This window comes from Actinoplanes sp. NPDC051405 (genome assembly GCF_055586185.1).
In genome coordinates this window covers 332,678-443,068 of the sequence record NZ_JBVJIR010000004.1, presented here as the reverse complement: position 1 = coordinate 443,068, position 110,391 = coordinate 332,678, and the positions used below count along the sequence as shown (strand labels likewise).

The window sequence follows — 110,391 nt, the reverse complement described above, 5'->3', positions numbered from 1 at the left end:
GCCGCCGACACCACGGTCTTCAACCTGGCCGGCCGGGCGAACGGCTGCTGCAACATGTGGGCGCCCGAGTTCCATCTGCTCAACGGGCCGAACGGCAACCGCTGGTACCTGTACTACGTGGCCGGTCAGAACGTCTCGGACTACAACCCGACGCAGCGGCTGCACGTGCTCGAGTCGGCCGGGACGGATCCGATGGGCCCGTACACGTTCAAGGCCGATCTGGGCACCGACTGGCAGCTGGACGCCAGCGTCCTGAAGGTGGGCAGCAGCCTTTACCTGATGGGCACCTACGGCGGTGACGGGGCCGGGCAGAGCAACTTCATCCAGCGGCTCAGCAACCCGTGGACCCTGACCGGTTCCCGGGTACGGCTGAGCTCGCCGACGCTGAGCTGGGAGCGGCAGACCGGCGCGGTCAACGAGGGGCCGGAGCCGCTGTACCACAACGGCAAGGTGATGGTCGTCTACTCCGCCTCGGCCTGTTGGGGACCCGACTACAAGCTGGGCCTGCTCACGCTGACCGGCACCGACCCGATGAACCCGGCGCACTGGACCAAGAAGTCGACGCCGGTCTTCCAGCGCAGCGACGCCAACAGCGTGTACGCCCCCGGCCACAACGGCTTCTTCAAGTCACCGGACGGCACCGAGGACTGGATCGTCTACCACGCCAACGATTCCGCGTCCGGCGGCTGCGACATGAACCGTTCCACCCGCGCGCAGAAGTTCACCTGGAACGCCGACGGCACACCGAATTTCGGTACGCCGGTCCGCCTGGGCACCACCTTGCCGGCGCCCTCAGGCGAGTAATTGCGAGAAGTGGAGGGAGCCGTCCGGAGTGATAGGGCGGCTTCCTTCTACGACGTAGCCGAGGTTCGCACGGCGCTGACCGCCAACGTCGTGTACCGCATCGTGAAGCCTCCGCCGAGCTCGTCGATCGCGGCGCCGACCGGGTCCAGGATGCCGGCCAGCTTGTCGGGTGGCAGCCGGGTGAGGCCACCCGTCGTCGGCAGCAGCGCCAGCCACTCGTCGCGGGTGTACGCCTGCTCCCAGTCGAAGCGCCACTGCTCGGGTTCGGCGAACTGCCCCGCCTCGCGGATCGTGTCGGCGACCTTCGCGTACCCGGCCTGGTACATGTCGAGGGCCGGCCGGGCCGGCATCTTGCCGGGCAGGTCCGGCGCCGCCTCGCGTAAGGCCGCGGCGAACGGCTCGGCCACTTCGGCGGGCGGCTCGAAGACGTGACCGAAGATCGCCAGCCGGCCCCGCGGGCGCAGCACCTCGGCTGCTTTGCGTAGGCCGGCGGCCGGGTCGATCCAGTGCCACGACTGGGCCGCGGTCACCGCGTCGAACGTCCGGCCGGCCGGCTCCCACGCCTCGAACGTCGCCACCTCGACCCGCAGGCCGCGGGCCCGGGCGAAGTCGGCCATCCGGGCGTCGGGCTCGACGCCGAGCACCTCGCAGCCGGCCGCCTGGAACTGGCGGGCCGCGATGCCGGTGCCGCAGCCCACGTCGAGCAGGTCAGGCCCGGGGCTACCGGTGACGATCCGCGTCACCAGGGCCTCGGGGTAGCCGGGCCGGGCCCGGTCGTAGCGTTGCGCGTCCGTACCGAACGACTCGGCCATCGGCCGGGCCTGGTGCAGCTCCGTCGGAGACGGCTCGGGCGGTAAGGTGGGCATGCGCCCACTCTAGTGGGCATGCGCCCACTAGGCAACGCCCCAGGGGAGGATCGAGTGCCGACCGGAGTGCATCTGCGTGATGCGCGGCAGCAGCTGTTCGACGCCGCCGAACGCGTCCTGCTCCGCGAGGGGCCGGCCGGGCTGACGAGCCGGGCGGTCACCGACGAGGCGGGCTGCGCCAAAGGGGTCCTGCACCGGCACTTCAGCGACTTCGACGCGTTCCTGGCCGACCTCGTGCTCGACCGGGCCGCGCAGCTCGAGACGCAGGCGGAGGCGCTGCGGAAGTCCGCCGGCACCGGCACGCCGGCGGGCAACCTGACCAGTGCGCTGACCACTCTGTTCGGGCCGGTGCCGCTGGCGATCATCCCGCTCATCACCTTCCGGGACGTGCTGCGCGCGCGGCTGCGGCAGGCCCGGCCCGGTGGCGGCATCGCGATCCTGGGCCAGGTGACGGCTGCCGTCTCCGCATACCTGGCCGACGAGCGCGACCTGGGCCGGATCGCGGCCGACGCCGACCTCGACTCCCTCACGCTGTCGCTGGTCGGGGGCGGGCATCTGCTGTTCACCGACCGTGATCCTGGCCCGCCCAGCGCGGCGGCCGTCGACAGGTTCGTGACCTCGGTGCTCGCCGACGTGGTGCAACGACGGCCCCGCCGGCCCTGATGCCGCGGCCTGGCGGAGCCGTCCGGGTCAGCGGGCCGGCACCACGTCGGTGGGCCGCTCGACCTGCACCTTGACGCCGTAGTCGAACAGCTTGAGCTCCGCGGTGATGGTGCCGGTGTCGGTCCGCCCCTTCGCCGTCGACTGCCAGGTGCGGCTGAGTGTCACCTCGGCGATCCGGCCGTCGGCGTTCAGTGTGACGTCACCGGAGGTGGTGCTCGATCCCTGCGTGAACCGCGTGGCGTACGCGAAGTGCAGGCTGCCGTCAGGGTTCTCCGACGTGGTCGCGTCCGCCTCCTTCAGTGCTCTGAACAGAGCCACAGGGTCCGGAGCAGCAGCACCCAGGACGTCGCTCTCGTCGCCGTAGAGGGACAGCCGGTCATGCTTACCCGGATACTGTCCGTACCGGCCGTAGGTCTCGCCGGGTCCCTTGTCCGGCGGGAGCGGGCCCAGGGGCGGTTCCCCGCCGATGTAGCGGGTGCCGTTGATCAGCAGTTCGGTCATCACCGAGTCGTCCTGCGGCGCGCGGACGTATCCGGTGGCCGTCCTCGGGTCGAACGCACCCTCGTAGGTCTGTCCGCCGTGGCCGGACCCGGTGCCGGTCTCGAGGCGCATCCGGTAGCTGATGTTGTCGCTCGCGGTGGCCGCGTTCGCCAGTCGTAGCGAGGCGGGTTCGGCTTGCACCGTCGGCCTTCCGCCCGCATCCGGCCGGGGCGGGGCAGTGTCGCCGACCGTCAGGCCGGCGGCCAGGACGCCTGCGAGACCGGCCACGCCCACGGCGTACGCGATCCGGATCGTGGCCCGGCGCCGCTGGTGCCGCCGGGTGGCGCGGCCGAGGACGTCGCTGCTCAGCGCGATCCCCTCGACCTCGTGGCGCATGCTGCGGATCAGGTGTTCTTCCAGATCGGTGCTCATCGTCCGGTGCCTTTCGTGGTGGTGTGGCCGCTGGGGTCCCAGGTCGCGGTCAGTTCGCGGAGCCGGGACAGGCCCCGCGAGGCGGTCGACTTGACGGTGCCGACGGAACACCCGAGCGCCTCGGCCGCCTCCGTCTCGCTGAGCTGCTCCCAGTAGCGCAGCACCAGCACGGTGCGCTGGCGCGGCGAGAGCTGGGCCAAGGCCTGGATCAACGCGTCCCGCAGGTCGAGCGCGTCGGTGGCGTCGGGCCGGCCGGTGGGCTCGTACTCGAGGAACACCTCGGGCCGGCGCCGGCGGCGGCGCCACTGGTCGACGGCCAGGTGGTACATGGTCCGGCGCAGATACCGCTCGCGGTCCTCGCGCACCCGTCCCCACGAACGCATCAGCCGTTCGAGGGCCGCCTGCAGCAGGTCCTCACCCGCCGTCCGGCTCCCGGTGAGCAGGACCGCTGTGCCCAGCAGGGCACTACCGCGCTCGGCGACCAGCGTGTCCAGCCCGTCGAAGCGTTGGCTCCACAACATCGCGCTCCTTTCGTCGGGGACAAGACGACGCCGGTTCGCGAAAGGTTGAAGGACCCAGCCGGAAATTCTGCGGAACCACGGCCCTCCTCCGCCCGACTCTTGTCAGAGTGCAGAGCGCGGTGCGGACGTCCGTCCTGATGGTGGCAGCTGCAGCGGCGGTCCTCGCGGCGTCCCTGCGGTTCGGCGCAGCGGTCGACGCCGCGCTACCGGGCATCCCCGGGCCCGGGGCCCTGACCGAGTGGGCCCTCCCGGCGCTGACCCTGCTGGCGACCGTCCTCGGCGTGCTGACGGTCGGCCTCACCGTCACCGCGGCCTTCCTGCTACCGGGCGACGGCACCAGCGTGGCGGCACACGGCTGGCTGCTGCTGCGCCGATCGACGTGGCCGGCGCTGCTGTGGGCGTGCACCTGCCTGCTGCTGATCGTCATCACCGTCTCCGATGTGCTGGGTGTGCCCGTTGCGCGGCTGAGCCGGCCGTCGGTGTCGAGCTTCGCGTTCTCCATCGCCCAGGGGCAGGCGCTGCTCCTGCAGGCCGGGCTGGTGCTGGTGGTGGCGGTCCTGACCCGGTCCGGGGTGTCGCGCGGCCTGGCCGCGGTCACCGCCGGCCTGGCGCTGGGGGCGTTGCTGCCGCCGGCGTTCACCGGGCATTCCGCCGGGGCGGGTGACCATCAGCTCGCGGTGACCAGCCTGGCGCTGCACATTCTGGCCGCGTCGCTCTGGGTGGGCGGTCTGGCCGGCCTGCTTCTGGTACGCCGCCACCGCCGTTTCGCCGAGACCGCCTCCCGGTACAGCCGCCTGGCGCTGGCCTGTTTCGTGGCGACGGCGGTCAGCGGCGCGGCCAACGCGGCGGTGCGGCTGGGCAGCTGGCCGGCGCTCGGCACCTCCCGGTACGGGCTCCTGGTGCTGCTCAAAGTGCTCGCGCTGGTGGCGGCCGGGGTGGTCGGCGCCGTGCACCGCAGCCGTACCCTGCCCGCACTGCGTTCCGGTGCCCCGTGGTCGTTCCTGCGCCTGGCCGGTGGCGAGCTGCTGCTGCTCGGGGCGGCGGTCGGGCTGGCGGACGGCCTGTCACGCAGCCCGACGCCGGTGCCCGAGATCGCGGTCGAGCCCGATCCGCTCGTGGAGCTGCTCGGTTTCGACCAGCCCGGTCCGGTGACCGCGGCCCGGCTCCTCACCGACCCGCTGCCGGACATGGTCTTCCCGGTGGTCGTCGTGGTCGGCATCCTGACCTATCTGGCCGGGGTGCGCCGGCTGCGCCGGGCCGGGCACGCCTGGCCGGCGGGCCGCACGGTGTCCTGGGTGGGCGGAATGCTGCTGCTGGGCGCGATGACCGGCCTGGGTGTGGCCCGGTACGGGTACGTGCTGATGAGCGCGCACCTGGTGCAACACGTCGTGCTGGCCACGGTCGTGCCCATCCTGCTGATCGGTGGCGCCCCGGTCACTCTGGCCCTGCGGGCTTTGCGCCGTCCCGCGGACCCTCAGGTACGCGGCCCGCGGGAGTGGCTGCTGCTCATGCTGGACAGCCGGCTCCTGCGGTTCCTCAGTCGTCCGCCGGTCGCGCTGGCCGGCTACGTCATCAGCCTGTACGGGCTGTACCTCACCGGTCTGCTCGGCAGGCTGATGCGCTACCACCTCGGACACCTGGCGATGCTGGCGTCCTTCGTGGTCGCCGGCCTCCTGCTGTTCCGGGTGCTGCTCGGGACGGGCCATCGGCGCGTTCATCCGGCCGCGCTGATCGTGGTCCACCTCCTGGCCGTGGCGGCCCAACTTCACCTCGGCCTCATCCTGCTCAGGCCAACCTCGGTGATGGCGGCGGGCTGGTACACCGCCGTGCATCCCGCGTGGGCGCCGTCGCTGCTCGCCGACCAGCGCCTCGGTGCCGAACTGTCCTGGGCGTTCGGGGTGTTACCGGCCGCGGCCGTCCTGCTGCTGCTCGTCCGGCAATGGATCCGTGGAGATCACGGTGCCGGGAACTTCTCGCCGGAGGATCCCGACCAATCCTGTGCGAACCCCAACAAGGAACGGATACCATGTCAAACCCCCTGAACCTCGGCTCCCGCCGTACCCTCGCGGCCGTCCTGCTCGCCGGCGCCCTGACCACCCTCGGCCTCGCCGGCTGCGGCGGCAGTGACGCCGCCGGCGGCACGCCGGTGCCCGCCGCCGCACCGTCGGCCTCGGCCTCGACCGGGCTGGTCGTCAAGGATCCGTGGGTCAAGGCCGCGAAGGCCGGCACCATGACCGCCGCCTTCGCGATCCTGGTCAACGACAGCGACTCCGACATCACGGTCGTCAGCGCGGAGTCGCCGGCGTCCCCGATGGAACTGCACGAGATGACCATGCAGGACGGCACGATGCTGATGCGGCCCAAGCAGGGCGGCTTCGTCATCAAGGCCCGGAGCGCCCACGAGCTCGGGCCCGGCGGCGATCACCTGATGCTGATGAAGCCGGCCGCGGCGATCGACGCCGGCAACGAGGTCACCTTCACCCTGAAGCTGGCCGACGGCGGAACCGTCCCGTTCACCGCGATCGCCAAGCCGTTCGCCGGGGCGGGGGAGAGCTACGACCCCGGCATGTCCATGCCGGCCTCCGGCATGCCGATGGCTCCGATGGGCAGCGCGGCGCCGTGACACCGCGTCTCTCCCCGGTGAGCCGGCGGCGCCTGCTCGCCGGGGGCGCCGTCGCCGGCCTCGGCGCGGTCGCCGCCGTCGCCGCGACCGGAGACCCCGCGCCGGTCCCGGTCGCTGCCTCCGCACCGCTGGACACGGGTACGGCCACAGTCGCGTTCCACGGCCCCCGCCAGGCCGGGGTGGCCGAGGACCCGCCCGCGCACGCCGCCTTCGTCGCGTTCACCCTGGCCGCCGGCACCGACCGGCGCGTCCTGGCCCGGATGCTGCGCCTGCTCAGCGATGACGCAGCCCGGCTCACCCAGGGCGTCGCGGCGCTGGGCGACACCGATGCCACCCTGGCTGTGCTGCCGGCCCGGCTGACGGTCACCTTCGGTTTCGGTCCCGGCCTGTACCGCGCGGCCGGGCTGCGCGCCCCGATCGCGGACCTGCCGGCCTTCTCGATCGACCGGCTGGAGAAACGCTGGTCCGGCGGGGACCTGGTGCTGCAGATCTGCGCGGACGACCCGCTCACGGTCGCCCACACCCAGCGGATGCTCATCAAGGACGCGCGGCCGTTCGCGGCGGTGCGCTGGGTGCAGCAGGGTTTCCGGCGCAGCCCCGGCGTGCAGGCCCCCGAGCACACCCAGCGCAACGTGCTGGGCCAGCTCGACGGGACCGCCAACCCGCGCGGCGCCGAGATCGATCCGGCGGTCTGGAACCCCGACGGCTCGACCACCCTGGTGGTCCGGCGGATCCGTGCCGAGATCGAGAAGTGGGACCTGCTCGCCGTCACCGACAAGGAGAACGCGACCGGACGGCGCCTCGACTCGGGCGCCCCGCTGAGCGGCTCCCAGGAGCACGACGAGCCCGACTTCACCGCCCTCGACGACGCCGGGCTGCCCCGGATCCCGGACTTCTCGCACGTCACCCGGGCCCATGTCACCGACCCGGCGCTGAAGATCCTGCGGCGGCCGTACAACTACGACGGGGTGCCCAACGCTCTCGGTCACCCGGACGCCGGGCTGATCTTCGCGGCGTACCAGCGGGACATCGCCCGGCAGTTCGTGCCCATCCAGCAACGCCTCGCGGACAAGGACCTGTTGAACGAATGGATCACCCCGATCGGCTCGGCCGTGTTCGCCGTACCGCCGGGCTGCGCGGAAGGCGGCTGGATCGGCGAGCGGGTGCTCACATGAGGAAGCTCATGCTCACCCTCGCCGCGTTCGCCGCCGCGCTGCTACCGGGCGGCCCGGCGTGGGCGCACGCCCAACTGACCGCCTCGGCCCCGGCCCGGGACGCGACGCTCGCCGAGGCGCCCACCTCGGTCACCGTGACCTTCAGTGAGCATCTGAACCCGGAGTTCACCACGATCGTCGTCAGCGACAGCGCCCGGCAGCGCCTGGCCGCCTCGGCGCCCGTTGTCGACGCCGGCTCCGGCACGGTGACGCTCAACCCGCCGCCGGGCAACGGCACCTACACGGTCGCCTACCGCGTGGTCTCGGTGGACGGCCACACGGCCCAGGGGTCGTACGCCTTCACCGTCGCCGACCCGGCCCTGCCCCCGGCGCCCACGACCGCGGCCGCACCGCCGGCCGACTCCGGAGGCACGTCGACCGCTCTGCTGATCGGGCTGGGTGTGCTCGTCGTGGCAATCACAATCCTGCTGTACCTGTCATGGCGACGCCGGGCCCGCGTTCGAGCCTGACGTCACGGCCACCTCGACCCGCCGAACCTGCGTTCAACGTCACCCGTGTGGTGAAGACCAGTGGCTGCCCCGATTCCGGAACGATGGTGACGGCGACCGTGGTGACGTCGAGTCCTATGGGGACGGATGCCAGTGCCACGCGTTCGGCCACTCGCTGCACTGCGGCCGTACCGTCGGCGCCCTCGACGCTGACCGCCCACGACCGCACCCGTCCGACGCTGTCGCCGGCGCACAGATGCACGAGCGTGGCCGAGCCCGCACCGGGCTCGGCCCGCAGCCGCAACAGATGCCCACCGGCGTACGCCTCGATCGAGGTCCGGGCCGCACACGGCCCGGTCTCCGGTTGCCCGGCGGGCACACCGGCCAGCAACAAGGCCACGCTGGTCACCAGCGCACCCGCGGCAACCGCGAACCCGGCGAAGCCGCGCCACGACTTCGTCCTCACCTCGGGCGCAGGCTCCGGTGCACTCCAGGTTCGCGTCAACACGATGCCGTCAGGGCTGTGCCGGGCGACGAACGCACCGCGAGCGGAGGCGCCGCGGTGCCGGTTGGCCCGGCAGTACCGGGTGCCGGCGGTCCGGCTGTGGCTCTCGGAGCTCATGATCGGATAGTCGTCGCCCGGCAGCCTCCGGTTCCCGGGTACCTTGCCCGATACTCAGATGATCTCTATATTGAGCTGATGGCTGCCTCGATGCGGGAACCGACCTTCTGGATCCTCACCGCCCTGGCGTCGGCGCCCCGGCACGGCTACGGCGTGATCCAGGAGGCCAGCGCCCTTTCCGACGGCCGCGTGGTGCTCCAGGCCGGCACGCTGTACGCCGCGCTCGACCGGCTGACCGCTGAAGGGTTGGTCGAGGTCGACCGCGAGGAGCTGGTCGACGGGCGCAACCGGCGTTACTACCGGCTCACCCACCGGGGCGCGACGGCGCTGACCGCCGAGACCGAGCGGCTGCGCGCCAGCCTCGAGGCGGCGACCAGCCAGCTCAAGCGGTTCGGGCTCGGTCCGGCCGGCGCGCACCGGTCCGGCCCGCGGGTGGCGTGGTGAACGACCTGGTCACCTCGTCCACCACCGCTGATCGGCGGCTGCTGCGGGCGTACCGCCGGCTCCTGCGGGCCTATCCGCCCGGCCCGCGCCGCGACGAACTGCTGGACACGCTGGTGGAATGCGCGCCGCCGGGGCGGCGCCGGCCGACCCTGCGCGAGGTCGTCAACCTGATCCGGCACGGCAGCCGGGCCCGGCTCGGCCGGCCGAAGAGCCGGGGGATCGTCGTGCTGACGCTGTTCGTCGCGCTGGCCGGCGGATGCCTCGGCGCCGGCGCGGCCAACTGGCTCGGCTGGCACGCGGTCGAGCCGCTGCCGGCCGGCGCCGAGGCCGCCGGGATCAGCGCGACGGTGTTCCCCGGGCTCCAGGTCTGGGGCGGCGGCGAGGCCCCGAGGGTGGTCAGCCAGAGCGACGGCGAGGGCATCGAGTACGGGTACGCCGTCTCGTGGGTCAAGCACACCGCGGCCACCCGGGACGTCGCCGCCTACACCGCCGGTGTCCGCGCCCGGCTGGAGGCCGCCGGCTGGACGGTGACCGGCGTCGACCCGCCGCTGGACGAGACCGACGTCGTGGGGGCCGACGCGGCCGACCGCGCCGAGAGCTTCACCGCCACCCGCGGTGCCCTGGGGATACGTTTCAACGACTACTACTGGACCGGACGCCCGGCCTACGACGGTGACGGCAACGCCACGTACTTCCTGTGGCAGGAGCCGCCGTCGTGGCTGAAGACCGTGACCTGGCTCGGCTTTCCGCCCGGCGCGTTCCTCGTCTGGCTGCTGACCGGCTGGGCGAGCCGCCGCCTGGAGCTCAACCCCGGGATGGGCGCACCGGCCGCCGTCGGCGCGGTGCTCGCCGTGCTCTGCGTCGTCCCCGCCACGCTGCTGACGCTGTCGTCCGACGGGCAGGCCGACGAGACCGCCGGGCCGGCCTGGCAGGGGCTGGCCTTCGCCATGAAGACCCCGGCCGTGCTGTTCGGCGTCCTGGCTGCCCTGCTCCTGTTCCTCGCGGCGGTGCAACGGCCACCGCGCCGGCTCCCGCAGTGGCGTCGGCAGGCCGCGCAGGGCCTGGACGCGATGCGGCGCAGGCCGAGGGCGGTCGTCGCCCTGGTCTCCGTCGCGTCGCTGCTCACCGGCCTGGGCCTGTACACGATGGTCACCGAGCAGCTGCGGCCGGGATCGTGCACGCCGACGGTGCCGTCGGGCATTGTGGACCCGCCGAGCGCGCGGACCAGCGACCAGGCCCGGGTCTTCATCGACCGGCAGGCCACCGAGGACCAGCGCAACCTGGCCCAGGCAGCGATCTGGCGGGGTCTGGGTGGCAGCCCGAGCTTCGCCGGGGACCCGCGGGCGCCCGGTTTCCTGAGCCCCTACTGCGCCCACGGCCGGGTCGACTCCGCGGTCGCCGAGAAGTTGCCCAGCCACTGGAGTGTCGAGCTGGCCAGCCCTGGCCTGTTCGCCGGGCTGGCGGCCGAGATGATGGCGATGCCCGGCGTGGTCGCCGTCCTGCACGTCCCGGACTGAGCCCGGCGAATCGGCCTGGTATCGGGCGCGTATCAAAATTCGCATACGCCGGTGCGACAACCTTTCGTCTTCACTGGAGCGCGGACCACAGTGCTTCATCGTCGACATCAGGTTCGTCCACCGGAAGGATCGAGATCATGGGCTCCGACTCGTCACGTGGCATCGACCGGCGGCGGCTGGTCGCCTGGGGCGGGATCGCCGCCGCCGGTGCGGCGGCCGGCGGTGCGCCGCTGCTCGGCGCCGGGACCGCCCACGCCGGCTCGTCCGGGCGCGACCGGATTCCGCCGGACACCCGGCCCGGCGGAGCCTTCGACCGGTACGTGGCCAAGCTCGCCGCCGAGGGCAAGTTCTCCGGCGTGGTGCTGCTGGCGTACCGCGGCCGGACGGTGCTGTCCCGCAGTTACGGCATGGCCGACAGAGAGAAGGGGATCCGCAACCACGAGGGCATCGCCTTCAATCTCTCCTCGGCGAGCCAGCCGTTCTTGTCGGTGGCGGTCCTGCAGCTGGTGCAGCGGGGCAGGCTGTCGCTCTCGGACCCGGTGGGCAAGCACCTGGCGGGCCTCCCCGGGGAGATCTCCGACCAGGTCACCATCCACCACCTGCTCACCAGCACGTCCGGGCTGGACGCCCCGATGCCGGACTGGCAACGCGTCTTCCACAGCCGGGAGGAGGTGCACGAGTACACCCGGCAGTGGGCGCGGCAGGCGACGCTGGTGGGGGTCCCCGGCGCGGGGTCCAACGGCCACCGCCCCGGCGGCGGCGTCGGCCTGGCCATCGCCGCGCAGATCGTGGAGGCCGTGTCCGGCACGACGTTCTGGGACTACGTGCACCGGCATGTCTTCCGGCGCTGCGGCATGACCGGCTCGGCGTTCTACACCAGGGAGCAGTGGCTCACCGACGAGCACATCGCGCACCCGTACATGCTGCAGGCCGACGGCAGCCTGGTGGACGCCGTTCGTCATCTGGACAAGGGCAGCGTGTTCCCGCCCATCGCCGGCCGGAATCCGGGCCGCAGCTTCATCGGCCACGCCTCGGGCGACGGCTTCGCCACCGCGCCGGACCTGGTCCGGTTCGCGGAAGCGTTGCGGGACGGGACGGTGCTGAGCCGGCCCTACGCCGACCTGTTCGCGGGGGCCAAGCTGCCCGGCCCGGATCCCACGTCGTTCCACGGGTACACGATGCCGCTCAGCATCAGCAACGGTCAGTGGGTGTTCGGTCGTGGCGGCGCGGGGGCCGGCATCGGCGCCAACTGGAGCATCTATCCGGACACCGGCTGGGTGAGTGTCGCCCTCAGCAACGACGACAACGTTCAGCTCCAGGACCTCCTCCTGCGGCAGGAGGCGGCCGTCGCCGGTGCGCCGGCCACCCCGCCGCCAGGCGCCGGCGGCTGAGGTAGTGCCCGGTATACCCCCGGACTCCACAGCGGGGTAGTGCGCCAGGCATGTGTGGTCCGGTTGGCTTGCTGCATGTTCGCTTTCACCAGGAGGGCTCTCGCAACCGTCGCGCTGACGGCCGCTGTCGCTCTCGCCCCATCGCCTTCATCAGCCGCCGACACCGCTTTCGCGCTGCCCCGGCCGTCCGGGCCGTACGCCGTCGGCCGGGACGTCCTGCACCTGGTCGACCGGTCCCGGCACGACCCGTGGGTGCCCGCCAGTCCCCGAGAACTGATGGTGTCGATGTACTACCCGGCGACGGCCCACTCCGGCCGCCCGGCGCAGTACCTCACCACGACCGAGGCCCGCCTGTTCCTCGAGGACCGGGACCTCGACGGCGTCGTCGCACCGGAGGCGCTGAGCGCCACCCGTACCGCCGCCCGCGCCGGAGCCGAACCGCGCCGCGGCCGTTATCCGCTCGTGGTGCTCTCGCCCGGCTTCACCCTGCACCGGCACACGCTCACCCACCTCGCCGAGGAACTGACCAGCCGGGGGTACGTGGTCGCCGCGGTCGACCACGCCTACGAGTCACCCGGCACCGCCTTCCCCGGCGGCCGCATCCTCACCTGCACCGCCTGCACGTCACTTGAAGGTCAAGGACGCGAGGGGTACGCCCGGGTCGCCACCGGGCGGGCTCAGGACATCTCGTTCGTCCTCGACCGGCTGACGGGAGCCCGCCCGGCGTGGCGCCACGCGGCGCTGATCAACCGGGCCCGGATCGGGATCGCGGGCCACTCGATCGGCGGCAACGCAGCGTCGGCGACCATGGCAGCCGACCGTCGCGTCCGGGCCGGCATCAACATGGACGGCACGTTCTTCGCCCCGGTCCCCGTCGACGGTCTCGACGGGCGCCCGTTCCTGCTGCTCGGCACGCCCGACCACATCCCCGGCGGCCCGGACCGCACGTGGGACTGTGCCTGGCGACGCCTCGACGGCTGGAAGCGCTGGCTCACCGTCACCGGCGTCGGGCACCTCGACTTCAGCGACACCGCGGTGCTGGCCGACCGGGCCGGCCTCCCGGACACCGGCTCGCCCCTGCCGGGCGACCGGACGGCGCACATCGTGCGCGACTACGTGACCGCGTTCTTCGACCGGCACCTGCGTGGCGCGCCCCGGCCGGTGCTGGACGGCCCCACCCGGCACAATCCTGAGGTGGTCTTCCACCCCTGACGCGGAGGTGGTCTTCCCCCTGACGCGCGGAGGTGTCAACGTGTTCGCACTCGTGGTGCGGTTCGACTGCCGGGACGAGGCCGCGGCGGCCGGCTTCGACGAGCTCACCGCCGTGGCGGTACGGCAGATCACCGAGCGGGAACCAGGCACGCTGATCTACGCCACGGCCGCGGTCGAGGGCGAGCCGCTGGCCCGGGTGTTCTACGAGGTGTACCGGGACCGTGACGCCTTCCAGGCCCACGAGCAGGCCGAACACGTACGGGACTTCCACACGCGCAAGGATCCCCTGCTCAGCGGCACCCGGGTCGAGTTCCTCACCCCGGGTGCCGCCAAGGGCCTGGACCAAGGACGGATCTAGGCTGGTCACATGCCGACCCCGCCCATGCCCGACGCCGTCCTCGACCTCCTCCGCCGCCCCAACCCGGCCGTCATGGCCACGGTGGCCGCCGACGGCCGCCCGGTGACCGTGGCCACCTGGTATCTGCTGGAGGACGACGGCCGCGTGCTGCTGGGCCTCGACGCGACCCGGGCCCGTCTCAAGCACATGCGCGCGGACCCGCGGATCTCCCTGACGGTGCTGGCCGAGGACGACTGGTACACCCACGTCAGCCTCCAGGGCCGCGTCGAATCCATCACCGAGGACGAGGGGCTTCGCGACATCGACCGGCTCGCCCGGCACTACATGGGTAGTGACTACCCGAACAGGGAGAGCCCGCGGGTGAGCGCGCTGATGACGGTCGAACGCTGGCACGGCTGGGGAAAGATGCGCGAGCAGTGAGCCCTGGCGTGCCGGTGTCCGTGCAGGTGCACTGCCGGCTGACCGTCACGATCGAGGACCCGGAGGTTGTCGCCGCCCTCGCGGTGCAGCGGCTCGGCCAAGCCGACATCGACTGGGCGGAAGAGGACGACGACCTGACGACGGCGAGCGAACAGCTCAGGGACGACCTGCTCGCTTGCGTCGCAAGCTTGGCCGACCCTGCGCGCATGTTCGACGGCGTCCCGGGTGTCAGCGTCGAAGGCGGCCACGTCTGGGCCGAGAGAGCCCGATAGCCCACCTCTACGCCAAGCAGCCGACCCTCAGGGTCGGCTGCGCGGAAACTTTTGTCTTCAGAGTGGAAAGTTGGATTACATACGGCAGAAGATATGGACGCGGCGTCGAAAGTGGATCAGGATGTTCACGTCTCTGAAGTGAGCTGGTAACAGGGGAGCGCCGTGAAACGTCTGCTAGTGGCTGCCTTACTCATCGGAACATTCACCGCCGCACCCGCGTATGCCGCCGACCTGCCGCCCCAGGAGCCAGGCGTCACGCTGCGGACCTACCACATCGGCCTGCCCCTCAACCGTGTCTGCGAACTCAAGCCCGGCCAGACCCCCAATGTGGACAAACTTATGCCCACAGTGGACTGGTCGACGGCCGAGCAGTTCGGGCTCGAGGACGACTTCGTCACGCACGCGCTCGCCAATCTCACCGTGCCCGCCGACGGTGCCTACACGTTCCGGCTCACCAGTGACGACGGCTCGAAGTTGTGGGTCGGTGACACCCTCGTCGTCGACCATGACGGCCTGCACGGCGCCGAGCCCAAGGACGGTGCGATCAACCTGACCGCGGGTGTGCACCCGGTGCGGGTCGAGCACTTCGAGCGCAACGGCGGCCAGCAGCTCACCCTCGCCTGGCGGCCGCCGGGCGCCGACGACTTCGCGGTGGTGCCGACCAGTGCGCTGAGCACCGACGCCGGCGTGGTCCGGGTGACCGCGCCGGGGCAGAAGGAGTGTGTCGCGGGCACCGACGCCCCCGGTGACGGGCTGCCGCTGACCGCTGTGCACCCCGGCTACGACCTCACCGACCTGCGCCCGCCGGGCTTCGAGCCGCAGGTCACCGGCATCGCCTGGCGGCCCGACGGCAAGATGGTGCTCAGCACCTGGGGCGGGTCCGACAAGGTGGCCGGCGAGGTCTACCTGGTCGACAAGGTGACCGGCAGGACCGGTCCGGCCAAGGTTACGTACCGCAGGATCGCCGACGGGCTCAAGGAGCCGATGGGCATCGCGGTGGTCGACAACATGGTCTACGTGTCCCAGAAGCACGAGCTCACCGAGCTGCGCGACACCAACGGCGACCAGGTGCTCGACACCCGCCGTACGGTGGCGGTGTGGCCGTTCGGCGGCAACTTCCACGAGTTCGCGTTCGGCCTGCTCTACAAGGACGGCAACTTCTACCTGAACCTGTCCGTGTCGATCAACCTCGGCGGCGCGACCACGGATCCGCAGCCGGTCGGCGGTCGTGGCACGAGCATCGTGGTCAACCGGCGCACCGGCAAGGTGACCACGGTGGCCGGCGGTCTGCGCACCCCGAACGGGATCGGCTGGGGGCCCGGCGGTGACCTCTACGTCACCGACAACCAGGGTGGCTGGCTCCCGTCGTCCAAGCTGCTCAAGATCAAGCAGGGCGCGTTCTACAACCATTACACCAACCCGGACGGCCCGTTCGACGCCGAGCCGGTGACCCGGCCGGTGCTGTGGCTGCCGCAGAACCAGATCGCCAACTCGCCGAGCACGCCGGTGCTGCTCAGGTCGGGGCCGTACAAGGGGCAGCTGCTGATCGGTGACGTCACCTACGGCGGCTTGCAGCGGGCGTACCTGGAAACCGTGCACGGCCAGGAGCAGGGCGCGGTCTTCCGGCACACCCAGGGCCTGGAGGCCGGCATCAACGAGGTGTCGATCGGGCCGGACGGCGCGATCTATCTCGGCGGGCTCGGCGCCGAGGGCAACTGGGGCCAGGAGGGCAAGCTGCGCTTCGGGTTGCAGAAGCTCACCCCCAACGGCAAGGACGTCTTCGACATGAAGACGATGAAGGCCACCGAGACCGGCTTCAAGATCGAATACACCAAGCCGTTGTCCGACGCGACCGTCACCGCGCTGCCGACCGCGTACAAGGTGGAGCAGTGGCGGTACGCGGCCACCGCGCAGTACGGCGGCCCCGAGGTGGACAAGGAGACGCTGCCGGTCACCGCGGCCAAGGTCTCCAGCGATCGGAAGACCGTCACGCTGACCGTGGCCGGGCTGCGCCGGGACCGCGTGGTGCACCTTCGCTCGCCGCGCCCGTTCAGTGCCCGTGACGGTGAGGCGCTGTGGAGCACCGAGGCCTGGTACACGATGAACGAGGTTCCCGGTAAGCAGGCGCAGCAGGTCTACTACGAGGCCGAGGAGGGCAACCGCGAGGGTGGGGCCGGGCTGGCCACGGACCACCGCGGCTACTCCGGCATCGGCTTCGCGGCCGGCTTCGGCTCGCTCAACTCCTCGACCACCATGCACGTCACCGTCGACAAGGCCGGGGACTACGAGGTCGGGCTGCGCTACTCCAACGGTCCGAACCCGTTCAGCGGCACCAAGACGGTGAGCGTGCACGTCAACGAGCGCAAGGTCCGCCAGGTCTCGCTGCCGTCGACGGTCACCTGGGACGAGTGGGCGACCGCCACGGAGAAGCTGTCCCTGCGCAAGGGCCTGAACACGATCCAGTACCGGGTCGACGCCCTCGACACGGGACACGTCAACCTCGACCTGATCAGCGTGCGCCGGGCAGGGCAGCGGATCACCCTCTTCGACGGGCACGGCCTGGACAACTGGCTGCACACGGACGGGCGGCTCCCGCAATGGCCGGCCGTCGCGGGCGGCGCGACCGAGGTGTGCTGCGGTGACCTGCGCACCAAGGACGCGTTCGGCGACTACAAACTGCACGTCGAGTTCAAGGTTCCGTTGCTGCCCCCAGACGTGACCGGGCAGAACCGTGGCAACAGCGGCGTCTACCAGCAGGAGCGCTACGAGATCCAGATCCTCGACTCGTACGGGGACACGACGCTCGACAACAACGAGGCGGGCGCGATCTACACGATCAAGCCCCCGGACGTGAACGCCGCCACCGCGCCGGAAACGTGGCAGAGCTACGACATCACGTTCCGGGCGGCCCGCTACGACGCGGCCGGCGCCAAGACCGAGAACGCCCGCGTCACCCTGGTCTGGAACGGCAAGAAGGTGCACGACAACGTCGAGATCCCCCGGGGCACCGGCGGCAACATCCCGGAGGGCCCGGCCACCGGCGCCATCCGCCTGCAGGACCACGGCAACAAGGTGCAGTACCGCAACGTCTGGATCGAACCCGTCCGCTGAGGACAGTCGTCCCTGAGACCGGCCCCGGCGATGTCGCCGGGGCCGGTTCTGTCTATACCTGCCCGCGGGGCGCGAGGCCGTCGAAGACGATGGCGAGCGTCCGGTCCCTGATCTCCTCGTCGAGGCCACTGTGGGCCGCGGCCCGCGAGGTCGCCACCAGCAGGGCGTAGACCTCGGGCAGCTCGACATCGTCGCGGACGGCGCCGGCCTGCTGGGCGCGCTGCAGCAGCGCGCCGACGGCTCGGCGCAGCCCGTTGGACGCCTCAGCGGCCGCGCCGCCGCTGTCGCCGCCCGCGTCGAGCAACGCCTCACCGATGGCGATCTTCGTCGCCGCGTCGGCCACCAGGTGGCGGAAGAAATCGAAGAACGCACTGCCGGGATCTCCGGTCTTCAAGGCCACCTCGGCCTGCTCACGCAGCCCTTCGAACCGCCTCACCAGGACGGCCTGCAGCAGTGCCGCCTTGGTGGGAAAGTGCCGGAAGACCGTGGCGATGCCGACGCCGGCCAGCCGGGCGACCTCCTCCGTCGACGCCGTGTCACCGCCCCGGCCGAAGACTTCGTCGGCGACGTCCAGGATGCGGCCGCGGTTGGCGCGCGCATCAACGCGTTGCGGTCGCCCGCCTGCGGTGCGGTCCATGCCGAACTCCTTGCTTTCCGAAGTCCTGACTCCGTAAAGTCGGAGTGAGCACTCCGGATCGTATCGCGTCGCCGACGACAAGGAGAATTCCATGGGCCGGCCCCTGAGCCCGCGCGAGGTCTTCCTGGCCCTCGTGCACGGTGTCGCGGAGGAGCGGTGGGACGAGCTGCCCGCCCTCTACGCCGAGCAGACCGACGTCCGGCACCCGTTCGACCCGCTGCGCGCCCAGGCATTGCGCACCCGCGACGAACTTCGTGAGCACTTCCGGCCCGCCGGCGCCGGTCCCGGGCTGCACCGCCGGGCCACGAACATCACCATCCACGAGACCGCCGATCCCGAGGTCATCGTCGCGGAGTTCGAGTATCAGGGCACCGTCGCCGGCACCGGGGAGCCGTTCGTCCAGCCGGGCATCTTCGTCCTGCGGGTCCGCGACGGCCGGATCGTCAGCTCCCGCGACTACTTCGACCACCTCACCACCGCCCGGGTCCGGGGCCACCTCGACGAACTTCTGGCCGCCCTCACCAAGCTCACCTGAGGATCAGGAGGCTTCGGTCCGCATCCGGAGGTTGTCCAGCCACGTGGTCAGCGAGGAGTCCAGGGCCTGCTGCGCGTACGGGATATCGGCCTCGACCGGCGCCCCGCTCCACGACTCCTCGGTCCGCACCAGCACCCCGCCGCCCGGCTGCTCGGTGAACTCCCAGACGTGCACCCCGACGATCCCGTTGGCGGGGCCGCCCCAGACCACCCGGTGCTGCGGCACGACCTGCCGGACGGTGGAGGTGATGTCCAGGCCCTCGACGTGCCAGCGGAAAGCCGAGCCCGGCCGCAGCGGCCCCGGCGTGAGCAGTTCCATGCTGCCGACGCCGGACTGCCAGTCGGGCCAGGACTCCAGGTCCGTGTGCACCCGCCAGACAACCTCCCGCGGGGCGTGGATGACGATGCTGTGCCGGGCGATCACGGGCGCGTTCTCGTCGATGGCGGGTGTGGGCGTACCGGTCATGGTTGTCTCCTGTGCGGGCCGGCGCCGGGCCGGTGCCCGTCGCTCACCTCGACTGTCGGCCCGATCGCGGTCCGTCCGGAAGCGGGCACCGGGGTCCAGCGGGGTCCAGCCGTGTCCACCGGGCCGCTCTGTCCGGTGATTCGCCCGTCGCTGTGCTCTGGGTCCACGGCCCGGGTGGCATCGGCAAGTCGACCCTGACCCGGCTGTGGGTCCAGGAGGCCCGGCAGGCCGGGCGGTCCGTGGTCGGGGTAGACGGGCGGTTCGTCACCCGGGACCCGCAGGAGTTCGAGCAGACCGCGGCCGCGGTGCTCGAGGACGGTTCTGCTGTGCTCGTCGTCGAGCGGGATCGCGCCGAGGTCGCTGACCGCCGTACGGTTGCGCGCCGAGGAGGTGCCGAGCCCCCGATGCCGGCGTGCCGGGCCAGCTGCACGAGGGTCGAGCCGACGCCGCCGTTCGCGCCGTGCACGAGGATCGTCGCACCGGCCCGGACCTTCGCGACGCGGTGCAGCATCTGCCAGGCGGTGATGCCGTTGACCACGACGGTCTCGGCCTCGCTGGGCGTGATGCCCTCGGGTACGGGGACCAGGTCGGCCGCGTCCAGCAGGGCGGTGGACGACCAGCCGCCGACCTTCGTCGGGGCGGCGACCCGCTGCCCGGCCGGCGCGGGGTCCACGCCGGGCCTGGCCGCGGCGACGGTACCGACCAGGTCGTAGCCGGGGACGAAGGGAAAGGCCGGCTGGGCGAAGTGGCGCCCGCGCCGCATCTGCTGCTCGGCGAACGAGACCCCGCTCGCCTCGACGGCGACGAGGACCTGGCCGGGGCCCGGGGCCGGGGTGGGGCGCCGGCGGACGAGCAGCTGCTCGGGCTCGACGATGCCGGGCAGAACGATCTCGGTCGTGGTGGCCATGGAAGTTCCTCCTCCGTAAGGGATTCGAGGTGGAGTCTTCGTCGGGCCGGCGTCCAGCCTCCAGGGTTCAGCGGTGTCCAAGCCCGTCCAGCCCGGTCCATCGCAAATGAAAACGATCGCTTGCGCAAACGACAGTTTTCATTAAGGTGGGGCCATGGACCTCGACTCCGCCTTCGCCGCTCTCGGCGACCCTGTCCGGCGGGCGCTGGTGACCCGCCTCGCGCGCAGTGACGCCACGGTGGGGGAGCTCGCCGCCCCGTTCGACCTGACCTCGCAGGCGATCTCCCACCACGTCGGTGTGCTGCGCCGCTGCGGCCTGGTGGAGCAGCGCCGCGAGGGCACCCGGCGCCCCTGCCGGTTGCGCACCGACCAGCTGGCGCTGCTCGGCACCTGGATCGACGACCAGCGCCGCACCTGGGCCGACCGGCTCGACGTCCTCGAACAGCACCTCACCGACGAGGGGGCCGGCCGGTGACCGCCGACCTGCGCGGCGACGAACTGATCGCCCGGCGCCACCTCCCGGCCGGACCCGCCCGTGTCTGGGCGGCCTTCACCTCACCGGCGAGCATCGCGGCATTCTGGGGCGGATCACACGCGACTGTGCCTGCCGGCTCGGTCACCGTCGACCTGCGCCCGGGCGGAGAGTTCGCCCTCGACACGCGCGCGCCCGACGGCACAACGCGCCGGCTGCGGTTCGTCTACGTGACCGTCACCGAGCCGCACGAGCTGGTGTTCGACGAGCCCGTCACCGGCCTGCGCACCACCGTGACCATCCGCCCGGCGGCCGCCGGCACGGACCTCACCGTCCACCAGCGCCGGCTGCCTCCGGAGCTGCGCACCACCCAGGCGGCCGACGGACTCGCCTCGATCCTCGAAGCCCTCGAAACCCACCTGCGGCACCCCGAACGGAGCACATCGTGACCCAGCGCGACCTCGTCGCGGAGTACTTCGCCGGCTTCCGGACCGGCGACCACCCGCGCATCCTGGCCACCCTCACCGACGACGTCGAGTGGGTCATCCACGGCCACCGGACCACCCGCGGCAAGACCGAGTTCGACGGCGAGATCGAGAACCCGGCCTTCACCGGCCACCCGGAACTCGACATCCACCGGATCCATGAGGACGGCCCGGTCGTCATCACCACCGGCGAGGGCCGCGGCGCCACTGTCGACCACGGCCCGTTCCGCTTCGCCTTCAACGACCTGTTCACCTTCCGGGACGGCCGCATCGCCCGGGTCGACTCCTACGTCGTACCCCTGCCCTGAGTCTGCTGTCAGCGACCGCCGAGGGCACCCAGCGCGGTCCTGACCAGCAGGCCGGCGCGGCCGTCGGCCTCGGCCAGCTCCGGTGCGTCGTCGGGGAGCAGAAAGACCTCGTTCATCAGCGCCAGGTAGACCCGCCGGCACCAGGCCGGGCCGGCGGCGGTGATCGCGCCCGCCGCGTGCAGGCGGGTGAACAGCAGGTCGAGGCCGTCCTGGACCTCCGGGCTGGGCGCTGAGGCCAGGGTGATGGTGAACCGGTGGCTCATCTTCAGCTCGAAGACGATCTCCGACACCCGGTGCAGGGCCAGCACGGGAGGCGCCGTCTTCACGCCGGCCTGCTCGATCACGAGCAGATAGCGCTCGTTGAGCTGCTCGCTCAGCGCATCGAGCAGCGCCTGCCGGGAGGCGAAGCGGCGGTGGACGGTCGCGCGGGCGACCCCGGCGGCGTCGCCGATGCGTTCCAGCGAGGCGTTCGGGTCGTCGGCGAGCACGGTTTCGGCAGCCTCGAGGATCCGGGCCGTACTGCGTTCCGCGTCCGCTCTCATCACGGCCCACTCTACCGAGCGTTAAATGAGACAGCAATGACGCAGTTATTGACTTAACTGATACTCCTGTGTTGCAGTAAAGCCATGGATCTTCACTTGAACGGCAAGCGTGTCGTCGTCACCGGGGCGAGCAAGGGCATCGGCCTCGCGATCGTCCGGGCGTTCGTGGCCGAGGGTGCCTCGGTCACCGCCGTGTCCCGGAACAGCACTCCCGAACTCGAGGCCACCGGAGCCTCCTTCGTGGCCGCCGACCTCGCCGAGGCGGACGGCCCGCGGCGGATGGTGCAGGCCGTCCTCGCCGCCGACCCCCGCCTCGACGTCCTGGTCAACAACGCCGGCGGCGGCACCATGAGCGAGGGATCGTTCACCGATCCACTCGACGGCGGCGACGACGACTGGACCCGCGTGTTCGCGTTGAACCTCGACGCGACCGTGCGGAGCACCCGGGCCGCGCTGCCCGCCCTGATCGCGGCGCGGGGCGTCGTCGTCAACATCAGCTCCGACAGCGCACTGCGTCCCGGGGCGGCGCCGCTGCCGTACAGCACCGCGAAGGCGGCGCTCAACGCGTTCTCCCGCGGGCTGGCCGAGAAAGTGGCCGCCCAGGGAGTCCGGGTCAATGTGGTCACCCCGAGCGGGACGCGCACCCACCTGATGGAAGGCAAGGACGGCTTCGCCGCCCAGCTGGCGCAGCACCTGGGTGTCGAACACGGCGCGCTGCTCGCCGCGATGCCGGGCCAGAGCGGCATGCTCACCGGCACCCTGATCGAACCGGACGAGATCGCCCGCGCGGTGCTGCTGCTGTCGTCCCCGACCATGCCCAGCACAATCGGCGCGAACTGGCGCATCGACGCCGGCGCCACCAAATCCGTCTAGCTGTTCCTTCAAAACCTTTCGACGGTACGGCTCCACCCGTTGTCAACCGCAACACCGGGATGGAGAGCACACCGGCCCGGCAAGCGGCCGCACCGGGCCGTTCCCCGCCTCCGGCCGAGTCGCCGGGCCGGCCGCCAAGACGGCACGCGGGCGACGCACCCTTACACCGCGCTGGGCCGGCCCGCCGTGACAGCCGCGACGGCGCGTTGTGGTGCGTGCGCGACGCACCCTTACACCCGCGTCGGGCCGGCGCGCCGTGACGGCCGCGACGGCTCGTTGCGGTGCGTGGGCGACGCACCCTGACGGCCGCGTTGATCGTTAGTCGGCGGAGGCTCCCGTCGGTTCGCGGGCGCCCGCGAACCGATTCAGGAGTCACACATGTCTTGGCGTTGCCTTTCCCGGCCGGCCGTCGCCGGTGCGACGCTCGCCGCCGGTGTCGCGTTCGCCGCCCCGGCGTCCGCGGCGGTGACCTACAACCCGGCCACGCGGACCGGTTTCGTCGCCGCGGCGGACGTCCGGCAGGCCTTCGGCTGGACCCCCGCCAAGCTCGCCGCGCGCGCCGGTGGCGTCGCCTTCGACCACGATTTCTGGACCGACGACACCTACTCCGTCGTCTGCGGCAAGCGCACCTACCCGTTGGTGCACCACCGGGAGTTCGGGCGCTACGAGCTGACCGACGCCGTGGTCCGCGGCAGCGGATCCCGCGCCACCACCACCAGTTATGGCGCCAGGAGCATCACCGGTTTCCGGCTCGCCGGCGCGAGCTTCGGCATCTCGGGCACCTCCGTGGCGCCCGCGGTCGGCCAGCCCTGCCCGAGCCGGGTGAAGGGCGCGAAGATCGACGCGCTGCGGCTGGTGTCGTCGGCCACCGGCTGGTCCCTGGCCGCCCGCTCGGGCGACGTCCGGCGTCAGCTCCTGAAGAGCGGCAAGGGCGCGTCGCGGCCTCAGGCCTCGGGCTCGTAGGGCACGGTCGCGTCGGCGGTGGGCGGCACGTCCTGTGGCGTGTGCGCTCCAGCCCGGCCGCGACGCGCTCCCGCTCGGGCTTCGGCGCCGGCTGCACGGGCCTACCCGGTGTTCCGGCGCATCAGCCGTCGCCGGCCGGGTATGCCGAGCGCGTGCGTACCCCCGGGACGAACCTGCCGGACCAGTTGGCCCGTCGCGGGCGCGGCTCCGGCCGTACCCGGATGGTCGCGACCGCCGACGACCTGGCCGTGCTCGATGCGCTGGGTGCCGAGGGTATCTGGCCGATTTTCGGCCGTGAGCTGCGGGTCACCAACCTCGGCAAGGTCATGTTCCCGGCCCGGCCGGGCGAGGAGCCGGTCACCAAGCGGGACCTGCTGCGCTACACCGCGCGGATCGCCCCGGTGGTGCTGCCCTATCTGGCCGGCCGGGCGATCGACCTGCACCGCTACCCGGACGGCGCCGCCCGCAAGGGCTTCTGGCACAAGGAGCTGCCGCAGCACGCGCCGCGGTGGCTGCCGCGCTGGGACAACCCGGACGCCGACCCCGGTGAGACGACCACCTACCTGGTCGTCGACGAGCCCGCGGCGCTGGTCTGGGCGGCGAACTTCGGCGGACTGGAGTGGCACGCGTGGACCTCGGCGATCGACGCGCCGCGGCTGCCGACGTACGCGTTGATCGATCTTGATCCTGGCGGCACGACCAGCTGGGCCGAACTGCTCACCCTGGCCCGGCTGCATCGCACCGCGTTCGAGCATCTCGGGGTGACGGCCCGGCCGAAGGTCACCGGGCGGCGCGGCATCCAGATCTGGGTGCCGATCGCGCGCGGCCCCGGCTTCGACGAGACGCGGGCCTGGGTCGAGCGGCTGTCCCGCACCGTCGGCGCCGTCGTGCCGGAACTGGTGAGCTGGAGATGGCAGAAGAGCGACCGCGGCGGCCTGGCCCGGCTGGACTACACCCAGAACGCGATCAACAAGACCCTGGTGGCGCGCCTGGAGACCCACGGCGACCTGTTCAGCGCGGTGCTCGACCAGCGTCAGACGCTGCCGGCTCTGCGCTGAACAGGCCGGTGGCGTCAGTCTTTTTCGGCGTCGGCCGCCGCGTCGGCCTCGCCCACCGGGACGCCGTCGGAGTCGCGGTCGGCGCGGTCCAGGTCAACGTCGGCACCGGTACGGGCCGCGTCGGCGTCACGGTCGGAGGCGCCGACGGTCGGACCGGCACCACTCTGGTTCGCTTCGTTGTCGACGAGGTCGCCCGCGACGGTCGCGGCGAGGGGAAGCCCGGCAGCGGACGGGGTTTCGGTCATGGCCGTGTCCTTTCTGCAGTGTGCCCGTCGCGTACCCGGCGCCGCCGCTGCGAAACGCCGCCCGCTACCGGCGCAGGTTGGCCATCAGCAGGCCGCGGGTGGCCTCCAGGTGGGCGCGCATGGCCGACTCGGCGGCGGCGCCGTCGCGGGCCAGCACCGCGGTGACCACGGGCTCGTGCTCGGCGTGGATCTCGGTCAGGGTGCGTCCGCTGGCCGTGGTCGGCGGTCCGAGCAGGGCGGTCGTGCCGCGCAGCTGTTCCACGATGGCCGCGGTGCGGGGCCGGCCCGAGGCCCGCAGCAGCAGGTCGTGCAGGGCGCGGTCGGCCGGCCAGAAGGACGCGTCGTCGCCCCGGGCGGCCGCGGCGGCCATGGTGGCGAGCGCCGCCCGGATGGTGGCGTGCTGCTCGTCGGTGGCCTGCTCGGCGGCGCGGTGGGCGGCGGGTGGTTCGAGGGCGAGGCGGATGCCGATGATCTCCTCGATGTCGTGCGCCCGGGGCGGGAGCACCCGGAAGCCGCGGTTGCGCCGGATCTCGACCAGTCCCGCCTGCGCCAGCCGGAGCAGGCCCTCGCGGACCGGGCTGCGGGACACCCCGAGCAGGTCCGCCAGCTGATAGACGGAGTAGGTCTGGTCCGGCACGAGCTGACCGGCGGCGACGCCGTCCCGGACCGACTGGGCGACGGCGTCGGCGAGGGTGGGTGCCTCCGACGGCAGGGCGAGCTCCGGCATGAGTAACATGTTACTCATGAGCGACCAGTCCAGCAGCGTGGTGGCGGCCCTCGAACGGGCCGGCCTCGAGGTGCGGTCCGACGCCGGCACCCGCGGCATGTACGCCTCCGACGCCTCGCTGTACCGGATCCTGCCCCTGGCGGTGGTGCGGCCCCGGCACGTCGACGAGGTGGCCGCGGCGCTGGCCGTGGCCCGGGAGACCGGGGTGCCGCTGACCTCCCGGGGCGCGGGCACCTCGGTGGCGGGCAACGCCGTCGGACGCGGCATCGTGCTCGACTTCTCCCGCCACCTCAACCGGGTGCTGGAGATCGACCCGGACGCCCGCACGGCGGTGGTGGAGCCGGGCACCGTGCACGCCGTCCTGCAGAAGGCCGTCATGCCGCACGGCGTGCGTTTCGGGCCGGACCCGTCCACCCATCCGCGCTGCACCATCGGCGGGATGATCGGCAACAACGCGTGCGGCTCGCGTTCGCTCGCCTACGGCCGGACCTCCGACAACGTGGCCGCCCTGGAGTTGCTGACCGCCGCGGGGGAGAGGCTCACCACCGGGCCGGCCGGCGTGCACGGTGCGGGCCAGGTCATCGACGACGTACGGGCGGTCGTCGGCGCGCACCTGGCCACGGCCCGCACCGAGTTCGACCGGTTCGGCCGCCAGGTCTCCGGTTACGCCGTGCAGCACCTGCTCCCCGAACGCTTCGACCTGACCCGGGCGCTCGTCGGCTCGGAGGGGACTCTCGCGGTCATCACCCGGGCGACCGTCAAGCTGGTCGTCGACTCCCCGGTCCGGGTGGTGGTCGTGCTCGGCTTCCGGGACATCGTGGCGGCGGGGGAGGCGGCTCCGGCCGTGGTGGCGCACGGTCCGACCTCGTGTGAGGGCCTCGACTCGCGCCTGCTCGACGTGCTGCGCGCCCGGCGCGGCCCCGACGCCGTGCCGCCGTTGCCGCGCGGCGGGGCCTGGCTCTTCGTCGAGCTGGCCGGCGACGAGGCCGGCGAGGTGGCGGCCCGGGCGCAGCGGCTCGCCGCCGACGGCATCGCCGACGAGGCCCTGGTGGTGACCGATCCCGCCGTGCAGGCCCGGCTGTGGCGCATCCGGGAGGACGGCGCGGGCCTGGCCGGCCGGGCGCCGTCGGACAAGCCCGCCTGGCCCGGCTGGGAGGACGCCGCCGTCCCGCCGCAGCGCCTGGGTGCCTACCTGGCCCGCTTCGACGAGCTCGTCGCCTCGTACGACATGACCTCGGCCCCGTTCGGCCACTTCGGCGACGGGTGCATGCACGTCCGGCTGGACCTGCCGCTGGACCAGCCCGGCGGCACGAAGATCATGCGCGAGTTCCTCACCGACGCCGCCCGGCTCGTGGGCGAGTTCGGCGGTTCGCTGTCCGGCGAGCACGGCGACGGCCGGGCCCGCTCGGAGCTGCTCCCGCACATGTACTCCCCGGAGGCGATCGCGCTGTTCGCCGGGATCAAGCACGCCTTCGACCCGGGTAATCTGCTCAACCCCGGCGTGCTGGTCGATCCGGACCCGATCGACGCCGACGTCCGCCCGGCGGGCCGTTTCCCGCTCAAGCAGCTCGCGATGGCGTACCCGCACGACGACGGTGAGCTCGGTCAGGCCGTGCACCGCTGCACCGGCGTCGGCAAGTGCCGCGCCGACAACTCCGCGGCCGGCGGCGTCATGTGCCCGTCGTACCTGGCCACCCGCGAGGAGAAGGACTCCACCCGCGGCCGCGCCCGGGTGCTGCAGGAGGTCGTCCGCGGCGAGCTGCCGTGGTCACACCCGTCGGTGCACGACGCGATGGACCTGTGCCTGTCCTGCAAAGGCTGCGCCTCCGACTGCCCGACCGGCATCGACATGGCGACGTACAAGTCCGAGGTGCTGCACCAGACCTACCGGGGCAAGCTGCGCCCGCGCGCGCACTACACGCTGGGCAAGCTGCCGTTCTGGGCCCGCCTGGCCGGCTGGACGCCACGGCTGGCCAACCTGGCCATCCGGCTGCCTGTGCTCGGCCCGTTCTTCCTGTGGCTGGCCGGGGTGGACAAGCGGCGGTCGGTGCCGGCCTTCGCCCGGCGCCCGTTCCGGCGCACCTTCGTCAGGGCGGCCGAAGGCCGCAAACCCGTGGTGCTCTTCGCCGATTCCTTCTCCGACGCGTTCTCACCCGAGGTCGCCGAGGCCACGGTACGGGTGCTGCGCGCGGCCGGCTACGAACCGCGGCTGCCGTCCGGGTCGGTCTGCTGCGGCCTGACCTGGATCACGACCGGTCAGCTGGACGCGGCCAAGAAGATCCTCGGCCGTACGGTGGCAGCGCTCGCCGCCGACGCCCGCGCCGGCATCCCGATCGTCGGCATCGAGCCCTCCTGCACGGCTGTGCTGCGGTCCGACGTCCACGAACTGCTCCCCGGGGACGCGGACGCCGAGGCGGTGGCCGGCTCGGTGCGTACCCTGGCCGAGCTGCTCGCTCAGACGCCGGGCTGGACCCCGCCCGACCTGTCCGGTGTGGACGTCATCGCCCAGCCGCACTGCCACCACCACGCCGTCCTGGGCTGGAAGGCGGACGCGGATCTGCTGGCCGCGACGGGTGCCCAGGTGCGCCGGCTCGCCGGTTGCTGCGGTCTGGCCGGCAACTTCGGCGTCGAGCTCGGTCACTACGAGGTGTCCGTGGCGGTGGCGGAGCAGAACCTGCTGCCGGCCCTCGACGCGGCCCCGGATGCCGTGGTGCTGGCCGACGGTTTCTCGTGCCGTACCCAGGTCGCCGACCTCCGCGACCGCCCGGCCGTGCATCTGGCGCAGCTGCTCGACCGGCGCTGATCCGGCGGGGCAGACATCGAGATCTTCGATTGCTACCGTGGTCCCGATCGATCGACCGGAAGCGATCGTTTCCGGTCACACGGGGCATCGATGTGAGGACACCACCATGCGCATTTTCGTACGCGCGGGCGCGGCAGCGCTCGCCGCGGGCACCGTCATGCTCGGCGGCGCCGTCGCGGCCCAGGCCGCACCCGCCGCCGACGTGACCTTCACGGTGAACAGGCTGATCCTGCAGCCGGCGGAGTCCGGCCACACCGGCCGCGTCCGCATCGTCATCAGCAACACCGGCAGCGAGCCGTTCAGCGGCGGCTTCACCATCACCGAGCCGATCGCCGAAACCCTCGGCGACATCGAGGGCGGCGGCGGCTGCGGCATCAACCGCACGCCCGACAACCGCCAGATCGCCCTGTGTCCCCTCGACGGCGAGATCGCGCCGGGCGGCTCCGCGGTGATCACGGCCCACTTCCGCTCGCCGGCCCGGCCCCAGCCGTACGCCCGGATCGCCCCGCTGGCCGGCAGCGTCGAGGTCGACGGGGTGACCGCCGAGTTCCCGGCGCTGTTCCGGGCCACCACCGGCTCCCTGCGCAACCCCCAGCCGTACGTGCAGGACACGACCGGCGCCCTCGCCGTGACCGCGGCTGACGTGACACTGACTCGCCAGGCGGACGGCACGTTCGCAGGCCGGGTGCCGGTCACCGTGCGCAACGACAGCGACGTGGCGCACCGGGGGCTGTGGACCGAGGTCGTGGTCCCGGCCGGTCTCGAAGGCTGGCCGGCGATCGAGCCGAGCGACGTCTGCGTCCCGGCAGACCGGCTGCCGGTCCCGCCGGGCGGCACCAGCGTGGGCTGCACGGTGTACGGCGGCCAGCTCGCGGAGGGTGAGGAGCGCACCTTCGAGTGGGTCCTGACAGCACCAGCCGAGACCCCGGCCGGCCCGCTGGGCACCGGGACGACGCTGGTGGAGTACGCCGGCTCGGACGGGCAGCAGAGCGACAGCGCCAACGTCGACACGTTCACCATCACGGTCGCCGGCTGACGATCCTCATCTCGCAGGCCCCGATCGCTTCCGATCGGGGCCTGCGGTGTGCCTGGGTGAGGCCGGCTCAGCGCAGCGCCCGGCGGCTCTTCACGACGCCCATGACGATGGCGGCGACCAGGGCGACGAGGCCGATGATGATGAGCCATTTGACGGCCTTGAGGATCAGGCCGAGCACGATGAGCACGACGGCTACGGCGGCGACGGTGTAGATCAGGGCCCGCATGGCGGCTCCTCCGGGAGTGGGTGGCAGCCGGAGCTGTGCCCGCGGGCGGGGCCTTCAATCCTTACTGAGGCGAACGCGCCGGCAGCTGTCTCACTTCGGCGAAACGGACGGGGTGTTCCGTTAGCGTCCTCGCATGCCGTCACTCTCGCGCGCCTCGCTGGTGCGTTTCGCCGTGCCGTTCAACAAGCGGGTGTCCGCCCTGATCGCGTCGCCGCGCTGGGGCCGGTTCGTCGGGCGGAAGATCGTGCTGCTCACCTACACCGGGCGGCGCTCCGGGCGGACGTTCACCATTCCGGTCGGCTACGTGCGCGACGGGGACCGGATCTCCGTCGGCGTCCGGATGCCCGAAGCGAAGACCTGGTGGCGCAATTTCCTCGGCGCGGGCGCGCCGCTGTCACTGCACCTGGACGGTACGGACCGGGCCGGCCACGCCATATCTCACCGCGATGACCACGGCCGGGTCACGGTCTCCGTCGTCCTGGACAGGTGAAGAGGCGGTGGGTCACCTGACCCACCGCCTCTCGCGGATCCTGCTCAGCGCACCTCGTACGCCCGCAGCACCGTCACCGCGGCGGTGTTGCCCGCGGCGTCAGTAGCGTTGGCCCGCAAGGACACGAACCCGCCCGCGGCCGGGTTGGTGACCCGCACCGTCCGCCGGTCGCCCGTCCCACGCACCGTGGCCGGCTGCCACGTGCGCCCGTCGTCGGTCGAGAACTCGGCGGTCAACGTCCGGTTGGGCCTGGCCGCCGACCCGGACGTTCGTCCTACAGTGACCGGGATGACGAACGCCTTACCGGCCGGCGCCACGTTCAGCTCGTTCACCTGCGGGCTGAACCGCACGCTCGACAGCGGCAGACGCGTCGGCGTCTCTCCGGCCGTCGCCGACCGGAACGTCCAGGCCGCGCTGACCGAGGTCGACAGCCGGAACGGTGCGCCGCGGGTGGCCGACTGCTCCAGCCGGTACTGCGCGTTGCCCGCCGGCACCTCGAACTCGGCGTAGCCGGAGGGCTCCTCGCCGATCAGCTTGCCGCCTGAGTACAGCGCGGTGCGCGCCGTGTCCGGTCGGGCGTCACCCCAGTGCCCCACGCCGTCGCCGAACAGCGGGACGCCGGCCACGATGGTGTTCTCGATCCGCAGGGCGGCGTTGATGTCCCCGCCGACCCAGGGGGCGAAGACCGCACGGTTCCAGTCCTCGGAGTAGGTCCGGCCGGCCCGGTACCGGTTCTCGTCCGAGAACGCGATGCTCAGCAGCTCGGGGAAACTGTCCGGGTCCGTCTGCACTTCCTGGTCGAACTCGCGCGCCCAGGTGGTGGCGCCCTCGGTGCTCAGCCACTCGGTGCGCCGCGACGGCAGGGAGAACGGCAGGCCTGCGGCCCATCCGCCGATGTTCGCACCCAGGTTCGGCCAGTTCAGCTTGACGCCCGTGACGCCCTCGGCCTCCCGGGCGAAGCGGGACCGCACCGTGGCCAGCTCGCCGGCCCGGACACGCTTGGTGAAGCCGGTGTAGAACGCACCCTCCTTGAGGTAGGCGAGGCTGTAGGTGAACGGGGTGTCCCGGAACGACTCGGTCGCCGCGTCGAACTTCGCGAAGGCCGCGTTGATGGAACCGTAGAAGCCCGGCTGCTTGCGGCGCGGGCCGATCTGGCCGAGGAAGAGGTCGTCGCCGGTCTCGGACAACGCGGAGACGCTGACCCCGAACTCGTCGTTGACCCAGTCGGCGTTGGCCGCGACCAGGACCGGTGTCGCGTCCTTGCGGGGCACGGTGATCTTCACCGGTTCCCCGCGGCGGGCGTCGAGCCGGATGGTCAGCGGGCCGTTGACCACGACCTTCGGCTGGACCAGCATCGTCACGTCCTCTTCGCTGTAGATCCAGGTGAAGAGGCCGTACTCGCCCTTGGGCAGCCGGACCGTGTCGGTCGGCTCGGCGCTGAAGACGTCGTAGAACGCGAGCGCGTCCAGCCGGTTGAACGAGGTGACGTGCTCGGCGGGCTTGCCGTCGCGCCCCACGTGCACCAGCTTGACGTCGTAGCTCTCCACCTCGCGGTTCACCGCGACCGGCGTCTCCACCCGCACGTCGCCGGGGCCGGTCGCGACCAGCCGCCCGGTCTTGAAGCCGTCGGTGCCCTCGCCGCTGGTGTCCGCCGTGACCGTGGTCGTGGCGGTGCCGCCGGCCGGCACGGTCAAGCTGGTCGCCGCCAGGGTGAACGTGTCGGATTCGTCGGTCAGCGACAGCGCCAGGGTGATCGGGGCGGTGCCGCCGTTGCGGTAGGTGACGGTCTTGGTGACCGGGACGTCGTCGTCGTGCGGCCACTGCTGCCGGCCGAAGCTGATGCTGCCTTCGTCCACGGACACCGCCTGGCGCACCACGCGGGCCACGTCGACCCGGCCCGCGCCCTGGCCGAACACGTCCACGCCGGGGGCCGGCTTCGCGGCGCCCATGAGCAGGGTCTTGCGCTGCCTGGGCGACCAGCCGGGGTGCTGCTGGGTGACGATCGCCGCCGCGCCGGCGACGTGCGGGGAGGACATCGAGGTGCCGGAGAGGCTCACGTAGCCCTCCCCGGCCGGGGTGCCGATCTGACCGTTGGCGGCGCGGGCCGCGACGATGTCCACGCCCGGCCCGGTGATGTCCGGCTTGATCGCGTCGTCGCCGACCCGTGGGCCGCGACTGGAGAAGTCGGCCAGCTGATCCTCGTCGTCGACCGCACCGACAGTGAGCGCCGAGTCGGCGCTGCCCGGCGAGCCGATCGTCGCGGTGGCTCCGGAGTTGCCGGCCGAGATCACGAAGAGGGCACCGTGGGCCGCGGTGAGGTCGTCGACCGCCTGCTCCAGCGGGTCGATGTTCGCCGTGTCACCGCCGCCCAGGCTGATGTTGATCACCGGGGCGGCCTTGGCGGCCCACTGCATGCCGGCCAGGATCGACGATTCCTCGCAGAACTCGGTCGAGCACACCTTGCCGATCGCCAGCTTCGCACCGGGCGCCACGCCCTTGTACTTGCCACCGGACTTCGCGCCGCTGCCGGCGATGATCGAGGCGACATGCGTACCGTGGCCGACGAGATCGTCGGCGTTCGGGTCGGGGGTGAAGTTCTCGGCCGCCACGATCTTCCCGGCGAAGTCCGGGTGGGTGGCGTCGATGCCGGAGTCGAGGATCGCCACCGTCACGCCGGTGCCGTCCAGGCCCGCCTGCCAGGCCGTCGGGGCACCGATCTGCGGCACGCTCACGTCCAGGTTGAGCTTGCGCTTGCCGTCCAGGTAGATCCGCTCGACGCCCGGGCTCAGGGTGCGGGCCGCGGCCGTACCCTTGGTCAGAGAGGTCCAGAGCTCGGCCCGCGCGGTGCGCTGCGCGCGCACCGCGAGCGCGCTCACCCCACCCAGATCGCGGGCGACGCGGGCCGTCCCGCTGGTCGCCGCGCGGGCGGCGGCGGATCCCTTGCGGTTTCCGGAGCGGGGGTACGCGAGGAGCAACGGCAGCTCGGCCTCGCCGGTGTAGCCGAAGTCGCGCAGTGCGGTGAGGTCGAACAGCCGCTGGTCGAGCCGGCCGCCCTGGACCAGGGGCAGCGCGTCGGCCGGGATCACGTAGTGGTGCCCGGCGGCCTTGCGGCTGAGGAACCTGGTGCCCGCGCGACCGGGCGCGCTCTCGACGCTGGTCCGGCCGTTCGGGGCGACGATCACCCGGTCCCCGGTGATCAGGGTGATGCTGGTCGACGTCGTGGTCACCGGCCCCAGCGGGGCTGAAGGACCGGGTGCCGCACTCGCCGCGGCGGGCGCGACCGCGGCGAGCGCGGCAGCCGTCCCGGCGGCGAGCAGAGCGGCGGGCAGTTTTCGCAGGCGCATGGAAAGGGCCTCCCGTCAGCCGGGCCCGATGACCCAGCTCATCGATGGCCGTAACTCTTGCAGATCGGTGCAAACCATGACGGTCGTCGATTGACGGCTGGTTGACCGGCTGGCAACATTCGCCTCATGGGAGCGCTCCCACCCGCTCCGAACCCTGCGTGGCCGTCCCACCGCTCCGGCACCGGCCGCGAAGTCCTGAGAGGACCCCCGTGACTCCACATCGACGCCGGCGGGCCGGCCGGCTCATCGCGGCGAGCGCCGCGGCCAGCCTCGGCCTGACCCTGCTGACGGTCCAACCGGCCTCAGCCGAGCCGGTCCAGCACATCCCGAACGGCACCTTCACCAGCGGCACCACCGGCTGGTGGTCCACTGAGAACGCGCCCATCTCCGTGGTCGGCGGCCGGCTCTGCGCCGAGGTTCCGGCCGGCACCACCAATGCCTGGGACGTCAGCCTCGGCCACAACGACGTTCCCTTGATCAACGGCGCTGCCTACGCGCTCAGCTTCAGCGCCTCGGCCGGCGCCGCGGTGACCGTCCGGGCCAACGTGCAGCTCAACGAGGCGCCGTACACCACGGCGCTGTCCCGGGCCGTCGCGCTGACCGCCGAGGCGCAGAAGTTCGAGTACACCTTCACCGGAGGTCTGGACTCGGCCAACGGCACGCTGACGTTCCAGCTCGGTGGCAGCGCCGAGGCGTACACCTTCTGCCTGGACGACGTCAGCCTGACCAGCGACGGCGAGACGCCGCCGCCGGCCGGACCGGAGCAGCTCGAGAACGGTGACTTCTCCGAGGGGACCGCGGGCTGGTACTCGTACGGCACCACGGACACCGGGACCGGCGACGGCCGGCTGTGCACCGCGGTGCCGGCCGGGCTGGCCAACCCCTGGGACGCCGGCGTCGGGCAGAACGGCGTGGCGCTCATCGCCGGGTCCTCGTACACCTTGTCGTTCGACGCCTCGGCCACCCCGGGCGCGAGCGTGCGGGCCGCCGTCCAACTGGGCGCCGAGCCGTACACCTCGTTCCTGTCGCGTGACGTCGCGCTGACCTCCACCACGCAGCACGTGGAGTTCACCTTCACCGCATCTGCCGACACCACCGCGGGTCAGGTCGCCTTCCAGGTCGGTGGCAATACCGGGGCGTACCGTTTCTGCGTGGACAACGTGTCGCTGATCGGCGGCGAGGAAGAGCCGCCGTACACCCCGGACACCGGGCCGCGGGTCCGCGTCAACCAGGTCGGCTACCTGCCGGCCGGGCCCAAGAACGCGACCGTGGTCACCGAGGCCACCACGGCGTTCGGCTGGCAGCTCAAGAACGCTTCCGGTGACGTGGTCGCCGACGGCACCAGCACGCCGCGCGGGGTGGACGCCGCCTCGGGCCAGAACGTGCACACCATCGACTTCACCAGCTTCCGCACCGCCGGCACCGGCTACACATTGGTCGCCGACGGGCAGACCAGCCACCCGTTCGACATCTCCGGCACCGTCTACAAGCAACTGCGCTCGGACGCCCTGCAGTTCTTCTACATCCAGCGCAGCGGCATCGCGATCGACGGCGGCCTGGTCGGCGAGGAGTACGCCCGCCCGGCCGGTCACCTCGGGGTGGCCCCCAACCGCGGCGACACCGACGTGCCCTGCCGCGCCAACGCCTGCGACTACCGGCTGGACGTGCGCGGCGGCTGGTACGACGCCGGCGACCACGGCAAGTACGTGGTCAACGGCGGCATCGCCGTGCAGCAGCTCATGAGCACCTTCGAACGCACCAAGACGGCCGTCACCGCCGCCCACGGTGCCGCCCTGGCGGACAGCACGCTGCGGGTGCCGGAGCGCGGCAACGACGTGCCCGACATCCTCGACGAGGCGCGGTGGGAGCTCGAGTTCCTCATGCGCATGCAGGTGCCGGCCGGCAAGCCGCTCGCCGGCATGGTGCACCACAAGATGCACGACGCCAACTGGACCGGCATCCCGATGCAGCCCGAGGACGACCCCGAGCAGCGCGAACTGCACCCGGTGTCGACGGCCGCCACCCTGAACCTGGCTGCCACGGCGGCCCAGTGCGCGCGGCTGTTCGCACCCTACGACGCGGCGTTCGCCGGCAAGTGCCTCACCGCGGCCCGCACCGCGTACACCGCGGCGAAGGCGAACCCGGCGAAGGTGGCCCAGGACCTCGGTGGTGGCGGCGGTGGCTACGGCGACGCCGACGTCAGCGACGAGTTCTACTGGGCCGCGGCGGAGCTGTACCTGAGCACCGCCGAGCAGCCGTACCTCAGTGACCTGACCGCCTCGCCGCACCACACCGGCGACGTCTTCGCGGCCACGGGTTTCGGCTGGGGCAGCACGGCCGCCCTGGGCCGGCTCGACCTGGCCACGGTGCCGAACCTGCTGCCGGCGGCGGACCGCCAGCGCGTCCGCCAGTCGGTGGTCACGGCGGCGGACCGCTACCTGGCGACGCTGAAGGCCCAGGCGTACGGGCTGCCGATGCCCGGCGATGCCGGCAGCTACTTCTGGGGCGGCAACAGCAACATCCTCAACAACGTCGTGGTGCTGGCCACCGCCTTCGACCTGACCGGCAAGGCCGGCTACCGCGACGGGGCGCTGCAGGGCGTGGACTACATCTTCGGCCGCAACGCGCTGAACCAGTCGTACGTCACCGGCTGGGGCGAGCACGCGTCGCAGAACCAGCACAGCCGGATCTTCGCCCACCAGGCGGACGCCACCACACCGCATCCGCCGGCCGGATCGCTGGCGGGCGGGGCCAACGCGGGCCTGGACGACCCTTACGCCAAGGACCTGCTGGAAGGGTGCAAGCCGCAGTTCTGCTACGTCGACCACATCGAGTCGTACGCGACGAACGAGGTGGCGATCAACTGGAACTCGGCGCTCGCCTGGGTGTCGTCGTTCCTGGCCGACCAGGGCACGGGCCAAGCCCCGGCGGCGTCGTCCTGCAAGGCCGAGTACACGAACTACGGCCCCTGGCAGGGCGACGGCGGGTTCACCGCGCAGCTGGCGATCACCAACACGGGCAGCACGGTGGTCGACGGCTGGACGGCACGCTTCGCCTTCCTCGGCGGCCAGAAGCTGCGGGAGGCGTGGTCGGCGGAGGCAACGCAGGCCGGTGCCACGGTGACCGCGAAGAACACCGCGGTCAATCGCCGGATCCAGCCGGGGCAGACGGTGTACTTCGGCTTCAACGCGACGACGCCGGGCGGACCGAACCCGGCACCGGAGCTGATCACCCTCAACGGAGCCGCATGCGGCTGAGGTGAACAGCGGGTCCGGCCGGCACCTTCCGGCCGGGCCCGCTGCCTGTTGTCCACGGTCTGCTCAGGGCGCCGCGTTCAGAAGGTCGAGCACGCTGTGCTGGCAGGAGTGGTTCGTGCTGACGTACGGCCCGGCCCAATGGCTGCCGTACGCGTCGAAACTCGTCCGGCTCTTGGCGTACGCGGAATCGGCCTGCCGCCGCAGGTAACCGTCATAAGGCCGCCCGACGGCCGCGTTCAGCACGCCGAGCCCGCGGATGAACGCGCCCTTGAACGAGACCCCGTCGCCGCTGCACTGGTCGGGCTCGTTGGGCTCGCGCAGGATGCCGTTGTTGTTGAGATACGTGCTCGTGGTGGCCGCGTCGGCGACCCGGCGGGCCACGGTCAGCGCGTTCGCGTCGCCGGTCAGCCGGTTGAGCTGCACCAGCGCGTTGATCAGCACGCCCTGGTTGTAGGTCCACGTGACGTCGCCGTTGTTGCGGCAGGTGCTCAGGTTGAGGCCGTCGTTGACCAGATTCGAGCTGTTGAGCATCCCGGTGCTCTGGAACCACGTCCAGCCGGCCTGGGCCCGCCCGCGGTAGACGCTGTCGCCGCCGATGCGCTGGGACAGGGCGGCGTTGAGCTGGATGTAGAGGCTGTTGGCGACGGCGTTCTTGACGGTCCGGTCCGTACGCCAGTAGATGCCACCGCCGCAGCGCGTGTCCCAGTAGCTGAACATGTGGTCGGCGCCGGCCCGGGCGGTGTTCAGGTAGCGGCTGTCGCCGGTCCGGTCGTACGCGGCCACCCAGGCCAGCGCCCACCAGCCGGTGTCGTCGAGATACTCGTTGCGGAACTGGCCCTGCCGGGAGTTGATGTTCTTGTCGTACGTGGCCGCGATCGCGTAGTCGTAGCTGCGCATGCCGCTGATCCGGCTGTTGTCGATCAGCGCGGTGAGCGCGTTCGCGCCGGTCCACCAGCCGTTGGTGTCGAAGAGCCCGGTGCCCTGGTCGAACCGCATCATCAGGGCGGTGGCCGCGGCGGTCCGCCGGTCCCAGGCGTTCCAGGTGCTGCGGGCCCAGCCGGTGCAGGTGAGCTCGGGCCGGTCACCGGCCTTGCCGCAGGCGCGCAGCACGCCGACGCCGCGTGCGGCCCAGTTGTCGACGTTGAACATGGCGGTGCGCGCACTGCCGGAGCCGGCCGGGACGGTGGTGTCGCCGAGCCGGCTGTCGCCCGACCAGGTACGCCCGCCGTCGAACGAGCGGTCCAGCCAGACCTGGTCGCCGGCCTGTCCGTTCTCGACGGTGGCCCAGATCATCGCGTCGTTGTCGTTGACGTGAACCTTGAACGAGCGGCCGTACAGGGTGGTGCTGGTGGCCACGCGGTCGCCGGGGGAGAGGCCCGGGTCCCGGGCGTCGCAGTAGCGGTTGCAGACGGTGGCGGCCCGCGCGGGTGACGCGGTCTGAACCTGAAGGAGGGCGGTGACGGCGATCGTGAGGACCGCGATCGGCTTGTGACGCATGGGTTACCTCCGTGCCGGTGGGTGCACTGGGTAACTGTTAATAAAGTACACATATTGTTAATAGTCAATGCCTACTCGCCCCGGAACACCGGCGTGCGCCGTTGCAGACTCGCGGCGATGCCCTCGGCGCTGTCGCGGGTCCGCCACAGCGCGGCCTGCTCGGCCAGCTCGTGTTCCATGGCCCGGCGGACCCGCTGCGGCAGGTCACCGCGCAGGGTCGCGCGGATGGATCGGACGGCCAGCGGCGCCACGGCCGTGAACGAGCGCGCCCAGTGCAGGGCCGTCTCGCGGACCCGGCCCGGCTCGGCCAGCCGATCGGCCAGCCCGATGGCGACCGCCTCCTCGCCACCCACCCGGCGGGCGGTCAGCAGCAGATCGGTGGCCAGCTGCCGGCCTACCAGTTCCGGCAGGGTGACGCTGAGCCCGAACCCCTGGTGGAAACCCAGCCGGGCGAAGTTGGCGACGAACCGGGTCGACGGCTCCGCCACCCGGAAGTCCGCGGCACACGCCAGCCCCAGGCCGCCGCCCACCGCGGTGCCCTGCACCGCGGCGATGATCGGGGTACGCACCTCGAACAGCTGCGCCGCCCGCCGGTACAGGCCCTCGGCGCCGACCACCATGTCCCCGGCGAACTCCGCCGAACCCAGATCCGCGCCCCCGCAGAAGTTCTTGCCCTCGGCCGCCAGCACGATCACCCGGCAGCCCGCGTCCTCGTCCAGTGCGCCGGCGGCATCGGCGAGCCGGCCGATCAGCTCGGCGTCGACATGGTTGTTCGGCGGCCGCCGCAGTTCGAGCAGCCCGATTCCGTCTGTGACGGACACCCGTACGTCATCGCTGGATTCCACCAGGTCAGGATGCTCGACGCCGGGCACCCGGCGGCGACCGGCCCGGCGCCGCCCGCGCCGCCGATCACGCGGACGGCACCCGGGTCCGGCGCGGCCTGGCCGCGAGGAGCTGCTCACGCAGGATGTCGGCGTGACCGCAGTGCTGGGCGAGCTCCCGCAGCACCTGTACGTACAACGCCCACATCGACCGCACTTTCCGGCCGCTCACCACATGCTCGAGCCCGAGTCCCCGCACCACCGCCCGCGACTCCTCACACGCGGTGCGGTACGCAGCCTGAACGGACTCGACAGTGTCCCCGGGCCGGAGGATGAACGAGCGGCCCGGGGTGGCGGCGACCCCGAGCTCCTTGAGCGACCGGCCGGTCAGGACGTGCCCGAAATAGAACCTCTCGACGTACGTCAGGTGCTTGACCAGCCCGAGCAGCGTCGTCCGGGACGGGACCAGGGACGCGCGCGCCTCGGCTTCGCTCACGCCCCTCAGGCTGTCGTGCGCGGACCAGCGGTGCTGGTCGAGCAGCTCGTCGAGGCGGGCCCGCAGATCGCGGGTCCAGGGCGGTTGACCCATGGCAGCTCCTCCTCGGTTCAGGCGATGGAGTCGAGCATCCGCAGCACGGCGACCACGTGCAAAGCCCGTTGCCAAATGGCAAGCTGCGGTGATGGACGAGGTGGAGCACGACGTGCTGGCGGGCGTGGCAGGGCGGCTCCGGGAGCTCCGCCGGGCCCGCGGGGCCAAGCTGATCGACGTGGCGCAGGAGACCGGCCTGACCCCGAGCACGCTGTCCCGGCTCGAGACCGGCAAGCGGCGTCCCACGCTGGAGCAGCTGCTGCCGCTGGCCCGGGCGTACGGCACCACGCTGGACGAGCTGGTGGGCGCCAGGGACACCGGCGACCCGCGCATCCACCTGCGCCCGGTGACGTACCGCGGCATGACGTTCGTGCCGTTGACCCGGCGAGCGGGCGGCATCCAGGCGTTCAAGGTGATCTACCCGCCGGCGTCGCGCTGGGGCGAGCCCGTGCCGCGCACCCACGAGGGCTACGAGTGGCTGTACGTCATGAACGGGCACGTCACCCTGCTGCTGGGCAACCGGCGCCTGCGGCTGGGGCCGGGCGAGGCGGCCGAGTTCGACACCGGCGTACCGCACTGGATCGGCAGCGCCGACGAGAGCCCCGCCGAGCTGCTCACCCTGATCGGCATCCAAGGCGAACGCGTGCATCTCGCCACGTCGGCATCCTGAGCGCGGGGCGCCGGTTCACAGCGACAGCAGTAGGGAGCCCGGGCGCCGGTTCACAGCGACAGCAGCAGGGAGCCCGGGCGCCGGTTCACAGCGACAGCAGCAGGGAGCCCGGGCGCCGGCTCACAGCGACAGCAGCAGGGGAGCCCGGGCGCCGTCTTACAGCGACAGCAGCAGGGGAGCCCGGGCGCCGGCTCACAGCGAAAGCAGCAGCAGGGGAGCGGCGGCCGCCCACGCCTGCGGCGAGCATGAATGCGGGTACGGCACCGGTCCGCGCCCCCGCTCACGGGCCAGGCCGGTCATCACCTCGGGCAGCCGGCCGTCGCCGAAGGACGCGGCGGCGAGCAGCCCGTCGGCGATCCGGGCAGCATCGGTACGGCGCCCAGCCGCGGCCAGCCCGGCCACCGCGATCGCCGTGTCATGCGGCCACACCCCGCCGCGGTGATACGACATCGGGTGGTACGGGGCCTGTCCCGCGGCCAAGGTCCGCACGCCCCAGCCGGAGAAGAAGTCGTCCCCGGCCAGCCGGTCGGCCACCGTGGCGGCCCAGTCGTCGGCGAGCAGCCCGCACCACAGCAGGTGTCCCGCGTTCGACGCCGCCGCGTCGACCGCCGTGCCCGTGCCGTCGAGGGCCAGCGCCACGAAGCCGTCCGGCAGCCGGAAGTCGCGGGCGAACCGGTCGCGCAGGTCCGCCGCGGCCGCGGTGAGCGCTGCCGCCCACGCGGGGTCGCCCCACACGTCTGTCGCGAGCCGGGCCGTGCCGAGAAGCGCGCGGTAGGCGTACCCCTGAGCCTCGGCCACCGCGATCGGCCCAGCGGCCCGGGTGCCGTCCCGGAAGACGATGGAGTCGGCGGAGTCCTTCCAGCAGTGGTGCACCAGGCCCGGCAGGTCGGTGCGGTACCGCAGGTAGCCGGTCGCCAGCCCGCCCGGCCCGAGCACCCAGCCCACGGCGGCTCGCGCCGCTTCCTCCAGTTCCTTGGCCGGCAGGTCGTCGCCGGTGACTTCGTGGTGCTCGGCCAGCAGCATGAGGAACAGCGGCGTCGCGTCGACCGATCCGTAGTAGCGGGCGTACGGCACCTCGCCGGTGGTGGCGAGCTCGCCCCGGCGCATCTCGTGGATCACCTTGCCCGGCTCCTCCACCCGGGAGGCGTCGGTCGTGCGGCCCTGCGTGGCGGCCAGCACCCGCAGGGTTCCGGCGGCCAGCTCCGGCCGGTGGTGGAGGGCGAAGAGCGAGCTGAGCAGGCTGTCGCGGCCGAAGACCGTGAGGAACCAGGGCGCACCGGCGGCCGGCACGGCCGCCCCGGGCACGCCGGGTGCCGGCATGCGCAGGGCGTCGAGGTCGGCGAGACCCTGCCGTACGCAGCGGGAGAGGTCATCCTGAGGTGCCGGAGGTGAACCTGCGGTGCGGGCCTGCTCCCCGCCCGACACCGTGATCTCCAGCGTCACCGACTCCAACGGCGGCACGGTGACCGTCCATTGCAGACCGCCGGTGGACAGTCGGGCGGCCGGCGAGGCGTGAATCGTTGTCGTGCGCTCGAATACACGCCGGGTGTAGGAGAAGACCAGCCGGTCCCCGGTGGCATCGGCGTGGCGGACCGCGTCGGACTTGTCGAAGGAGCGCGCCGAGCGCAGCTCGAACTGGTCGGCGAAGTCGGCCGCCAGTTCGTAGCCGACCTTGACGGTCTGCGGCGTGCCGAGGAAGCTCGTCACCTCCAGCGACTCCACCAGGCGGCCGGGCCGAACCTGGCGACGCCGGGTCACCGCGTAGGGCGGATCCTCATGGCGGGCCGTCTCCGGCGCGTAGACGGTGGAGGTGGCGTCGGTGCGCAGCGCACGCAAGGGCGTGGCTCCGGTGTGCGGGCGGTCGCCTCGTCCAGCCTCAGCGGGATGCTCCGGCGGCCCGTCGGGTCCTGGGCGGCCAGCAAGCCGGGCGGGATGTTCCGGCGGCCCGTCGGGTCCTGGGCGGCCAGCAAGCCGGGCGGGATGTTCCGGCGGCCCGTCGGGTCCTGGGCGGCCAGCAAGCCGGGCGGGATGTTCCGGCGGCCCGTCGGGTCCTGGGCCGCCGCCGCCTCGCCGGCTGCGCGATTCCGTGATATCCGTTCCGGGGACGGTCAGCACCAGTCGCGACAGGTGGCGGCAGTCGTCGACGAAGAAGCCGTCCACCGCTGATCCCGTGACGTCCCCGCCGACAACGGTGGTCAGCAGACACGTCGTGCCCGCGACCACCGAATGCCCGCTCACGCCGTCCGGAGGAGGTCGAGGGTCAGCGCCGCGGTCCAGCTGAAGTCGCTCGCGCCGTGGCCCGCGCCGGTCAGCGGGTCGAGGTACTCCCGGAAGCCGGCGATGCGCACCCGGTCCAGCAGGCGCCGGCGCAGATCGTCGGCGAGGGTCGTCTCGCCGTGCAGCCGCAGCCCGTGCCAGACCAGCCAGCTGGTGTTGACCCACCCCGGCCCGCGCCAGTAGCGGCTCGCGTCGTGGTCGGCGGCGGTGAGGTCGTACGACGGCAGCGGGCAGGCCTCGTGCAGCCGGAACCGGTCGCTCAGCGCGGTCTTCACGAGTTCGGCGGCGACCGGCAGGCCCGGCACGATCAGCGGGGCCAGGCCACCTACGGAATAGGTCGGGATGAGGTGGCCGGTGTGCGCATCACGAGGGAAGAACATCCCGGCGGCCGGGTCGTACAGAGTGGACACCAGGGCGTCGGTCAAGCGGGCGGCCGTGGCCAGGTGTGGCTCCGGGTCGTGGCCGAGTTCCGCCGCCATCGACGCGAGTGCGTGCTCGCCGGCGGCCAGCAGCGCGTTGCACAGCGGATCCTCGACCGCGAAGCCGTGCACCTGCAGCGAATCGGCGTAGCCGGCGTCCCGGTAGTCCCGCGCGAGCCGGACGTAGCGGCCGTAGTCGTCGTCGGTGGGCCGTTCAGCGGCGACGCCGTGGTTGAGGTCGCGCCGGGTGAACTCGGTCGTCGGCACCGGGATCACCCGCGACAGCGGGAGGTCCCAGGCCGGGCTGTTGTCCATGCCGGATTCCCACGGATGCACGACCGACATCAGGCCGTCGCCGGTCAGATCGCGGCGGGTCGCCAGATAGCGGTGCCACTGGACCAGCCGTGGGTAGATCCGGGGCAGGAAGCCCCGGGCGCGCGCCTTCGCTGGGTCCGCGAGGTAGGTCGACCAGGCGGCCAGAGCGTGCGCGGGCGGCTGGACGATGCCGGAGGTCGGCACGCCCGGCGCGCCGGGCACCGTCCCGGAGCGCCAGAACGCGGGACCGGGGAAGTAGGCGTCGGCACCCACGTGCGGGTCGAACACGATGTGCGGCACGCGCCCGTCACGCCACTGCGCTCCGAACAACGACTCCAGCTCCCGCTGGGCCCGGGCGGGGGACAGGTGGCGCAGTCCGATCGCGATGAACGCCGAGTCCCAGCTCCACTGGTGCGGATAGAGCGCCGCCGCCGGCACGGTGGCGCACTGCCGCCAGTTCGCGGCCAGCACCCGCCGGGCGCCCCGGTCCAGGTCGATCACGCCGGCCCGCTGACGTCGTGGCGGCGCAGGAAGCCCGGTACGGCAGCGACCGCGGTGGCCGGTTCGCCGCGCAGCCGGCACTCCAGAGCCAGGTAGCCGTCGTAGCCGATCGCGTCCAGGGTGCCCAGCAGCGCCGCCCAGTCGAGGTGCCCGGCACCGGGCTGGAAGCGGTTGGAGTCGCTGACCTGGACGTGACCCAGCGCCGCGGCCGCCTTGACCAGCGCCGACGTGGGCTCGTCCTCCTCGATGTTCATGTGGTATGTGTCGGCCAGCACCTTCAGCGCCGGCAGGCCCACCGCGCCGACGAGCTCGACCGCCTGCTCCAGCCGGTTGACCATGTGGTCCTCGTAGCGATTGAGCGGCTCCAGGGCGAGCGTCGCACCCTCGCGGGCGGCATGCTCACCCAGCTCGGTGAGGCCTTCGAGCAGCACCGCCCGGTCCTCCTCCTCGCTGCGCGGCGGCTCGAACGGGGGCAGCCGCCGGGAGAACATGCCCCAGGAGGCCGGCGTGCAGGCCACCGCGCCGGGACCGCCCACCTCGGCGATCACCGACAGCTGCGACTTGAGCTGGGCCACGGCGTCGCGGCGCAGGTCCGGGTCGAAGGCGCCGAAGAAGTGCCGCATGTCGACGCACACCGACGGCATGGGCACCCCGTCGCGGGCCGCCCGGCGCAACTCGGGCAGCCGGTCGCGGAACGCGAAGTCCCCGTGACCGCGCAGCTCGATGGCGTCGTAGCCGGCGCGCCGGGCGAACTCGAACTTCTCTTGCAGCGTCTGGCCGGGCAGCAACTGCTCCTGGCAGGAAAGCTTGATCACGGGAACTTCAACACCACCTGGAGTGCCTCGTGGGGACGGCGGTCGAGCATGCGGTACGCGGCCGCCGCCTCTTCGACCGGAATGACATGGGTGACGAGCCCGGCCGGGTCGATCTGGCGGTCGACGGCCAGCCTGAGGAACGTGCGGTTCAGGCGAACCTGATCCCAGCGCCCCGCGACATCCGGCGGGACCCCGCCGATCTGCGAGCAGATCAGCCGTACGCGGTTGTGATGGAACTCGTCGCCGAGCCGCAGTCCGACGCCCTCGCCCTGGTAGAAGCCCGCGGCGACCACCCGGCCGTTGACCGCCACCGCGCGGATCGCCTCGTGCAGCGCCGGGTACGAGCCGCTGATCTCGATCGCCACGTCGGCGCCGCGGCCGTCGGTGAGCTGGCGCATCTGCGGACCGACCGTGCCGTCGCGGACGTCGACGACGGCGTCGGCGCCGTACTCCAGGGCCTTCTCGAGGCGGCCCGGCACGGCGTCGACCGCCACGACCGAGCCGCCGGAGAGCTGCACGAGCCGGGTGGTGAGCAGGCCCAGCACACCCTGGCCGAAGACGGCGACCGTCTCACCGAGGTGCACGTCCGCGGCCAGGACGGCGTTGAGCGCCACGGCACCGACCCGGGCGAAGGTCGCCGCGATCGGGTCGAGGCCGTCGGGGACCGTGCAGCCGCGCAGCTTCTCGGCGGGCAGGACGGCCTCGGCGCGGTGACCCCAGATGCCCCACACCTGCTCGCCGACCGCCGGGATGCCCGGGTCGCCGGCGACGTCCGGGGCGACCTCGACGACCTCGCCCACCTCGGAGTAGCCGAGCCCCGCGATCGGATAGCTGAGGCCGCTGGTGTCGTCGACGAACAACCGAAGGTCCGGGTCCCAGGACCTGTTCAGGTACGGGTTGGTGCCACGGTAGGCGGTCAGCTCCGTGCCGGCCGAGATGCCGGAGAAGCTGGTATGCACGCGTACCTGGCCGGGGCCGAGCTTCGCGGTGGGCTGGTCGACCACCTCGACGCACTGCGGGGAGGTGAACTGCACTGTCTGCGGCACTCCGACATTTCACCCTATCGGTCGGGCCATTCGTGGCGGAACGCACAATCTTCCGGCCGATCGCTGTCCTACTTATGTCTCGCCGCCGGGCAATAGTGCGGCGCAATCGCCCCCGGCAACCGTGGTGTTTACGCTACTCACCGTGACCAATTCTGCCGTGAAGCGCTCCTCGGGCAACCAGAATTCGGCCGGGCACCTGCTGTGGCTGGTACGCACCGGACGCGCCCGCACGCGTGGTGAGCTGCAGAGCTACACGGGCCTGGCCCGCTCGACCATCACCCAGCGGCTCGACCTGCTGCGCGCGACCGGCTACCTGCGGGCCTCCGGCGTCGAGGGCTCGACCGGCGGGCGCCCGGCCGAGCTGCTCGAGGTCGACACCGGGCACGGCGTGGTGCTGGTGGCCGACCTCGGCGGCAACCACGCCCGGGCCGCGGTGGTGGACCTGGGCGGGCAGCCGCTGGCCGAGGAACATGAGCCGATCAAGATCGGCCGGGGGCCGGAATCGGTGCTGGGCTGGGTCGACGGCGCGTTCCGCCGGGTGCTGGCCCGGGCCGGGTGGGACCCCGATCGGGTACGGGGCATCGGCGTCGGCGTGCCCGGCCCGGTCGAGTTCGACGTCGGCGTGGTCACCCAGCCGCCGATCATGCCGGGCTGGGACGGCTACCCGATCGCCGACCGCTTACGCCGTACCTGGAACCGCCCGGTCTTCGTGGACAACGACGCGAACCTCATGGCGCTGGGCGAGCAGACGGTCCACTACCCCGGCTGCCCGGCGCTCGTGCTGGTGAAGGTGGCCACCGGCGTCGGCGCCGGCGTGGTCATCGACGGGCAGGTCTACCGCGGGATCGACGGCGGGGCCGGCGACATCGGCCACATCCGGCTGCACGGCCATCCCGAGGCCCGCTGCGAGTGCGGCCTCTACGGCTGCCTGGCCGCGGTGGCCAGCGGCCTGGCGCTGGCCCAGCGGCTCACCGCCGCGGGCACGCCCACGTCGTCGGGGGCCGAGCTGGTCGAGCGGATCCGCTCCGGACACGTCGAGGCCGTGCAGCTGGCCCGTACGGCGGGCAAGCTGGTCGGCGAGGTGCTGTCCACGGTGGTCTGCATGCTCAATCCGGCGGTGCTGGTGATCGCCGGTGACCTGGCGGACATCCACTTCGTCACCGGCGTGCGCGAGGTGCTCTACCAGAGCGCGCTGCCGCGCTCGACCCGCCACCTGGAGGTGACGACGAGCCGGCTGGGTGCCCAGTCGGCGGTGGCCGGCGGGTACGCGATGGTCGTCGATCAGGTCTACGCCCCGGCCGCCGTCGATACCGAACTCGCCCGCATGGTGCCCGCCGATTTGGCCGCTTCTGGCCGATAATGCTCCGATATGGAACGCGACGAGTACGCCCAGCCGGTCGACGTCGGCCTGGTCGGTGCCGGGCCCTGGGCAGCCACGATGCACGGGCCGGTGCTCGCCGCCGGCCCGCAGACCCGCCTCGCCGCCGTCTGGTCGCGCCGCCCGGAGGCCACCGCACACCTCGCGGCCCGGCTGGGCGCGCACGCCGCCGCCTCGTACGAGGAACTGCTCGATCGGTGCGAGGCCGTCGCTTTCGCCGTACCGCCGGATGCGCAGGCCGACCTCGCACCCCGCGCCGCCCGGGCCGGTAAGGCCCTGCTGTTGGAAAAGCCCCTCGCGCTCGACCTGGACGCGGCCCGCGCGCTGGCCGACACCGTCGCGGAGTGCGGCGTGGTCACCCAGCTCGTGCTGACCAAGCGCTATCACCACAGCACGCGAGCATTCCTCACCGCGGCGGCGAGGTTCACCTCCGCCGGAGCACGAGCACGTTACCTGCACGGGGCGTTCCTCGGCGGCGCGATGGCCACCGGCTGGCGGCTGACCCGCGGCGCCCTGTACGACCTCGGCCCGCACCTGCTGGACCTGGCCGACGCCGCCCTCGGCCCGATCGAGGAACTGCGCGCCTACGGCGACAGCCGCCGCTGGATCGAGCTGACCTGCGCGCACCGCGGCGGGGCGATCAGCCAGCTGTCGCTGTCCGGCGCTGTCGGGCTGCCGTCCTCGCAGGCGGGGATCGACCTGTACGGACCGGCGGGGGAGCTGACGCTGGACTTCGGCCCGGTCGACCACCAGGAGTGCTGGCCGGTGCTGCGGGCCGAGTTCGCTGCCGCCGTACGGTCCGGTGTGCCGCACGACCTGGATGTGCGCCGCGGGCTGATGCTGCAGGAGCTGCTCGCCCGGGTCAGTGCCCCGCCCGGCGGGCGGTGAGCAGCACCATCCCGGTCGTCTCGTAGCCGTCGCTGGTCGCGGCCGAGTCGATCCGCTCGACCACCAGGTCGGTGGTCACCGGCGCGAACACCGCGCGGACGATCTCCGGATCCACGGGATAGCCGGGCCAGTGCGGCCCGCTGCCGATCTGATAGCGGCCCATGTTCTCCATGAACGCGGCCACGAGCCATCCGCCCGGGCGGACCGACCCGGCGAAGGCCAGGCACAGGTCACGGAACTCGTCGGCGACCTCGGTGGCGCTCTCCGCGACGAAGTGCATGGAGGCCAGGTCGTAGGTGTCCGGCGCCAGATCGCCGGTGCCACCCCGGCGTACGCGCACCCGCGCGAGCGCCTCGCCCAGGGTGGGCGGCAGCTCGGGCTGCAGCTCCCGGCACCGGCGGTAGAAGCGCTGCCAGCTCTCCTCCGAGCCGTCGCGGAGCTGTTTCTCCAGGTACGCCACGCTGGCCGCGCTGGGCTCCACCGCCTCGATGTCCCGGCTTACGGCGGAGGTGAGCATGAGGGGGTAAAGGTTAGGGCCCGCGCCGAGCTCCAGCGACCGCGCGAAGTAGCCGGGCGGAAAGCGCCGGTAGAAGGCCGAATGGTGCACGAGCACCGCGTCGTCGTCGTGCGCCACGTCCCGGTAGATCTCGTCCAGGTAGTCGGTGACCGGCCATCGGTCCCAGTCCACGTCGCGGTTGTGCAAAGGTGAACCCATGCCCTGATCATGCCGCGAACGCGGATGGCCGGCATCCGTCCGTTTGCTGTTCCGGCAACGGAACTTGTCATTGCGGGGACCGGTGCGCACGCTGATGAGCATGGACATCAACAACATGTACGGCCGGATCGCCGCGACGGACCGGGGTGTGGCCCGATGAGCGGGCACGGACACGGGCATCAGTCCGAGGCCGAGGCGACGGCCATGTTCGAGCCGCCGAGCTGGGACGAGCGCTACTCCGGCCCGGAGAAGGTCTGGAGCGGGCAGCCCAACCCGCAGCTCGTCGCCGAGGTGACCGGCCTGACGCCGGGCACCGCGCTCGACGTCGGCTGCGGCGAGGGCGGCGACGTGATCTGGCTGGCCCAGCAGGGCTGGAAGGTCACCGGCGCGGACTTCTCGGCCAACGGCCTCGCCCGGGCCGCCCGGCACGCCGAGCAGGCCGGGGTGGCTGACAGCGTCGACTTCTGGCAGGTCGACGCCCGGGCGTTCGCGGCCGAGGGCCGGACCTTCGACCTGGTCACCAGCCACTTCCTGCACCCACCGGACGGCGGGATGGTGGAGGTGACCCGGAGATTGGCCGGTGCCGTCGCGCCCGGCGGGCACCTGCTCGTGGTCGGCCACGCGCCGTCCGAGGTGTTCACGCAGCTGTCAGCCAGCCACCGGAAGGCGATGTTCGTCGCCGAGGAGCTGCTGCCGGCCCTGCCTGAGAACTTCGAGCCGCTCGTGGTGGAGCAACGCCCCCGTACTGCGGTCCGCGACGGTGTCACGGTCGAGATCGCGGACTCGACTCTGCTCGCCCGCCGCACGTCCTAGTCACCCTCCGGCCTGGTCCCGATCGCGGGGACAATGCGGCGGCCGTGCGGCCGACGGCGCAGGTCGGCGTCGCGGCTAGCTGCGCGAAGCGCAGGCGAAGGCCGCCTGCTCGACGCTGGGGTGAGGTCAGGATGACCCGTCCGGGGTGTGGTCGGTCCACGTGGCCGGTACCGGAGCCGCGGTCGGCAGAGGTGCTGCGACGGGCGGCGGACAGCCGGCCCGTCCCGCGTGTGGCCAGGCCTGCCCGTCCCGCGTGTGGCCAGGCTGGCTCGTCCCGCGTGTGGCCAGGCTGGCTCGTTCCGCGTGTGGCCAGGCTGGCTCGTCCCGCGTGTGGCCAGGCTGGCCCGTTCCGCGTGTGGCCAGGCCAGCCAGCCCTGCGTGTGGTCAAGCCGGCCTGACCCGGGGGCGGTCAGGCCGGCATGCTTGGCAGTGGCTCACGCCGACCCGCTCCAAGGCGGGTCAGGCGGTCAGGCCGGCAGCCCGGGGAGGCGGTCAGGCCGGCAGCCCGGGGAGGCGGTCAGGCCGGCAGCCCACCCACCTGCTGGTCGACCCAGCTGCGCACCGAAGGCAGATCCCCATAGATGGACGGCGCCGTCGCGCACGTGGAGCTGTTGTTACCGGCGCGGCTGGTCACTCCGATCAACGCCCAGCGCCCGCCCACCGTGCGCACCTGCGGCCCACCGGAGTCCCCGTAGCAGGCGCCGGCGTTGCCGTTGGTGTTGTTGGTGCAGATCTCGAACGCCGCGTCGATGCCGGCGCAGCGGCTGTCCGACACGATGGAGGTGTCGAGCTCATTGGCGACGCGCGGCGTCGAACCGCATCCCCGGGTCGGACACGTCTGGCCCCAGCCGATGATCCGGGTCGCCGTGCCGACGGGACCGGACGCGGTCGGGATAGGTGCAGGTGCGTATGACACGGATGAGGTCAGCTCGAGCAGCTTGATGTCGATCCGAGGGTGGTTCACCGCCCGCCGGACGGAGACCACGGTGCCGCCACTGCTGCGGTCGACGCTGCCGACGCGAACCGAGGCGGGGGTGGGGCAGTGCTTGGCCGTGACGGCCCAGTTGCCCTTGATGAGCGATCCGGTGCAGCCGGAGACGTAGACCATGAACGAGTAGTTCTCGGTCGCGGGGCGGCCGTTGACCACCTGGGTGGCGGGCGGCGGCTCGGGGGAGGGCCCAGCGATCGCGGCGGCCGGCATGAGCAGGCCGGCGGCGGCGACGGTGGCAGCGGTGAGGAGTGTCCGGGCGAGGGTACGCATGCGGTCGTCCTGTCTGTGCCGGAGGAGTGGGACGGCGGGCGGTTGCCCGGACAAACCGTGGCGACGTAGTGATGCTCATCGATACATACCGAACGGGGCCTACCGCTGCGTGATGGCCGCTACGCCGTCTCCGGATAGACCTCCACGTCGTAGAGGAGCCGGACGGGCTCCCCGTTCGAGACGCCGACGAAGACCGGCTCGCCGGCCGGCGTACGGCCACGTAGCCACACCTGCGCCAGGGCGGCTTCCCGGGACGGGCGGTGGATCTTGTCGGCCTGATGCAGATCCAGCACCTTCCGCGCGGTGGTCCGGTCGCTCTCCAGCTGTACGCGTATCAGCGGCATAATTGAACGATGTCCAATCAACTTAACAGCGTTACATCACCTGTCGACCGTACTAGGGTCGGGCGGTGAGCGAAACAGCATCCGGCCCGGGCTCGGTCTGGCTGCGCGACGAGCCGGCCCGCCCTCGCCCCGCACCCTTGAGCCGGGAACGCATCGTCGCGGCGGCGGTGACCCTGCTCGACGAGGAGGGCGCCGACGGACTGACGATGCGGCGCCTGGCCCAGCGGCTCGACGTCACGCCGACCGCGTTGTACTGGCACGTGAAGACCAAGGACGACGTGCTGGACCTGGCGCTGGACCGCGTCTTCGGCGACGTGCCGCTCCCGCCCGCCACCGCCGATTGGCGCGAGGACGCCCGGGTGCTGATCCGGCGCTGGCGTACCGCGATGCTGCGCCATCCCTGGGCCCCGAGCCTGATCGGCCGCCCCATGCTCGGCCCCAACGTCCTCGCCCGCACCGAGTTCCTGCAGGCTGCCCTGACCCGCGGCGGCCTGTCCGAACTCCAGTTGGCGGTGACCACCCGGCTGCTGGCCAACTACGTGATCGGCGCGGCACTCACCGAGGCCACCTGGCGCCGGACCACGGATCCGCAAGCGCAGCGCGAGGCCCGCCGGCACGTCACGGCGGACCCCGCCGCCTATCCGACCCTCAACGCCTCCGGCCACCTCGACGCGGAACGCTGGGACGACGATGTCCTGTTCGACCGCGGTCTCGACGCGATCCTGACCGGGGCGAACCCCTTTGAACCAGGATCCTAGGACGCAGAAGAGGTGGTGTGGTCGGTCATCCAGGCTGGCCAGCAGGCCCGGAGTGTCGTCGGCCGACCCAGCTGGCGATGAAGGCGCTTCCGTGCTGGGGCATCCGGGTGAGCGGCGGGTCGAGGTAGCGGGCAAGGGCGGCCGGCCGCGCCGCCCGGGCGAGCACGGCGACAAGGGCGGACCGCGACAAGGGCGGCCGGCCGCGCCGCCCGGGCGAGCACGGCAACAAGGGCGGCCGCCGCGCTGGGCCGCCGGCGCAGACTTCGTCGGCGTTTCTCAGGACAAGGTGCAGACGCCTACCGCGACCGGGGTACGCCGGTCCGCCCCGACGCGTCGCCCCACACGGCCAGCTCGCCGCGCGCCAGGCACACGATCAGGAGGCCGTCCGGACCGGCGACGGCCCACGACTCGAAGTCCGCGTCGACGCCGACCAGCAACAGCGCGCCGCTGTGGAACGTGATCTGCAGTTCGCCGGTGTCGCGGATGCATGCCGTCCGGATGACGTCCCCGAGCAGGGTCGCGAGGATGTCCGAGGGGTTCTCGCCCGGCTCCACGTCGATCCGACCGCTCGGCCCGTGCAGCTGGGTGACGGTCTCGATCAGCACCTGGCAGCCGCCGGAGAGACCCAGGACGATGGCGTGGCCGAGCCGCACGTACTCCAGCTTGCGCCCGCCCAGCAGGTCGATCGACTGACCTTGCCGCGGGCGCCGTCCGGCGTCCATGTCGGCGACCATGACTGGCAACATGACTACCTCGATCGGCTCATCGGACTGTTGATCACAGGACCGTAGCCCGCACTTTCATAAGAGAGCCTTAAAGACGGCAGCGGATTCCTGACGGCGCGGGGTTGACACTGACGCGGTGCTCTCCGTTAGCCTCGATCCGCGCGCCGGGTACGCGCCGAGACTCGCCGGAAGGCTTGAAGCCACCCCGTGTGATGTCAGGCTGGGCGACGGTCACCGACGCTCTGTCCGCCCGTGCGAGTCCGGGCGTTGAGCGAGGTGCACCATGAAGACGCTGCCCGACAACCCCGATCTCGACCACCTGCGCCGGCAGGCCAAGGATCTGCTCGCCGGCCTGCGCGACATCCGGCCGGACGCGACACTCGCCGAAGCGCAGGCGTCGCTCGCCGAGCAGTACGGTTTCCGCACCTGGACCGACCTCAAGGCTGAGGTCGACCGCCGGCGGGGCCGCGCCGACGTCGCCGATCCGGCCCTGGCCCGGCAGCTCGCCACCCGTTTCGGTCTGGGTGATGTCGTCGGGGAGATGCGGTCCATGTCCCGCCCGGACGAGGTGGGACGGCGCTGGCTGCTGCGGACGGACCGCGGCCGCTGGGCTCCGCGCACTGTGGACGACGTGTATCCGGTGACCGACGGCGAGGACAACGCCCGGTTCCAGGAGGCTGCGGCGCGGGCCGGGGTGACGCTGCCGGCTCCGGTCCGCAGCACCTCCGGCGCCGTGGTCGAGGTGATCGACGGCAGTCGGTGGCGGGTGTACGAGTGGCTGCCGTCCGGACCGCCGTTGGCCGCCCCGGTCAGCGCGACCGTCACCCGCGCGGTCGGGGACATGCTCGCCGCCCTGCACGGGCTCCGGATTCCGGTGGACGGCACCTGCCCGTGGAGTTCGGTGCGGTTCGCCTCTTCCGGCTGGCCTGAACTTGCGGAGGTGGCCGCCGCCAAGGGGGCCGGCTGGGCGCCGGTCCTGGCCGCGGCGGTGCCGACGCTGGTCGAGCTGGAGTCGGTCGGTAACCGGGCCGCACCCACCGAAGCGGTGCTGTGCCACCACAATGTGAGCCCGGGCAACGTACGGGCCGGATCGGACGGCCGGCTCATCCTCACCGGATGGGAACACGCCGGCGGCCTGCCACCCGCCTGGGAACTGGCCGCGGTGCTGGTTTCCTGGGCGGTGAACCCCGGTGGTGGCATCAACGCCGCGGGAGCCCGGGCCCTGGCCGAAGGTTATCGGGCGCGGGCCGGGTGCCTGCCACCGCTGAGCCTGGACGCGTTCAGCGGCACGGCGATCGCCTTGCAGAACTACGTGTGGGGCCAGATCGAGCTGGCGCTCGAAGCGCGCGATGCGGAGGACGTGCGGTACACCGACCGCAACGTCCGGCACTTGCTTACGCATCTGCCGTCCCGGGCGACCTACGAACGCGTTCTGGAAGCGGCTCTCGACCAGCGGTGAGGACCGGCAGGATCATCACGCCGCGGCCCATCGCCACGTGCTCCAGCTTCACCTCGACGCTGTGGCGCGACTCCTGCGCCGGCTGCGGGATCCGGTCGCGGATGTCGGCGGCGATGGTCGCGCGGGTGACCGACAACTCCTGTCCCGAGCACGGGTGGAGAATCACCCGCGGCGACGTCGCCCGCTTCGTCGTCGAGGAGCTCGACCGGCCCCGCTGGTCGCGGCGCGCACCCAGCCTCGCCGAATAAGCACCTCAGGTGATGTCCGTGGTGATGGCGAGCGCCCGGCCGGCCTCGATGTCGGCGGTCAGGCTCTCGATGCGGGTGGTGGCCAGGGCGTAGGAGTCCGAGCCGAGGATCTGGTGCAGCGGCGCGCTGCCCGACTCCGCGACGGTGATGATCGCGGTGGCCGCGCGGGCCGGGTCGCCGAGCTGGGTGCCGGGCATGGCCAGGTGGGTGTCGGTCATCTCGCGGACGGCGTCGTAGCCGTCGGCGGTCCGTTCCGGCAGGCGCAGGCTTCCGGTACGCAGGAAGTCGGTGCGCATGTACCCCGGCTCGACCAGGTTGACCCGGACGCCGAAGTCCGCGACCTCAGCCACCAGCGAGCCGGTCAGGCCCTCCAGGGCGTACTTGGCCGCGCAGTACAGGCCCCAGCCGGGGAAGGCTGTCAGTCCGAGGATCGAGGAGATGTTGATGATGTGGCCGCTGCGACGTGCGCGCATGCCGGGCAGGACGGCCCGCAGCACGTTCCACGCCCCGAACAGCTGCACGTCGAACAGCTCCCGGGCCTCGGCGTCGGTGACCTCCTCGACGGCGCCGAGCAGGCCGTAGCCGGCGTTGTTGACCACGACGTCGATCCCGCCGAAGCGGTCAACCGTCGCGGCCACGGCGGCATTGACCTCCTTCTCGTCGGCCAGGTCGACGGGCAGGACCAGCAGCCGGGACGTGTCGGCGGCGGCCAGGTCCGCGGTCAGCCGTTCGGGAGAACGGGTGGTCGCGGCGACGGTGGCCCCGCGCTCCAGCAGCTGCCCGACCAGTTCGCGGCCGAGGCCGTGGGAGGCGCCGGTGACGAACCAGGTCGCGGGTCCGGTGGTGGGGTAGGGCATGGGAGCCTCCTCAGGCTGACCTTTCGATGAAGTCCCCGGCTGGGGAACGGCTCCCATGCTGCGTTCGTGGACCGGGGTCCGGACACCGCCAGCCGGGCCCAGCCCTGCCTGGGCACGCCATGCCCACCCAGCCGCTGGGCAGCGCGCCCGCCAACGGCAATCATGAAGGCATGGTGGGACGCGCGGAGCTGGGTGACTTCCTGCGGAAGTGCCGGACGGACACGACACCGGAGGCCGTGGGACTCACCGGCCAGGCCGGTCCGACCGCTCGACGGGTACGGGGTCTGCGCCGCGAGGAAGTGGCGCAGCTCGCCGGCGTGAGCGTCGACTACTACACGCGGCTGGAACAGGGCCGGCACACGAGTCCGTCGGAAGGGGTCCTCGACGCGCTGGCGCGGGTGTTCCAGCTCGACGCCGCCGCCCGGGCCCACCTGGCTGATCTGGCCCGCCCGGCCCGTCGGCGGGCTCAGCCCGTACCGGTGCAGCGGGTGCGGCCCGCCCTGCAGCAGCTGATCGCCTCCATGACCGAGCACCCGGCCTTCATCATCGGCCGCCGCACGGACGTCCTGGCGTCGAACACGCTGGCCCGGGCGCTGCTCACCGACTGGACCCGGCTGCCGCCGCGGCACCGCAACTACACCCGGTGGGTGTTCCTCGACCCGGCCGCCCGCGAGGCCTTCAGCGACTGGCGGGCCGTGGCGGCCGAGGTGGTCGGCACCCTGCGGCTCTACGCCGGGCGGTTCCCCGACGATCCGCTGCTCAGCGAACTGGTCGGGGAGCTGACGATCAAGAGCGCGGATTTCCGTACGTGGTGGAACGGGCATCAGGTGCACGAACGCACCCACGGCAGCAAGCACATGGTGCATCCCGCCGTCGGACCGATAACCATCCGCTACGAGGCGCTGGCGCTGCCCGGCGACGACGAGCAGACGCTGTTCATCTACACCACCGATCCGGGCAGCGCTTCGCACGACAACCTGCGCCTGCTGGCGCTGTGGGCGACCCAGCAGCAGCCGGCCGCCGGCCCTCAGGTCACCAGGCCGCTGCGGTAGGCGTAGACCACCGCCTGCACACGGTCGCGCAGGCCGAGCTTGGTGAGGATGCGCGACACGTACGTTTTCACGGTCTCGTGGCTGATCACCAGGGTCGCCGCGATCTCGCCGTTGGACCGGCCGTCGGCGATCAGGCGCAGGACCTCCAGCTCGCGCGGGGTCAGCGCGACGTCGTCCGGGGTGTCCTCGGCGGGCCGGATCCGGGCCGCGTACCGGCCCACGAGCTGCCGGGTCACCTCGGGCGCCAGCAGTGCCGCGCCGGTGGCGACGGTGCGGATGCCGTGCAGCAGCTGCGCCGGCGGGGCGTCCTTGAGCAGGAAACCGCTCGCTCCCGCGCGCAGCGCCTCGTAGACGTACTCGTCGAGGTTGAACGTGGTCACCACCAGCACCTTCACCGGGTGGGCGACCCCGGCGCCGGCCAGCAGGCGGGTCGCCTCGATGCCGTCGAGCACGGGCATCCGTACGTCCATCACCACGACGTCCGGCCGCAGCCGGCCGGCGAGCTCGACCGCCGCCCGGCCGTCGCCGCATTCGCCGACCACCTCGAGGTCGGGCTGGGCGCCGACGATCGTGGTGAATCCCGTACGGATCAGCGGCTGGTCGTCGCAGATCAGCACCCGCAGCGGCGCGGTCACGACGGGCTCCCGCCGGGGATGCGGGCCCGCACGACGAAGCCGCCGCCGCTGCCCCGGCCCGCGCTGAACTCGCCGCCGAGCACCCCGATCCGTTCGCGCAGCCCGGCGAGGCCCCGCCCGCTGCCGCCGGGGGATGCGGCGCGCGAGCCCGGGCCCTCGGTGCTGACTTCCACGGTGGTCTCCTTCTCGCCATGGCGCACATGCACGGTGGTGCGACTGCCGTGGGCGTACTTGAGGGCGTTGGTCAGCGCCTCCTGCACCACCCGGTACGCCGCGACCTCGGCGCTGCCGGTCGTCCGGGCCGGGGTGCCGTCCTGGGTGAACTCGACCGGCTGCCCGGCCAGCCGGGTCTGTTCGACGAGGGTGTGCAGCTCGCCGACGGACGGCAGCCGTGGTTCGGTGGTGTGGTCGGGGTTGAGCAGGTCGAGCAGGTGCCGCAGGTCCGTGATGGCCCGCCGGCCGGTGTCGGTGATCGCGGTCAGGCTCTCGTCGAGCCGGTCGGGCGCGGCGGTCAGGTAGCGCGCCGCCTCGGCCTGCACGACCATCGCGGTGACGTGGTGCGTCACGACGTCGTGCAGTTCGCGGGCGATGCGGGTGCGTTCGGCCGTGCGGGAGGCCTCGGCGACGTGCCGGCGCTGCTCCGCCTCGGCGGCCCGGGTCCGCCGCAGCCAGGCCCCGATGCCCCAGGCGAGGGCCAGCACCAGATAGAACGTGACGAAATCGGCGATGGTCTCGATCGATCCGCTCCGGCTGATAGCGACGGTCAGCGGGACGTACGCGACGGTGAGCAGCACCACGGTGGTGCGCCGGTGGTGATGCAGGTGCAGCGCCGTGCTCACCAGCGCGATGGGCAGGGCCGTACCCGCGACCGTGTGATACGCGCGGAGCTGGTCGATCGCGAAGCCCACCGAGACCAGGGCGAGGCAGAGGGCCGGCCGGCGCCGGCGCACGGCCAGCGGCAGGCACTCCAGGGCGACCACCACGACGGTCAGCGCGTCGAACGGCCGGGTCGGCAGCTCGCCGAGCTGCGTGCCGCGGTTGTGCAGCGCCGGCACCGTCGACAGGAGGACCATCAGCAGCGCGAACGGGAGGTCCCGGACGGTGACGTCCCAGCGCCGCCACCGCTCCGGGACCCGCCGGAGGTCGATCATCGGGAAACTGTAGCGGTCGCCGCCGGGTCAGCGGCCGCGCGGCGCCGACGCGGGACGATGTGTCCGCGGCGGTGGGCCAGCCACAGGAACACGACGGTCAGGGCGACACCGGCCGCCACCGTGTAGAGGCTGCCCTCCGGGCCGAAGTCGCCCCCGGTGATCAGGGTCGAGCCCGAGAACGTGGCGTCCAGCAGTCCCTTGGACTCGCCGTTGCCGGAGACCGCTGCGCCGGAGATGCCGCCCAGGGCGAAGTTCCAGCCGAAGTGCAGCCCGATCGGCACCCACAGATTGCGGGTGGCGGCGTAGCAGGCGGCGAGCATGAATCCGGCCTCGATCGCGATGGCGGTCGCGCCCCACAGAGTCGCGTCCGGGTTGACCAGGTGCATCGCGCCGAACACCACGCCGGTCAGCAGCAGCGAGATCCAGGTGCCGATACGTTCCTCGATGACGCGGAACAGCACGCCGCGGAACAGCAGCTCCTCGGTGACGGCAGCGGCGGCCATGAACCCCACCAGCCCCAACGCGCCGGTGACCGAACCCAGGCCGTGCACGTGATAGCCGTCGAGGAAGGCGACGTTGACGATGACCGCCACGAACATCCCGGCCCCGATCAGTGCTCCCCGCAGGAGCCGGGCGACGGCCCCCGCCCGGGCCACCTCGGTGGGTGCGCGGTGCTCGGTGCGCCGTACGACCCACGCGTAGACCAGGACCGCGAGTACCGCGGTCACGAGCCCGAGTACCAGGGTGAGCCACGGGTTCCCCTGCACCGCGGCGACACCCTGACCACCGACGAAGGTGACCGCCGCAACCGCGAGGAACTGCTTCACCAGACGCATGTTGACTCCTCCATGAAGTCCGCGGCTTGAGCGCCGCGGGCTGCGTTGAACGCTATGGATTCGTCGCGCCGGAATCGTCACCGCACGGTGGACACTCGTGGGTAGCTCGCTCGGGGGACAGGTCCTGCAGGCCCTGCTCCCAGCGCTGCTGTCGTTGCTCGGGTGTCTGCTCCCACCAGGGCACGCCGCGTTCCCCGAGGGCGACCTTGGCCAGCTGTACGCGGGCTCGGGCCGGTGCGGGGTCCACGTCTGCGCGTAGCGCGGTGCCGACGTCGCGCCGGGCGGCCATCAACGCCTTGCGCAGCTGGGCGGCCACGTCTTCGGGGATGGCGGGATCGGTGGCCCGCCAGCGGCGCCCCGAGATGACGACGAAGTGCCCGTCGTCGGTCATCGGCGGTTGCTCTTTGTTCGCCACCGGGCCCCCTTTTCTCCGTAGCCGTTTCCTGGGTGCCGGTTGTCGGCCTTCGTGCCCGATTCCTCAGTGCCCGTTTTCTGGCGCAGCAAGCTCGTTCTTGCTGCGCAGCAGGGCCGCCCGCGTCCGGCAGGGCCGCCCGCGTCCGGCAGGGCCGCCCGCGTCCGGCAGGGCCGCCCGCGCCCGGCGGGTCGCCCCGCGCCCAGGCGCCCGCGCCCGGCGGGCCGCCCGTAGGTTGGCGCCGCTGGCTGCGGACCACCAGCAACTCGTCGCTTATCCACCCCTCCTTCATCTGGTGAGTCGGGGCACCGGCACGTCAGGTTCACCGCATCTGGCTAAGGTCAGCGTGAGGCAGGCTCCCACCAGGTGAGGTTGGCGGCTGCGCGGGACACCGGCTCGATGATCTCGAACCCTTCGGCGATCAGCCCGTCACGGACCCGCCAGACCTCGACGACCGTGATCTCGGGACCGCCGGGCAGCCAGCGCCGGGTGCACAGCACCACGTGATCGCCGTCGGCCAGCAGCTGCAGGACCTCGACCTGCATATCCGCGAGGGGTACCAGCGCCGCCCGGACGGCGGCCAGCCATTCCGTCTTGGTCGAGGAGGTGGAGTCCGGCCGGCGGTGGATGAAGTCGTCGCTGAGGAACGGCGCGAGGGCGTCGACGTCGCGCGTCTCGAGCAGGGCGGCCAACGCCCGCTGGATGACGGCCTTGTTGTCGGTAGTCATGGACGAAGTGTTTGCGCGGCCGCCGCGATTGTCGATGAAACGGGAGTTCATGGCGTCCGGCGCCACGTTGAGTACGCTGCACGTTCGTGGACACGGTGGGGGAGCTGCTGCGGCGCTGGCGGCACCGCCGGGGACTCAGCCAGCTGGACCTCGCCATTGCCGCGGACGTCTCGGCCCGCCACGTCAGCCTGGTCGAGACCGGGAAATCCCGGCCCAGCGCCGACATGATCCTGCGGCTGGCGGATCAGCTGCAGGTGCCGCTGCGCGATCGCAACAGGCTGCTGCTCGCGGCCGGTTTCGCACCCCGGTACGCGGAACGTCCGCTCGACGACACCGCCCTGGCCGCGGCACGCGACGCGGTCCGCCGGGTGCTGCACGCGCACGAGCCGTACCCGGCGCTGGTCTTCGATCGCCGCTGGAACATCGTGCTGACCAACCGTGCGGTCGAGCCGTTCTTCGCCGGCGTCGCCCCGGACCTGCTGCGGCCGCCGGTCAACCTGGTGCGGCTGGGCCTGGACCCGCGCGGGCTCGCTCCGCTGGTCGTCAACCTGGCCGACGTGCGGGCGGTGTTCCGTACCCGAATCTCCCGCCAGCTGGCCACCGCGCCCGACCCCGAACTGACCGCGCTCTACGAAGAGCTGCTGGCCCCCGCGGCGGGAGACCCCCCGGGCGACCGGGTCGACGCCGACGTCGTGATCCCGATGATCCTCCGCGTCGCCGGCCGGGAGCTGCGGATGTTCTCGACCATCACCACGTTCGGCACGCCGATGGACATCACCCTGGACGAGGTCGCGATCGAGTCGTACTACCCGGCGGACGCGGAGAGCGCCGCCTACTTCACGCAGTAGCCGCTCACCGGCGATTGGCCGTTTACGGCTCGGGGTCCCCGGCCCTTCAATCGTCGGTATGCCTGATGACGCTGTGGCCCGAGACCTGTGGCAGCTGTACGAGCCGTTGCACGCGGTCACCTACTTCGCGCCGGAAGCCCGGGCCGCGTTCGAAGGTGCCGGGCTGCGCGGGTTCTGGCGGGGCTACTTCGCGGGCCGGGCCGCCCCGCTCGGAGCCGTGCCGGCGGCACCGGTCACCGCGTTGTTCTTCTCCTTCGCGCCGGCGATGGTGGCCCGCGCCCTGCCCGACGTGTGGCGGCGGGCGTCGCCGGACCAGGCGCTGGCCGGCCGCCTCGAGGGCGCTGTCGCTGCACTGCGGGCCGTACTGCCCCCGGAGCCGGAGCGCTGGGCGGCGGCGGCCGATCTGCTGGAGGTCGCGGCGCAGGCGGCGGTGACTGACGGCCGTGCGCTGGGTGCCGCCAACGCCGCACTGCCGCGTCCGGCCGAGCCGCTGGCCCGGCTGTGGCACGCCGCCACGGTGCTGCGCGAGCACCGGGGTGACGGACACATAGCCGCGCTTGTTCATGCTGAGGTGAACGGCTGCCAGGCGCTCGTACTGCGGGACGCGCTGTACGGCGGCAGGGAACAGCTGCAGCCGAACCGGGGCTGGACCGATGCCGAGTGGGACGCCGCGAGCCGGGAACTGGCATCGCGCGGCTGGCTGGACGACGATGGCCGGCCCACTGCCGAGGCAGGGGCCGTCCACCGCGCCATTGAGGACCACACCGACCGGCTGGCCGCTCAGCCATGGTCCGCGCTGCTTCCCGCCGACCGCACCCGGCTGGCCGAGTTGCTGGCACCGCTGGCCGGCGCCGTCGCGGTCGTCATCCCGTATCCCAACCCCATAGGCGTGCCCGGCCCCCGGACGACGTGATCAGGCAGGGCGTCGGTCTTCCTGCTCGGCGGCCCGATGGATGGCGATCAGCTCGTCGCGGTACGAATGATCGGCCGTCTCGATCTCGTCATTGACCAGGGCCCCGTTCTCCCACCACTGCATCAGCCCGCGGCCCATCTCCTGGCCGGCCCGGGTGTGGACGCACAGGGCGTAGTCCGGGACGCTGACCCGGAGGTCGCCGCTCCTCACCTTGGTGGCCACCAGGTCGGCGTGCTCGGAGCTGGTCCGGTCCTTGCGGGCCAGGGCGAGATAGCGGACGGCATGCACAGCCATCATGGTGTCGCCGCCCGGAGCAGCGTGAAAATTCCGGTGCAGACACTCCAGCAGAACCGGGGCCAGGGGTGCGCCCATGCCCACGTCCTCGACGGCGATGAGCTTCAGCCGGCGCCACAGGTGCTCGGCGACGTCGGCAGAGGTCGACACCATCTCGTACGCGGCCAGCACGGCGTTGTCGACGTTGCCCCGGCGGATGTCCTTCTGCAGGACGGACACCAGCTGATCGACCGGGATACCTCGTGGTGAGGTGAGCCTGGAGTAGGGGTCCTCCTGATGCGGAGGCGGTCCGAAGCGTCGTTGGGTCATGGTCATGCCTTCCGGTTGCGGTGACGGCGCGTCCGAAACGGAAGGGGCCAGACTTCCAAAAATCACATCACGGGACGGGCGCATCGGCAAGCGCTGCCCGCCGGCTCGTGACGCGTCGGAGAAGCGCCACGAAGCGCCGCAGCGTGCGTTGTCGGCGTGCCACGTAAGGGTGAGCCGGGTGATGTCGAGGTGAGGATCCTGACCGGGGCCGTGCTGTGGTCCGGCCGGTACGCGCTGAAGCGCCCCGCCCGAAACGCCGTCAAGGTGTCCGCCGTTGCCAGTGCGGCAAGAGCACCGTAGTGAGGGTGGTGGGGAAAGACGGCCTCGGCGTTCCCGGGATGTGAGCGTCGCGTTGGGCGCATAGTCGGTTCATGGGTCGTCCTCGGCGGGTCAGGGGCTGGTGGCGGTTTGTCGCCCGGCCGCTCGTCGCGTGGCTGCTGTTGTGCGCCGGACTGGTCTCCGCTGTGCTCTGGGCGCAGCGGTCCTCCGAGCGGGAACTGCGGCAGCGGTTCGAGCTGCGGATCTCCATCGGCGCCGATTTCGTGTCCCGCTACGTCGCCGATCTCATCGAGCGTGAACGGGCCCAGGCCGTGCAGTTCTTGTCTGCCGCCAAGGTCGACGAGCGGACCTTCTCGCAGTCCGTGGCCGCGTTCGGCTATCCGGCCGCGGTGCTGCTCGACGGGGACGGCCGGTTGATGCAGGTGGTGCCGGCCAACCCTGATCTGATCGGCCAGGACCTCACGCCGCGGTATCCGCATCTGCGTACCGCGGTCCGGGAGGGCCGGCCCGCGGTGTCGCCGGTGGTGCGGTCGGCTGCCCGGGGTGTCCCGGTGGTCGGATTCGCCGTGCCGTTCACCACCCCGTACGGCCGGCGGGTCTTCTCCGGGGCTGTTGAGGTGGCCACCAGCCCGCTCGGTGGGTACATGCAGCACGCCGTCGACCTGCCCGGCACCGACATCTCTCTGATCGACGCCGGTGGCACCGTGGTCGGTGGCAGCCGGGAGGCGCACACGGGGCTCGACACGGTCGCCGACCGGGATCCCGCGCTGGCGGGGGCGATACAGCACCGGCCGAGCGGCTTGTTGTCCACTGAGGACGGCGACCGTTACTACGTGATCGGGCCGGTGCGGGGCACCCCGTGGCGGCTGCTGGCCACTGTTCCGTACAGCGTGCTTCAGCGACCGGTGACCGGCGCGAACATCGGCACGATGGTCGCCGCCGCCGGGCTGCTGGGTATCGGCGGGCTCGCCGTCGTCCTGCGGGCCCGCGCGGCGCGGAACCGGGCTGCCTTGCATGCCACCGAGAAGCAGTTCCGTGAGGTGTTCGAGAACTCGCTCGTCGGGATGGCGATCACCGGCACGGACGGGCGGGTGAGCCGGACCAACGCGGCGCTGGACCGGTTGCTCGGCCGGCGTGCCGGTGAGCTGGAAGGCCACGCCTGGAGTGAGCTCCTGGAACCGGACGACCGCGAGGCCGGCGCCGAGCTGATGCGTCAGACCGGTACGGGCACTATCCCCGGCTTCACCGTCACCAGCCGGTACCTGCACGCCGACGGGCACACGGTGTGGGTGAACCAGACCAGCACCCTGCTGACCGGCCGGGAGGACCGCTCGGACGAGATCGCGACGCAACTCGTCGACGTCACCGAGCAGCGCGCACTCCAGCAGGCCGAACAGCGTCACGCCGAGGAGGTGGCCGCGCGTGCGGCGGCCCTCGCCAGAGCCAACGAGCAGCTGGAGGCGGCCAACCAGCGGGTCGCCGACCTCGTGGCCATGCTCACCCATGATGTCCGGCAGCCCATCGCGATGATCACCGGGTACTGCGAGATCCTCACGGACGAGTGGGACGAGCAGGACGACGAGACCCGGCGGCACGACCTCGACCGGATCGCCGCGACGGCGGCGAGCATGAGCGGGTACGTCGAGGAGATCCTCACCCTCACCCAGGTCGACGCCGACACTCTGCTCTCGCGTCCCACCGTCCTCAACGCCGGGTCCGCAGTCGCTGACGCGCTCACTCACCTGCTGCCCGACCAGCGCCGGGACGTCACCGCCGAGGCGGATCCGGGACTGACCGTGCGCTGCGATCCCCGGCAGTTGCAGCAGATCCTGGTCAACCTCATCTCCAACGGGCTGAAGTACGGCAGCCCGCCGGTCGTGGTCCGCGCCACCGAGCACGCCGGCGAGGCGTGCATCGAGGTCCTCGATTCAGGTGAAGGTGTGCCTGAGGAGTTCGTGCCGCAGTTGTTCGACCGCTTCACCCGGGCCGGCACCGGCAGCGCGAGCGCCCAGAAGGGGACCGGACTCGGCTTGTACATCGTGCGGCAACTCGCCCACGCCAACGGCGGGACCATCACCTACCGGGCCCGGAATCCCGCAGGCGCGTGCTTCACGCTCCGGCTCCCGGCCGGCGAGCGCGACGGTACGCAGGCCACGGCTGCCGGCGAGCGCGACGGTACGCAGGCCACGGCTGCCGGCGAGCGCGACGGTACGCAGGCGACAGCAACCGGCGAGCCGATCTCTTCCACCGCCGGTCCACGACCGAGGCGCTCGACCTGATCCGCAGGTCCGGCGCAATCCGCGGCCGTGATCCGGACCGCGACGCGGGACCCGCGGACCCTGGGCGGGATCATGGTCGGTGTGGTGGAAACACTGGCGATCCTGGCCGCCGGGTTCTGGGCCGGAATGATCAACGTAGTGGTCGGTTCGGGGACGCTGGTGACCTTTCCGACGCTGCTGCTGTTCGGGTATCCACCGCTGGTCGCCAACGTGTCCAACAACATCGGCCTGGTCGGCGGGGGCATCACCGGCACGTTCGGCTACCGGCGAGAGCTCGCCGGCCGCCGCCGCGAGCTGCGTAGGCTCCTCCCCGCATCTGTGCTCGGCGGGATCACCGGCGCGGTTCTGCTGCTGGTCCTGCCGGACGACGCGTTCCAGGCGATCGTGCCCGTGCTGATCGCCGTCGGGCTTGTGATGGTGGTGTGGGGACCGGCTCTGCAACGGCGCGCGGCGAGCGGCCGGGAGGCCGGCGCGGACGACGGGAGCCTGGCGACTCTGACCCCGGGGCGGCTGGTGGCCGTGCTCGCCGGTGTCTACGTGTTGGGCATCTACGGCGGGTACTTCGGCGCCGCGCAGGGTGTGCTGCTCGTCGGTCTGATGAGCGTGCTCACCGCCGAGGGCATCCAGTCCATCACCGGGCTCAAGAACCTGCTCACCACCGCCGTGAACGCGATCGCCGCCGTGACTTTCCTGCTCGTCTCGCCGGAGTCGGTCGACTGGACGGTAGTGCTGCTGATCGCGGCCGGCGCGACGGTCGGCGGCGTGGTCGGTGCGCGGTTCGGCCGCCGGCTGCCGCCGTGGCTGATGCGGGCGCTGATCGTCGCGGTGGGGGTTGCGGCGATCCTGCGCATGCTCATCCTCGGCTGAGCCGACGGCCTCAGTCGTTACGGTCAGGCCGCGACGAGCGGCTTGAGCGCGGCGCCGACCGCGGAGACCATGCCCGGGCGGTGACCGTTGCGGATCAGGTTGATGGTGATCCCGTCGATCCCGGCCCCGAGCACCCTCTCCTGCAGCTGCTCGGCGACCTGCTCCGGGGTGCCGAGGAAGGCCCGGTTGCGGCGGTCCTCGGGCACGGTCTCGCCGAGCTCCTTCACCTCCTGCTCGTTCTCGCCGACCATGCCCATGCTCAGGTAGCTGGTCGCCAGGGTGGCCGGGTCGCGGCCGATCTCCTCGCAGCGCTGCCGCAGGACGGCGACCTTGCGGGGCAGGTCCTCGACGTCACAGATGATGTTCATGTGGTCGGCGAAGCGCGCGGCCAGCCGGAACGTCTTCTGCTCACCGCTGCCGCCCAGCATGATGGGCACGGTCGGACGCACCCGAGGGTTGTTCATCGCGCCGCGCGCCGTGTACCACTTGCCGTCGAGCGACGCCGGCTCGCCCTTGAGCATCGGCGCGATGATGGTCAGTGCCTCCTCCAGCCGTTCGAAGCGCTGGCCGAAGGTGCCGAACTCGAAGCCGTAGTCGTGGTGCTCGCGCTCGAACCAGCCGGCGCCGATCCCGAGGATCGCCCGGCCCCGGGAGACCACGTCGAGGGTGGTCACGGTCTTGGCCAGCAGGGCGGGATTGCGGTACGTGTTCCCGGTGACCAATGTGGACAGCTGAACAGTCGAGGTGAGCGAGGCCAGCGCGCCGAGCGTCGTGTACGCCTCCAGCATCGCGTTCTCCGGCGCGCCGATGCCGGGCAGCTGGTAGAAGTGGTCCATCACCAGCACCGTGTCGAAGCCCGCGGCTTCGGCCTCCCGGGCCTGCGCGGCGACCGCGCCGAAGGTGTCCTCGACCGGGACGCCGGGGTAGGTGAAGTTCGGAATCTGGTACCCGAGCCGGATGCTCACAGTGCCTCCACCATGTAAGAGGGCTATCACTTGCTAATGTAAGAGCCCTCTTACTCGATGGCAAGCCAGGAGGCAGGTGTGTCCGCGGTCCGCAAGTACCACCACGGCGACCTGCGCGCCGCGTTGATCGAGGCCAGCTTCGACCTGCTCGCCGAGGGCGGCCTGCAGCGCTTCTCGGTCGCCGCGGTCGCCCGCCGGCTGGGCGTCAGCTCCGCGGCGCCGTACCGGCACTTCCCGGACCGTGACCACCTGCTCAGCGCGATCTCCGCCACCGCCGCCCGTGACCTGCGGGCCGCGATCGCCGCCGCCGCGGACGCGGCCGGCACCGACCCGGCCGACCGCCTGGCCGCGGTGGCGGGCGCCTACGTCCGGTACGTCGTCCGCACCGGCGCCGGCTTCCACGTCATCTACGCCGCCGACCTCTACCGGGTCCCCGACGACGCCCGCCGCGAGCAGACCCGGGCCCTGATGACCACGCTGTTCGACCTGGCCACCGCGACCGGCGCACCCTCGTACGAGGAGGACGTGCTGCTCGTGGAGGCGACGATCGCCGTGGCCCACGGTTACGCCTCGCTGTTCGCCGACGGTTTCTTCGCCCGCAACGCCGGCACCGTCGACGCGATCGCCGCCCGGGCCGTGCAGGCCGCCCGCGCCCTGCTCGCCCCCTCGACCGCCGGGCAGTAACCCCAGCGCGGTCCGCCGGCAACCTGTCCGCTCCGGCACCGAGCCGCGGCTGCACCTGTGGGGCACGAGAGTCGTCTGGAGACCACTTCCCGGAGGTTGACGCCTGCCTCCGCCCACCCCGCCCTGACCGCTTGAGGCCGAGGAGCGCACTCCAGATGACGACCCGACAGCAATCCCGACGTGATCCGCGGCCGGCCCGCATCCTGCGCTCGCGAGCCGCGGCGATCCTCGCTGCCCTCGCCGTGGCCCTGACCGTGGCCGGCGTACCCAGCCCCGCATCGGCTGCCGTGCCGCGCGTCGCGCAGAGCTGGTCGTCGCTGATGTACCACAGCCTCACGCCCAGCCCGAAGTACGTGCAGCTGCGCAAGACGCTCGCGGCTCAACGGGCCACCCTCGCCGCCCGGGCGGTTCAGGTGAGCAAGGGCAAGGTCACCCAAACCGCCGCGCAGACCCGGCTCACCACGGCCGTCACCGCTGACGCTGCCGCCCGTACCCGATATGCGGTCGCGGGGGAGGCCCTGACCAGCGCGAGAAACACGCTCACCGTGGTGTCGCTGCAGCGCCCGCGCGCCGGCGCGGCGGTGACCGGGGCGAAGAACGCCATCGCCGCCGCGGCGAAGACAGTGACCACCCGCCGCGCGGAGGCGTCCCTGGCCGCCACCGAGCTGAAGAAGGCCCAGGCCGCGGCCCGCGCCGCCACCGTGGGCCTCGACAAGGCGATCATCTCGTGGCAGTCCGCCTCCGCCACGGTCCGGACCAACCAGCAGAAGCTCATCGCGCTCGACAAGTCGGCCGAGCTCGCCCGCCAGGCCGCCGCCATCAGCCGCACCGTCGTCACCGAGGTCCGGGCCCGCTTCTCCGTCGCGGACACCACGTCGGTCAACGGTGTCACCGTGCACCGGAACGTCGCGTTCGCGTTCCGGCGGATGATGGCCGACGCGAAGGCGGACGGGATCCTGTTCTCCGGCGGCGGCTTCCGCACCAAGCAGCGCCAGATCGAGCTGCGCACGATCAACGGCTGCCCCGACGTCTGGACCGCGCCGGCGTCCTCGTGCCGGGTGCCGACGGCGATCCCGGGCCGGTCCCTGCACGAGCTGGGCCTGGCCGTGGACATCACCTCCGGCGGGCGGACGCTGAACGCGGCCAGCCCGGCCTTCCGGTGGCTGGTCGGGCACGCCGCCAAGTACGGCTTCGTCAACCTGCCGTCGGAGCCGTGGCACTGGTCGATCACCGGCGGCTGACCGCGTGGCATCACCCGCCGGCGTATGACGATGCTGGTATGACCCCGCGGGCGGCCTGCTCGGCCATAATCTGATCATCGCCGATGTGGCCTGCTGAGCGGAGTGCACATGTCCGGACCGATGTCGCGTCGGCGCGCTGCGGCGCTCACGATGCCCGCCCTGCTCGCCGTGCTCGCGCTGGTCGTCACGATGATCCGGGTGCCCGCCGGGATGCTGCCGGCGGCCGCGAGCACCCTGACGGTCGCGCAGGCGATCAGTGCTCAGAGCGGCACCGGCACGGTCCGCGGGTATGTCGTCGGCCAGCCCACCGCCACCAGCACCGTGCTCTTCGCGAACTTCACCGGTGACACGGCCATCGCCATCGCTGACAGCAGCAGCGAGACCGACCCCGGCGACATGCTGTACGTACAGGTGACCACCGCCTACCGGGCCACCTTCGGGCTGCGGAGCAACCCCGGCCTGCTCCGCGACCCGATCACCGTGACCGGCACGCTGACCGCCTACTTCACGCATCCGGGCCTCAAGTCCCCGTCCGCGATGACCCTCGGCGGCAGCACGCCCACGCCGACGCCGACCGGGCCGGCGCCGACGCCGACCGGTTCCACGAGCACCTACTACGCCGCCGCGGCCGGCAAGTCCGGCGAGAGCCTCAAGAACGCGCTGCACATCATCATCTCCAGCGGCGTGACCACACTGTCGTACGACGCGGTCTGGAACGCGCTCAAGGCCACCGATCAGGACCCGGCGAACTCGGCGAACGTCATCCTGCTCTACTCCGGCACCAGCCGGTCGAAGTCGCTCAACGGCGGTGACGCCGGGGACTGGAACCGCGAGCACGTCTGGGCCAAATCCCACGGCGACTTCGGCACGGCCGCCGGTCCGGGCACGGACCTGCACCACCTGCGCCCGGAAGACGTACGGGTGAACTCCGAGCGGGACAACAAGGACTTCGACAACGGCGGCACCGCCGTCTCCGACGCTCCCGGCAACCGCACCGACGCCGACTCGTGGGAGCCGCGGGCGGCGGTCAAGGGTGACGTCGCCCGCATGATCTTCTACATGGCCGTGCGCTACGAGGGCGGCGACTCGTGGCCCGACCTCGAGGTGGACGACGCGACCGGCAGCGGCACCGCGCCGCGGCTGGGCCGGCTCTCCGCCCTGCGGCAGTGGAACCAGCAGGACCCGCCGGACGCCTTCGAGAAGCGCCGCAACGAGCTCATCTACAGCAGCTATCAGCGCAACCGCAACCCGTTCATCGACCACCCCGAGTGGGTCACCTCGATCTTCGGTTAGGGCCGCATCTCGTACGCGCCGCAGAGGGCGACCACGTCTTCCCACACCGCGGCGGTGCGGGCGGCGTCCCACACCGGGCGGCGGATGTGCGCGAGCGCCCAGGCGGCCTGCTCCTCAGTGGTGGCCGCCTTGCCGCCCAGCTCGGTGGCGTACGCGGAGAAGTCCTGGACCAGGATCGCGAACATCTCGTCCAGCAGCCCGCTGTCGAGACCGGTCAGGTCGGCCTGCTCCAGGATCAGCTGGCCGTAGACCACCAGGGCGAACAGCTGGCCGAGCGCGAGCAGGAAGTCGAGGTCACCCTGCTGTTCCGCGTCGGGGGCGTGGGTGCGCAGCAGCGCGCACAGCCCGTCGGCCTGCTCCCGGAAACGGGCGACGTTGGGCACGCCGGAGTGCGCGTCGTAGGCGATGCGCCAGTCGTGGAAACGGATCGAGCCCAGACCGCGGGCCGGGCCCTGGCGGAACAGGAACTCGTCGTCGGCGGCATCGTGGCGCGGCGGTACGGGCTCGAAGCCGGCCGGGTGGAACAGGTAGTTCGGCATGAACTTGAGGATCAGGGCAAGGTTCACATGAACGGTGCCCTCGAGCTTGGGCAGGCCGCGGATGTCCTTGGCCGCCTTGTCGAAGTACGTGTCCGCCTCGAAACCCTTGGCGGCGATCACGTCCCAGAGCAGGTCGATGACCTTCTCGCCCTCGGTGGTCACCTTCATCTTCGTCATCGGGTTGAACAGCAGATACCGGCGGTCCTCGGGGCCGGCCGAGCGCAGATAGTCGACCGCGCGGTCGCTGAACAGCTTCATCGCCACCAGCCGCACGTACGCGTCGGTGAGCTCCCGCCGCACGTGCGGGAAGGCGGTGACCGGCTTGCCGTAGAGCACCCGCCGGTGGGCGTGGGTCACCGCCTCGTACATCGCGTGCTCACAGATGCCGATGGCGGCGGTGCAGAGGTTGAACTTGCCGACGTTGACGGTGTTGAGCGCGGCGTCGAAGGCCGCCCGGCCGGTGTGCAGCACGTCCTGCTCGCGTACCGGGTAGTCCTCGAGGCGGAACTCGCTGACGTACATCTGCCCGTTCACCACGTTCTTGACCAGGTGGTACGCCGGGTGCCGGCTGTCGGCGGCGAAGAACACGTACCCGTCGGGCCCCTCGACGTCGCCGCGGCGGCCGAAGACCGAGACCAGGCCGGCGACGTTGCCGTTGCCGATGTAGTACTTCGTGCCGTCCGCCCGGAAGCCACCCGCGCGGTCCGGGGTGAGGACCATGTCGGTGGCGTAGATGTCAGCGCCGTGGCCGCGCTCGGACAGGCCGAACGCCATGACGTGCCCGTCGGCGAGCAGCTGGGCGGTGTGGGCGCGGGTGATGGCGTTGGCGCTCTGCCACACCGGGCCGAGACCCAGCACGGTCACCTGCCACGTGTACCAGTAGCCGAGGCCGTAGAAGCCGAGGATCTCGCTGAGGGCGGCGTTGCGGGCGGTGTCCCAGCGCTTGGCCGGAGCACCGTCGCCGTCGGCCGCCGGGGTGAGGAACGTGGCGAACAGGCCCTCCTTGGCGGCGAAGTCCAGGAAGTCGCCGTACCAGGCCCGGTCGATGTAGCTGTCGACCAGCGCCCGCTTGCCCCGGCTCTCGAAGAACTCCACGGTGGCGCGCAGCAACCGGCGGGTCTCGGGATCGAACTGCGCCGGGTCGTAGGTGGTCGGGTTGAACAGCAGCGAGTCGGCCATGGCGGCGTCCCCTTTCTCGGTGGGCGGGGTCAGCGGTCGAGGCCGCGCAGGGTGTCGAGGACGTCGTCGAGCCAGTCCAGCACCATCCGCTCGTACGCGATGCCGCCGCGCAGCACGGTGTGCTGCAGCCGCTGGCCCACCTCGAGGGTCGCGGTGTCGGGGAAATCCCGGCGCTCGCCGGTCAGATAGCGCCGCAGGGTGGCCTCATGGGTGACCCGGTAGCGCTCGACCTCGGCGATCAGGGTCGCCCGCCCGCCGGCGTCGTCGAAGGCGGCGCCGCGGATCTTGACGGCCAGCTCGTGCCGGACCGCCTCGGGCTGCACGGGAGCGCGCAGCCACGAGGTGAGGGCGGCTCGGCCCGACGCGGCCACGGAATAGCACCGCTTGTCAGGCCGGCCGCCCTGCCCGATCTCTTCCGCGACGACCCAGCCGTCCGCCTCCATCCGCTTGAGGACGCGGTAGATCTGCTGGTGCGTTGCGGTCCAGAACCGGCCGATGGACCGTTCGAAGCGCCGGGCCAGCTCGTATCCGGACCCCGGCTGCTCCAGCAGGGACACCAGGATCGCGTGCTCGAGGGCCATGCCAGAGCATCCTGCTATGCAACTCGTTGCATAGCAAGCCCGGCGCTACCCCCCCCCGATTACCGGAACGAGACGTCGTCGATGGTGAAACCGTCGGTGCCTGCCATGGTCTCGACGAAGAACGTGGCCTGCGACAACGTCCCGCTCCAGGACACGTTCGCCGTGCCGGACAGCAGCGTCCAGCCGCCCGTGTTCACCGTGGTGGCCGGGGTGAGCTGGACGTAGCTCGTGGTCCCGTTGGCCGTCAGCGCCAGGGTCGCCTTCGCGCTGGGTGTGCCGCTCGTCGACCGCACCCACACCTCGGTGGTGTACGCCTTGCCGTTGGTCAGCCGGGAGGTCACGTCCTGGCCCGGACCGTTCCACGCCCCGGTGCGGCCGGTGACGGTCAGCGCCCGGGTGCCGCTGCGCACCACGCCGGTGCCGGCCGTGAGTGTGCCGCTACCGCGCGGCTGCCAACCGGTGGCGCCGTCCTCCAGGCCCGGATTGGTGAGCACGTTCCCGCCGCCACCGGTGGAGGTTGAGGTGAACTGCCACCAGTTCAGGTTGAGGAGAAAACCGCTGCCTCCGGTGAAGACCAGGTACAGGTCCTGGGTGCCGGTCGCGCCGCTCACGCCGCAGGAGACCGTGGTCCAGGCCTGCCAGCCGCCGGTGCCCGGGGCGGTGCACGTCCCGGCGAGGGTGCCGGTGGGACTGCCCAGGCGCACCTCGATGCGCCCGCCGCTGGTCGCGGAGGCCACCCGGGCGGTGAACGATGCGGCGCCGCCGCCGAAGGCGACCCCCTTCACCTTGACGTAGTCGCGGTTCTCGATGTTGGCGACGTTCATCCCGCCCTCACTGGACGGTTCGGTCTCGACGCCGGACGACCACGCGATGGTCTCCGCCTCCTGGCGCACGTACGGATCCAGCGGAGCGATCTGCGGCGGGCCGGCCGTCGTCATGGACATGGTCGGGATCGTGCCGTCGGCGCGGTAGGTGAACCGTTCCACGGCGACCGACCGCGTGAAGCCACCACCGCCCGGCAGCGCGCCGTTGTGGTAGAAGAAGTACGAGTTGCCGTTGAAGTCGATGACGCCGGCGTGGTTGGTGAAGCTGCTGCCCTGCGTGGGCATGATGGTGCCGCGGTAGGTCCACGGCCCGGTCGGTCCGGGGGCGGTCGAGTAGCCGATGAACTCGGAGCAGCACTGCGCGGCGAACACGTTGTAGTACAGCCCGTTGCGCTTGTAGACCCAGGGCCCTTCCTCATACAGCGTGGGCCGGTTCGCGACGTTACCGGGACGGGCGCCGAACCCGGCGGTGGTCAGCGGGATCTGGGTCGCGCCGCCGGAGTACGAGATCATGTCGGTATTCAGGCGCAGGTACCACAGATTAGGGTTACCCCAGTACAGGTAAGCCTGCCCGTCGTCGTCGATGAAGACGGTCGGGTCGATCTCACCGTTCTCCACCAGCGGCCGGCCGATGGCGTCGGTGAAGGGTCCGGTGGGGCTGTTGGACACGCCGACCCCGATGGCCATCCGGCCGGTGGCCCGGTTGGTGACGGGCACGTACCAGTAGAACTTGCCGTTGCGGGCGATGACCTGACCGGCCCACGCGTCCTTGCTGGCCCAGCTGAAGGTGGCCAGGCTCATCGGGGAACCGTGGTCGGTCCAGTTCACCATGTCCGCCGAGGAGTAGACCCGCCACTCGCGCATGGTGAACCACGTCGAGGCGTCCTCGTCGTGTCCGGTGTAGAGGTACACCCGGCCGTTGTGGACCAGTGGGGCCGGGTCGGCGGTGTAGATGGTCTGCACGATCGGGTTGTCCGCCCGGGCCGGCCCGGCGACCGCCGGCACCAGCGCCAGGGCGCACAGCAGGGCGGTGATCCAGGCGATGCCGCGGCGCGGCCGGCCGGTTGCAGACGGTACGAATGTGGGTCTCACGGCACTCCTCAATGGAACGTCCGGCCGGGTCACTGCAGCGACACGTCGTCGACCAGGAACGGCGTCGTCCCGGAGGTGGTCTCGACATAGAGGGTGGCGGCGGAGACGGTGCCGGACCAGGACACGGTTGCTGTGCCGGTCAGCAGCGTCCAGCCATTGGCGTTGATCGCGCCGTCCGGGGTCAGCCGCACGTAGTTCGTGGTGCCGTTCGCGGTGACGGCCAGCGTGGTCTTGACGGTCGCCGTACCGCTCTGGGCGCGGGCCCATACGGCGGTGGTGTAGGTCCTGCCGTTGGTCAGTTTCGACGCCACCGCCTGGCCGGGACCGTTCCAGGCCGCCGTGCGTCCGGCGGCGAGCAGGGACCGGGTGCCGCCGTGGGCCGTGCCGGTGACGGACGACAGGGTCGCGCTGCCGAACGGCGTCCAGCCCGTCGTGCCGCTCTCCAGGTCACCGTTGGTGAGCAGGTTCCCGCTGCCGCCGCCCGGGTTGCCGATGCTGCCGGGCGCCGCCCGCAGGGCGGCGTACCAGGTGGCGGCCATCTTGTCGTATCCGCCGGCGGTGGGGTGGACACCGTCGATGAGGTCGCCGGTGTTCAGGGCGGCGTGCATGTCGACGAGGTGGACCCGCCGGCCCGCGTTGACCTTGCTCTGCACGATGCCGGGGATGGCGGCGTTGAAGTTCCGCGCGGCTGCCTCCTGGCCGGCGTTCGCCAGCGGGATGATGGTGGCGACGAGGACGTCGGCGTCCGGGGCGGCCGCGGTGATGTGGTCGATGAGGGTCGACAGCCGGGCCGGTGCGCTCGACACGTTGTAGTTCTGCAGGATGTCGTTGGTGCCGATGTGCAGCAGGACGGTGCGTGGCCGGGTGGTGTTGAGCCAGCCGGTGATGGAGGCGTCGATCTGGTCGATGCGCCAGCCGGGGTGGCCCTCGTGATCGTGGTCGCCGAGGGAGCCCGGCCCGTTGAACTGGGAGCCGACGAAATCGTTGCGGTAGCCGGCCGCGGCCAGGCGCTGCCACAGGCCGATGCGGTAACCGCCCGGCACCTGGGTGCCTTCGGTGATCGAATCGCCCAGCGGCATCACGCGCACTCCGCCGTTGGACTCGGCGTGCGCCGCCGTGCCCGGTACAGCCGCGCCGACGAGGACCAGAGCCAGCATGACCAGCATCCGCAGGGCGTGGCGACCGGCGCGGTGGTAAACCTGCACGAATGCTCCTTCGGTCGATGTGAGCGTTAACATACATTCAGATTCGCCAATGTTGCCAGATTGTTTCGACCCTTTCAAGGGGTGGTTCTTTGCGCCGCGACTACCTTTCTCATAACACTTTCTCGCGTACGAAATTGGGTGCGACTTTCTTGCTCCAGGCCTCATAACGCTTTTGTGGGAAACTTTCTGAGAATGCGGAAACGGGAAAGCCTGGCGACGTCGGGCGCGCTGCCGTCGGCGTACGATGCGTTGCCCGGGACGACTGGTGATGGGGAAATGCGAAGCACACGCACCAATGACGCCGCTCTGGTCGCCGCCGCGCAGGCCGGCGATCGCAGAGCGCTGGAAGAGGTGGCCGCGACCTACCTGCCGCTGGTCTACACGATCGTGCGGCGCGGTCTCGGTGCTCACCCGGACGTCGACGACATCGTCCAGGACGTGATGCTGCGGGCCCTGCGGCAGTTGCCGAAACTGCGTACCCCGACTACCTTCCGCGCCTGGCTCGCCGCCATCGCGATCCGGCAGGTCGGCACCCACCTGCGCCGCCGTGACCGCACCGCCGCCCGCACCGCGAGCCTGGAGGAGGCCACCGGGATCCCCGACCCGCACAGCCCGTCCGAGGACCTCACGGCACTTCAGGTCGACCTGTCCCGGCAGCGCCGGCAGGTGGAGCGAGCCAGCCAGTGGCTCGGCCCCGACGAGCAGGCGCTGCTGTCACTGTGGTGGCTGGAGGTCGCGGACCAGCTGACCCGGGCCGAGCTGGCATCCGCGCTGGGCCTGAGCGTCGCCCACGCCGGCGTCCGCGTGCAACGGATGCGCACCCAGCTGGAGGCCAGCCGGGCCCTGGTCGCGGCGCTCGACTACCGGCCGCGCTGCCCCCGCCTCGCCGCGGTGGCCGAGGGCTGGGACGGCACGCCGAGTCCACTGTGGCGCAAGCGGCTCACGCGTCACGTCCGGTCGTGCCCGTACTGCGCCCGGGCCGCCGACAGCTTTGTGCTCACCGACCGGCTGCTGCCGATGTTCACCCTGCTGCCGGTCCCCGCCGGCATCGGCCTGCCGCTGCTCGGCAAGCTCGCGCTCGACGGCGCCGCGATCGGCGCGGCCGCACCGGCGGCGCTGACGGGTACGGCCGGAGCCAAGGCCGGGCTGCTGAGCCAGCTGATCCAGACGGCCACCCTGCATCCCGTGCTCTCCACGATCGCCGCGGGAACGCTGGCGGCCGGGGCGACAGTCACGACCGTGCAGCTGGTCCCGCCGTCGCCGGCACCCGCCCCGCGAGTGATCGCGGAACCGACCCGGACGACAGCTCCGGCGCCCGTCGCGCCCGCGCCCACGCCGACGACCGCGCGCTCGACCGCCGCACCGACGAGGCCCGCGCCGACATCGGCCGGACCGTCGGCCACCAGCACCGGCACGGTGGCCCTCGGCCCGCTGTCGCTGGAGGCAGGAAGCTCCGCCGGGCGGTACGTCGCGATCGAGACAGGCCTCGGCGTCCTGGTCCCGGCCGGCCCGGGCGCCGACGGCGCCACCCGCGCCCGCGCCACCTTCAGCGCTATCGAAGGCCTCGCGGACATCAACTGCTTCACATTCCGGTACGCCGACGGCCGCTTCCTCCGCCACGCCTCATGGCGCGTCCAGCTGAGCCCCAACCAGGGAACCGAACTGTTCCGCGGCGACGCGACCTTCTGCCCGCGCCCCGGTGCGACGCCGGGCACCGTGCTGCTGGAAGCGTCGAACTATCCGGGCTGGTTCGTGCGCCATCGCGGCGGTGAGATCTGGGTGGACCAGTCCGACGGCACTGTGGGGTTCCGCGCCGACGCCTCGTTCCGGGTGCGGCCTCCGCTCGTTTGATAAGCGGGCGGCGGACATTCCGCTGTGCCGGGCCGGCTGCACCGATCAGGTGAAGGCGCTGAGCCTTTGCTCGCTCAGCCTTACGTCAGCGTCCGGCTTCGGTCCGTGGTGATGACCCGAACGGGGGACGCCGCCGCGGTCGATGCCCATGTCTCGATCTATGATCGTCCGGTCTTATCAAATATCAAACAACGGAGGACGCGGGATGACGGACGACGACGATCGGGGCGCCGCCCGCGAGATGCTGCTCGTCGGCGGGCTACTCGTGGTGTTCGTCGGCGTGATCGGCGCACTCGTCTATCTCGCGGTGAGCTGAGCCGCCGGCACGTGCCGCCAGGCCTACCCTCGCCGCGCTGGCCACCGGCCCGGCCGGCTCGCCGCGGACTCCGCGCCGGTCGTCGGGCCACTCACCCGGGCGGTCGACCGCTGTCGTTCTGCTTGGACATCTTCTCGATGACCCGAGCGTGGGCGTTGGTGATGTGCTCGCGCAGCGCCGCCGCCGCAGCGGCCGGATCATGAGCCACACAGGCCGCGAGGATCGCCTCGTGCTCCCGCAGGATCTGCTCACGGGTGCTGGGGGACCGGGTGCCCGCGAAACGGTACCTCTCGCCGTTCTGCCACACCGGCTCGAGCGCGCGGAGCAGCCAGCGGGACTGGGCCGCGGCGTACATGGCGAAGTGGTAGTCGGTGTGGGCCTGCCGGGCGGCAGCCTGATCGCCGAGCTCAAGCGCGCGGACGTTGCGCTCCAGGTAGGCCCGGGCCCGGTCGGCGTCCTGCTCGGTGAACCGTACGGCCGCGCGCTCGATCGCGGTGATCTCCAGCAGCATCCGCATGTCGTGGGTGTCGTGGGCATCCTCGACGGACAGCTCGCGCACCCACGCGCCCTTGTGCGGGATCACCTCGACCAGGCCGAGCGCCTCCAGCCGGCGGATCGCCTCACGCACCGGCATCATGCTCATGCCCATGCTGGTCGCGAGGTCGGTGAGGCGTAGCGCGGCACCGCCCTCGAGCTCCCCGACGAGAATCGCCTCATGCAGCTGCGCGGTGGCCGCATCGGCGAGCGTGGCGTGGATCGGGGGCGCCGGGCGGGCCGACGTCATCCAGCCTCCATCGGGTCGACTCGTTCCGGAACGGACGATCCCGATCTTAGCCAGCGTCACCGGGCTGCCGGTGGGTTCACGCCACCGCAGGGGTGGATCCGGCACGGGCGTGGCCAGGCCAAGGGCCGCGGAGCCCGGCCGGAATTGGAGCCGTGCCTGGTTGCGGCTTGACCGAACCGGAGCTGAGGCTGGGCCGGCGCCGGATCGCCCACATCACCGGCGACCCCACCTACTGCGCGGCCCGCGACCGGTGACCCGCGAGGTGCTCGCCGCGGCCGGCCTGTCCCTGGCCGCCGAACCGATGTTCGGCCGGTGGTCTCAGCGCTGGGGCCGCACGCGGCGACGGCACTTGTTCGCCGCCCTCGACAGCGCCCCCACCTCGGGCGTGATCCGTGAACCGGGCCGCCTCATCGTCCGCGAATCCACCGGCATCGCACCCAGCCGCTGAGCGCCGGTCGCTACCCTGGGGCGGTGGCCCCCGATCTGGTCCTGCTGTCCCGGGTCTCCTTCCGTGACCAGGAGATTGTGGGCCCCCGCCTGCAGGCCCTCATCGCCCTGCTCGCCGGTGCGCTGGGCACCGGCTGCGGCACCGGGCGGCTGATCGAGGGCATCTGGCCCGACCGCCGGCCGGAGAATCCCGCCAAGGCGCTGCAGATTCTCGTCTCGCGGGCCCGGTCGCAGCTCGGCGCCGACCTCATCGTCCGGACCCCGGCCGGGTACCGGCTCACGCTGACCGAGGATCAGGTCGACAGCTCGGCGGTGCTGCTGCGGGCCGAGGAGACCACCCGGTGCTCGCTGGCCGGCGACCATGCCGCCGCGATCCGGCACGCGGACGCCGGGCTCGCCCTCTGGGCCGGCGCCAGGCCAGGACCGGCCGATGATCCGCTCACCGCCCTGCGGGCCGAGCGGTGGGTCACCCAACGCGCACTGGTACGGGCCCGCGCGCTCGCTCTGGCCCGCCTCGACCGGCCGGCCGAGGCGGTGGAGGTGCTGGCCGAGGTGGCCGCCGAACGGCCGCGGGACGAGGAGGTGCTCGTCGAGCTGCTGCGATGCGAGGCGGCGACGGTCGGGCCGGCCGCGGCGCTGGGTCGCTACGACGCCTATCGGCGGTCGCTGCGCGACGAGCTCGGGACCGATCCCGGCGCGGCGTTGCGGGCCGAGCATCAGCGGCTGCTGCGGGGCATGGCGCCCACGGTACGGCGGGGCGTCGCGTACGAGCCGAATCCGTTGCTGGGCCGGGATGACGATGTCGCCGCGGTGGAGGCGTTGTTGCGTACCTCTCGGGTGGTGTCGATTGTCGGGCCCGGCGGGCTCGGCAAGACCCGGCTTGCTCATGCCGTGGCCCGTCGGGCCGCGGTGCCGGCGGTGACCGTCGTGCCGCTCGCCGGCATCTCCGGCGCTGATGACGTGGTGCGGGAGGTGGCGGCGGCTCTCGGGGTGGGGGAGCGCCGGATGCCGGGTACGGTCGGGCACAGCGTCGGGGCGGGGGACATCGCCGCCGCGTTGGCCGGCGGGCCTTCCCTGCTGGTGCTGGACAACTGCGAGCACGTCGTCGCCGCGGTCGCCGATCTGGCGCGTGTGTGCGTGTCGATGACCGCGGAGCTGCGGATTCTCACCACCAGCCGGACGCCGCTGGGACTGTCGTCGGAGGCGGTGCACCGGTTGCCGGAGCTGAGCTTGTCGACGAGCGTGGAGTTGTTCGGGCAGCGGGCGCGGGCGGCGCGGCCGGACGTGGAGCTGCCCGCGGACGCGTTGGCGGAGCTGTGCCGGCACCTGGACGGGCTGCCGCTGGCGGTCGAGCTGGCCGCCGCGCGGGTACGGATCATGTCCGTGCCGGAACTCGCCCGGCGCCTCGATGACCGGTTCGGCCTGCTGCGTGGTGCGGCCCGGGATGCGCCGCAACGCCACCACACGCTGCATGCCGTGGTCGACTGGAGCTGGAATCTGCTGGAGCCGGCCGGTCGGGCAGCGATGCGCGCGTTGTCGGTGTTCGTCGACGGGTTCACTCCGGAAGCCGCGTGCCGGCTGTTCCAGGCGTCGCCCGCCGGCCTGGGGGAGACGGACGGGCTGGTGCTGCTGGAGCACCTGGTCGACCATTCGCTGCTCAAGACCCTCGACACCCCGTCGGGCACCCGGCTGCGGATGCTGGAGACGGTCCGGGAGTTCAGCGCCGCGCGGCTCGCGGCGGCGGAGGAGACCGGCGAAGTGACGGCCGCGTTCCTGGCCTGGGCGCGCGCGTTCGGCATCAGCCATCACGCGGATCTGCTCGGCGCCGACCCGTACGAGGCGGTCGCCGTGGTCAAGGCGGAGCAGGAGAATCTGCACCGGGCGCTGCGGCTGGCCCTCGACCGCGACGACCGGCCCACCATCGCCGCGGTCGCCGCGGTGCTCGGGGGCATCTGGAGCCTGGAGTCCCACCACGCGCGGCTCATGACGCTCATCCGGCAGATCTCCTGGCCGCTGTCGCACTACCGGCCGGAGCCGCCGTTCGTCGAGGTGACCCGGACCGCCCTGACCATCCCGGTGGTGGCCACCTTCAGCGGTGCGGGTCCGCGGCCGCTGCGGGCGCTGGTCGCGTTGCGGCGGCTCGGCCCCGCGCAGCCCGACACGGTGATCAGGGCGATCGGCCGGGTGATCGACGCGCTGGGTGATCCGGCGGAGCTGCAACGGCTGTGCGACAGCACCGAGCCGCTGCTCGCCGCGGTCGCGAACACGCTCGCCGGCTACTACTCGGAGATGGCCGGTGACGCCGACGCCGCGTTGCGGACGGCCCGGCGAGGCCTCGACATCTTCACCCAGCTGGACCTGCCGTGGCCGCGGTCGGTGGGCCACGGCCGGGTCGCCGAGCTGTGCCTGCGGCAGGAGCAGGGCGCCGAAGCCCGCGACCACCTGCTCACGGCGCTGCCGCTGCTGGAGCGCCTCGGCGCCCGGACCGACGTGGTCGGGGTACGGGCCTGGCTGGTACTGGCCAACCTCCAGCTCGGTGACACCGTCGAGGCCGGACGGTGGCTGGACGGGCTCACCGGGGTCGCGCTCGACGAGGACGTCACCTCGGCCGGCTACGACCTCGGCATCAGGGCCGAGCTGCTGCTGGCTCGCGGCGAGGCGGAGGCCGGCCTGCGGCTGTGGCGCCGGGCCGTCGACCAGGTTCCCGACGGCGGTGCGGACCCCTGGGCGGTGGAGGCACGGTCGGTGGCCGTCGTCGCGCACGCCCGGCACGGCCGGCTCGACCTCGTGGCCGACCTCGCCGACGCGCTGCCCGGGCGCCTGATCCGGCTGCTGACCCCGCCACCGGCCGGCTCACCGCCGTACCCGATCGAGCAGTTGATCTGCGGCACCCTGCTGCTCGCGATCGCCGTGGCGGACCTCGCACGCGCCCGGCGTACGGGTGATCCGGAGCTGGCGCGGTCGGCGGCGCGGATGATCGCGCTGGCCGAGCGGTTCCGCTTGCGGATGTTCCAGCCGACGATGTCGGCGGCGTCGGCCCGGGCGGACGCCGAGCAGGCCGACCGGCCGGCGTACGAGCAAGCGGTGTTGTCGTACGCCGGCCTGGACCGGGCCGGGATGCGCCTGGCGGCGCGGGATCTGCTGCGGGATCGCGCGACCGGCGCTGATCAGCGTGTACGGTCGCGGTTGTAGAGGCGCCTCGCCCAGAGATAGCCGCCCAGCGCGATCACCGCGCACCAGCCGAGCGCGAGCACGGCGCTCGCGCCGATCGAGGTGCCGAGCAGCAGCCCGCGCAGCGTCTCCATGATCGGCGTGAACGGCTGGTACTCGGCGAACCACCGCAGCCCGGCCGGCAGCGACCCGGTCGGCACGAAGCCGCTGCCGAAGAAGGGCAGCAGCATCAACGGCATCGGCAGGTTGCTCGCCGCCTCGACCGTCTTGGTCGCCAGGCCCATCGCGACGGCCAGCCACACCAGGGCGAACGTCGCCGCGGTGAGGATCCCGCCGACCGCCAGCCACTCGGCTGCGGACGCGGTGGGCCGGAAGCCGACGAGCACGGCGACGCCGAGGACGACGGCGAGCTGGGCCAGGGTCTGCAGCACGCTGCCCAGCACGTGCCCGGTCAGCACCGACACCCGGGCGATCGCCATGGTCCGGAAGCGGGCGATGATGCCCTCGGTCATGTCCATCGCCACCGCCAGCGCGGTGCCCTGCACGGCACCGGCGATGGTGATGAGCAGGATGCCGGGCGTGACGTAGTTGACGTAGGCGCCGCGACCACCGGACCCGCCGCCGAGACCGTCTCCGAGGGTGCCGCCGAGCACGTAGACGAACAGCAGCAGGAAGATGATCGGTACGGCGAGCAGCATCAGGAGCAAGGACCAGTTCCGGGCCATGTGCCGCAGTTGGCGGCGCAGCATGGTGGCCGAGTCGCGCACGGCCAGGGTCATCATGGTCATCGCGTGGCCCGGCCCGTTACGGAGAGGAACACGTCGTCGAGATCCGGCGTGCGGACCGCCAACCCCTGCACGTCGACGGCGGCGGCGTCGAGTTGATCCAGCAACTCCTTGAGGGAACGGACGCTGCCGTCCCCGGGCACCCGCAGGACCAGCGACTCATCCGCCGGATCGGCCACGACGCCCAGCGCCGCGGCCGCGGCGCTCAGGTCACGGTCGTCGGTGAACCGCAGCTCGACGTGCCCGCCCGGCACCAGCCGCTTGAGCTCGTCCGGAGTGCCCTCAGCGACCAGCCGGCCCCGGTCGAGCAGCGCGATCCGGTCGGCGAGCCGGTCCGCCTCCTCGAGATACTGCGTGGTGAGGAAGACGGTCACGCCCCGGCCGGCCAGGTCCCGGACGATCTGCCACATGTCACGCCGGCTGCGCGGATCCAGCCCGGTGGTCGGCTCGTCGAGAAAGATCACCCGCGGGTCACCGATGAGGCCCATGGCCAGATCGAGCCGGCGCCGCATCCCGCCCGAGTACGTCACGCTGGGCCGGCGCGCGGCCTCCCCGAGCCCGAACCGCTCGAGCAGATCCGCGGCTCGCCGCCGGCCCTCGCCCCGCCCGAGGTGGTGCAGGTCGGCCATGAGCAGCAGGTTCTCCTCGCCGGTGAGGAAGCTGTCCACCGCGGAGAACTGACCGGTGACACCGATCGCTGCCCGGACCCGATCGGGCTCACGGGACACGTCGTGACCGCCGACGCGGACCTGGCCGGAGTCGGCCCGGATGAGCGTCGACAGGATCTGCACCATGGTGGTCTTGCCGGCACCGTTGGGGCCGAGCAGGGAGAAGACGGTGCCGGCGGGCACCTGGAGGTCGATGCCGTCGAGTACGACGTGGTCGCCGTAAGACCGGCGCAGGCCGGCGACGGCGATGGCCGGCTCGGTGGAGGTTGTCGTCATGCGGACGACAGTGCCGCGGTGGCGGATCACGGCGGTTTCACCGTGGTTTCACCGGATCAAGCTGGGTACCAGGGGCTCATGAGTGGTCCTGAGATCAACACCGCGCGGTTGTGGTTGCGGCAGTTCCGGGCCGAGGATCTTGTTCCTCATCGGACCGCGGTCGACGATGATCCCGCGGTGACCTGGGCCCATGAGCGCCGGCCGCTCGCCGTCAGTCTGCGGAGCTGGGCCGATCGCCTCGACGAGTGGCAGCGGGACGGGTTCGGCATGTGGATCGCCGAGGTCGCCGCCACCCGCGAGGTGATCGGCCACTGTGGGTTGCAGCGGCTGGAGGGCGGCGACGAGGTCGAGGTCGGCTACTACCTCGGCCGCGCGGCCTGGGGGCAGGGGTACGCCACCGAGGCCGCCCGGGCCAGCCTGGCGTACGGGTTCGACGAGTGCGGCCTGTCCTCGATCGTCGCGGTCGTCCGCCACGAGAACGCGGCCTCCCGGCACGTGCTGGAGAAGCTCGGTATGCGCGCGGAACGGGACGGTGTCTTCTACGGTGCCGACGCCACCTTGTTCCGGCTTCATCCCGGTGACCTTCGCCGCTGACACCTCAGGGTGAGGTGAACGTCAGGTTGTGGCGATGAGCTCGCCGGCGACCCAGCGGGCGACGCCCGGCGGGTAGGGCGCGGGCAGTCCGAGCACGATGTGCCCGAAGCCGGCCCCGATCGCTTCGCTGATCGCGGTGCGGGTGTTCGCCGGGCGGTCGTAGGCGACCGGCAGGTGGATCGAGCGGGTGATCGTGGCGGGGTCGCGGCCGATGTCGGCGCAGTAGCGGTCCAGCAGTGCGCTGCGGCGGACCACGTCGTCCAGATCGCCGCCGGGGATGTTCCACACGTCCGCGTGTTCGGCGACCACGCGCAGCGTGCCGGCGGAACGGCCGCCGATGAGGATCGGCGGGTGCGGGCGCTGGACCGGTTTCGGGTTGCCGTACGCGCCGGTGAGCCGCACGTACTCGCCCGGGAAGTCGAACGGCTCGGTTCCGGTCCACAGCCGCCGGATCACCGTGCACGCCTCGGCGAGGCTGCCCACAGCCTGCGCGGTGTCGTGGGGCAGGCCGTGGGCCTCGTACTCGCGCCGGGCCAGTGGGTGGCCCGGCCGGGAGCCCACCCCGATGCCGAGGGTGAGCCGTCCCGCCGAGACGATGTCGACCGTCGTGGCCATCTTGGCCAGCAGCGCCGGGGGCCGGAAACGGTTGCTGGTCACGAGCAGGCCCAGCCTCAGCCGCGTGGTCAGCGCGGCGAGGGCCGACAGCAGGGTCCAGCCTTCGAAGGCCGGTCCGGCCGGGTCGCCGCCGATCGGCATGAGGTGGTCGAACAGCCAGGCGTGCTCGATCTCCGGGATCGCCTCCGCCTCCTGCCAGACCCGCAGGATGTCGTCGTAGCCGACCTGTTGCGGGGCCGTCATGATGCCGAAGCTGGTCACTTCGACTCGACCCGCCCCAGCGCGTGCGATCCCGTCACCAGTTCGGTGCTCGCGTCGGTCCAGCTGGGGTCCGCGGGATAGAGCGCGCTGCGCAGGTACGCCCACGTGAGCTGCTGGATCAGGGCGACCCGTTCCGGGCTCTCGTCCGTCGTCGAGGTGACGGCCTGACCGAGGATGCCGCCGAGCGAGTGCTCCGCCCCGAACAGCGTGAGCAGGCTCTTCGGTCCCGGGCTGAGCACGTACGGGTCGGTGAACCAGTCCGGTCCCCGTACGGACAGCGCCGACTGGTCCTTGTCCCCGGCGACGATCAGGGCGGGGGTACGCATGGCAGCGAAGTCCGGGCTCATGAACGGGAAGTGCTCGGCGGCGAACGGCGACAGGTCGGCTCCGCCCGTACCGGTGGTGGCGAGCAGGACACCCGCCTTGATCCGCGGATCGCTCAGGTCCTCGCCCGGTGCGCCGCCGGGGTCCAGCACCCGCGCGCCGAGCAGCGTGCTCGCCGTCTGCCCGCCCCAGGAGTGGCCGGCCACGGCGATCCGGGTCCGGTCGAGCCGGCCGGCGAGGCCGGGCACGGACGCCTCGATGAGGTCCAGCTCGTCGAGCACGCGCTTGAGGTCGGCGATCCGGATCCGCCAGATGTCCGGGTAGCGCGGGTCGTCCGGGGTGACGGCCAGGGTCGCCGAGTCGAGGTGGGTCGGCTGGATCACCACGAAGCCGCGGGCGGCCCAGTAGCCGGCCAGCGGCTCGTACTCGTTCATCGACGAGGCGAACCCGTGCGAGAACACGATGATCGGCAGGTCTCGGCCGGTGGCCGGGGCGGACACCCGGACCTGGAGGTCCTCGCCGCGGCCCGGGGCCGGCAGGACCACTGGGCGCAGGGAGACAACGGGGGTGATGGTGGTGGACATGGCGGTCACTCCTCGACGGCTGACGGCAAAAGCGGAACGTCGTTCCACATACCAAGATATGGAGGCGTGTTCCGCTTAGCCAGCGGTGTGATGGAGCCCACCGGTAGGTGCCGGGTGCCGGTGCAGGTCAGGAGGGTGTCGTGGCGCCGTACTTCAGGCCGTCGATCAGCAGCGCGACCATGCGTCGGCCGTGGTTGCCGCCGTCCTCGCCGGAGATGCACAGGTTGCTCACGGCGTAGAGCAGGTCCTGCGGGCTGACCTCGGCGCGCACTGCGCCGGCCGCGGTGGCGGCGTCCAGCAGGCTGCCCAAGGCCGGGCCGAGCCGTTGCAGGAAGTAGTCCGGCAGGACGTTGAAGGCCGGATCGCCCGAGTGCAGGGCCGCGGCCAGGCCACGCTTGGTGGCGATGAAATCGGTGAACCGGTAGAGCCAGCGGCTGAGGGCCTCACCGGGCTCGTGCTCCGCCGCCAGGACCGGCGCAGCGTCGGCGCAGGCGTCCACCTCGCGGCGGAACACGGCCGTGACCAGGTCGGACCGCAGCGGGAAGTGCCGGTAGAAGGTGCCGACCCCGACCCCCGCCTTGGCGGCGATCTCGCGGACGGGGGCGTCCACCCCCGAGGTGCTGAAGACGACCTTGGCGGCGTCGAGCAACGCGTCGATGTTGCGCTGCGCGTCCACCCGCACCCGCCGGCCCCCGTTCATCTGGAAGAGCGTTCCGGTTCGAGCTTACGTCAACGCGCGGGCTACCAGAGCTGGTCGCCCGCGCGCACCACCATCTCGTTGACGGCCACCCCCCGGTCCCGGGTGACGACGTAGCCGATCGCGTCCGCCACGTCCTCCGGGCGCAACGCCCCACCGGTGCCGGGCTGCACCACGCTGACGCGTACCCGTTCGGTCAGCAACTCCTGGCGCAGCGACTCGGTGAACCCGGTCAGGCCGAACTTCGACAGGTTGTAGGCGCTGCTGCCCCCGCGGGCGACGCGCCCGGCGGTCGAGCCGACGTTCACGATGTCCGCGACCTGCCGCGGCGCGGTCGTGGCCGCGTCGATCAGGTACGGCACGGCGGCATGGGTCACGTGCAGCAGCGCCGAGACGTTGAGCGAGATCGTCCGGTCCCACTGCTCGAGCATGGTGTGCAGCGCCGTGTCGAGCAGCACCACCTCCGCGTTGTTGACCAGGACGTCCAGCCGCCCGAACCGTTCGAGGGTGTCCATCACCGCCTGCTCGGCCTGCTCCGGGTCGGTGATGTCGGCCGGCACCGCGACGGCGTGACCGCCCGCGCCGGCGACCTCCGCGACGACCCGGTCCAGGCTGTCCCGGCGGCCGGCCACCAGCGCGATCGCCGCGCCCTCCCGGGCCAGGCGGCACGCGGTGGCAGCGCCGATCCCGCTGCCGGCCCCCGTGACGAGGGCGACAGCGGCGCTCAGCGACCCGGCCGGCTTGGTCATGCCGGCAGGTCGGTGCCCGCCTGCTCGCGCACCATGTAGTCCGCGTACCAGGCCGGCCAGTCGGGGTCCGCCGCGCCGATGCGCGCCTCGTGCTCGCCGTGCGCGGCCGCGGCCCGGCGCAGCGCGTCGGCGAGGTCCGTGGTGGAGGCGAACGTGGTGGCGGCCGGGTCCACCCGTCCCGGGAGCCGGGTGGTGACCTCCTGCAGGATCCAGCCGTTGCCGTCCGGGTCGCTGAACGACAGGAACGAGCCGTAGCTGTTGCGGGCCGGATCCGGACCCGGCACCCGGGCGTCGGTGCCCGCGTGGTGGAAGATGCCGCCGGCGTCGTGGAACACCTCGCTCGGCTCGGCGCCGAGCCGCTTCAGCTCGTCGTGCGCCGCGTCGATGTCGGTGACGATCAGGTGCAGGCCCTGGGCCGAGCCGGGGGCCTGTGCCGTCACCGAGGTGCCGAAGATGACCGAGGCCGGCGAGCCGGGCGGGGTCACCTGCACGACCCGGAAGTCCTCGCCGGTGGCGAAGTCGGCGTCCAGTCGCCAGCCCAGTGCCGTGTAGAAGGCCTTGGCCCGGTCGACGTCCGACACCGGTACCACGACCACTTCGAGCTTCATGTCCATGACTTGCGCCTCCAGCGCTCGGACGAATTGCCAACGCGATCAGCGTCGCCGTCCGGGGGCCGGGGTCGCGCCCGTGTATGTCCCTGGTCGGTGGCGGACCAGGGAGTGCCACGGGCGCGAACCGGGTCCGGGTGGCCGGATGGTGGACCTGGCAGCAGATGTCATCCGAGGAGGTCGGACATGGAGTTCCTGGTCACCATGACCACGACAGTGCCGGACGGGACCACGCCGGCGGAGGTGGCCGACATGCGCTCGCGCGAGGCCGCGAACACCCGCGTCCTGGCCGCTCAGGGACGCGTGTTGCGCCTGTGGCGGCCGCCGCTGGCCCCAGGGGAGTGGCGGACGATCGGGCTGTTCGCCGCCGCCGGCCCGGAGGAGCTCGAGGCGACGCTGGCCACGATGCCGCTGCGGGTCTGGCGGGTCGACGAGGTGACCCCGCTGAGCCCTCATCCGAACGACCCGGGCCGGGACGCGACCGATCCGGCGGGTGCGGTGACGGTGCCGTGAGCGCCGATCCGGGTACGGCGGCAGAACCCGGCGCGGGGCTCATCCCGCTGCGCGGGGCGCGCGGCACGGCGCTCATCGCGGCGACGGTGCTGGCCTCGATGGTCGGCTTCCTGGACGCGTACATGATCAACGTCGCGGTCCCGGCGATCGGGCGTGACCTGGACGCGAGCGTGAGCGAGCTGCAGTGGGTCCTGACCGGCTACCTGATCACGGTCGCGGCGTTGCTGCTGCTCGCCGGGGCGCTCGCCGATCACTTCGGGCCGCGGCGGATCCTGATCACCGGGCTGCTGGTGATGCTGGCCGCCTCGCTCTGCTGCGCCGTCGCCCCGACGCCGCTGACGCTGATCCTGGCCCGGCTGGTGCAGGGCGTCGGTGGGGCCTTCGTGGTGCCGAGCAGCCTCGCGTTGCTCAACGGCACCTTGCGGGGGCCGGACCGGGCACGGGGCATCGGCATCTGGGCCGGCATCTCCACCCTCGGCACCACCCTCGGCCCGTACGGCGGCGGCTGGCTCGTCGACCACACGTCGTGGCGCTACGTCTTCCTGCTCAACCTGCCGCTCATCGCCGCCGCGCTCTGGGTACTGCGCCGGGTCCCGCCGACCGCGAGCCTGCGGCGGCCGCTCTCCGTCGACGCCGTCGGTGCCCTGCTGGCCGTGATCGGCCTGGGCGGTGTCATCTACGCCCTCACCGCGGCGCCCGAGTCGGGGTGGACGACCGGACCGGTGCTGGCTTCCGGCCTGCTCGGGCTGGCGTGCCTGGTCGCCCTGGTCCCGGTCGAACAGCGCCGGCACCGCCCGATGCTGCGGACGGAGCTGTTCCGGTCCCGGCCGTTCAGCGCGATCAACGGGGCCACCCTGCTCTTCTACGGCGCGCTGGCCGCCGCCGGCTACCTGGTCATCCTCCAGCTGGAGCTGCAGCTCGGCTACAGCGCCACCGCGGCCGGGGCGGCGCTGATCCCCGAGTCCGCCGTGTTCCTGGTCGTCTCCCCGCTGGTCGGCGGGCTCGTCGCCCGGGTCGGCACCCGCTGGCCGATGGCGGCCGGCATCCTCATCGTGGCCGCCGGTTTCGGCTGGCTGTCGGCGGCCCGCCCCGGCGACTCTTACGCCCAGGCGATCCTGCCCGGCGCGATCCTCTGGGGCCTCGGCATCGGACTGGCCGTCGCCCCGCTCACCGCCGGGGTGCTCGCCGCCGTCGACGACAGCGACCTCGGTGAGGCGTCGGCGATCAACGACGCCGCGTCCCGGGTCGGCGGGGTCGTCCTGGTCGCGCTCGTCCCCGCCCTGCTGGGCGCCGGTGGCGCGCCCGGTCTCGCCCAGCCGCTCGCCGCGAACTACCAGTCCGCGATGCTCGTCATGGCCGGCCTGACCGTGGCCGCCGCCGCGCTCACGGCCCTGCTCGTGCCCAGCCGCCGCAGCACCGGACAGCACGCCGCGCCCAACCCCCGGCTACACACGTGTGCCGCGCCGGAACCGGCCGCGGCCGTCTGAGGAGGACACCATGCACAGTCTCTCGGGAAGCACCGTCGTCGTCATCGGCGGCACCTCCGGCATCGGGCTGGAGACGGCCCGCCAGGCCCACGCGGCGGACGCCAAGGTCATCGTCACCGGTCGTGACCAGGAACGGCTCGACGCCGTCCGCGACGGGCTCGGCGCCTCGACGGTCCAGCTCGACCTGGGTGACCCGGCCGGGCTGCACCGCTTCTTCACCGAACTGCCCGCGCCGGTCGACCACGTGCTGGTCTCCGGCGGCGGCCCGACCTACGCACCGATCGCCGAGATGGACTTCGAGCAGGCCCGCGCCTCGATCGACGAGCACCTGGTGGGGGCGTTGCGGATCGCCCGCGAGTGCGCCACCCGGGTCCGGCCAGGCGGATCACTGACGTTCCTCAGCGGTACGGGCGCCCGGCGCCCCGGCCACGGCCTCGTGCTCGCCGCCATCGGCACCGCCGCCCTGCCGGCCATCACGGCCAACGCCGCCCTGGAGATCGCGCCGGTCCGGGTCAACGCGATCGCCCCCGGTTTCGTCGACACCCCGCTGTCGGCCCGCCTGCTCGGCGATCAGCTCGAATCACGCCGGGCGGAGCTGCGCGCGACGCTGCCGATCGGACGGGTCGTCGGACCGGAGGACGTGGCGGCGCTCGCGCTGCACCTGATGACCAACACCGCGCTCACCGGCGCCACCTACGACGTCGACGGCGGCCAGCAGCTCCTGCGCTGAGCAGGTCACTCGGCCACCGGCTCGAACTCGCCCCGCGGCAGCACCTCCCGCAGCTGCCGCCGGGAGGTGATCGAGAGCTTGGCGAAGATCTTGCGCAGGTGCCACTCGACCGTACGCGGGCTGAGGAAGAGCCGGGCGCCGACCTCCGGATTGGACAGCCCGTCGCGGACCAGCACGGCGATCTGCCGTTCCTGCGCGGTCAGCTCCTCACTCGGCGCGGCCTCGACCGTGCGCCGGCGGGCGGTCTCGCCGGTGGCCGCCAGCTCCCGGCGGGCCCGCTCGGCGAACGCCTCCATGCCGATCGCCACGAACATCTCGTACGCGGTCCGCAGGTGCTCGCGGGCGTCGACGCGCTGACGGCGGCGGCGCAGCCATTCGCCGTAGAGCAGGTGGGCGCGGGCCAGCTCCGGGCGCAGCCGGGTCCGGCCCAGCCGCTCGATGGCCGCGCGGTACTGCTCGTCGGCGCCGGGTCCGTCGAGGACCAGGGCCCGGGTGCGCGCCTCGATCCCCGCGGCGAAGTCGGTGCTGAACGGTTCGGTCGCCGCGACGAGCCGCTGCAGGGCCTCGTCGGCGAGGCCGGGCTCCCCGGCCCGGGACGCCGCCTCGACGAGCTCCGGCAGCAGCCAGGTGGAGATCCACGGCTCGGAGAGGTGCGAGGTGGCCCGGGCGGCGCGCAGCGCCTCCGGATAGCGGGCCAGGCCGTTGTAGAGCACGGCGGCGGCCCACTGCGCCGCGGTGACGCCCATGCCGAACCCGCTGGCGGCCGAGCCCTGAAGCGTAGCGTTGATCAGCTCCGTGGCCGCGGTCTCCCGGCCCTGCAACGACAGCAGCCGCAACCCGGGATAGGGCGGCAGCACGATCCCGGTCGCCGCCGCGACGGCGTCGCCCTCCGCGATGGCGGCGGTCGCGCCCGCGAAGTCCCCGGCCCAGGACAGGGCATACCCCAGCGTGGACAGGTGGTACGGCAACTCCCGCAGGGCGCCGGCCTCGCGGACCACCTGGACCTGCCGGGCGTAGATCGCGCGCATGCCCTCGTCGTCCCAGACGGCCGCGCTGGCCCCGGTCGCGACCCAGCCCCAGCGCACCACCTCCGCCGGAGGAAGGTCGATCAGCGCCGCCGCGGCCTGCCGCAGGGCCGCCGCCGCGGCCGCCCGGCCGTTCGTGACCAGCACGGCGAAGCCGTCGAGAAGCAGGTCGAGCGGGCCGGGGTCGTCCGGTGGTGGGAGCTTGCGCACCGCTCGGGAGACCCCGACCAGCATCTCCTGGTCGGCGACGCTGACGGCCATGCCCCAGGCGGTCATGTAGGTCTCCCGGGCGAGCTGCGGGTGCGACGCCTCGAACAGCCCGGCCGCCGCGACCAGCATGGCGGTGGCGTCGCTGCCACCGCCGGAGGCGAACGCCACCTGGCCGCGCAGGACGCCGACCCGCCCCCGCCGGAAGTCGTCGAGCGGCCCGGCCGGCACGGCGTCCGTCAAACGGCGGACGTCGTCGAGCTCACCGGCCTGCAGGCCGGCCTCGGCGGCGGCCAGCATGCGGTCCACGCGGCGTTGCGGATCGGCGGTCAGCGCCACGGCTCGCTGCAGGAACCCGGCCGCCGCGGCCACGCCGCCACGGGCCTGGGCGCGACCGGCGGCCTGCTCGAGCTCTTCGGCGACAGCCTCGTCCGGACCGGCGGCTGCTGCTGCGAGATGCCAGGCACGGCGTTCCGGCGCGTCCTGCGGGTCGGTCACCTCGGCGAGCGCCAGATGCACCGCCCGGCGGGTCTCAGGCTGCGCGGCCCGGTAGACGGCCGACCGCACGAGCGGGTGGCGGAAGGTCACGCGCTCGTCGATGGTCAGCAGGCCGTCCGTGCCGCCGGCCGTCGCCGGGCTGACGCCGAGCCGCTGGGCGGCGTGACGTACGGAGTCGGGGTCGCCGACCGGCTCGGCGGCGGCGATCAGCAGCAGCATCCGGGTCTGCTCGGGTAGCCGCTCCATCCGGTTGAGGAACGTCTGCTCGATCTGGCCGGGCAGTGTGTCGGCGCGCAACAGGCCGAGCCCGCCCGCCATCTCGGTCACGGTCAGCCCGCGCGGCAGCTCCAGCAGGGCCAGCGGGTTGCCCCTGGTCTCCGCGACGATCCGGTCGCGGATGCGCCGGTCCAGCCGGGCGTGCGTGACGGAGGTGAGCAGCGCGTGGGCGTCGGCGTCCGGCAGCCCGCCGACCTCGAGCTCCGGCAACCCGCGCAGGTCCGGGCCGGGCAGGCGGGTGCCGAACAGCAGGCCGATCGACTCCGCCAGCAGGCGGCGCGCGACGAAGCCGAGGACCTGCGCCGTACCGCGGTCCAGCCACTGGACGTCGTCGACCACGCAGAGCAGCGGCACCTCCTCCGAGGCGGCCGACAGCAGGCTCAGCACGCCCAGCCCGACCAGGAAGTGATCCGGCGGGGTGCCCTCGCGCATCCGGAACACCGTCTCGAGCGCGGCGCGCTGCGGCTCGGGCAGCTGCGGCAGCCGGTCGAGCACGGGCGCGCACAGCTGATGCAGGGTGGCGAAGTCCAGCTCCATCTCCGACTCGACACCGGCGGCGTGCAGCACCCGCATCCCGGTGGCCGCGGCCAGGGCGTACCCGAGCAGCGCCGACTTGCCGGCGCCGGGATCGCCGCGCAGCACGAGGACCCGGCTCTCGCCCGTGCCCAGCGCGGTGACCGTCTCGTCGAGCAGGGCGCACTCCGCGCGCCGCCCGATCAGTCCGTGCTGCGGTGAATTCATCGTCGTCCGCCTTCGTCGAGGACCGGTTCGTGCTCGCCGCGGGGCAGGACGTCCCGGAGCTGGCGCCGGGAGCTGATCGCGAGCTTGGTGAAGATCTTGCGCAGGTGCCACTCGACCGTGCGCGGGCTGAGGAAGAGCCGGGCGCCGACCTCCGGGTTGGAGAAGCCGTCCCGGACGAGCACGGCGATCTGCCGCTCCTGCGGGGTCAGGTCGTCGCTGGGTGCGGCCTCGACGGTGCGCCGGCGGACGCTCGCCCCGGTGGTCAGCAACTCGCGGTGGGCGCGCTCGGCGAAGGCCTCCATGCCGATCGAGACGAACATCTCGTACGCGACCCGCAGCTCCTCCCGAGCCTCGGCCCGTCGCTCGTGCCGGCCCAGCCACTCGCCGTACAGCAGGTGGGCGCGTGCGTGCTCGGGACGCAGCCTGGTGCGGCCCAGCCGCTCGATCGCCTCCCGGTACAGGGCGTCGGCGGCCGGCCCGGCGCTCAGCAGCGCCCGTGATCGAGCGAGGATGCCCAGCGCCCAGTCCGTACCGGATGACTGCGTCGCGTCGGTCAGCGCGTCGAGCGCGGTGCGCGCGGCATCCCCGTCACCCACCCGGACCGCGGCCTCGATCAGCTCGGGCAACGCCCAGACCGACACCCACAGCTCGGCGATCCGGGTGCAGGCCAGCGCCGCCGGCAGCGCCTGCTCGTGGTGGCCGAGACCGTTGTGGAGCACCGCCGCGGCCCAGTGCGCGACGGTCACGCCCATCAACTGCCCACCCGCCCCGGCCTGCTCGATGGTGTCCCTGATCAGCGCCGCGGCCTCCTGCTCCCGGCCCCGCAACGCCGCCAGCCGGAGCCGGACGTGCGGGGCGATCGGGACACCGGTGGCCGCGGCGACGATCCCGGCCTCCGCGATGATGGCCTCCGCGCCGGCGAAGTCCCCGGCCCAGGTGGTCGCGATCCCCAGCGAGGCCAGGCAGAACGGCAGCTCGGTCAGGGCACCGGTGGTGCGGACCACCTCGGCCGAACGGCGGTAGGTGACCCGCATGGCCTCGTGGTCCCAGACGGCCGAGCTGACGCCGTTGGCCACCCAGCCCCACTTCAGGACGTCCTCCTCGGGCAGTTCCGCCAGCCCGGCCGCGGCCCGTTGCAGCACCGGGACGGCGGCCTCCCGGCCGTCGGTGACGAGCAGCGCATAGCCTTCGAGCACCAGGTCGAGGGCGCTCGGCGAGCCGGCCGGCGGCGGCAGGGCCCGGATCGCCCGGGAGATCGCCAGCAGGCTCTCCCCGTCCGCGGCGATCAGGGCGGCGGCGCCCCAGGCCACCAGGTAGGTCTCGCGCGCCAGCTCCAGGTCGAAGGGCTCCAGCCGCTGGGCAGCGGTCAGCAGCAGCGGTGGCGCCTCGTCTCCCAGCCCGGCGGCGAACGCGATCCGGCTCCGGACGAGGTGGGCGCGCACCGACTGGACCTCGGTGCGCGCCTCGCGGTCGGCGATGTCGGCGAACCGGCGGGCGGCATCGAGATCACCGGCCCGCAGGGTGGCATCGGCGGCGGCGATCGCCCGCTCGGCCCGGCGCGAGGTGTCGGTGGTGAGTCCCACGGATCGTTGCAGGAACGCTGCTGCGGCGGCGAGCCCGCCGCGCGCCTGGGCCCGTCCGGCGGACCGTTCCAGCTCCGCGGCGACGGCCTCGTCCGGTCCGGCGGCGGCCGACGCCAGGTGCCAGGCGCGCCGGTCCGGGTCGGTCCGCGCGTCGCTGACCTCGGCCAGAGCCAGGTGAGCAGCCCGGCGATCCGCTCCCGCCGCCGCCCTGTACACGGCGGAGCGCACCAGCGGGTGATGGAAGGTCACGCGTTCCCGGACCGACAGCAGTCCGTCCGTCCCGCCCGCCAGCGCGGTCGCCGGCGGAACCCTCAGGCGTTCGGCGGCCCGCCACAGCAGCACCGGGTCGCCGTCCGGCTCGGCCGCGGCGATCAGCAGCAGCTGCCGGGTCGGCGCGGGCAGCGCCTCGACCCGGGCCAGGAAGCTCTGCTCGATCCGGCCCGGCAGCGTGTCGGCGTTCAGCAGGCCGAGCCCGCCGGCCAGCTGCGTCGTGGTCAGCCCGCGGGGCAGCTCCAGCATGGCCAGCGGGTTGCCCCTGGTCTCGGCCACGATCCGGGCGCGGATGTGCTGGTCGAGCCCGGAGTTGGTGACCGAGTCCAGCAGCGCGTGCGAAGCGTCGTCACCCAGCCCGGTCACCTCCAGGCCGGACAGGCCGCGCAGCTCCGGGCCGCGCTCCCGGGCGCCGAAGACCAGGGCGACGGATTCGGCCAGCAGCCGCCGGGCGACGAAGCCCAGGACCTGACCCGACGCCCGGTCCATCCACTGGGCGTCGTCCACCACACAGAACAGCGGCCGCGTCCCGGCCGCGTCCGAGAGCAGACTGAGCACGGCCAGGCCGACCAGGAAACGCTCCGGCGGCGGTCCGGTCCGCAGGCCGAAGACGGTCTCGAGCGCAGCCCGCTGCAGGTCCGGGAGCTCTTGCAGCCGATGGAGCAACGGCGCGCAGAGCTGATGGAGGGTGGCGAACGCCAGCTCCATCTCCGACTCGATGCCGACCGCCCGCAGCACGCGCGTGCCGGTAGCCGCGCGCTCGGCGTAGTCGATCAGCGCCGACTTCCCGGTGCCCGGGGCACCGTGCAGCACGAGCACGCGGCTCTCGCCCCGGCGCAGCGCCGCGATCAACTGATCGAGGGCCGCGCACTCGGCCTGCCGTCCGACCAGGGGTGCGTGCTCACTGAATCGCGGTTCGTGCCGCTGCAAGCTCACATACATCCCCCTTGTCGCGTTTGGACTGCTGACCGGGCCGACGTGACGACCTTCATCTTTGACCGCTGACCGAAGGCACGCCAGGTCAATTTTCCGACCGTGGGGGCCGTCACATGCCGATGGTCCGGGCCGCGGCGACGAGACGGCCCCGGTCCGAGGCGGGGAAGCGGTCGAGCATCGCCCGTACCTCAGCGGCGTCGGTGTTCGCCCCGAACAGCTCGGTGCCGGGCTCCATCCGTACCCCTTCGGCCAGCGGCCCGGCCACGACCGGGTCGAAGCCGAGGTCGTCGACCAGGGCCGCGACCGCGGCGACGTCGGCCGGGTCGTCCCCGGCGATCGCGATGGCCTTGCGCCCGGCGGCGCCCGCCGGCCGGGCGCCGCTCTCCAGATCGTGGTAGCCCATGTGGTTGAAGGCCTTCACGAGCCGCGAGCCGGGCAGGAAGTCCCGCACGATCTCGCTGGAGGAGGTACGCGGGTCGGTGAGGTCGTCGCGGATCCCGTCGACCTCCCACCAGTAATTCATCGCGTCGACGACCAGCTTGCCGCGCAGCGCGTCCACGGGCACGCCGCGGTGCTTACCGAGCGGCAGCGCCAGCACGACGATGTCGGCGCCGGCGGCCGCCTCGGCCGCGCTCACGGCGATCGCGCCGGGCGTGATGACCTCGACGATCAGCGCGATCCGGGCCGGGTCGCCGGAGCCGGCGATGAGCACCCGGTAGCCGGCGGCCAGGGCCAGCCGGGCCAGCACGGTGCCGACCTTGCCGGCGCCGAGAATGCCGATGGTGGTCACGTCTCAACCCTCCAGAATCTCGCGGACCATGGGCGCCACCTTCGCGCCGAACAGCTCGACGGCGCGCGTGCGGGCGCTGATCGGCTGGGCGCCCACGGTGTAGATCAGGTCGAAGCGGCCCACGCCCAGCGTCCGGACCGCGCCGGCGATCCTGCGGGCCACCGTCTCCGGCGAGCCGATGTACAGCGAGCCGTGCGCCACCTCGTCGTCGAACTCCGCGCGGCGCAACGGCGGCCAGCCGCGCAGGGCGCCGATCCGGTCCCGGATGACCTTGTACGCCGGGTAGAACAGCTCCTTGGCCTGCTCGTCGGTGTCGGCCACGAACCCGGGGGAGTGCATCCCGACCGGGTGCGCGACCGTGCCCAGCTGCTCGGTGGCCCGGCGGTAGAGGTCGAGGTAGGGCGCGAAGCGGGCCGGGTTGCCGCCGATGATGGCCAGCATGAGCGGCAGGCCGTGCCGCGCGGTACGGACCACCGACTGCGGGGAGCCACCGACGCCGACCCAGGTGTCGAGCCGGCCGGATTCGGTCTTGGGGAACACGTCGGCGTTCTCCAGCGCCGCCCGGGTGGTGCCGCTCCAGGTCACCGGCTCCTCGTCGAGCAGCTTGACGAAGAGCTCGAGCTTCTCCTCGAACAGCACGTCGTAGTCGCTGAGGTCGTAACCGAACAGCGGGAACGACTCGGTGAACGACCCGCGGCCCAGGATGGCCTGGGCCCGGCCCTGCGAAATGGCGTCCACCGTCGCGAAGCGCTGGAACACCCGGACCGGGTCGTCGGAGCTGAGCACGGTGACGCCCGAGGCCAGCTTGATCCGCGAGGTGCGCGCGGCGATCCCGGCCAGCACGGTCTCCGGGGTGGAGATCGAGTACTCGGGGCGGTGGTGCTCGCCGAGCGCGATGACGTCGACGCCGAGCTGGTCGGCCAGCACGGCCTCGTCGATGACCTGCCGGATCGCGACGGCGTGGGAGACGGGTACGCCGGCGTCGTCCACCGGCACGTCGCCGAAGGTGTCGAGACCGAGCACGAGCTCACTCATGGTGCTGTCCTCCAGTAATTGACATGTCAGCCAGTATGATTGACACATCAAACACAGGAGGGCGCCAAGTTATGCCGCGGACGCGTCAACTGCCCGACCGCGCCGAGTTGCGCGCGTGGCGGGACTTCATCGAAACCACCGAGGCGCTGCGTACGGTGCTGGCCGGGCGGCTGCAGAGCGACACCGGGCTGTCCCCGGGCGATTACGCCGTACTGCTGGCCCTGAGCGAGGCCGAGCACGGCCGGATGCGATCGTCGGAGCTGGCCGGCCAGGTCGGCTGGGAACGCAGCCGGCTCTCTCACCACCTCGGCCGGATGGAACGCCGGCAGCTGATCAGTCGGGAGAAGGCGGCGGCCGACAGCCGCGGCGCGGAGATCATCCTGGCGCCGGCGGGCTGGACGGCCTTCCGGGAGGCCACCGCGCCGCACCTGCGGGCGGTCCGGGAGCTGTTCGTCGACGCGCTCACGCCGGCGCAGGTCGAGGCCGCGGCCGACATCGCCGCCGCCCTGCGCGAACACCTGGAGCGCCTCGGCCATCGCTCGTGAAGGCGCCACTTTGATCTGATCGAGACGGCCTGCCGCCCGGCGAACAGGCCCCCCACTCGGATGGCAATCCGTCGATAGAGTGGTGGCCGCGGTGACGGGGGAGGCGACATGCAAGACATAGACAGGGCCGAGGAATGGCTGGATTCGTGGGTAGCGGGCGTCGATGCCAACGCGGCGCGGGCGGTTGAGCTGTCGCGCCGGGTGGCAGGGCTGACCGGGTCCGCCCGCAGCCGGGATGGCTCCATCTCGGTCGCCGTCGGATCGGCCGGGCAGGTGGTCCGCCTCGATCTTGCCGAAAATCCCGCGCTCGGGCGCGAGATCATGAGCCTGATCGCCCGGGCCCAGGCCGACCTCTCGGCCAAGGTCACCGAGCAGGTCCAGGACACTGTCGGCGCCGACTCCGAGACCGGGCGCGCAGTGATCCACTCGTACGCCGAACGCTTCCCCGCCCCGCGCGACGACGAACCGGAGCGTCGTGGCCGGTGACGAGATGCAGTTCCCGGTCCCGGACGTCGAGCGGCACGCCGGCAGCGTCGACGGGATCGCCGACTCCGTCATGCAGGCGCGCGCCGCGGTCACCGAGGTCACCATGAGCTCCGAGGCGTACGGGCAGCTGTGCCAGTTCCTGCCCGGTCTGCTGAGCCCGCTGTTCGACCAGGCGGTCCGCGCCATGAACGACGCGACCGACTCGCTGCGAGGAACCGCGGACAACCTGCGCGCCGCGGCGGCCTCCGCCGCCACCAGTGACGGGAGGGCCGGTGAGTGGGTCAGCGGCGCGGGCGCGCCTCTGATCGAGTTGCCTCTGTGAGCGCCAACCCGCTGGTCGCGCCGGTGCAGGACTCCACCAGGTGGTACACGGGCCTGGGTCTGGTCGAGGACGCGGCCGACATCACGCACGGCATCCAGAACGACAGCTGGGTCGACGGCAGCCTCGGCGGCGTCGGCGCGAGCCTGGACATGTTGTCGCTGGCGGTCGACCCGCTGGGCACGCTCGCGTCATGGGGTGTCGCCTGGCTGATGGAACACGTCAAGCCGCTCAAGGACGCCCTCGACTGGCTCGCGGGCAACGCCGACGAGGTGGCGAGCCACGCCGGCACGTGGGCCAACGTCGCGGCGTTCACCGCACAAGCCCGGCAGGAGTACGCCGACCGCCTGCGTAGCGAGGTCACCGGCTGGTTCGGGGCGTCCGGGGAGGCGTACCGGGAACACGCCGGCCTGCAGATGCAGGTGCTGGAGGGAATCTCCAAGGCCGCGGAGGGAATCTCGTCGGCGGTGGAGGGTGCGGGTCTGCTGGTCGCGCTGGTCCGCGGGATCGTCCGGGACCTGATCGCGGACTTCGTGGGCACTCTTGCCGCCCGGCTGCCGCAGTGGCTCGCTGCGGAGGGACTCACCCTGGGACTGGCCACGCCGGTGGTCATCGGTCAGGTCGCGGCGCTGGTGGCGAAGTGGGTCAACCGGATCCAGGGGTTCGTGCGCGGCCTGCTCAGCAGTCTGCGGCGGCTCAGCCCGATGCTGGACCGGCTCGCGGGCATCTTCGAGCAGCTCAGCGGCCGCAACCGCGCGCTGGCCCGGACCGATCCGGACGACTTCAAACCGCATCTGCCGAGCGGGTCGGAGTTCGTCGACGGCGACTTCAGCCCGGAGGTCGCCGACGCCTACCGGCGCATCCGGGACAGCCCCGAGGACACTCCGCGAGCAGCGGCGAATTCCGGTCTGGACGAAGCGGTGATCGAACGGATGCGGCAGAACCTGTTCGTGCAGCAGCATGACATCGCGACCGGTCCCGGCACTGTCGAGCGCGGGTACTTCACCCCGGACGGCCGTCTCTCCAACCTCTGGGACAGGGCGGCCAACGGGACGCTGACCAGCGAACAGCGTGAGGAGTTCCGCATGCTCGCCGCGCACGAGTACGTCGAGAACAGGCTGATGGAGGAGGGACTGCCCTTCCGGTCGTCCGACCCGGCCGTGTGGGACGAGGACGGGGTGCCCTGGCCGAGCGCCGATCATCCGACGGCGCACGACCTGTCGGTGCTCGAGGGTGTGCCGAACGCTCCGTTCCGGCACTGGCAGAGGTGGGGGCTCGACAGCGAGGGTCTCGAGATGGCCGATGACCTGTCGAACCTCGATCAGGTCGTCGAACGCGCTCTGCGAGGATTAGGACGATGACACCTGACGAATCGGTAGGCGCCACCGCCGCCCGGCTCAGCGCCGTGGACTGGCAGCGCCACGGCTACCGCACCTGGTCGAAGGCGAAGCTGATGCTGGAGTACTTCCGGCGTGTCGCCCGGTGGCTGGACGCGTACGGGTGGGACGAGCCTGTGCCCTTCTTCGACCTCGCGGTCTACCTCGACCCGGACGTCCGGGCGGATCCCGGTGTGGTCGAGGAGGCGGTGCAGCAGGCGGCGAAGGGTGGCTGGAACGCCCAGCAGGTGGTGCCGTTCATCCTGCACTGGGCGGCGTTGCGCGCCACGCCCGGTTTCGAGATTCCCGAGGGTCTGGAGGACCCGTTCGAACCGTTGCTCCTGCTGTTCGAGCGTGACGGCGGCTTCCACACCTCCAACGGCTACGCCGAGATGGAGTACCTTTCCGTCCCGCTGGCCAAGTGGCGCGAGCGTGCTTCGCGGCCCCCGCTGGCGAGCCTCGACCCGGCCGCCCTCGACGAGATCGACCGGGCCGGATCGATGAAGCAGTTCGGCTACGTCATGGGTCCGGAAGACTAGGCGGGCACCAGGGACTCGATCGCCTTGATCAGGTCGCTGTCGCCGGCCAGGTCCGGGGCCAGCAGCGCCAGCAGACCGGGCACGGAGCCCGCGCGTTCCCGGTACGGTGCAGCGCCCGCATCGTCCACCGGTGCTCCGACGCCGCGCAGGTGACCGATCCAAGCGGCGAGGACGCGGGCCCCACCGGCCGAGGTCCGGCCCGCGGCGCGCTCGCCGCGGATCACCGGCAGGACCCGGATCGGTATCTTCTGCGAGCCGTCCGCGGCGATCTGGGCCAGCAGGTGCCGGATCCGCGGGTTGGTGAACCGGGCGGTCAGCGCCGCACGGTAGTCGGCCAGTTCGCTCGCGGGCAGCGGCACGTGCCGGGACGCCTCGTCCCACCACTGGGCCAGCCAGTCCCGGCAGACCGGGTCGGCCATGGCCTCGGCGATGGTGTCGTGGCCGCGGGCGCTCCCCGCGTACGCCAGCAGTGAATGCCCGCCGTTGAGCAGCAGCAGCTTGCGGGTCTCGTGCGGCTTGACGTCGGCGACGAAGCGCGCGTCCCACGCCGGGCGCCCGCCCGGGAAGTCGCCGCCGAGTACCCATTCGCTGAACGGTTCGGTGACCACCGGGACGGCGTCGGCGAAGCCGGTCCGTTCCTGCACAGCCTGGACGTCGACGGGTGTGGTACGCGGGGTGATCCGGTCGGCCATGGTCGTCACGAAGGAGACCGTGTCGCGGATCCACGGGGCCAGCGCGGGGTCGGCGGCCGCGGCCAGGTCGAGCACGACCCGGGCGGTGGCCTCGCCGTTGCCGGGCAGGTTGTCGCAGGACACCACGGCGAGCGGTCCGGCGCCCGCGGCCCGGCGCGCGGCCAGGCCGGCGACCAGGCGCCCCGGTACGGTGGCGGGAGCTGCACCGCCGCGCACGGCGTCGAGGTCGGCCCGTACGGCGGGGTCGTCCAGGTCGAGCCCCCCGGTACGGTCGCGGCGGTACCCGGCCTCCGTCACGGTGAGCGTCACCACCGCCACCTCGGGCCGCGACAGGTATCCGCACCATGCCGCGAGGTCGGTGCCGGGGTGCGCGGCGACCACCGCGGTCTGCACGGCCAGCTCGTCGTGCTCGGGACCGCGGACGATCAGCGTGTACCGGCCGTCCTGCGCGGCCAGCCGGTCGGCGAGGTCCGGGGACCGCCCGGTGAACGCGGCGATGCCCCAGCCGGCGGCGTCCGGGGCGGCCCCGGTGTACCAGGCCTGATGAGCCCGGAAGAAGCCGCCGAGACCCAGGTGGACAATCCGGACCGGCGGGGTCACAGCTTGAACACCTTGCGCGGCTGGTCGCTGACGAGCGCGGTCAGCGTGTCGTGGGCCTCGTCCTCCTCGAGCCGGTGGGCGGCGACCAGGCCGGCCAGGAATCCCGCGTCGAGGCGGCGCGACATGTCGTGCCGGGCCGGGATGGAGCAGAAGGCCCGGGTGTCGTCGATGAAGCCGGACAGCCGGCTGAACCCGGCGGTCTCGGTGACCCCCGCTTGGAAGCGCCCGATCTCCGCGGGGTTGTCGAGGAACCACCAGGGCGCGCCCGCGTAGACCGCGGGGTAGAAGCCGGCCAGCGGGGCGATCTCCCGGCTGTACACGTCCGGGTCCACGGTGAACAGGACCAGGTGAAAACCCGGGTACGTGCCGAAGCGGGTGAGCAGTGGCCGCAGCGAGCGGGTCAGCTCGACGGCGACCGGGATGTCGTGACCGGTGTCCGGGCCGTACCGCTCGAACGTGGCCGGGTGGTGGTTGCGGTACACGCCCGGGTGCAGCGTCATGACCAGGCCGTCCTCGCACGACATCCGGGCCATCTCGAAGGTCATGTGCTGGCGGAAGGCGGTGGCTTCCTGAGGGGTGACGGTGCCGTCGAGCGCCCTCCGGTAGATGCGCTCGGCGTCGCGGTGGCCGAGCGGTTCGGTGCCCGCGTCGGCGTGACCGTGGTCGGCGGAGACGGCGCCGTGCGCGACGAAATACCGGCGGCGTTCCTCCAGCGCGGCGACGTAGCCGGCGTAGTGGCCGCAGTCGCCGCCCAGTTCCTTGACCGCCTCGGGCCATCCCGGGCGGCCGACCTCCAGGTAGCGGTCGGGCCGGAAGGTCGGCGCGACGGTGGTGGACACGTCCGGATCGGCCCGCAGCGCGTCGTGCACGGCCAGGTCGTCCGCCGGGTCGTCGGTGGTGGCCAGGAAGTCGATGCCGAAGCGGCGCAGCAGGGCCCGCGGCCGGTGGCTGGGCTGCCGCAACTGAGCGGCGATCAGGTCGTAGAGCGCGTCGGCGTTGGCCGCGGACGGCCGCTCGGTCACGCCGAAGATGTCCACCAGCTCACTGTCGAACCAGTACCGCACGGGTGTGCCGCGCAGCAGGTGCCAGTGGCCGCACAGCAGCCGCCAGGCCGCCCGGGCCCGGTCCTCGCCCATCGGCCCCTCGCCCACGCCGAGGTCGGACAGCGGGATGCCACCGGCGTGCAGCAGGCGGGTCACGTAGTGGTCGGGCTGGATGAACAGGCTGGTCGGATCCGCGAACGGCGTGTCCTCGAGGAGGACGCGCGGGTCGACGTGCCCGTGCGGCGAGACGATCGGCAGGTCCCGGACGGCGGCGTACAGCCGGCGGGCGAGGTCGCGCACGCCGGGGTCGGCCGGCAGCAGGCGGTCGGGATGCACGGTCAAGGTGGCCATCGCCTGAGCCTCATGGCGTGACGCCCGGTCCACAAGCTATTGCCATCTGTTGTCGGCACCGGTCAAGCAACAACGTGCAACTGATTGCCTGGCGCTGACCGGCGACGCAACCATCTCGTAACACTCCCGCCGTAATGCGGATCACATCGCACGGCGAACAAGCCAAGGGAGATCGACGATGGGCTCGAGGACTTTGCGTGCACTGGTGGCGCTGGCCGGTGCGACGGCACTCACCGTCGCGCTCGGCGCCTGCGGCGGCGATGACGACGGCGGGGGCAGCGGCGGCGGCGGCAAGACGCTCAACGTGCTGATCGGCGCCAACACCCAGTACCCGCAGGAGCAGCAGGACTGGCAGAAGTCGGTCAGCGACAAGTTCAAGGCGCAGACCGGCGCCGACGTCAAGTGGGAGACGTTCGCCAGCGCGAACGACGAGCTCACCAAGATCCAGACCTCGGTGGTGTCGGGCACCGGCCCGGACGTCTACGCCATCGGCACGACCCTGACCCCGACGGCCTACTCGACCAAGGCGTTCGTGACCCTCGGCGACGAGGAGTGGCAGAAGGTCGGTGGCAAGGACAAGTTCGTGCCTTCCTCGCTGGGCATCTCCGGACCCGACGCGCAGAACCAGATCGGCATCCCGTGGGTCGGCCGGCCGTTCGTGATGGTCTACAACACCGAGCTGCTCAAGGCCGCGGGCATCACCAAACCGGCGACCACCTGGGACGAGCTCACCCAGCACGCCAAGCAGCTGACCAAGGGCGACCAGTACGGCCTGGCCGTGGCCTACAAGGACAACTTCGACCCGTGGAAGTTCATCTGGGGCATGTCGGTGCAGGCGGGCAACCCGATCGTGGACGGCAAGACGGCCCGGATCGCCGATCCCGCGGTCAGCAAGGCCTACCAGACGTACTTCGGCTGGCTGACCAAGGACAAGGTGGTCGACCCGGCCGCGGTCGGCTGGACCAACTCGCAGGCGATCGCCGCGTTCGCCAAGGGCAAGACCGGATACTTCGCGCTCACCTCCGCGCTGGCCGCCAAGACGCTGGACGCCGGTGCGGTGAAGGGCAAGTGGGCCTTCACCCTGCTGCCGACCGTGCCGCCGGGCGCCACCACCCGGCCGGCCAACGGCGTCGAGGCCGCGAGCATCCTCTCCGGCGACAACCTGCTGGTCGCGGACTACTCCAAGAACCAGGATCTGGCGTTCCAGTTCGTCAAGCTCATCACCGACCAGGACGCCCAGCTGGACATCTACAAGAAGCTGGGCCAGCTGCCCGCGAACGCCGCGGCGGCCCAGACACTGCTGTCGGACCCCCGGCTCGGCGCGGTGGTCGAGGCGCAGAAGAAGTCGGTGGCCACGCCGTTCACCGGGGCCTGGGCCGATATCCAGCTCGCGCTCACCAACGCCGTGGTGCAGTCGATCCCCGACCTGTCCAGCGGTTCGATCAGCGACGCCCAGATCGACAGCCGGCTGGCCGCGGCCCAGAAGACCGCGCAGTCCTCGCTGGACCGGGCGAAGTAGAGCCTCATGACGGACGACCGCACGACCACGCGTACGGTCGGGGACGGGCCGGCGGCCACCACCGCCGGCCGCGACCCGGCCGGCCGGGAACCGCCGGAGGCGAAGGCCGGGCCGCGGCGCCGGGGCGTCACCGAACGCCAGCGGCCGTTGTGGCTGCTGATCCCGGGCGGCACGCTGATGACGCTGGTCATCGGGATCCCGCTGCTGCTGGCCTTCTACATCTCCCTGATCGATCTCGACCAGTACACGCTGCGCCGCTGGCTCGAGGCGCCGTTCATCGGGCTGGACAACTTCATCGAGGCGTTCGAGTCCGGGCTGCTGCACTCGGTCTGGATCAGTGCCTCGTTCTCCGTGATCGCGACCGTGGCCACGGTTCCGCTCGGGGTGGCCGCCGCGGTGGTGACCCAGAACGCGTACCGGGGGCGGGGCTGGGTGCGGGCGGTGTTCCTGATCCCGTACGTGCTGCCGTCGTTCGTGGTGGCCTCGGTGTGGCGCACGATGCTCCAGCCGGACGGGATCGTCAACGCGACGCTGACCCGGGCCGGGGTCGACGGCGGGCTCTGGCTCAGCGGTCCGCGGTCGTACTGGACGCTGATCCTGGTGGAGATCTGGGCCGCCTGGCCGTTCATCTACCTGATGGCGCTGGCCGGGCTGCAGAGCGTGGACAGCGAGGTGCACGAGGCGTCGGCCATCGACGGGGCGAACTGGTGGCCGAAGCTGCGCCGGGTGATCCTGCCGTACGTGCGCGGCCCGGTGCTGCTGGCCTGCCTGCTGGCCACCCTCAACCACATCAACAACTTCACGTTGCCGTACGTGTTGTTCGGTGCACCTGCTCCGGATGACGTCAACGTGATGCCGATGCTGGTCTACGTCACCAGCTTCCAGAGCCTGCGGTTCGGGCTGAGCGCGGCCATGGCGGTCGTGTCGCTGGTGCTGATCGCCATCCCGCTGTTCGTCTATCTGCGTGCGGTCCGGCTGGACGTGCACGAGGAAGGAGGCCGGAAATGAGCACCTCCACGATCGCGCCCCCGGCCGAGGCAGGGCGGACCCGGCGCCGGACCGCGGCGGGGGAGGCCCACCGGTTGCTGCCCGGGCCGCTGCTGGCGATCATCACCGTCGGGCTGTGCGTGCTGGTCCTGGTGCCGATCCTCTACATCGTGCTGGCCTCGCTCAACACCGACGTCGGGGTGGCCGAGGGCGAGTTCTGGCCGAGCTCGTTCTCCGGCGAGAGCTACACCAAGATCTGGACCACCGCGGGGCTGTCCACCGGCATCCTCAACAGCCTGCTGGTGTGCGGACTGGTGGCGGTCGCCTCGGCGCTGCTCGGCACGATCACCGCGTACGTGCTGGTCCGCTACACGTTCGTCGGCCGGGTGACCATCCTGCGCGGCCTGGTGGGCCTGCAGAGCGTCCCCGGCACGCTGATGCTGCTGCCGGTGTTCGTGCTGTTCTCCTCGGCGGGCACCTATCTGGGCGTCACGGTGATCGGCACCCGCTGGGGACTGTTCGTCGCGTACCTCACCTTCGCCCTGCCCTTCTCCACCTGGGTGATGGTCACCTACCTGCGGGGCCTGCCCCGCGAGCTGGAGGAGGCGGGCCGGGTCGACGGCGCGTCCACGCTGACCATCCTGTTCCGGATCATCGTCCCGCTGAGCCTGCCGGCCATCGTGGTGTCGGGGATCTTCGCGTTCCTGCTGGGCTGGAACGACGTGCTGTTCGCGTCGGTGCTCACCCGGCCCGAGACGCAGACCGCCGCGGTCGCGCTGCAGATCTTCGGGACCACCCAGGAGGGCGGCGCGCTGCCGGTGTACTCGCAGATGATGGCGGCGGCGCTGGTCTGCGCGGCCCCGGTCGTGCTGCTGTACCTGCTGTTCCAGCGCTATCTGGTCGGCGGGCTGACCGCCGGCGGGGTCAAGTGACCCCGGTGACCACGGCCGCGGTGATCGGGTGCGGGGACGTCTCGGTCGTGCATCTGCAGGCGATCGAGGGCCTGGCGGGGGTCGAGCTGGTCGGCGTCTGCGACACCGACGCGGGCCGGGCCGGGGCCGCGGCCCAGCGGTACGGCGTCCCGGCGTTCACCGACCACCGGCAGCTGCTCGAAGCCACCCGCCCCGAGGTCGTGCACGTGTGCACCCCGCACCACCAGCACGTCCAGCCGGCGATCGACTGCCTCGACACCGGCGCGGGCGTCCTGGTCGAGAAGCCGGTCGCGCACACGGTCGCCGAGGCGGACCGGCTGATCAAGGCAGCCGAGGCCCGCCCGGATCTCCGGACCGGGATCTGCCTGCAGAACAGGTACAACGCGGCCACCCGGGCGGCCCGCGAGCTGCTCACCTCCGGACAGCTGGGCGCGGTCCTCGGCGGCTCGGCCAGCGTGCTGTGGCACCGCGACGCGGCGTACTACGCGGCCCGGCCGTGGCGCGGGAGGGTCCGCGACAGCGGCGGCGGGGTCCTCATCAACCAGGCGATCCACACCCTCGACCTGCTGGAGTGGCTGCTCGGCGACGTGGTGCGGGTCCGCGGCCACGCCGGGCGGTACGCGCTGGACGGTGTCGTCGACGTGGAGGACACCGCGCACGCCGTACTCGATCACGCCGGCGGCGCCCGGAGCGTCTTCTTCGCGACCGTCGCCCACGTCACGGACGCGCCGGTGACCATCGAGATCGTCACCGAGGGGGCGGTGCTGACGATCCGGGGCGACCTGACGGTGAGCTACACCGAAGGCCGTACCGAGACGGTCGCGGAACGCCGCGCCGGCGCCGGCGGCCGGGCCTACTGGGGAGCCTCGCACGAGCTGCTCATCGCCGCCTTCTACCGCACCTGGGCCGACCCGCAGCCCTTCTGGATCGGACCGCGGGAGGGGGCCAGATCGCTGCGTCTGGTCCACGAGATCTACCGACAGCACGACTGACGCAGGAAAGGAAGACGCGCCCGTGTGGACTCTTTCCGGATTCATCGACGAGATCTCCCCGGACTTCACCGAGCAGTGCCGGGTGGCGGCCGGCCTCGGCCTGAAGTTCGCCGAGATCCGCAGCGCGTGGCAGGTCAACATCCTCGACCTCGACCCGGCCCAGCTCGGCGTCATGAAGCGCACGCTGGCCGACCACGACCTGCGGGTGTCCAGCATCGGCTCGCCGATCGGCAAGATCTTCATCGACGAGGACTTCGTCGCGCACCTGGACCGGATGCGGCACGCCGCCGACGTCGCGCGCTTCTTCGACGCGCCGTACGTGCGGATCTTCTCGTTCTTCCTGCGCCCCGGCGCGGACCCGGCCGCCCACCGCGACGAGGTGATCGACCGGATGCGCGCGCTGGCCCGGGTCGCCGAGGACGCCGACCTGATCCTGCTGCACGAGAACGAGAAGGAGATCTACGGCGACGTGCCGGCCCGGTGCCTGGACGTGGTCCGCTCCGTCGGTTCGCCGCACCTGCGCCTGGCCTGGGACCCGGCCAACTTCGTCCAGGTCGGGGTCCGGCCCTACACCGACGGGTACGCGGTGCTGCGCCCGCACGTGGAGTACATCCAGATCAAGGACGCGCTCGCCGGGGACGGCACCGTGGTCCCGGCCGGCAAGGGCGACGGCGAGGTCGACCGGACCATCCGCGCGCTGCACCACGACGGCTTCGACGGGTTCTTCTCGCTCGAACCGCACCTGAGCGCGGCCACGGCCACCGGCGGCTTCTCCGGCGAAGAGCTGTTCCGCACGGCCTGGCAGGCGTTCACCGACCTGCTCACGACCCAGGGAATCGAGTACACATGAGCAACCTGCGCAGGATCGCCCTGGTGGGCGCCGGGGTCATCGGACGGCACCACGGGCTGGTCATCGGTCAGCTGGCGGACCGGGCCGAGCTGGTCGCGGTGGCCGACGTCGACACCGTACGGGCCGAGCAGCTCACCGCCGAGCGCGGTGGGCGGCCGTACCCGTCACTCACCGCCGCGCTGGCCACCGAGGAGATCGACGTGGTCGTGGTGTGCACGCCGACCGGGCTGCACGGTGAGGTGGCCCTCGAGGCGCTGCGGGCCGGCAAGCACGTCATCGTCGAGAAGCCGGCCGAGCTCACGGTGGCCCGCACGGACGAGATCATCGAGGCCCGGGACAAGGCCGGCACCCTGGTCACGGTGATCTCGCAGCACCGCTTCGACCCGGCCACCGAGACCACCCTGGCCGCCATCGGACGGGGCGAGTTCGGCCGGCTGACCTCGGGCATCGCGTCGATCGACTGGTGGCGCGGGCAGAGCTACTACGACTCCGGCGACTGGCGGGGCACCTGGGAGCTCGACGGCGGCGGCGCGCTGATGAACCAGGGGGTGCACACAGTGGATCTGCTGGTCGCGGCGCTGGGCCGGCCGGTGGAGGTGTTCGCGTACGCCGGCACGCTGGCCCACGAGCGGATCGAGGTCGAGGACGTCGCGGCCGGCGTCGTGCGGTTCGAGAACGGGGCTCTGGGCGTGCTGCACGCCACCACCGCCGCCTATCCGGGGCTCAGCGCCCGGCTCCAGGTGCACGGCGACCGCGGCTCGGCGGTGATCGACAACGACCAGCTCGCGTTCTTCCACGCCACCGCGGCGGGCCGCGAGCCCGAGGAGAAGCTGATGGGTACGACGCAGAGCACCTCGGTCCCCACCGCGGGCAGCAACCCCGGCAGCCTGTCCGACGCCCACCGCCTGCAGTACCTCAACTTCCTCGGCGCGCTCGACGGGACCGAGCAGCTGCGGGTGGACCTG

At 72.2% G+C, this 110,391-nt stretch carries 107 protein-coding genes and 1 pseudogene (2 of these 108 only partly in view); 58 read left to right on the top strand and 50 right to left on the bottom strand.

Translation table 11 applies throughout. The annotated features are described in order from the left end of the window. Positions 1 to 804: the 3' portion of a family 43 glycosylhydrolase gene (locus ACZ6S4_RS12620; RefSeq protein WP_465475056.1), read on the top strand. Its footprint begins 666 nt before the window's first position; 804 of the gene's 1,470 nt are visible here — the last part of the coding sequence; its start codon lies beyond the left edge, outside the window; it ends in the stop codon at positions 802 to 804. Between the two features lie 47 nt (positions 805 to 851). On the opposite strand, the gene ACZ6S4_RS12615 is transcribed toward ACZ6S4_RS12620, so the two are convergent. Continuing rightward, positions 852 to 1,670: a class I SAM-dependent methyltransferase gene (locus tag ACZ6S4_RS12615; protein WP_465475055.1), complete on the bottom strand. Its 819-nt coding sequence runs from the start codon at positions 1,668 to 1,670 to the stop codon at positions 852 to 854. Between the two features lie 54 nt (positions 1,671 to 1,724). On the opposite strand from ACZ6S4_RS12615, the gene ACZ6S4_RS12610 reads away from it, so the two are divergent. Further along, complete coding sequence (locus ACZ6S4_RS12610; protein WP_465475054.1) at positions 1,725 to 2,333, top strand: TetR/AcrR family transcriptional regulator; 609 nt, start codon at positions 1,725 to 1,727, stop codon at positions 2,331 to 2,333. 27 nt (positions 2,334 to 2,360) lie between these two features. Here the strand turns inward: ACZ6S4_RS12610 and ACZ6S4_RS12605 are convergent, their stop codons facing one another. Together ACZ6S4_RS12605 and ACZ6S4_RS12600 are read right to left on the bottom strand one after the other, a co-directional pair. Beyond that, positions 2,361 to 3,245 carry a hypothetical protein gene (locus tag ACZ6S4_RS12605; protein ID WP_465475053.1) on the bottom strand — a complete coding sequence of 295 codons (885 nt, stop codon included), beginning with the start codon at positions 3,243 to 3,245 and terminating at the stop codon, positions 2,361 to 2,363. Beyond that, a complete protein-coding gene (locus ACZ6S4_RS12600; protein WP_465475052.1) occupies positions 3,242 to 3,766 on the bottom strand; it encodes a SigE family RNA polymerase sigma factor in 525 nt (174 codons plus the stop codon). Before ACZ6S4_RS12600 ends, ACZ6S4_RS12605 begins: the two co-directional genes overlap by 4 nt. A gap of 137 nt (positions 3,767 to 3,903) precedes the next feature. Here ACZ6S4_RS12600 and ACZ6S4_RS12595 point away from each other — a divergent pair, with 137 nt between their 5' ends. The 4 genes from ACZ6S4_RS12595 to ACZ6S4_RS12580 are packed head-to-tail and all read left to right on the top strand — an operon-like array spanning position 3,904 to position 8,073. Continuing rightward, the gene (locus ACZ6S4_RS12595; RefSeq protein WP_465475051.1) at positions 3,904 to 5,808 is read left to right on the top strand and encodes a bifunctional copper resistance protein CopD/cytochrome c oxidase assembly protein; all 1,905 of its coding nucleotides are present in this window, start codon (positions 3,904 to 3,906) and stop codon (positions 5,806 to 5,808) included. Then, positions 5,793 to 6,389 (top strand): copper chaperone PCu(A)C, encoded by a 597-nt coding sequence (locus tag ACZ6S4_RS12590; RefSeq protein WP_465475050.1) that lies wholly within the window; start codon positions 5,793 to 5,795, stop codon positions 6,387 to 6,389. The genes ACZ6S4_RS12595 and ACZ6S4_RS12590 overlap by 16 nt, the downstream gene beginning before the upstream one ends. A 17-nt stretch (positions 6,390 to 6,406) precedes the next feature. Next, the gene (locus ACZ6S4_RS12585; protein WP_465475078.1) at positions 6,407 to 7,564 is read left to right on the top strand and encodes a Dyp-type peroxidase; all 1,158 of its coding nucleotides are present in this window, start codon (positions 6,407 to 6,409) and stop codon (positions 7,562 to 7,564) included. After that, entirely contained in the window at positions 7,561 to 8,073 is a 513-nt protein-coding gene (locus tag ACZ6S4_RS12580; RefSeq protein WP_465475049.1) for a copper resistance CopC family protein, read from the top strand. The genes ACZ6S4_RS12585 and ACZ6S4_RS12580 overlap by 4 nt, the downstream gene beginning before the upstream one ends. Here the strand turns inward: ACZ6S4_RS12580 and ACZ6S4_RS12575 are convergent. After that, a complete protein-coding gene (locus ACZ6S4_RS12575; protein WP_465475048.1) occupies positions 8,021 to 8,674 on the bottom strand; it encodes a hypothetical protein in 654 nt (217 codons plus the stop codon). The two genes, ACZ6S4_RS12580 and ACZ6S4_RS12575, sit on opposite strands and share 53 nt — an antisense overlap. Positions 8,675 to 8,752: 78 nt before the next feature. On the opposite strand from ACZ6S4_RS12575, the gene ACZ6S4_RS12570 reads away from it, so the two are divergent. The 8 genes from ACZ6S4_RS12570 (at position 8,753) to ACZ6S4_RS12535 (ending at position 17,399) form a co-directional block, all read left to right on the top strand. Continuing rightward, positions 8,753 to 9,118, top strand: a complete 366-nt coding sequence (locus tag ACZ6S4_RS12570) for a PadR family transcriptional regulator (RefSeq protein ID WP_465475047.1) — start codon at positions 8,753 to 8,755, stop codon at positions 9,116 to 9,118. Beyond that, positions 9,115 to 10,635: a hypothetical protein gene (locus tag ACZ6S4_RS12565; protein WP_465475046.1), complete on the top strand. Its 1,521-nt coding sequence runs from the start codon at positions 9,115 to 9,117 to the stop codon at positions 10,633 to 10,635. Before ACZ6S4_RS12570 ends, ACZ6S4_RS12565 begins: the two co-directional genes overlap by 4 nt. A 137-nt stretch (positions 10,636 to 10,772) precedes the next feature. Then, positions 10,773 to 12,026 (top strand): serine hydrolase domain-containing protein, encoded by a 1,254-nt coding sequence (locus ACZ6S4_RS12560; RefSeq protein WP_465475045.1) that lies wholly within the window; start codon positions 10,773 to 10,775, stop codon positions 12,024 to 12,026. Positions 12,027 to 12,101: 75 nt separating this feature from the next. After that, complete coding sequence (locus tag ACZ6S4_RS12555; RefSeq protein ID WP_465475044.1) at positions 12,102 to 13,238, top strand: alpha/beta hydrolase family protein; 1,137 nt, start codon at positions 12,102 to 12,104, stop codon at positions 13,236 to 13,238. Between the two features lie 40 nt (positions 13,239 to 13,278). Further along, the gene (locus ACZ6S4_RS12550; RefSeq protein WP_465475043.1) at positions 13,279 to 13,596 is read left to right on the top strand and encodes a putative quinol monooxygenase; all 318 of its coding nucleotides are present in this window, start codon (positions 13,279 to 13,281) and stop codon (positions 13,594 to 13,596) included. Between the two features lie 9 nt (positions 13,597 to 13,605). Beyond that, complete coding sequence (locus tag ACZ6S4_RS12545) at positions 13,606 to 14,016, top strand: PPOX class F420-dependent oxidoreductase (RefSeq protein ID WP_465475042.1); 411 nt, start codon at positions 13,606 to 13,608, stop codon at positions 14,014 to 14,016. An 8-nt stretch (positions 14,017 to 14,024) separates the two neighbouring features. After that, positions 14,025 to 14,288 carry a hypothetical protein gene (locus ACZ6S4_RS12540; protein ID WP_465475041.1) on the top strand — a complete coding sequence of 88 codons (264 nt, stop codon included), beginning with the start codon at positions 14,025 to 14,027 and terminating at the stop codon, positions 14,286 to 14,288. A gap of 162 nt (positions 14,289 to 14,450) precedes the next feature. Continuing rightward, positions 14,451 to 17,399 (top strand): 3-keto-alpha-glucoside-1,2-lyase-like domain-containing protein, encoded by a 2,949-nt coding sequence (locus tag ACZ6S4_RS12535; RefSeq protein ID WP_465475040.1) that lies wholly within the window; start codon positions 14,451 to 14,453, stop codon positions 17,397 to 17,399. Positions 17,400 to 17,451: 52 nt separating this feature from the next. Here the strand turns inward: ACZ6S4_RS12535 and ACZ6S4_RS12530 are convergent, their stop codons facing one another. Beyond that, on the bottom strand, positions 17,452 to 18,036 hold the full coding sequence (locus tag ACZ6S4_RS12530) for a TetR/AcrR family transcriptional regulator (protein WP_465475039.1): 585 nt from the start codon (positions 18,034 to 18,036) through the stop codon (positions 17,452 to 17,454). A gap of 91 nt (positions 18,037 to 18,127) precedes the next feature. Between ACZ6S4_RS12530 and ACZ6S4_RS12525 the strand changes: the two genes are divergently transcribed. Next, positions 18,128 to 18,571: a nuclear transport factor 2 family protein gene (locus ACZ6S4_RS12525; RefSeq protein WP_465475038.1), complete on the top strand. Its 444-nt coding sequence runs from the start codon at positions 18,128 to 18,130 to the stop codon at positions 18,569 to 18,571. 3 nt (positions 18,572 to 18,574) lie between these two features. On the opposite strand, the gene ACZ6S4_RS12520 is transcribed toward ACZ6S4_RS12525, so the two are convergent. Then, positions 18,575 to 19,036 carry an SRPBCC family protein gene (locus tag ACZ6S4_RS12520; protein WP_465475037.1) on the bottom strand — a complete coding sequence of 154 codons (462 nt, stop codon included), beginning with the start codon at positions 19,034 to 19,036 and terminating at the stop codon, positions 18,575 to 18,577. A gap of 43 nt (positions 19,037 to 19,079) precedes the next feature. Beyond that, a complete protein-coding gene (locus tag ACZ6S4_RS12515; protein ID WP_465475036.1) occupies positions 19,080 to 19,943 on the bottom strand; it encodes an alcohol dehydrogenase catalytic domain-containing protein in 864 nt (287 codons plus the stop codon). Between the two features lie 154 nt (positions 19,944 to 20,097). On the opposite strand from ACZ6S4_RS12515, the gene ACZ6S4_RS12510 reads away from it, so the two are divergent. The 3 genes from ACZ6S4_RS12510 to ACZ6S4_RS12500 are packed head-to-tail and all read left to right on the top strand — an operon-like array spanning position 20,098 to position 21,208. Continuing rightward, positions 20,098 to 20,418, top strand: a complete 321-nt coding sequence (locus ACZ6S4_RS12510) for an ArsR/SmtB family transcription factor (protein ID WP_465475035.1) — start codon at positions 20,098 to 20,100, stop codon at positions 20,416 to 20,418. Next, positions 20,415 to 20,864 carry an SRPBCC family protein gene (locus ACZ6S4_RS12505; protein WP_465475034.1) on the top strand — a complete coding sequence of 150 codons (450 nt, stop codon included), beginning with the start codon at positions 20,415 to 20,417 and terminating at the stop codon, positions 20,862 to 20,864. The genes ACZ6S4_RS12510 and ACZ6S4_RS12505 overlap by 4 nt, the downstream gene beginning before the upstream one ends. Then, on the top strand, positions 20,861 to 21,208 hold the full coding sequence (locus tag ACZ6S4_RS12500) for a nuclear transport factor 2 family protein (RefSeq protein ID WP_465475033.1): 348 nt from the start codon (positions 20,861 to 20,863) through the stop codon (positions 21,206 to 21,208). Before ACZ6S4_RS12505 ends, ACZ6S4_RS12500 begins: the two co-directional genes overlap by 4 nt. Positions 21,209 to 21,216: 8 nt before the next feature. On the opposite strand, the gene ACZ6S4_RS12495 is transcribed toward ACZ6S4_RS12500, so the two are convergent. Then, positions 21,217 to 21,750 carry a TetR/AcrR family transcriptional regulator gene (locus ACZ6S4_RS12495; RefSeq protein ID WP_465475032.1) on the bottom strand — a complete coding sequence of 178 codons (534 nt, stop codon included), beginning with the start codon at positions 21,748 to 21,750 and terminating at the stop codon, positions 21,217 to 21,219. A gap of 84 nt (positions 21,751 to 21,834) precedes the next feature. Here ACZ6S4_RS12495 and ACZ6S4_RS12490 point away from each other — a divergent pair, with 84 nt between their 5' ends. The 3 genes from ACZ6S4_RS12490 (at position 21,835) to ACZ6S4_RS12480 (ending at position 24,644) form a co-directional block, all read left to right on the top strand. Next, positions 21,835 to 22,623: an SDR family NAD(P)-dependent oxidoreductase gene (locus tag ACZ6S4_RS12490; protein ID WP_465475031.1), complete on the top strand. Its 789-nt coding sequence runs from the start codon at positions 21,835 to 21,837 to the stop codon at positions 22,621 to 22,623. Between the two features lie 378 nt (positions 22,624 to 23,001). Next, positions 23,002 to 23,586, top strand: a complete 585-nt coding sequence (locus ACZ6S4_RS12485; RefSeq protein WP_465475030.1) for a hypothetical protein — start codon at positions 23,002 to 23,004, stop codon at positions 23,584 to 23,586. Between the two features lie 152 nt (positions 23,587 to 23,738). Beyond that, positions 23,739 to 24,644, top strand: coding sequence for a DNA polymerase domain-containing protein (locus ACZ6S4_RS12480; RefSeq protein WP_465475029.1), 906 nt, complete (start codon positions 23,739 to 23,741; stop codon positions 24,642 to 24,644). Between the two features lie 14 nt (positions 24,645 to 24,658). Here the strand turns inward: ACZ6S4_RS12480 and ACZ6S4_RS12475 are convergent, their stop codons facing one another. Beyond that, the gene (locus tag ACZ6S4_RS12475) at positions 24,659 to 24,889 is read right to left on the bottom strand and encodes a hypothetical protein (RefSeq protein ID WP_465475028.1); all 231 of its coding nucleotides are present in this window, start codon (positions 24,887 to 24,889) and stop codon (positions 24,659 to 24,661) included. 64 nt (positions 24,890 to 24,953) lie between these two features. Next, positions 24,954 to 25,616 (bottom strand): GntR family transcriptional regulator, encoded by a 663-nt coding sequence (locus tag ACZ6S4_RS12470; RefSeq protein ID WP_465475027.1) that lies wholly within the window; start codon positions 25,614 to 25,616, stop codon positions 24,954 to 24,956. Between the two features lie 16 nt (positions 25,617 to 25,632). On the opposite strand from ACZ6S4_RS12470, the gene ACZ6S4_RS12465 reads away from it, so the two are divergent. Next, positions 25,633 to 28,419, top strand: a complete 2,787-nt coding sequence (locus ACZ6S4_RS12465; RefSeq protein ID WP_465475026.1) for an FAD-binding and (Fe-S)-binding domain-containing protein — start codon at positions 25,633 to 25,635, stop codon at positions 28,417 to 28,419. Positions 28,420 to 28,525: 106 nt separating this feature from the next. Next, a complete protein-coding gene (locus ACZ6S4_RS12460) occupies positions 28,526 to 29,455 on the top strand; it encodes a hypothetical protein (protein ID WP_465475025.1) in 930 nt (309 codons plus the stop codon). A gap of 67 nt (positions 29,456 to 29,522) precedes the next feature. Here ACZ6S4_RS12460 and ACZ6S4_RS12455 read toward each other — a convergent pair whose 3' ends face one another. After that, positions 29,523 to 29,681 carry a hypothetical protein gene (locus ACZ6S4_RS12455; protein ID WP_465475024.1) on the bottom strand — a complete coding sequence of 53 codons (159 nt, stop codon included), beginning with the start codon at positions 29,679 to 29,681 and terminating at the stop codon, positions 29,523 to 29,525. A gap of 133 nt (positions 29,682 to 29,814) precedes the next feature. Here ACZ6S4_RS12455 and ACZ6S4_RS12450 point away from each other — a divergent pair, with 133 nt between their 5' ends. Further along, entirely contained in the window at positions 29,815 to 30,171 is a 357-nt protein-coding gene (locus tag ACZ6S4_RS12450; protein ID WP_465475023.1) for a nitroreductase/quinone reductase family protein, read from the top strand. Between the two features lie 44 nt (positions 30,172 to 30,215). Here the strand turns inward: ACZ6S4_RS12450 and ACZ6S4_RS12445 are convergent, their stop codons facing one another. After that, positions 30,216 to 33,515: a S8 family serine peptidase gene (locus ACZ6S4_RS12445; protein WP_465475022.1), complete on the bottom strand. Its 3,300-nt coding sequence runs from the start codon at positions 33,513 to 33,515 to the stop codon at positions 30,216 to 30,218. A 209-nt stretch (positions 33,516 to 33,724) separates the two neighbouring features. On the opposite strand from ACZ6S4_RS12445, the gene ACZ6S4_RS12440 reads away from it, so the two are divergent. After that, a complete protein-coding gene (locus ACZ6S4_RS12440; protein WP_465475021.1) occupies positions 33,725 to 36,772 on the top strand; it encodes a glycoside hydrolase family 9 protein in 3,048 nt (1,015 codons plus the stop codon). A gap of 63 nt (positions 36,773 to 36,835) precedes the next feature. Here the strand turns inward: ACZ6S4_RS12440 and ACZ6S4_RS12435 are convergent, their stop codons facing one another. The 3 genes from ACZ6S4_RS12435 to ACZ6S4_RS12425 all read right to left on the bottom strand — a co-directional run bounded on the left by ACZ6S4_RS12435 (position 36,836) and on the right by ACZ6S4_RS12425 (position 39,679). Continuing rightward, complete coding sequence (locus tag ACZ6S4_RS12435; protein WP_465475020.1) at positions 36,836 to 38,269, bottom strand: glycoside hydrolase family 76 protein; 1,434 nt, start codon at positions 38,267 to 38,269, stop codon at positions 36,836 to 36,838. A gap of 71 nt (positions 38,270 to 38,340) precedes the next feature. Further along, positions 38,341 to 39,114, bottom strand: a complete 774-nt coding sequence (locus ACZ6S4_RS12430) for an enoyl-CoA hydratase/isomerase family protein (protein WP_465475019.1) — start codon at positions 39,112 to 39,114, stop codon at positions 38,341 to 38,343. Positions 39,115 to 39,178: 64 nt separating this feature from the next. Then, the gene (locus ACZ6S4_RS12425) at positions 39,179 to 39,679 is read right to left on the bottom strand and encodes a DinB family protein (protein ID WP_465475018.1); all 501 of its coding nucleotides are present in this window, start codon (positions 39,677 to 39,679) and stop codon (positions 39,179 to 39,181) included. Positions 39,680 to 39,770: 91 nt separating this feature from the next. Here ACZ6S4_RS12425 and ACZ6S4_RS12420 point away from each other — a divergent pair, with 91 nt between their 5' ends. Further along, complete coding sequence (locus ACZ6S4_RS12420) at positions 39,771 to 40,349, top strand: helix-turn-helix domain-containing protein (protein ID WP_465475017.1); 579 nt, start codon at positions 39,771 to 39,773, stop codon at positions 40,347 to 40,349. Positions 40,350 to 40,541: 192 nt separating this feature from the next. Here the strand turns inward: ACZ6S4_RS12420 and ACZ6S4_RS12415 are convergent, their stop codons facing one another. From ACZ6S4_RS12415 to ACZ6S4_RS12395, 5 genes and pseudogenes are all read right to left on the bottom strand, one after another. Beyond that, complete coding sequence (locus ACZ6S4_RS12415; RefSeq protein ID WP_465475077.1) at positions 40,542 to 42,185, bottom strand: glycogen debranching N-terminal domain-containing protein; 1,644 nt, start codon at positions 42,183 to 42,185, stop codon at positions 40,542 to 40,544. Between the two features lie 264 nt (positions 42,186 to 42,449). Then, positions 42,450 to 42,572, bottom strand: a pseudogene (locus tag ACZ6S4_RS12410) (glycogen debranching N-terminal domain-containing protein); the annotation flags it as partial. An 11-nt stretch (positions 42,573 to 42,583) separates the two neighbouring features. Then, entirely contained in the window at positions 42,584 to 43,861 is a 1,278-nt protein-coding gene (locus ACZ6S4_RS12405; protein WP_465475016.1) for an MGH1-like glycoside hydrolase domain-containing protein, read from the bottom strand. Further along, positions 43,858 to 44,676, bottom strand: a complete 819-nt coding sequence (locus tag ACZ6S4_RS12400; protein WP_465475015.1) for a sugar phosphate isomerase/epimerase family protein — start codon at positions 44,674 to 44,676, stop codon at positions 43,858 to 43,860. The genes ACZ6S4_RS12405 and ACZ6S4_RS12400 overlap by 4 nt, the downstream gene beginning before the upstream one ends. Then, positions 44,673 to 45,722, bottom strand: coding sequence for a zinc-dependent alcohol dehydrogenase (locus ACZ6S4_RS12395; protein WP_465475014.1), 1,050 nt, complete (start codon positions 45,720 to 45,722; stop codon positions 44,673 to 44,675). Before ACZ6S4_RS12395 ends, ACZ6S4_RS12400 begins: the two co-directional genes overlap by 4 nt. 142 nt (positions 45,723 to 45,864) lie before the next feature. On the opposite strand from ACZ6S4_RS12395, the gene ACZ6S4_RS12390 reads away from it, so the two are divergent. Then, positions 45,865 to 47,082: an ROK family protein gene (locus ACZ6S4_RS12390; protein WP_465475013.1), complete on the top strand. Its 1,218-nt coding sequence runs from the start codon at positions 45,865 to 45,867 to the stop codon at positions 47,080 to 47,082. A 9-nt stretch (positions 47,083 to 47,091) separates the two neighbouring features. Then, on the top strand, positions 47,092 to 47,988 hold the full coding sequence (locus ACZ6S4_RS12385) for a Gfo/Idh/MocA family protein (RefSeq protein ID WP_465475012.1): 897 nt from the start codon (positions 47,092 to 47,094) through the stop codon (positions 47,986 to 47,988). On the opposite strand, the gene ACZ6S4_RS12380 is transcribed toward ACZ6S4_RS12385, so the two are convergent. Beyond that, positions 47,963 to 48,703, bottom strand: coding sequence for a hypothetical protein (locus tag ACZ6S4_RS12380; RefSeq protein WP_465475011.1), 741 nt, complete (start codon positions 48,701 to 48,703; stop codon positions 47,963 to 47,965). The two genes, ACZ6S4_RS12385 and ACZ6S4_RS12380, sit on opposite strands and share 26 nt — an antisense overlap. Before the next feature lie 156 nt (positions 48,704 to 48,859). Here ACZ6S4_RS12380 and ACZ6S4_RS12375 point away from each other — a divergent pair, with 156 nt between their 5' ends. Beyond that, positions 48,860 to 49,516: an SAM-dependent methyltransferase gene (locus tag ACZ6S4_RS12375; RefSeq protein ID WP_465475010.1), complete on the top strand. Its 657-nt coding sequence runs from the start codon at positions 48,860 to 48,862 to the stop codon at positions 49,514 to 49,516. A gap of 517 nt (positions 49,517 to 50,033) precedes the next feature. On the opposite strand, the gene ACZ6S4_RS12370 is transcribed toward ACZ6S4_RS12375, so the two are convergent. Continuing rightward, a complete protein-coding gene (locus tag ACZ6S4_RS12370; RefSeq protein ID WP_465475076.1) occupies positions 50,034 to 50,717 on the bottom strand; it encodes a S1 family peptidase in 684 nt (227 codons plus the stop codon). 179 nt (positions 50,718 to 50,896) lie between these two features. Beyond that, complete coding sequence (locus ACZ6S4_RS12365; RefSeq protein ID WP_465475009.1) at positions 50,897 to 51,121, bottom strand: hypothetical protein; 225 nt, start codon at positions 51,119 to 51,121, stop codon at positions 50,897 to 50,899. A 65-nt stretch (positions 51,122 to 51,186) separates the two neighbouring features. Here ACZ6S4_RS12365 and ACZ6S4_RS12360 point away from each other — a divergent pair, with 65 nt between their 5' ends. After that, the gene (locus tag ACZ6S4_RS12360) at positions 51,187 to 51,879 is read left to right on the top strand and encodes a TetR/AcrR family transcriptional regulator (protein ID WP_465475008.1); all 693 of its coding nucleotides are present in this window, start codon (positions 51,187 to 51,189) and stop codon (positions 51,877 to 51,879) included. 296 nt (positions 51,880 to 52,175) lie between these two features. Here the strand turns inward: ACZ6S4_RS12360 and ACZ6S4_RS12355 are convergent, their stop codons facing one another. Continuing rightward, a complete protein-coding gene (locus tag ACZ6S4_RS12355) occupies positions 52,176 to 52,625 on the bottom strand; it encodes a DUF6188 family protein (RefSeq protein WP_465475007.1) in 450 nt (149 codons plus the stop codon). Between the two features lie 262 nt (positions 52,626 to 52,887). Between ACZ6S4_RS12355 and ACZ6S4_RS12350 the strand changes: the two genes are divergently transcribed. Together ACZ6S4_RS12350 and ACZ6S4_RS12345 are read left to right on the top strand one after the other, a co-directional pair. After that, a complete protein-coding gene (locus ACZ6S4_RS12350) occupies positions 52,888 to 54,063 on the top strand; it encodes a phosphotransferase (protein WP_465475006.1) in 1,176 nt (391 codons plus the stop codon). Next, a complete protein-coding gene (locus tag ACZ6S4_RS12345; RefSeq protein ID WP_465475005.1) occupies positions 54,060 to 54,311 on the top strand; it encodes a hypothetical protein in 252 nt (83 codons plus the stop codon). The genes ACZ6S4_RS12350 and ACZ6S4_RS12345 overlap by 4 nt, the downstream gene beginning before the upstream one ends. A gap of 5 nt (positions 54,312 to 54,316) precedes the next feature. On the opposite strand, the gene ACZ6S4_RS12340 is transcribed toward ACZ6S4_RS12345, so the two are convergent. Continuing rightward, positions 54,317 to 55,168, bottom strand: coding sequence for an SDR family NAD(P)-dependent oxidoreductase (locus ACZ6S4_RS12340; RefSeq protein WP_465475004.1), 852 nt, complete (start codon positions 55,166 to 55,168; stop codon positions 54,317 to 54,319). 170 nt (positions 55,169 to 55,338) lie between these two features. Here ACZ6S4_RS12340 and ACZ6S4_RS12335 point away from each other — a divergent pair, with 170 nt between their 5' ends. After that, on the top strand, positions 55,339 to 56,220 hold the full coding sequence (locus tag ACZ6S4_RS12335) for a helix-turn-helix transcriptional regulator (RefSeq protein WP_465475003.1): 882 nt from the start codon (positions 55,339 to 55,341) through the stop codon (positions 56,218 to 56,220). Here the strand turns inward: ACZ6S4_RS12335 and ACZ6S4_RS12330 are convergent. The 5 genes from ACZ6S4_RS12330 to ACZ6S4_RS12310 form a co-directional block, all read right to left on the bottom strand. Then, positions 56,196 to 56,855: a response regulator gene (locus ACZ6S4_RS12330; RefSeq protein WP_465475002.1), complete on the bottom strand. Its 660-nt coding sequence runs from the start codon at positions 56,853 to 56,855 to the stop codon at positions 56,196 to 56,198. The two genes, ACZ6S4_RS12335 and ACZ6S4_RS12330, sit on opposite strands and share 25 nt — an antisense overlap. Further along, positions 56,852 to 58,006 (bottom strand): sensor histidine kinase, encoded by a 1,155-nt coding sequence (locus ACZ6S4_RS12325; RefSeq protein ID WP_465475001.1) that lies wholly within the window; start codon positions 58,004 to 58,006, stop codon positions 56,852 to 56,854. Before ACZ6S4_RS12325 ends, ACZ6S4_RS12330 begins: the two co-directional genes overlap by 4 nt. Next, positions 58,003 to 58,842: a lysostaphin resistance A-like protein gene (locus tag ACZ6S4_RS12320; protein WP_465475000.1), complete on the bottom strand. Its 840-nt coding sequence runs from the start codon at positions 58,840 to 58,842 to the stop codon at positions 58,003 to 58,005. The genes ACZ6S4_RS12325 and ACZ6S4_RS12320 overlap by 4 nt, the downstream gene beginning before the upstream one ends. Before the next feature lie 52 nt (positions 58,843 to 58,894). After that, positions 58,895 to 59,257 carry a hypothetical protein gene (locus ACZ6S4_RS12315; protein WP_465474999.1) on the bottom strand — a complete coding sequence of 121 codons (363 nt, stop codon included), beginning with the start codon at positions 59,255 to 59,257 and terminating at the stop codon, positions 58,895 to 58,897. 338 nt (positions 59,258 to 59,595) lie between these two features. Continuing rightward, positions 59,596 to 59,982 carry a nuclear transport factor 2 family protein gene (locus ACZ6S4_RS12310; protein ID WP_465474998.1) on the bottom strand — a complete coding sequence of 129 codons (387 nt, stop codon included), beginning with the start codon at positions 59,980 to 59,982 and terminating at the stop codon, positions 59,596 to 59,598. Between the two features lie 86 nt (positions 59,983 to 60,068). On the opposite strand from ACZ6S4_RS12310, the gene ACZ6S4_RS12305 reads away from it, so the two are divergent. Both ACZ6S4_RS12305 and ACZ6S4_RS12300 read left to right on the top strand, forming a co-directional pair. Continuing rightward, a complete protein-coding gene (locus tag ACZ6S4_RS12305; protein WP_465474997.1) occupies positions 60,069 to 60,830 on the top strand; it encodes a helix-turn-helix domain-containing protein in 762 nt (253 codons plus the stop codon). Positions 60,831 to 60,888: 58 nt separating this feature from the next. Beyond that, positions 60,889 to 61,743, top strand: a complete 855-nt coding sequence (locus ACZ6S4_RS12300) for an SCO6745 family protein (RefSeq protein WP_465474996.1) — start codon at positions 60,889 to 60,891, stop codon at positions 61,741 to 61,743. Here ACZ6S4_RS12300 and ACZ6S4_RS12295 read toward each other — a convergent pair whose 3' ends face one another. After that, a complete protein-coding gene (locus ACZ6S4_RS12295) occupies positions 61,744 to 62,256 on the bottom strand; it encodes an AAA family ATPase (protein WP_465474995.1) in 513 nt (170 codons plus the stop codon). Positions 62,257 to 62,717: 461 nt separating this feature from the next. Here ACZ6S4_RS12295 and ACZ6S4_RS12290 point away from each other — a divergent pair, with 461 nt between their 5' ends. Continuing rightward, on the top strand, positions 62,718 to 64,904 hold the full coding sequence (locus ACZ6S4_RS12290; RefSeq protein ID WP_465474994.1) for a sensor histidine kinase: 2,187 nt from the start codon (positions 62,718 to 62,720) through the stop codon (positions 64,902 to 64,904). Between the two features lie 81 nt (positions 64,905 to 64,985). Next, the gene (locus ACZ6S4_RS12285; protein WP_465474993.1) at positions 64,986 to 65,771 is read left to right on the top strand and encodes a sulfite exporter TauE/SafE family protein; all 786 of its coding nucleotides are present in this window, start codon (positions 64,986 to 64,988) and stop codon (positions 65,769 to 65,771) included. A 23-nt stretch (positions 65,772 to 65,794) separates the two neighbouring features. Here the strand turns inward: ACZ6S4_RS12285 and ACZ6S4_RS12280 are convergent, their stop codons facing one another. Further along, positions 65,795 to 66,736, bottom strand: coding sequence for an LLM class F420-dependent oxidoreductase (locus tag ACZ6S4_RS12280; RefSeq protein WP_465474992.1), 942 nt, complete (start codon positions 66,734 to 66,736; stop codon positions 65,795 to 65,797). A 78-nt stretch (positions 66,737 to 66,814) separates the two neighbouring features. Between ACZ6S4_RS12280 and ACZ6S4_RS12275 the strand changes: the two genes are divergently transcribed. The 3 genes from ACZ6S4_RS12275 to ACZ6S4_RS12265 all read left to right on the top strand — a co-directional run bounded on the left by ACZ6S4_RS12275 (position 66,815) and on the right by ACZ6S4_RS12265 (position 69,954). Then, complete coding sequence (locus tag ACZ6S4_RS12275; RefSeq protein ID WP_465474991.1) at positions 66,815 to 67,420, top strand: TetR/AcrR family transcriptional regulator; 606 nt, start codon at positions 66,815 to 66,817, stop codon at positions 67,418 to 67,420. Positions 67,421 to 67,575: 155 nt separating this feature from the next. Further along, complete coding sequence (locus ACZ6S4_RS12270; protein ID WP_465474990.1) at positions 67,576 to 68,661, top strand: M15 family metallopeptidase; 1,086 nt, start codon at positions 67,576 to 67,578, stop codon at positions 68,659 to 68,661. A 108-nt stretch (positions 68,662 to 68,769) separates the two neighbouring features. Then, positions 68,770 to 69,954 carry an endonuclease gene (locus ACZ6S4_RS12265; protein ID WP_465474989.1) on the top strand — a complete coding sequence of 395 codons (1,185 nt, stop codon included), beginning with the start codon at positions 68,770 to 68,772 and terminating at the stop codon, positions 69,952 to 69,954. On the opposite strand, the gene ACZ6S4_RS12260 is transcribed toward ACZ6S4_RS12265, so the two are convergent. Genes ACZ6S4_RS12260 through ACZ6S4_RS12245 form a run of 4 tightly spaced genes read right to left on the bottom strand, consistent with a single transcriptional unit; the run spans position 69,951 to position 75,374 of the window. Then, positions 69,951 to 71,672 (bottom strand): acyl-CoA dehydrogenase family protein, encoded by a 1,722-nt coding sequence (locus ACZ6S4_RS12260; RefSeq protein ID WP_465474988.1) that lies wholly within the window; start codon positions 71,670 to 71,672, stop codon positions 69,951 to 69,953. The genes ACZ6S4_RS12265 and ACZ6S4_RS12260 overlap by 4 nt on opposite strands. Before the next feature lie 29 nt (positions 71,673 to 71,701). Then, entirely contained in the window at positions 71,702 to 72,253 is a 552-nt protein-coding gene (locus tag ACZ6S4_RS12255) for a PadR family transcriptional regulator (protein WP_465474987.1), read from the bottom strand. Positions 72,254 to 72,312: 59 nt separating this feature from the next. Further along, positions 72,313 to 74,169, bottom strand: coding sequence for a family 43 glycosylhydrolase (locus tag ACZ6S4_RS12250; protein WP_465474986.1), 1,857 nt, complete (start codon positions 74,167 to 74,169; stop codon positions 72,313 to 72,315). Between the two features lie 29 nt (positions 74,170 to 74,198). Beyond that, positions 74,199 to 75,374 carry a carbohydrate binding domain-containing protein gene (locus tag ACZ6S4_RS12245; RefSeq protein ID WP_465474985.1) on the bottom strand — a complete coding sequence of 392 codons (1,176 nt, stop codon included), beginning with the start codon at positions 75,372 to 75,374 and terminating at the stop codon, positions 74,199 to 74,201. 276 nt (positions 75,375 to 75,650) lie between these two features. Here ACZ6S4_RS12245 and ACZ6S4_RS12240 point away from each other — a divergent pair, with 276 nt between their 5' ends. After that, positions 75,651 to 77,225 carry a sigma-70 family RNA polymerase sigma factor gene (locus ACZ6S4_RS12240; RefSeq protein ID WP_465474984.1) on the top strand — a complete coding sequence of 525 codons (1,575 nt, stop codon included), beginning with the start codon at positions 75,651 to 75,653 and terminating at the stop codon, positions 77,223 to 77,225. 407 nt (positions 77,226 to 77,632) lie between these two features. Here ACZ6S4_RS12240 and ACZ6S4_RS12235 read toward each other — a convergent pair whose 3' ends face one another. Beyond that, positions 77,633 to 78,325: a GntR family transcriptional regulator gene (locus tag ACZ6S4_RS12235; RefSeq protein WP_465474983.1), complete on the bottom strand. Its 693-nt coding sequence runs from the start codon at positions 78,323 to 78,325 to the stop codon at positions 77,633 to 77,635. A gap of 250 nt (positions 78,326 to 78,575) precedes the next feature. Between ACZ6S4_RS12235 and ACZ6S4_RS12230 the strand changes: the two genes are divergently transcribed. After that, a complete protein-coding gene (locus tag ACZ6S4_RS12230) occupies positions 78,576 to 78,773 on the top strand; it encodes a hypothetical protein (RefSeq protein WP_465474982.1) in 198 nt (65 codons plus the stop codon). 23 nt (positions 78,774 to 78,796) lie between these two features. Then, positions 78,797 to 81,964 (top strand): ATP-binding protein, encoded by a 3,168-nt coding sequence (locus ACZ6S4_RS12225; protein WP_465474981.1) that lies wholly within the window; start codon positions 78,797 to 78,799, stop codon positions 81,962 to 81,964. Here ACZ6S4_RS12225 and ACZ6S4_RS12220 read toward each other — a convergent pair. Continuing rightward, entirely contained in the window at positions 81,940 to 82,731 is a 792-nt protein-coding gene (locus ACZ6S4_RS12220) for an ABC transporter permease (RefSeq protein WP_465474980.1), read from the bottom strand. The genes ACZ6S4_RS12225 and ACZ6S4_RS12220 overlap by 25 nt on opposite strands. Next, positions 82,728 to 83,672 carry an ATP-binding cassette domain-containing protein gene (locus ACZ6S4_RS12215; protein WP_465474979.1) on the bottom strand — a complete coding sequence of 315 codons (945 nt, stop codon included), beginning with the start codon at positions 83,670 to 83,672 and terminating at the stop codon, positions 82,728 to 82,730. The genes ACZ6S4_RS12220 and ACZ6S4_RS12215 overlap by 4 nt, the downstream gene beginning before the upstream one ends. 78 nt (positions 83,673 to 83,750) lie before the next feature. Here ACZ6S4_RS12215 and ACZ6S4_RS12210 point away from each other — a divergent pair, with 78 nt between their 5' ends. Beyond that, positions 83,751 to 84,266, top strand: a complete 516-nt coding sequence (locus ACZ6S4_RS12210; RefSeq protein ID WP_465474978.1) for a GNAT family N-acetyltransferase — start codon at positions 83,751 to 83,753, stop codon at positions 84,264 to 84,266. A 21-nt stretch (positions 84,267 to 84,287) separates the two neighbouring features. Here ACZ6S4_RS12210 and ACZ6S4_RS12205 read toward each other — a convergent pair whose 3' ends face one another. The 5 genes from ACZ6S4_RS12205 to ACZ6S4_RS12185 all read right to left on the bottom strand — a co-directional run bounded on the left by ACZ6S4_RS12205 (position 84,288) and on the right by ACZ6S4_RS12185 (position 88,110). Beyond that, on the bottom strand, positions 84,288 to 85,124 hold the full coding sequence (locus ACZ6S4_RS12205) for an LLM class flavin-dependent oxidoreductase (protein ID WP_465474977.1): 837 nt from the start codon (positions 85,122 to 85,124) through the stop codon (positions 84,288 to 84,290). Between the two features lie 14 nt (positions 85,125 to 85,138). Continuing rightward, positions 85,139 to 86,050: an alpha/beta hydrolase family protein gene (locus ACZ6S4_RS12200; RefSeq protein WP_465474976.1), complete on the bottom strand. Its 912-nt coding sequence runs from the start codon at positions 86,048 to 86,050 to the stop codon at positions 85,139 to 85,141. 127 nt (positions 86,051 to 86,177) lie between these two features. Further along, on the bottom strand, positions 86,178 to 86,750 hold the full coding sequence (locus ACZ6S4_RS12195; RefSeq protein WP_465474975.1) for a TetR/AcrR family transcriptional regulator: 573 nt from the start codon (positions 86,748 to 86,750) through the stop codon (positions 86,178 to 86,180). 41 nt (positions 86,751 to 86,791) lie between these two features. Continuing rightward, positions 86,792 to 87,496: an SDR family oxidoreductase gene (locus ACZ6S4_RS12190; RefSeq protein WP_465474974.1), complete on the bottom strand. Its 705-nt coding sequence runs from the start codon at positions 87,494 to 87,496 to the stop codon at positions 86,792 to 86,794. Further along, positions 87,493 to 88,110: a VOC family protein gene (locus ACZ6S4_RS12185; RefSeq protein ID WP_465474973.1), complete on the bottom strand. Its 618-nt coding sequence runs from the start codon at positions 88,108 to 88,110 to the stop codon at positions 87,493 to 87,495. The genes ACZ6S4_RS12190 and ACZ6S4_RS12185 overlap by 4 nt, the downstream gene beginning before the upstream one ends. A gap of 180 nt (positions 88,111 to 88,290) precedes the next feature. Here ACZ6S4_RS12185 and ACZ6S4_RS12180 point away from each other — a divergent pair, with 180 nt between their 5' ends. From ACZ6S4_RS12180 to ACZ6S4_RS12170, 3 genes are read left to right on the top strand one after another with little or no spacing between them, the layout of a single operon-like run. Next, positions 88,291 to 88,617, top strand: coding sequence for a muconolactone Delta-isomerase family protein (locus ACZ6S4_RS12180; protein WP_465474972.1), 327 nt, complete (start codon positions 88,291 to 88,293; stop codon positions 88,615 to 88,617). Further along, positions 88,614 to 90,104: an MFS transporter gene (locus ACZ6S4_RS12175; protein WP_465474971.1), complete on the top strand. Its 1,491-nt coding sequence runs from the start codon at positions 88,614 to 88,616 to the stop codon at positions 90,102 to 90,104. The genes ACZ6S4_RS12180 and ACZ6S4_RS12175 overlap by 4 nt, the downstream gene beginning before the upstream one ends. Before the next feature lie 10 nt (positions 90,105 to 90,114). After that, the gene (locus tag ACZ6S4_RS12170; RefSeq protein WP_465474970.1) at positions 90,115 to 90,834 is read left to right on the top strand and encodes an SDR family oxidoreductase; all 720 of its coding nucleotides are present in this window, start codon (positions 90,115 to 90,117) and stop codon (positions 90,832 to 90,834) included. A gap of 5 nt (positions 90,835 to 90,839) precedes the next feature. Here the strand turns inward: ACZ6S4_RS12170 and ACZ6S4_RS12165 are convergent, their stop codons facing one another. The 4 genes from ACZ6S4_RS12165 to ACZ6S4_RS12150 all read right to left on the bottom strand — a co-directional run bounded on the left by ACZ6S4_RS12165 (position 90,840) and on the right by ACZ6S4_RS12150 (position 98,195). Then, positions 90,840 to 93,581, bottom strand: coding sequence for an AAA family ATPase (locus tag ACZ6S4_RS12165; protein ID WP_465474969.1), 2,742 nt, complete (start codon positions 93,579 to 93,581; stop codon positions 90,840 to 90,842). Beyond that, positions 93,578 to 96,370 carry an ATP-binding protein gene (locus tag ACZ6S4_RS12160; RefSeq protein WP_465474968.1) on the bottom strand — a complete coding sequence of 931 codons (2,793 nt, stop codon included), beginning with the start codon at positions 96,368 to 96,370 and terminating at the stop codon, positions 93,578 to 93,580. Before ACZ6S4_RS12160 ends, ACZ6S4_RS12165 begins: the two co-directional genes overlap by 4 nt. A gap of 109 nt (positions 96,371 to 96,479) precedes the next feature. Beyond that, entirely contained in the window at positions 96,480 to 97,160 is a 681-nt protein-coding gene (locus ACZ6S4_RS12155; protein WP_465474967.1) for an NADPH-dependent F420 reductase, read from the bottom strand. Positions 97,161 to 97,163: 3 nt separating this feature from the next. Further along, positions 97,164 to 98,195 carry an LLM class flavin-dependent oxidoreductase gene (locus ACZ6S4_RS12150; protein WP_465474966.1) on the bottom strand — a complete coding sequence of 344 codons (1,032 nt, stop codon included), beginning with the start codon at positions 98,193 to 98,195 and terminating at the stop codon, positions 97,164 to 97,166. A 71-nt stretch (positions 98,196 to 98,266) separates the two neighbouring features. Between ACZ6S4_RS12150 and ACZ6S4_RS12145 the strand changes: the two genes are divergently transcribed. The 5 genes from ACZ6S4_RS12145 (at position 98,267) to ACZ6S4_RS12125 (ending at position 101,460) form a co-directional block, all read left to right on the top strand. Next, on the top strand, positions 98,267 to 98,740 hold the full coding sequence (locus tag ACZ6S4_RS12145; protein ID WP_465474965.1) for a MarR family winged helix-turn-helix transcriptional regulator: 474 nt from the start codon (positions 98,267 to 98,269) through the stop codon (positions 98,738 to 98,740). Between the two features lie 108 nt (positions 98,741 to 98,848). Further along, positions 98,849 to 99,226 (top strand): hypothetical protein, encoded by a 378-nt coding sequence (locus ACZ6S4_RS12140; protein WP_465474964.1) that lies wholly within the window; start codon positions 98,849 to 98,851, stop codon positions 99,224 to 99,226. Beyond that, a complete protein-coding gene (locus ACZ6S4_RS12135; RefSeq protein ID WP_465474963.1) occupies positions 99,216 to 99,548 on the top strand; it encodes a type VII secretion target in 333 nt (110 codons plus the stop codon). Before ACZ6S4_RS12140 ends, ACZ6S4_RS12135 begins: the two co-directional genes overlap by 11 nt. Next, positions 99,545 to 100,906: a hypothetical protein gene (locus ACZ6S4_RS12130; protein WP_465474962.1), complete on the top strand. Its 1,362-nt coding sequence runs from the start codon at positions 99,545 to 99,547 to the stop codon at positions 100,904 to 100,906. Before ACZ6S4_RS12135 ends, ACZ6S4_RS12130 begins: the two co-directional genes overlap by 4 nt. Then, the gene (locus tag ACZ6S4_RS12125; RefSeq protein ID WP_465474961.1) at positions 100,903 to 101,460 is read left to right on the top strand and encodes a hypothetical protein; all 558 of its coding nucleotides are present in this window, start codon (positions 100,903 to 100,905) and stop codon (positions 101,458 to 101,460) included. The genes ACZ6S4_RS12130 and ACZ6S4_RS12125 overlap by 4 nt, the downstream gene beginning before the upstream one ends. Here the strand turns inward: ACZ6S4_RS12125 and ACZ6S4_RS12120 are convergent. Together ACZ6S4_RS12120 and uxaC are read right to left on the bottom strand one after the other, a co-directional pair. Continuing rightward, a complete protein-coding gene (locus tag ACZ6S4_RS12120) occupies positions 101,457 to 102,752 on the bottom strand; it encodes a mannitol dehydrogenase family protein (protein WP_465474960.1) in 1,296 nt (431 codons plus the stop codon). The genes ACZ6S4_RS12125 and ACZ6S4_RS12120 overlap by 4 nt on opposite strands. Continuing rightward, positions 102,749 to 104,146 carry a glucuronate isomerase gene (gene uxaC / locus ACZ6S4_RS12115; RefSeq protein WP_465474959.1) on the bottom strand — a complete coding sequence of 466 codons (1,398 nt, stop codon included), beginning with the start codon at positions 104,144 to 104,146 and terminating at the stop codon, positions 102,749 to 102,751. Before uxaC ends, ACZ6S4_RS12120 begins: the two co-directional genes overlap by 4 nt. Positions 104,147 to 104,324: 178 nt before the next feature. Here uxaC and ACZ6S4_RS12110 point away from each other — a divergent pair, with 178 nt between their 5' ends. The 6 genes in view from ACZ6S4_RS12110 to ACZ6S4_RS12085 are tightly spaced (at most 22 nt apart) and all read left to right on the top strand, a layout consistent with a single transcriptional unit that may run on beyond the window. Continuing rightward, positions 104,325 to 105,665 (top strand): ABC transporter substrate-binding protein, encoded by a 1,341-nt coding sequence (locus ACZ6S4_RS12110; RefSeq protein ID WP_465474958.1) that lies wholly within the window; start codon positions 104,325 to 104,327, stop codon positions 105,663 to 105,665. Between the two features lie 6 nt (positions 105,666 to 105,671). Further along, positions 105,672 to 106,673 carry a carbohydrate ABC transporter permease gene (locus tag ACZ6S4_RS12105; RefSeq protein ID WP_465474957.1) on the top strand — a complete coding sequence of 334 codons (1,002 nt, stop codon included), beginning with the start codon at positions 105,672 to 105,674 and terminating at the stop codon, positions 106,671 to 106,673. Beyond that, positions 106,670 to 107,584, top strand: a complete 915-nt coding sequence (locus ACZ6S4_RS12100) for a carbohydrate ABC transporter permease (RefSeq protein ID WP_465474956.1) — start codon at positions 106,670 to 106,672, stop codon at positions 107,582 to 107,584. Before ACZ6S4_RS12105 ends, ACZ6S4_RS12100 begins: the two co-directional genes overlap by 4 nt. A gap of 5 nt (positions 107,585 to 107,589) precedes the next feature. Beyond that, positions 107,590 to 108,576, top strand: a complete 987-nt coding sequence (locus ACZ6S4_RS12095; protein ID WP_465474955.1) for a Gfo/Idh/MocA family protein — start codon at positions 107,590 to 107,592, stop codon at positions 108,574 to 108,576. Between the two features lie 22 nt (positions 108,577 to 108,598). Further along, positions 108,599 to 109,426, top strand: coding sequence for a sugar phosphate isomerase/epimerase family protein (locus ACZ6S4_RS12090; protein WP_465474954.1), 828 nt, complete (start codon positions 108,599 to 108,601; stop codon positions 109,424 to 109,426). Further along, positions 109,423 to 110,391, top strand: the 5' portion of a protein-coding gene (locus ACZ6S4_RS12085; protein ID WP_465474953.1) for a Gfo/Idh/MocA family protein. It continues 81 nt past the right edge of the window; 969 of the gene's 1,050 nt are visible here — the first part of the coding sequence; the start codon lies at positions 109,423 to 109,425; the stop codon falls past the right edge of the window. The genes ACZ6S4_RS12090 and ACZ6S4_RS12085 overlap by 4 nt, the downstream gene beginning before the upstream one ends.

What these genes read in the sequence shown, in the direction of transcription:
- ACZ6S4_RS12615 (WP_465475055.1), bottom strand. Translation starts at nt 1,670, where the DNA reads ATGCCCACCTTACCGCCCGAGCCGTCTCCGACGGAGCTGCACCAGGCC.
- ACZ6S4_RS12605 (WP_465475053.1), bottom strand. Translation starts at nt 3,245, where the DNA reads ATGAGCACCGATCTGGAAGAACACCTGATCCGCAGCATGCGCCACGAG.
- ACZ6S4_RS12600 (WP_465475052.1), bottom strand. Translation starts at nt 3,766, where the DNA reads ATGTTGTGGAGCCAACGCTTCGACGGGCTGGACACGCTGGTCGCCGAG.
- ACZ6S4_RS12595 (WP_465475051.1), top strand. Translation starts at nt 3,904, where the DNA reads ATGGTGGCAGCTGCAGCGGCGGTCCTCGCGGCGTCCCTGCGGTTCGGC.
- ACZ6S4_RS12590 (WP_465475050.1), top strand. Translation starts at nt 5,793, where the DNA reads ATGTCAAACCCCCTGAACCTCGGCTCCCGCCGTACCCTCGCGGCCGTC.
- ACZ6S4_RS12580 (WP_465475049.1), top strand. Translation starts at nt 7,561, where the DNA reads ATGAGGAAGCTCATGCTCACCCTCGCCGCGTTCGCCGCCGCGCTGCTA.
- ACZ6S4_RS12575 (WP_465475048.1), bottom strand. Translation starts at nt 8,674, where the DNA reads ATGAGCTCCGAGAGCCACAGCCGGACCGCCGGCACCCGGTACTGCCGG.
- ACZ6S4_RS12570 (WP_465475047.1), top strand. Translation starts at nt 8,753, where the DNA reads ATGGCTGCCTCGATGCGGGAACCGACCTTCTGGATCCTCACCGCCCTG.
- ACZ6S4_RS12560 (WP_465475045.1), top strand. Translation starts at nt 10,773, where the DNA reads ATGGGCTCCGACTCGTCACGTGGCATCGACCGGCGGCGGCTGGTCGCC.
- ACZ6S4_RS12555 (WP_465475044.1), top strand. Translation starts at nt 12,102, where the DNA reads ATGTTCGCTTTCACCAGGAGGGCTCTCGCAACCGTCGCGCTGACGGCC.
- ACZ6S4_RS12545 (WP_465475042.1), top strand. Translation starts at nt 13,606, where the DNA reads ATGCCGACCCCGCCCATGCCCGACGCCGTCCTCGACCTCCTCCGCCGC.
- ACZ6S4_RS12530 (WP_465475039.1), bottom strand. Translation starts at nt 18,036, where the DNA reads ATGGACCGCACCGCAGGCGGGCGACCGCAACGCGTTGATGCGCGCGCC.
- ACZ6S4_RS12525 (WP_465475038.1), top strand. Translation starts at nt 18,128, where the DNA reads ATGGGCCGGCCCCTGAGCCCGCGCGAGGTCTTCCTGGCCCTCGTGCAC.
- ACZ6S4_RS12520 (WP_465475037.1), bottom strand. Translation starts at nt 19,036, where the DNA reads ATGACCGGTACGCCCACACCCGCCATCGACGAGAACGCGCCCGTGATC.
- ACZ6S4_RS12515 (WP_465475036.1), bottom strand. Translation starts at nt 19,943, where the DNA reads ATGGCCACCACGACCGAGATCGTTCTGCCCGGCATCGTCGAGCCCGAG.
- ACZ6S4_RS12510 (WP_465475035.1), top strand. Translation starts at nt 20,098, where the DNA reads ATGGACCTCGACTCCGCCTTCGCCGCTCTCGGCGACCCTGTCCGGCGG.
- ACZ6S4_RS12495 (WP_465475032.1), bottom strand. Translation starts at nt 21,750, where the DNA reads ATGAGAGCGGACGCGGAACGCAGTACGGCCCGGATCCTCGAGGCTGCC.
- ACZ6S4_RS12490 (WP_465475031.1), top strand. Translation starts at nt 21,835, where the DNA reads ATGGATCTTCACTTGAACGGCAAGCGTGTCGTCGTCACCGGGGCGAGC.
- ACZ6S4_RS12485 (WP_465475030.1), top strand. Translation starts at nt 23,002, where the DNA reads ATGTCTTGGCGTTGCCTTTCCCGGCCGGCCGTCGCCGGTGCGACGCTC.
- ACZ6S4_RS12475 (WP_465475028.1), bottom strand. Translation starts at nt 24,889, where the DNA reads ATGACCGAAACCCCGTCCGCTGCCGGGCTTCCCCTCGCCGCGACCGTC.
- ACZ6S4_RS12470 (WP_465475027.1), bottom strand. Translation starts at nt 25,616, where the DNA reads ATGCCGGAGCTCGCCCTGCCGTCGGAGGCACCCACCCTCGCCGACGCC.
- ACZ6S4_RS12465 (WP_465475026.1), top strand. Translation starts at nt 25,633, where the DNA reads ATGAGCGACCAGTCCAGCAGCGTGGTGGCGGCCCTCGAACGGGCCGGC.
- ACZ6S4_RS12460 (WP_465475025.1), top strand. Translation starts at nt 28,526, where the DNA reads ATGCGCATTTTCGTACGCGCGGGCGCGGCAGCGCTCGCCGCGGGCACC.
- ACZ6S4_RS12455 (WP_465475024.1), bottom strand. Translation starts at nt 29,681, where the DNA reads ATGCGGGCCCTGATCTACACCGTCGCCGCCGTAGCCGTCGTGCTCATC.
- ACZ6S4_RS12450 (WP_465475023.1), top strand. Translation starts at nt 29,815, where the DNA reads ATGCCGTCACTCTCGCGCGCCTCGCTGGTGCGTTTCGCCGTGCCGTTC.
- ACZ6S4_RS12445 (WP_465475022.1), bottom strand. Translation starts at nt 33,515, where the DNA reads ATGCGCCTGCGAAAACTGCCCGCCGCTCTGCTCGCCGCCGGGACGGCT.
- ACZ6S4_RS12435 (WP_465475020.1), bottom strand. Translation starts at nt 38,269, where the DNA reads ATGCGTCACAAGCCGATCGCGGTCCTCACGATCGCCGTCACCGCCCTC.
- ACZ6S4_RS12425 (WP_465475018.1), bottom strand. Translation starts at nt 39,679, where the DNA reads ATGGGTCAACCGCCCTGGACCCGCGATCTGCGGGCCCGCCTCGACGAG.
- ACZ6S4_RS12420 (WP_465475017.1), top strand. Translation starts at nt 39,771, where the DNA reads ATGGACGAGGTGGAGCACGACGTGCTGGCGGGCGTGGCAGGGCGGCTC.
- ACZ6S4_RS12385 (WP_465475012.1), top strand. Translation starts at nt 47,092, where the DNA reads ATGGAACGCGACGAGTACGCCCAGCCGGTCGACGTCGGCCTGGTCGGT.
- ACZ6S4_RS12380 (WP_465475011.1), bottom strand. Translation starts at nt 48,703, where the DNA reads ATGGGTTCACCTTTGCACAACCGCGACGTGGACTGGGACCGATGGCCG.
- ACZ6S4_RS12375 (WP_465475010.1), top strand. Translation starts at nt 48,860, where the DNA reads ATGAGCGGGCACGGACACGGGCATCAGTCCGAGGCCGAGGCGACGGCC.
- ACZ6S4_RS12370 (WP_465475076.1), bottom strand. Translation starts at nt 50,717, where the DNA reads ATGCCGGCCGCCGCGATCGCTGGGCCCTCCCCCGAGCCGCCGCCCGCC.
- ACZ6S4_RS12365 (WP_465475009.1), bottom strand. Translation starts at nt 51,121, where the DNA reads ATGCCGCTGATACGCGTACAGCTGGAGAGCGACCGGACCACCGCGCGG.
- ACZ6S4_RS12355 (WP_465475007.1), bottom strand. Translation starts at nt 52,625, where the DNA reads ATGTTGCCAGTCATGGTCGCCGACATGGACGCCGGACGGCGCCCGCGG.
- ACZ6S4_RS12350 (WP_465475006.1), top strand. Translation starts at nt 52,888, where the DNA reads ATGAAGACGCTGCCCGACAACCCCGATCTCGACCACCTGCGCCGGCAG.
- ACZ6S4_RS12340 (WP_465475004.1), bottom strand. Translation starts at nt 55,168, where the DNA reads ATGCCCTACCCCACCACCGGACCCGCGACCTGGTTCGTCACCGGCGCC.
- ACZ6S4_RS12335 (WP_465475003.1), top strand. Translation starts at nt 55,339, where the DNA reads ATGGTGGGACGCGCGGAGCTGGGTGACTTCCTGCGGAAGTGCCGGACG.
- ACZ6S4_RS12325 (WP_465475001.1), bottom strand. Translation starts at nt 58,006, where the DNA reads ATGATCGACCTCCGGCGGGTCCCGGAGCGGTGGCGGCGCTGGGACGTC.
- ACZ6S4_RS12320 (WP_465475000.1), bottom strand. Translation starts at nt 58,842, where the DNA reads ATGCGTCTGGTGAAGCAGTTCCTCGCGGTTGCGGCGGTCACCTTCGTC.
- ACZ6S4_RS12310 (WP_465474998.1), bottom strand. Translation starts at nt 59,982, where the DNA reads ATGACTACCGACAACAAGGCCGTCATCCAGCGGGCGTTGGCCGCCCTG.
- ACZ6S4_RS12300 (WP_465474996.1), top strand. Translation starts at nt 60,889, where the DNA reads ATGCCTGATGACGCTGTGGCCCGAGACCTGTGGCAGCTGTACGAGCCG.
- ACZ6S4_RS12290 (WP_465474994.1), top strand. Translation starts at nt 62,718, where the DNA reads ATGGGTCGTCCTCGGCGGGTCAGGGGCTGGTGGCGGTTTGTCGCCCGG.
- ACZ6S4_RS12270 (WP_465474990.1), top strand. Translation starts at nt 67,576, where the DNA reads ATGACGACCCGACAGCAATCCCGACGTGATCCGCGGCCGGCCCGCATC.
- ACZ6S4_RS12265 (WP_465474989.1), top strand. Translation starts at nt 68,770, where the DNA reads ATGTCCGGACCGATGTCGCGTCGGCGCGCTGCGGCGCTCACGATGCCC.
- ACZ6S4_RS12260 (WP_465474988.1), bottom strand. Translation starts at nt 71,672, where the DNA reads ATGGCCGACTCGCTGCTGTTCAACCCGACCACCTACGACCCGGCGCAG.
- ACZ6S4_RS12255 (WP_465474987.1), bottom strand. Translation starts at nt 72,253, where the DNA reads ATGGCCCTCGAGCACGCGATCCTGGTGTCCCTGCTGGAGCAGCCGGGG.
- ACZ6S4_RS12240 (WP_465474984.1), top strand. Translation starts at nt 75,651, where the DNA reads ATGCGAAGCACACGCACCAATGACGCCGCTCTGGTCGCCGCCGCGCAG.
- ACZ6S4_RS12235 (WP_465474983.1), bottom strand. Translation starts at nt 78,325, where the DNA reads ATGACGTCGGCCCGCCCGGCGCCCCCGATCCACGCCACGCTCGCCGAT.
- ACZ6S4_RS12220 (WP_465474980.1), bottom strand. Translation starts at nt 82,731, where the DNA reads ATGACCATGATGACCCTGGCCGTGCGCGACTCGGCCACCATGCTGCGC.
- ACZ6S4_RS12215 (WP_465474979.1), bottom strand. Translation starts at nt 83,672, where the DNA reads ATGACGACAACCTCCACCGAGCCGGCCATCGCCGTCGCCGGCCTGCGC.
- ACZ6S4_RS12210 (WP_465474978.1), top strand. Translation starts at nt 83,751, where the DNA reads ATGAGTGGTCCTGAGATCAACACCGCGCGGTTGTGGTTGCGGCAGTTC.
- ACZ6S4_RS12205 (WP_465474977.1), bottom strand. Translation starts at nt 85,124, where the DNA reads ATGACGGCCCCGCAACAGGTCGGCTACGACGACATCCTGCGGGTCTGG.
- ACZ6S4_RS12200 (WP_465474976.1), bottom strand. Translation starts at nt 86,050, where the DNA reads ATGTCCACCACCATCACCCCCGTTGTCTCCCTGCGCCCAGTGGTCCTG.
- ACZ6S4_RS12195 (WP_465474975.1), bottom strand. Translation starts at nt 86,750, where the DNA reads ATGAACGGGGGCCGGCGGGTGCGGGTGGACGCGCAGCGCAACATCGAC.
- ACZ6S4_RS12190 (WP_465474974.1), bottom strand. Translation starts at nt 87,496, where the DNA reads ATGACCAAGCCGGCCGGGTCGCTGAGCGCCGCTGTCGCCCTCGTCACG.
- ACZ6S4_RS12185 (WP_465474973.1), bottom strand. Translation starts at nt 88,110, where the DNA reads ATGGACATGAAGCTCGAAGTGGTCGTGGTACCGGTGTCGGACGTCGAC.
- ACZ6S4_RS12180 (WP_465474972.1), top strand. Translation starts at nt 88,291, where the DNA reads ATGGAGTTCCTGGTCACCATGACCACGACAGTGCCGGACGGGACCACG.
- ACZ6S4_RS12170 (WP_465474970.1), top strand. Translation starts at nt 90,115, where the DNA reads ATGCACAGTCTCTCGGGAAGCACCGTCGTCGTCATCGGCGGCACCTCC.
- ACZ6S4_RS12165 (WP_465474969.1), bottom strand. Translation starts at nt 93,581, where the DNA reads ATGAATTCACCGCAGCACGGACTGATCGGGCGGCGCGCGGAGTGCGCC.
- ACZ6S4_RS12150 (WP_465474966.1), bottom strand. Translation starts at nt 98,195, where the DNA reads ATGAGTGAGCTCGTGCTCGGTCTCGACACCTTCGGCGACGTGCCGGTG.
- ACZ6S4_RS12145 (WP_465474965.1), top strand. Translation starts at nt 98,267, where the DNA reads ATGCCGCGGACGCGTCAACTGCCCGACCGCGCCGAGTTGCGCGCGTGG.
- ACZ6S4_RS12140 (WP_465474964.1), top strand. Translation starts at nt 98,849, where the DNA reads ATGCAAGACATAGACAGGGCCGAGGAATGGCTGGATTCGTGGGTAGCG.
- ACZ6S4_RS12125 (WP_465474961.1), top strand. Translation starts at nt 100,903, where the DNA reads ATGACACCTGACGAATCGGTAGGCGCCACCGCCGCCCGGCTCAGCGCC.
- uxaC (WP_465474959.1), bottom strand. Translation starts at nt 104,146, where the DNA reads ATGGCCACCTTGACCGTGCATCCCGACCGCCTGCTGCCGGCCGACCCC.
- ACZ6S4_RS12110 (WP_465474958.1), top strand. Translation starts at nt 104,325, where the DNA reads ATGGGCTCGAGGACTTTGCGTGCACTGGTGGCGCTGGCCGGTGCGACG.
- ACZ6S4_RS12105 (WP_465474957.1), top strand. Translation starts at nt 105,672, where the DNA reads ATGACGGACGACCGCACGACCACGCGTACGGTCGGGGACGGGCCGGCG.
- ACZ6S4_RS12100 (WP_465474956.1), top strand. Translation starts at nt 106,670, where the DNA reads ATGAGCACCTCCACGATCGCGCCCCCGGCCGAGGCAGGGCGGACCCGG.